The organism is Paracoccus isoporae (assembly GCF_900101865.1).
Classification (GTDB): domain Bacteria; phylum Pseudomonadota; class Alphaproteobacteria; order Rhodobacterales; family Rhodobacteraceae; genus Paracoccus; species Paracoccus isoporae.
The window spans coordinates 1-92,792 of record NZ_FNAH01000012.1; the positions used below are offsets into that span (position 1 = coordinate 1).

The window sequence follows — 92,792 nt, forward strand, 5'->3', positions numbered from 1 at the left end:
CCGCAACAGAGGCCGGATACATGTCAGCACCCGGTGACGCGCCAGCAGCAGCTCCGAAATTACCTCTTGCGCAAGGGGCGGTTATACATGTTGCACAATTCGGCTGATGGCCAAGGCTCCCCTTTCCCCGGACGGACTTATCCCGCGGCTTCCGTGACGGGTGTGCCGAGCGCGGTGTAGCCGTTCAGGAGGGCGATGCGGACCTGGAGTTCGGCAACCTGACTGGACGTGCATCGGTTCTGTTCCGGTCTTCTGAGAGCGATGCTCTCACCAAAGGAGACAGGATATGGCAGCGACACACAGCGCGGAATTCAAACGGGATGCGGTTCGCATTGCACTCATCAGCGGCCTGACACGGCGTCAGGTTGCGTCTGATCTAGGGGTTGGGCTTTCGATGCTCGGCAAGTGGATCCGGGCGATTTCCGATGAGGCGAAGACGCCAGAACCTGACGGCGATCTTCTCCGCGAGAATGAACGGCTTCGGAAAGAAAACCGTATACTGCGCGAGGAGAGGGAGGTGCTAAAAAAGGCGGCTCAGTTCTTCGCGGCTCAAAAGCCGTGAAGTTTCAGTTCATTGCCAACTATCTGGGCAGCCTTTCGCGCAGCCATTTCTGTCGCATGACCAGCGCCGCATCCGTCGCGTCTGTTCCCGTCATCGCTGCCACAAGATTTTCTGGCATGTTGTCATGGCCATAGCACCCGCCCGCATGTTCGGAATGACCGAAGCCCCGGCGACACGGGGCGATCACGCGAAAACCGCGCCTCAGTCGGCGCGGTTGTCTGCTGTTTCTACATTTCATGTCCGAGTGGCCGACCCTGCATCACCACACCGTCCGTGCCGCCGCCTTCGACGTGAATGCGCAGCTCCGTTCCGTCTGCTACGGTGACGTGCGACATCGGACATTTTCCGGCCTGCAGGGTCGCTCAGGCGTTAGTTAGGTCATCTCACCATGGAAAACCGCGGTAGTACGCCCGTGGTCGTGCGAACGGACTGTAATGCCGGATATCAGGCGGAACTGCGCTCGTGGCGGCCCTCTTTCACTTCCTCGATGATCTTGGCGCAAAAGGCATCGAGATCGCCGGGATTGCGCGACGTGATGAGCGCCTGATCGGTGACGACCTCACTGTCTTCCCAGATGCCGCCGGCGTTTTTCACATCGGTCTGGATCGACGCGTAGGAGGTTACATTGCGACCCTCGATCACACCCGCCTCGACCAGCAGCCAAGGCGCATGGCAAATCGCGGCCAGCGTCTTACCGCTGTTGAAAAAGTCGCGCACGAAGCCAACGGCCTTCTCATTGGTGCGCAGGATGTCGGGGTTAATCTGTCCGCCGGGCAGCACAAGCGCGTCGAAATCCTCAACCCGCGCATCATCGAGGGCAAGATCGACGTCGATGCTTTCGCCCCAGTCGTCTTCGTCCCATCCCCTGATGGAGCCGCTTTCGGGGGAAATTACGGTGATCGTCGCGCCCGCCTCTTCCAGCTGCCGTTTCGGTTCGAACAGTTCTGACTGCTCGAACCCATTGGTGGACAGAATTGCAATTTTTGCGTCTTTGATGTCGACCATGTCGAATTTCTCCGTTCGGTTTCGATACGTGATTCCGACATCCACACCGCACGGGGCGTCGGTGTCGCAGTATCGGAATGATCGTTCCAAATATAGAACCGTGTCGATATTGCTCTGGTTCCGAACGGGCGGAAAAATCAGTCGAGCAGGGCTTCGCCGGTCTTCAGCACCGTACCGGCTTCTGCCTTGTCCCTGCCTGATTTGCGCATAAGCGTTGCGCCATAGGCCAGCGACACCAGCGTGAAGTGGTCCTATCATTTCGGACAGGTTTGCAGCGTTTCTAAGGTGTATCGGGTTTAGGTTTCATGCTGCTTTTTGCTCTTCCAAGCCGGTCCAATATGCGTCGTCTGGCGTCCGCCGATCAAGCCCGGAATGGGGCCGCTTGGTGTTGTAGAAGGCCATCCAGTCCTTAACGACGCGCCGCGCCTGGAAGCCGTCGGTGATTTCCTCAAGGTAGATGGCCTCTTGTTTCAGGCTTCGCCAGAGGCGCTCGATGAAGATGTTGTCGAGGTAACGGCCGCGCCCATCCATCGAGATGCGCACGCCTGCCTCGGTCAACGTCGCGATCCAGGCTGATCCCGTGAACTGCGACCCTTGATCCGTGTTCATGATCTCCGGTGGGCCGTGTTTCGCGATGGCCTCGTTCAGAGCCTCGACACAGAAGTCGGCATGCATCGTGTTCGACAGCCGCCAGCTGAGCACCTTGCGCGTGGCCCAATCCATGATGGCAAGCAGATACAGGAAGCCGTTCGTGACAGGCACGAAGGTAATATCCGCACACCAGACCTGGTTGGGTCGGTCGATCTGCATTTTCCTCAGCAGATACGGATAAACCGGGTGCTGCGGATGCCGCTGGCTGGTTCTGGGGCGCTTGTAGATTGCCTCCAGCCCCATCTTCGCCATCAGTCGGCGCACGCGATGGCGGCCCACGACGGTGCCTTCCCGGCGCAGATAGGCCGCGATCTGGCGTGACCCGAAGAACGGATACTTCGTGAACACGCGGTCAATCTCTTTCATCATCGCCAGCGTCTCGGCATCAACACCGACCGGCGTGTAGTAGAACGCCGACCGGCTCAGGTTCACCAGCTTGCATTGCCGGCTGATGCTCAGTTCGGGATGGTCGCGCTGGACCATCGACCGTTTCTTTGCCGGGCTCACCTCTTGAGCCCTTCCGACAAAAAATCGTTCTCCACCGCCAGCCTCCCGATCTTGGCGTGAAGCTCCTTGACTTCGGCTTCGGTCGGGCCGCTTTGCTTGCCGCCCGAGAATACGTCCGCCATGCCCTCGATGGCCTGCCGCTTCCACGTGCTGACCTGGTTAGGGGGCAGCTGATGCTTCGCCGCGATCTCCTGCACGGTCTTGTCCCCACGCAGCGCTTCCAACGCCACCTTGGCTTTAAACTGGTCTGTAAAGTTCCGGCGCTTCGCCATTCTCGTATCCCTTCAAAGGTTTGGGATACACCTTAGCCGGCTGTCCGGATTCCTGGGACCACTTCAGCGCACGCGCCTTGGCGCGGATCGCGGGATTCGCATGTTCGCCACAATTTTATTTGTAAATCAACATTTTAGCCCGTCTAGACCTTCCAGCCTGTAGCGCGACAGCCAGCGTTGCGCCGTCGGGATCGGCAAATCGGCCGCGCGGGTGGCAGCGACCAGAGAAACTCCCTCTTCCAGATGAGACTGCAGAGCGGCGAACCGACGCATCGCTTCACCCATTCTGTTTCTCCAACCTGTCCGTAAGGGGATCGTTGAAGGGACGGCCAGCTTGCCCCTGAACCGGCCAGTTGAAGGCCAGCAAATGCTGGCAGGCCAAAATCTCAGATGAATGGTCCGATAATTTTTGCAATGAGGGGGCGGCTACTGTTACAGATCAGGACATGACACAGATTTTGATCGGCTACGCCCGCTGTTCCACCGACAAACAAGACCTTGCTGCGCAGAAGGGCATCCTTGTCAGCTTCGGAGTTGCCTCCGATCGCATCTACACCGACCACGGCTATACCGGCACGAACCGCGCCCGCCCTGGTCTGGATCAGGCGCTTGCAGCTTTGCGGGAAGGTGACACGCTTGGTGCCGAAGCTGGACCGGCTGGCGCGTTCCGTTCCCGACGCCCGCGACATTGCCGACAAGCTGGCCGCGCGCGGGATCAAGCTTCAGCTTTGCAGCGCCATCTATGACCCGACCGTCCCGATGGGCAAGCTGTTTTTCAACATCCTGGCAACCTTTGCCGAGTTCCAGGCCGACCTGATCCGAATGCGGACGCGCGAGGGCATGGCTGTGGCCCGAACCAAGGGCAAGCTGCGCGGTAAAAAGCCGAAGCTGTCAGAGCGCCAGCAGCAGCTGCGGCGCATGTATGACACCGGGGAGTATTCCATCAGTGATTTAGCAGAAGTGTTCTCGATTCCGCGGCCGACCGTGTATCGCACTTTAGGCCGTCAGGCGCCGACGGCGGCGTGATGTCAGATGATCCAAAGCCTCCACGTCCGCCCTCGCTGAAAAGCGAGACCCGCCAGACTAACTGGCGCCGCACGAACCTGCCGAAGTATCAGGCCCACCTTGCCGTTCAACGGGCGCTTATGTCCGGCGCCCTTGAAAAGCAGGGCTGCGAGGTCTGCGGCGCAGCCAAGGTCGATGCCCACCACGACCGATACGACGAACCCTTGAACGTGCGTTGGCTATGCCGCAGCCATCACGTCAAGCTGCACCATTACGGCGAGGATATGTTTCCCATTGGTCGACAGCAGGCGGGATTAGAGGGCGAGTGAGAACAGGATGACGGTACGGTCTGTTGATTGGGAGGCACTGCGCGATCAGTGTGCAGAGGTGCTGTGGCGTGAGGTTTCAGCGCCCCAACTTCCAAACTTCTGCCACCGTATCGGCCTTGCTCCTGAAAAAACGCAGGCAGAGCCAATGAACAGCAAGCGAGCCTATGTAAAATCGCTTCTAGGTGTTCAGTCCCGGCATCTGGTGGATCGGATCGACGATGAATCTGTCCGGCTCTGAAGTCCAGACTTTGCAGATGTATTCCTAGGGCGTGAGACCGCTGAGCGTCTTCAGCCTGCGATGTCCCCCGTCAGCGGCTATGGCACAGATTTGAGGTTGTGATTTGAGGAGGATTTGGGCTTCGTCGTAGTGACGAAGGAACGAAGATGAAGCCCAAATCCTCCAATTCAAAATCGCCGACCAAGCCCCCTGCAGAGCGGGTGGTCAAGGACATCCGGCGTCAGACCCGCCGCCACTTCTCGGCCGAAGACAAGATCCGCATCGTGCTTGAAGGTCTTCGCGGTGACGACAGTATCACCGAGTAGTGCCGCAAAGAGGGCATCGCGCAGAGTCTGTACTACAGCTGGTCCAAGGAGTTCATGGAGTGAGGCGTGAGCCGCCAGTGGTTCAAGGCCACGCTGAACGGCAAACGCCGCCTGGCCGGGGACACCGCCCGTGCGGCGACCTCCGGTGACGTGCAGGACTTGCGCCGCGAAGCCCGTGCGCTGAAGGAGTGCGTGGCGGACCTGACGCTGGAAAACCGCTTGCTTAAAAAAAGCATGATCGCGGATGGGGGCGACGACGAATGAGGTATCCCGCATCCGAGAAGCTTGGGCCCAGTCTTCAGATCCTCGACCGTCTCGCCCTTACGCCATTTCGCCACGGTCTTCGGATTGATCCCAAACTCCTGGCTCAGTTCCGCGATCGAAGCTTGCGATCGCTGTATTGCTGCTCGGATGGCGTGCGTGGTCGTGGCGCAGCCGTGAGGAACTTGTCCCATAGTGCTTCCTTCCATTCCGACGAATGGATCGCACCATCAAACCGTGGGATCAAACACCTAGGCGTTTGCTACGCGCGTGTCACGATAAAAGACTAGTGACGGCCAGGGTCGATCAGGGCTCATTCCAGACCGAAGATACGGTGTAGCATCATATGATATAATACCTTAGTCAACGTCGGGTTGATGTTGTGGGGGGCGTGGCGGAACGAAGAATCAGTCATGCAAACACCAAACCATCGAGTATCATCACGACCTTGGCCGTGTTTTCAGCGCTAGCGAGAACTGATCTCACTACGTGCAACATCAATTTCGACCACTTGCGTAAAGAATCGCAGCATCTCGCCCGTGGCGTCGGGCCCAAGCGGATCGGTATAGGAGCCTGCGGGATCGCCGCCGAACCACGCATGGCCGGCCTGCTCGACGCGCCAAAGTTCCGAGCCATCGCTAGCGATTAGGCGCGACCAGGTGCGGCCATTGCCTTCGTGCCGGGTCTCGATGCCTGCTCCGCTGACCAGCCGGTCGCCATTTATAGGGGCGACGGTCGTATCCGCCAAGCCGTGGAAGACAATCATCGGCCTCCGCTGCGACCGGGGTCCGTCTCGGCCCTCGCCCCGCATGGCCGCGAAGGCCGAGACGATATCGTTGGCCGCGCCAGCGGGAAGGCCGGAATGCACGCCCGCCGCGGCAAAGAGATCCGGATAGGCTTCGGCCAAGATCGCGGCCATCGCGCCGCCAGCGGATAGGCCGGCGACAAAGGCCCGATCGCTCGGCAGATCGAACTCGGCCAGCAAGGCGCGCGCAATTCCGGCCAGAATTTCCGGCTCGCCCTGGCCGCGGGCCTGATCTTCCGGGCGGAACCAGTACCAGCAAGATTGCATGTTATGGGCGCGCGACTGCTCAGCATAGGCGACGATATAGCCGTCTTTCTCGGCGGCCTCGTTCATTCGCGTGCCGTGCGCGAAATCGTCGGGCGTCTGCGTGCAGCCATGCAGCATCAGCACGAAACCACGAAACCCTTCGGGTCGACAAGACGCGCGAGGTGACGACGCATCGTTGAGCACGGCATCCCATTCAGGCGCTCACAGATCGTCTTGTTCGAGGGGAAGACTACCATCTCGGCGTTCCCGCCAAGTGCATCGTCTGGAGAGAAGCTGAGGAGTCCCTGCAAAACGGTCAAATCACGTTCTGACACGCCAAAGGCCGCTTGCGCCTTGGAGAGCTCGCGCAAGGGGTTCTGCGAAGAAGCGGTAAGCCGGACCCTCGAGAGGTTCGGCAGGTTTGACGTGTTGATCTGCAACGCCGCCGAACAGCATGCGCGGGAAGAGGGCATAGAGATATCCGAAGAGCAGCGTTTCCGCACGTGCCGGACGAACATCGGCGGTCATTTCTACATGGTGCAGGCGGCATTGCGCATCTTGAGAAGGGTGCATCCATCATCTGCACGACCTCCGTCACCGCCTATCGCGGGCAGGACCTGCTGATCGACTATGCGTCGGTGCCGTGCCGGGATCTCCGACACAGGATGCGCTTAGAGAGTGGCAACTCGACCCGCACGAGGACGAGGACGGCTTTCGCCACGCCTCGACCAATTACTTCCGCGATCACGAGGCGGTATTCGAGCTGAAGGTCCAGCTCTGGAGGAACGCAGAGACGCAGCCGATCGAGGACGCCTTGGTCGAGTGGCCGTCACAGGGCAAACAGCATCGCACCGTGGCCAAGATTCGCAGCCCCGCGCGGGAAGCCTACAGCTCGGCGCGCGCCAGCTATTTCCGATGAAGTGATGACCTTCCGCCCAGCCCACAGCCTGGCCGCCCATCGGCCGCTCGGGTCGGTGATGCGCGCACGGCTTCAGGTCTATCATGGCTGTCCCCTTTCGCCACCGCAAAAACCGTGTTACTGAAGAAAACACCGCTGACATCACAGCCATCCCGGTCTAAGCCGAAGCAAGAGGCACCGATCATGTCGATAGCCGTCAATTCCGCCACGTACGCCGCCATGCCGATCGGCAGGGTGCCAACCAAGCTGACGATCAACGGTGAGACACGCACCCGCGCGATCGAGCCTTGGACAACGTTGCTCGACCTGCTGCGGGAGGGCGAAGACCTGATCGGCACCAAGAAAGGCTGCGATCATGGCCAGTGCGGCGCGTGCACCGTGCTGGTCGACGGGCGCCGCATCAACTCGTGTCTCAAGCTGGCGGTGACGCTGGACGGGGCGGATATCACGACGATCGAAGGGCTCGGTCAGCCGGGCAAACTCCATCCGCTGCAATCCGCTTTTTGCGACCACGATGCGTTCCAGTGCGGCTATTGCACGCCCGGCCAGATTTGTTCGGCGCAGGGCCTCATCAATGAAGGCAAGGCTAGGACCCGCGAGGAGGTCCGCGAGCTGATGAGCGGAAACCTGTGCCGGTGCGGCGCCTATACGAACATCATCGATGCGGTTCTCGACGTGATCGGAGAGCAGGTGTGAACCGCTTCGACTATACCCGTCCGGCCAGCGTTGCCGAAGCAGTACAGGCAGGCACGGGAGAGCAGGTCCGCTACCTGGCGGGCGGCACGAACCTGATCGACCTGATGAAGGAAAACGTCGATCAGCCGACGACGGTAATCGACATCAATCGCCTGCCGCTGAACGCGATCGAGGAGCTGGACGGCGGAGGGCTGCGGTTAGGCGCGCTCGTGCCGAACTCTGACACGGCGTGGGACGCGCGGGTCGAGCAGCGCTATCCCTTGCTGTCTTCCGCGATCCTCGCCGGCGCCAGCCCTCAGTTGCGCAATGCCGCGACCAACGGCGGCAACCTCAACCAGCGCACGCGCTGCTATTACTTCTATGATGTCGCAACGCCGTGCAACAAGCGTAAGCCGGGCTCCGGCTGCGGTGCAATCGGCGGGGTCAATCGTATACACGCCATCCTGGGCGCGAGTGACCAATGCATCGCCACACATCCCTCGGATATGTGCGTCGCTCTGGCAGTGCTCGACGCGATTGTTCAGGTGACCGGGCCGGAAGGTGACCGCGCGATCCCGATCGCCGATTATCATCGGCTGCCCGGCGACGAGCCGTGGCGCGACAACACGCTGCGTCCGGGCGAGTTGGTGACGGGCATCGACCTACCCGCCGAGGACTTCACCAAGAACTACACCTATCTGAAGCTGCGTGATCGTCTGTCCTATGCCTTCGCGCTGGTGTCGATAGCCGTCGCGATGCGGATCGAAGGCAGCACGATCGCCGAAGCGCGGGTGGCGCTCGGCGGCGTCGCGCACAAGCCATGGCGCAGCACCGAAGCCGAGAAGCTGCTGAAAGGCCAGCAGCCGTCGCCGCAGACATTCAGCGCCTTCGCCGATGCCCTCCTCGCCGGAGCGGTCGGTCAGTGCAAGAACGACTTCAAAATCCCGCTCGCGCGCAAGGGGATCGTCCGTGCGCTGAAGCAGGCCGCCGAGGCCACCCCGCAATCGCAGACCGACAAGCGCATCGCTTAAGGAGCAGACATCATGGCTACCGCAGCGAAGATCGGAATCGGCAGCGCGATCAACCGCGTCGATGGCGTCGAGAAGGTCACCGGCTCGGCGCGCTACGCCGGCGAGCATCCGGTGGAGAACCTGCTGTACGGCTACATCGTCGAGGCCGCGATCGCCAAAGGCCGCGTGCTTAGCGTCGATGAGGACGCGGCTCGCGCTGTTCCTGGCGTTGTCGAGGTCATCACACATCTCAACCGGCCGCACGTCGCCTGGACAGACCACAGCTACCAGGACGAGATGAAGATTCCTGGCTCGCCGTTCCGGCCACTCTACGATGACCGCATCCAGTTCAGCCAGCAACCGATCGCGCTGGTGTTGGCCGAGACATTCGAGGCAGCGCGCTACGCCGCCAGCCTGATTGAGATCGCCTACGAGACGGAGGCGCATAACACCGACTTCGACGTCGCACTCGACGAGAAGTATGTGCCGAAGAAAAAGCGCAGCGGCTACGTGCCACCCAAGGACCGTGGGGACGCGGCGCAGGCGTTCGCGGACGCCCCGCTCAAGGTGGCCGGCGACTACCGGCTCGCGCCGGAACACCACAATCCCATGGAAATGTTCGGCTCCACCGTCGAATGGCACGGCGACGGCAGCATCACCGTGTGGGATAAGACCCAAGGTTCGCAGGGGGTGCATGCCTACCTTGCCAGCGTCTTCGGCTTTTCGAAAAAGAAGTTACGCGTGCTCAACCCCTATGTCGGCGGCGCCTTCGGCTCCGGACTCCGACCGCAGCATCAGGTGTTTCTCGCGGTGCTCGCCGCAAAGATGCTTGAACGCTCCGTACGGGTGACGATGACACGCCAGCAGATGTTCAGCCACGCCTACCGCCCGCAGGCGGTTCAAAGTATCGCCTTGGGCGCGGATAGGACCGGCAAGCTCACCGCGATCCGGAACGCGGCGACCACCTCCACCTCGCGTTACGAGGACAATATGGAGAATGTCGTCACATGGGGGTTGATGAATTACGACTGTCCGAACGCCGACGCTGAATACACCGTCGCTCAGATCGACACACCGACATCAGCAGACATGCGCGCGCCGGGGGCGGCAACCGGCATGACGCTGTTCGAGATAGCAATCGACGAGATGGCCTATGCCGCCAAGGTCGACCCGCTCGAGTTTCGGCTCATCAATTACTCACCCATCGATGCAATGAACGGCACGCCCTATACCAGCAAGGCGCTGCGGGAGGCGTTCCGCGAGGGGGCCGAGGCATTCAAATGGAGTGAGCGGTCGGCCGAACCGCGATCGATGCGCGAAGGCAGCGAGCTTATCGGCTGGGGCTGCGCGACCGGCATGTGGGACGCACAATTCTCCAAGACGTCCGCCAGCGCCAAACTCACCGCCAACGGCCACCTAGAAGTAGCATGCGCGACTTCAGACATCGGCACCGGCAGCTACACTGTGATGACCTTGGTCGCCGCCGACACGCTGGGCCTGCCCCCTGAGCAGATAACTGCCAAGCTGGGCGACTCCGACCTCCCGACTGCCCCGGTCGAGGGCGGGTCATGGGGGGCGGCATCGTCTGGGGCGGCGGTCCAACTCGCGTGCCAAGCGGTCGGCAAGAAGCTCTTGAAGGCGGCCGGGAAGATCGCCGGCGAACCGCTGGGCGGAGCGAAAATAGAAGATGTGCTGTTTGAGGACGGCTGCATCGTGTTGAAGGACACGCCGACGGTCCGCGTGCCATTCGGCGATGCGATGCGTGCCGCCGATCTGACGGAGATCGAAGAGGAAGCAACCGCTGCTCCCGGGTTCGGCGACATGTGGAAAGGCCTCCACAAGTCAAAGAACACCCATAGCGCAATCTTCGCGGAAGTGAGGGTGGATGAGGAGTTGGGCGTTGTACGCGTCACCCGCATCGTCGACGCCGTCGCTGCTGGCCGCATCATCAACCCGAAGACTGCGCGCAGCCAGATCCTCGGCGGCGTGGTCATGGGCATTGGTATGGCGCTTCACGAGGAGACGTTCTCCGATCACCGGCTGGGTCGTTGGATGAATCACAATTTCGGCGAATACCATGTACCCGTGCACGCCGACATCCATGATATTCAAGTCATCTTCGTCGATGAACCCGATCCTGAGGTGACTCCGCTCGGAGTGAAAGGCTTGGGCGAGATTGGCATTGTCGGCACCGCTGCGGCGATCGCCAACGCAATTTATCATGCGACTGGCAAGCGGGTCCGGTCCCTGCCGATCACGATCGACAAGATTCTGGAATGATGCACTGTTTCACGCGGGCAGCTAGCTGCCTTCGCTACACTATTGCGTCTTCCATCGCGGCGTTATCGAGCGCGTGACCGCTGGGAACGTTTCCACGGTCTCGTTCGTTATCGTGCAAACTAATACTTGGTTATTTATCTTGAGGAGTTGATGATGCCCAAACTTGCGCTGTACGTGCCACTGAAGGCCAAGGCCGGAAAAGAGAGCGATGTCGCGGATTTCTTGACCTCGGCGCTACCGCTCGTTCAAGCCGAGCCCGGTACCCTGACCTGGTATGCGATCCAGGAAGGCCCCGCTGCGTACGCGATCTTTGATACGTTCGACACAGAGGAAGATCGGCAGGCGCATCTTGACGGCAAGGTTGCCGCCGCACTGATGGACAAGGCGGATGAGCTGTTTTCCGAACCGCCAGAGATTCATAAGTTCACCCTACTGGCAGCTAAATAGCGGAGTGCTCGGCACCATTCCGTCGGGCTTGGCTGAACGGCAGACCGGGACTTCATACGTGTCACATCCCGCGTGATTATACGGCCGCTTCGTGAACAGTGTCCGACAAACGTGGTGAAGCAGTACAGGCGGGGACGCCGATGGCTGCGAAGGTGAGGGCGGGCGCTTAGGCGTCCGCTCGTCTGTTTTGAGGCCGGCGGCTATCATGCGGTCGTCATGTCCCGACGTCTTTCGGACAGACCAATGAGACTGCCAACGAGGTTCAGATTATCGGAACTTCGGGCCCGCACCATGGCGCGCATATAGCCCCCTGGGCTGGCGATGCGAATCGCCGGATCCGAGCATTTGGCGTCAATGATCAGAACACAGACCATCGCCTCGTCCTCGGACATGAGTTCCATCGCCTCGATCCAGGCGGAGTGATTTATGCCTCGATCCCTCATGACATGGTGAGCCGCAACAACAAAATCGTGGAATGTAAGCTGTTCTCGGTCACTACGGGCGTCGAGATACATCTGGAAACCATCACCAGCCAGTTCGTAAAGACGCTGCGGTCCAAGCCGGGCGAGAAAATCGCTCTTGCAAGCGACGGCGCCACCCACATCATTTTTTTCTCTGCATTGCGGCGCGTCGTCAGACGCGTCGCTATCAAGACTGTCTTGCGCGGGCAAGCCCGCGTCCATTCTCATGTGTGTAACACTACAGGACAAAGATTTTTCTTGCGTTGTATCTTGTATATAAGGCCGCTCATAATTGAGCGGTCGAACGCTTGAATTTTCAATATTTTCTACGATTCTGACCGCTTCTCTGCTGGAGTTATCCGCAGCCTCGACATGCGCCGCCAGCTCAGAAATATCCATCCGGTGCAGCTGCCCGGCGTCGGGCCATTCGTCAATTACTTGGGCGTAATGACTGGCTGAGGGGTGGCCAACGGCTGCCATGGCCGCAATCGCCCCGTTCAGATGCCGCTTGTGGATCGAGCGAAGCCCTCGCAGTGAGGCGTGCTGATGGCGCAATGCTTCAAGATCGTCCAGACGGCTTTGAAACTCGGCAGCGCGGCGGATCGTCGGCCCGAAAAAGATACCGCATCCGTGCCGACCGGAACGACTGCCATTGGCGGCGACGCGCTTTCCGACAAGCCCGGCGGCGACGAGCCCGGCTTCGTGGCGCCGTAGGGTCGCAGTTGAAATGCCCGCCACCCGCGCCAACTCGACCTGGGCAGCGTAACAGCACGGATCGCCGCCTGCGGTCGTCCAGTCTCGCGGCCTGGTCAAAGAAGCCATGATGCGAAAGATGTGGGTCGCACCGTGGGTCAGGCCAAGCATGGGGGCCACACGCTCGACCAGTGAAATCAGGTGGTCCCGGCAAAGGCGTGGACCTGCGCATTCGGGGGATTGATGCCGCTCTATGGCGACAGAGGTGGTGATCATTGTCTGCTCCGTTCTTTTTTGAAGACGGGGCGTCCGGGCAAGACCTTATTGTTCGCGCAAGCGCGTTTTTTCGTTGATCTCGATGTTCGGCGAGGCTAGAACAGACCTAAGATGTCAGGTGCTGAGGTTTGGTAGACCTTGGTTCTAAGCCCCCCGCCGGATTGCCCCGCGCGGGGGTTTTGCTTTTTATGCTGCTGGTTCTGCTGCGCCTCGCTTCTGTTTTTGTTGTTCTGTCGGGAATACACCGTGTTACGATTCCCCGCAAATTTTAGTGTTGCGGCCTAGGCGGCCATTAACACTTAGTAGCTGACGAACTCGGCACGTTCATTGCCCTGATAGTCCAGATATCGGATCGCAACCCCGCGAAGGCGGTTTGGCGTCCAGGAAGTGGGGGCACCAGTAAAGCCGCCAATACCAGTTGAGCCATAGACGTTGGTATAGCCGACCGTTTCGTAACGACGACAGGTGCCGTCGCTGCTGGTGCTGACGCATTTCTCAACCGGCTCGCGCCTGCCGCCGACCGCGCCCGCGAGCCAGGCCGGGCCATGCCCGAAGCTGGCGCGTGACCAATAGAAATCGCCTTCTGAATCATATGCGCCAGACTCGGCAATATCCTGTACGTTGTAGGATCCGTCCTGGTTGCGCGTGCGGCTGTAGTATTTGATGTGATAAAGTTCGATGCCGTAACGGTATTGGCGCACTTCCGGGGTCAGGCCATCGGGGCCGAAGGAAGCCAAGCCGGCGATGGCCGCGCCGCCCGAGCCGCCGCCCATGGGGCAGTTCCACAGCTGCAGGGGTGGTTCAATCGGAAACGGCGTGATCCTGCGGATCATCTCAACCTTGGCGGCAGCACACTCCGCTGACGCGGGAAAGCCGCCTGCAAGGCATAGCAGAATGGCGCAATCAATCGGATAGGCGTCGGCGGGTTCTGCTGTCACAACGAGAGTTGTCGCGGCAACAGATAGGCAGAGTGCTGATATTGAGCCTTGAATGTTCATGTGGTGACCTGCACACAATTGCAATTTCATACGTATATTGCAATTTTGTACCACATCAGGTTCAGGCTGAACAGTGGCGGCTTAGCTCTGCCGCTGGCAGCGGCTGGCAGAGAAGCGGCGTCGCCCGGCGGATCGCGTCATCCCAAAAAATGGAAGCATCGCCATTGTTCCAGACGTAGAGCCAACCAGAACGCTCGCCGTCGTTGACCCGCTGTGTCGGCACGGCCGACAGTCGAGGAGCTTCTATTGCACGTCGTGTCATCAGTTTCTCTCTGACCAATTGATATAGGTTATCGCCAATCCGCACTGCCTATTGATCGGCGAACCAGTAACCGGTCAAGTATGATACCCGATTAGCTTACCCATTCGGGTATGCTAATCGAAATAGTGTCGTGCCATGGCTATAGCGACGGCATTGGTCGCGCTTGCAGCGCCGAGCTTCGTTTTTGACCTTTCAAGACGAACCTTCACGGTTGCTGGCGAAATGCCGAGCGCTCGGGCCGCCTCCTTGTAGCTCATTCCGTCCCGCTGTGCCTTGAGAACGTCCAACTCACCGGGCGTCAGTGTGGCAAAGTTATAGAGTATATCCAGCCAGGACGAAAACTTGACGTTTAGCGTGGCGAGTTCCGCGTCTGTCAACTCGCGGTCGTTTCGGGCAACAGTAAGGAATGAGCGCCTGCCGTTGACCTTCTTGGCGAGGACCGCTCCATAGGTAAGGCCATAAGCTCTTGCGGCCTCAAACAGCCCGCCGATGTCATCGATTGGAACCTCTGACCAGCGAAGGGCGCCTTCACGCGACGAAGCCCAGGCTACAATTGGGTCACGGAAGATATAATTATGCTCGACGTAAATCTTGTTCCAACTTTCTGGAAATCGGTTCAGCAAATGCTCTGCATTGATGAAGTCGACGTTGAGTCCGAGGATCCAACCCGTTGACCCGACACTGTAGAGGTAGTCCTGTACTTCCCGGAAATTGGGTATCAGTTGTTCAAGCATGATACGACATTACCCATTTGGCTTACCCGAATGGCTATACCAAATGGGTAAGCTGGTCGAAGTGTCAATGACAATGAGATACGCGCCGTCTATCAAGAGGTGAGCTTTGGATGGTGCAGCATGATACGGAACACGAAAGTTGTTGGTGTAGCAGAGTTTACACGGGATATGGCGCAGACGCTGACCGACTATTTCGACACCTACGCGGTTGAAGGTATCGTGAGCATTGAACTTGGAGATGATGGGACGCTGTGGCTTCCCAACAGGCGGCTGGGCGGCCGACAGTTCTTGGGCATGGCAAAGTTACCTGCTGAGGCAAAGATTTTTTGAACGTGACCAGCATGCATAGAGACCTTCAGACAGCCGTCCTGCGGCTGCCACAAACAGTTCGTGATTGGGACCTGGTGGCGAAGTTCCTTGCTTTCCGGAAAGAAATTTTCGTTGACCACAAAGGCTGGCCGATCTTTCACACCGACGAGCTTGAGTTCGACAACTATGATGGTGGCTTTGATCCAGTCTATATCGTCGCCCACCGTGGCCGTGATGTTGTTGGTGGACTGCGGCTGAAACGGACCGACGGGCGCTTTGGCTCGGGGTCGGTGACGTATTCATACATGATCCGGGATGCGTGGCTTGGATTATTGCCGGGGCTGCCCCAAAACCTTTGCGCGGTCGAGCCGCCAGTAAGCACGAGCGTTTGGGAGATGACGCGCTTTGTTGCGGCCCGCGAACCCGAGGTTGTCGAAGCCCTGCTCTTGGCTGCTAACGACTTTCTGTTTACAGAATCTGCAGACGAATGCCTGTTTCTAGGCTCCCGAGCCTTTCCACGCTTAGCACGCATGCTTGGTTGGGACGTGCAGCTCATGGGGGAAGTCGTCGGTAATGACGACGGCAAGTTTGTAGCGTTTCGGTGCCCGGTTATGGATCCTGCAACGGCTCTGACGAAATGTCGGGGGCTGGATCGCCTGCTTGGGCGCGGAACGTCCGGTATGCTTCCCATCCTATCGTAGCCTCGGTGAAAGCTGTGCTCTGTGCGGCCGAAAGACAGGTTGAATAGTCGGTGACCTCTGAGAAGTAGCGCTGAAAATCGGCTTCGATCTCAGCTTTATACTTTAGTGTGAGCTCTTCGTTGTTGGGAACTAGGGGCTGGACAGGCTCGGTACATTGGTAGGCGTAGGTCCCGGCCGTGGCGACGGGAGAGAACAGCATTGTAAGGATGAAGGCACTCAGCCAGGCAGACGTTTGATCTATAAGAGACATTTTTTTCCTAGCACTTGCTGGTCAACTTGATGATAACTGCTGCACTGAATAAAACGTGCGTCAGTACAATATTGAAACTTGCGCACATTCTTACAATATCGTATCAATCTTGCAGCCTTGTGGCTGCGGGTTGATGCCGGCTAATGGGATCACTCGCTATGGCAATCATCCGAAACGAAGTTCCGAATGTGCTCAGCGAAGACGATATTCCAAACCGGCTTGCCGAAGGGTGGCGCATCGTCGTCATCAGTCTACAAGACGCGGAAAAGCGCCAATCCTACTGGTATGGTCAGTGGGGCATCAAAGCCGTCTCAGGAGACGGTAAATACGAACAAACCCTGGTCACCGCCCGCAAGGGCATGGAGGCCAGGGTTTTTAAGTCGATCAACGGATTGGTCTCATTCCTTGATCAGTTCGGGATCACGATCCACTCCATTCCTACCAAAGAGTCGCAGATCGCCTGGCAGACGCTGGAATCGCAGTAGTAAACGGTGGTTCCGCGCAGCAATTCACCGGTGGACTAGCCGGCTACTCTCAGCAGCACTTTCCTCCCTGCTGCTGGCGGCGGTGGCTCAGGCGGATGTGATCCGTTTCGGGTCCTCGTCCGGAAGCGAACAGGTGTCAGCGGATTCGCGACCGCGCGCCGTCTTTCGATACGATCAGCGTGGAAAGCTGGTCGTGCCTCCGAAGCCCGAAGAAGCATCTGCCGACGAGCTTGAGCCTGAGGGCGTTTCAACATCGGGCCAGATGAATTTCGTCGCGTCGCGCGGGGCGATCGGCGACTATTCGACACCGCAGGAAGGGGCGCGCGCGACGGCGGCGAGATATCAGAACCACCCAGCAATTGCAGCCGCCGGTTTGACCCGTGCGGAATGGATGGCGCTGTTTCAGGCGATGATCTGGCAGGAATCGCGGTTTAACCCGAAGGCGGTCAGTCCGAAGGGTGCGCGTGGCTTGGCGCAGCTGATGCCCGGAACGGCCGCGCAGCTCGGCGTCGATCCGGGCGATCCGATGCAGAACCTGGATGGCGGCGCCCGCTATCTGCTGATGCAGCTTGGCACGTTCAAATCTCCGACGCTGGCGCTCGCCGCCTATAACGCCGGTCCCGGCGCCGTCCAGAAGTACGGCGGCGTCCCGCCGTATCGCGAAACAAGAAATTACGTGGTGACGATCCTGTCGCACCACGCCCGATTGATGGCAGCAAAATGAAAGGATTTGCCATGACGAAGTTGAATTTCACGCAATTGACGCGGTGTATGTTGCTGGTGGCGCTTTTTGGTCTGGCTGGTGCGGATGCCATGGCTCAGCAGGTCCAGTTCAGCAAAATCGACACGCTCGGAACGAGCTTTCTGACTTGGCTCAAGGGCAATCCCATCACGATCTTCTTCACAGTGGCCCTGATCGTGACCGGGCTCCTGGCCGCCTTCAACCGCATCAGCTGGATGTGGGTTCTGATGATCTGCGTTGGCGCATTCTTCGCATTCGGAGCGACCAACATCGTCACGCAGCTGAAGGCGGTATTCACCTGATGAGCGAGAGAACCCCCGTCATTCTCGGGCTTTCGAGGCAGGCCAATCTTGCTGGCCTGCCCATGCCCTATACGCTGGCGGTCGGGGCGTTGATCATGTTGCCCTTCATCTGGTTCAAGTGGATGCCATGGCTGCTTACCGGCTTGTTCTGGTATCCGGCTGCCCGCGTCGCCGCGATCATCAACCCACACGGCCATCGTGTGCTGGCCGTCATTTTTCAGCGGACGCCGCCGAAGCTGGCGGCCACCAGGGAAAAGAGGGTGCGTCGCTATGTTTAACGCCCGCGACATGAACGAATTGAGCGAACGTGCGCGGGCGGTCCTGCCGGCCGACATGAAGCTCTTCCGGCACATGCCCTATGTCCTGGAAGTCGATGACGAAACGATCCGAACCCGCGAAAATGGTCTGATGATGGCCATGGAAGTGACCGGCATCGACGGCACGACCAGTTCGGACGGCGATATCCGCGAATTGCGGCGGGCGTTTGCACATGTCCTCGACGGGCTTGACGAACGCTTCACGATCTATGTCCACCGGATGATGCGCCCTGCCGAGTTCGGATTGAAGCTGATCCGTGGCGACGGATTTGCGGCAGATGTGGATCGTGCCTGGCAGGCGCATCTGGCCAGCAGGAACCTGCATGATTTCGTGCTGGTGCTGACGATCGTTCGCAACCAGGTGCAGCCCTTGCGGGTGCCGCTCTTCGGGAAGGCGGCCAACCGCCTTCTCGACAATAATACGGCCAAGCGGCTGCACGAATTGCGTGAGGTTGTGTCGATCATCGAGACAAGCCTTGCGGTTCGCACGCGCCGGTTGAAGATCGGTGACGGAAGCCTTCTTGGCTTCCTGTCGGCCATCAACACGGCGGTTCTGCGCAAGGAATATCGTGGATCGCGGACCATGATCGCCGAGGATGTGTCGAATATCGCCGTGGCTTTCGATCCGAACAGGGGATCGATGAAGATCGAGGAAGGTTTCGACCGGCCGCGATATGCGGCGACGCTGGCGATCTGGAAATACAGTGAAACTACCTGGCCGGGAATGCTCGACGCGCTCGACACCTCGATTGACACGGTGATCTGCCATTCCTTCACACCGGTCGCCAATCACAAGATTTCGGGACGGGTGAAGCGCCGCGTCAACCAGATCCGTGCCGCTGGCGATCTGGTGCCGACGATCGAGGCGCAACTGCTTCAGGCCGCCGATGACGTGGAGACCGGAAAACTCGGGATCGGCGCGCATCAGCTGTCGATCACGATCTTCGCGGACAGCGAAGCGGAACTGGATGCCCGCGTGTCGCATATCCGCGGCATCGCCGAGCGGATGAAGGTGACGCTGACGCGAACAATGCGTGCGCAGGAGGCTACCTTCTTCGCACAGCACCCCGGCAACCAGGACTATCAGTGCTTTGAAATGGCCGTCAGCACGGTCACATTCGCCGACATGGCGTCACTGCACATGGAAGATGCCGGCACACCGGCGGAGGGTTTGCCCTGGCAGACGCCGATCACGGTGATGGAGACAGCTGGTGGCTGCGCGCATCGCTTCAGCTGGCACAAGCCCGGCAAGCCCGCGCCCGCCGACCCGACGCTTGGACACACGCTGGTTCTCGGCCCGTCCGATGCGGGTAAATCGACGACGATGGCATTCCTGGCAACACAGGCGATGCGGGCCGGTATCCGACTCATCCTCTTCGACAAAGACAAGGCATTGCGCCCGGTGGTGACGGCACTTGGGGGCCACTATGCGGAGATCCTTGCCGGTCAGCCGACCGGGTTGAACCCGCTTTTGACGGAAAGCGGCCCGCGTGGCGAGGCCTGGCAGATGGACTGGCTGTCAACGCTGGTAGAACGGGGTGGTAAAAAGCTGGACGCTTGGCAGTCCGAGGCGCTGAAATCGGCGATTCGGCAGAATGGACAGGCCCCGGCCGAGCTTCGGGACTTCCGGCATTTCCAGGACCTGATCGGCGATGTGAACGATGGCCGCAACCTGGCCATGCGGATCGGTGAATGGGGACCATTGGGACGTTATGGCTGGGTTTTCGGCGAAGCGGATCGCCCGATTATCGATTTCGAGGGAGCGGGTAATGTGCTTGGGATCGATCTGACGGAGATCCTGGACCTGCCGATCGAGCGCACGGCGGTGCTGAGCTACATCTTCCGACGCCTGGAACTCATGTTCGAGGATCATATACCGACTGCCCTGCTGATCGATGAGGCCAGCCGGGTGATGGATGACGAATATTTCTCGCTGCGGGTTCCGAAATGGCTGCCGACCGTGCGGAAACAGAACGTCCTGATGTTTCTGATGACGCAGTTCCCAAGCCAGATCCGGGACAGCAAGGCAAAGTCGATCCTCGAAGGCCTACCGAACCGGATGCTGTTTCCGAACAGCCGCGCGACCGAGCGGGACTATGACGGCTATGGCCTGACCGAGAACCAGATCGGCTTTCTGCTGAATGGATCGCGCGGACAGCGCGAAGTGCTGTTCAATGGTCATACCGGCTCGACAGTGCTGAATGCCGATCTGTCCGCATTGGGGCCGCTCCTGGCCGCGCTTGGCAGCGATACTGCCGCGAAACAGGCTTTTGGCGATGATTACGCAACAAGACCGAATTTCTGGAGGACCGAATAAGATGACGAAGGCAATTATCCTGCTTCTGACCGCCCTGCCGCTGCTGGCGGCCTGTGGCGAGACGCCGATCAAGAAATCGAACTGCTGGTCCAGCATGGCCCTGCTTCCGTCCGACGATTGCGATTTCCGCTATGTTCCTGCGGCGAAGTGATCAGACCGGCAGGCGGGCAACCTGTCTGCTGATGGCGGCCAGCGTGGCTGCGGCACCGCTTGCGGTGCTGGCCCAGGGTGTGCCCGATATCGACGCCAAGGGCATTCTCGCCATCATCCTGCAACTCGACACCGGCCATGAGACCAGGACTGCGGAGATCGAGGAAACTGCGCGGCAGACGGAGCTTCTGGCGCGGGAAGAGGAACAGCTGGCGGCACTCGATGGCACGCTGGAACTGCTGACCGGCACCAGTGCCTTCATTCCGGGTCTGGAAGAGGGCGGCGGCGCTGGCGGCGCCTATGCGGCCTCGACGGTCTATGCGATCGACGACAATAACCCCTATGTTGATCGGATCATGGGCGATGCGCCCGTGACGATCGAGCAGATGATCGCGGAGACGGCCATCAAGTTCGGCGGCCATCCTGCCCTTGGCCGGGCAGGCATCAACGCGGTCGAGTTCCGTTGCTGGTTCCAGGCATTGGTGAAGCAGGAATCGAATTTCTCCATCGGCGCGAAAAGCCCGAAGGCAGCCTTCGGGCTCACGCAGATCATCCCCGGCACGGCGCAATATCTCGGTATCTATCCGGCCTATTACGACGATCCGCGCCTGCAACTGGACGGCGGGGCGCGATACCTGTTGGAACAGCTGGGCAAGTTCGGCTCGATGGAACTGGCGCTTGCCGCCTATAATGCCGGTCCCGGCGCGGTCCAAAAATACAATGGCATCCCGCCTTACAAGGAAACGCAGGAATATGTGCGCAAGATCAGCGGTTATTACAGCCGCTATGCCGCGCGCATGGGCGGCGCGGCAGATGCGATCGGGACGCTCGATCCCAGGGATCTGGCGATTGCCGAAGGCTCGAACCTGTCGGATGCCGGGACGCATTACGCCGCCTGGTCAATGGACATGATGACCGCTTCCGCCACGCGGCTGCGGTCTATCCTCAGCCAGATCGAGGGCACGGGGTCGGTCAAGGAAGCGATGGATCTTAATACCTATGCGCGGGGCGAGGTCGCGCGGATGGGCAATATCCTGATCCGGCTGATGGCGACGCGCCAGAAGATCGAGGCGGCCAGGAATGCGCTGCTGATCCAGGCCTATATCGAGGACGAGAAATATTTGCAGGTGAGGTTGGAACAATGATTTTGACGAAGATGAAACTCGGCCTGACCGTGCTGGCGATCATGGCCGCGCCGACAGCCTTCGGCCAGGGCGTGCCGACGATCGATGTGACCAGCATTGCAAAGCTTCAGGAAATGATCGCCGAGCAGAAGCTTCAGCTGCGCGAACAGATCGCGCAGAATGTGAAGCTGGATGAGCAGACGCTGAAACTGGTCGAGCAGATCAGGACGCTGGAAGCGCAGCTCGACGCGCTGCGCAACGGATTGAGCCTGGCCGATCTCGGCCTCGATCCGGCCAGTTTCCTCCGCGATATCCTGCCTGACTTCTCGGACCTGTCGCAATCGCTCGATGCGGCCAAGGCGGGCAACTGGTCCGGCGTGCTAGCAAATGCCAGCCAGATCGGCGGCACCAGTGTCAGCGGATATGTGGACAAGACCTTCGAGCAATCCGGCATCGAGCGCAGCGATGTGGATGCGCTGGCAAGCAGCGACGATCCGTCTGCGGCGCGGATCGGCAACCAGGCCAATGTCGGCGCTTTCATGTCGGTGGCGGCGGAAAGTTCGTCGCAGGCGGCACGGGAAAGCCTGACGCGGATGGACGGCTTCATGCAGCAGATTGGCGACACGACGAACCTGAAGGAAGCCATCGATCTGAATACGCGCGTCACCGGCGAGCTCGGGATCGCGATGGCGAATATCTGGGCGATGGAGGCGGTGCAGACTGTCAGCCTTGGCGAAGCCGGGATCATGGATGCCGCGACCGCCGCCGATGAAGAGAAATACCTGACCATCAAGCTGCCGGAGGATTGAGATGAAAAAGCGCATGATCCTGGGCGGAACTGCCGTCCTTGCCGTTTTGGCCGCCGTGGCGGTGGCGCAGATGCGGCCGGGCGAGACGCCCGCACCCGAGGGCCTGGTGACCCAGGCTGACGACAATCCCTTTGCCGGGCTGGACGAGATTTTCAACGAGCCCGGTCCCGATCTCGGGATGACGGAAGAGGAAGTGCAGGCCGAGGACGATTACCTGCGCATGTCGCCGCCGGCGGGCGAGACCGGCGATGTGCCCGAGGCACTGACCGAGAACGTGCTTTACGAGACCTGCGACAAGGTGCCGGAGGTGAACTCGGCTGATTATCAGGCGAAAAGCGAGGATGGTTACGCTTCGCGCATGATCTATAGCTATGTATTGATGCGTCATACGCTGGACAGCCGGGACTGCACCTGCACGGGCAAGGTCGCGCCCTTCGCCGAGGTCCAAAAGATCAAGGATCAGATCGCCGCTGAACATGGCGAGGACTGGAACCGGTATCAATTTGGAGACGACTACTTCGACCAGTCGCGCAAGCTGCGCGATGAGGTCGAGGCGATGTGCGGGGGGAAATTCTGATGGGCATTGTCACCGATATTTTGACCACCATCGACACCAGTGTCATAACCGCCGGAGAACGCTTCTTCGAGGCGACCGCTGCCGGGATGCTGCCGGTGATGACCATCGTCTGCACGATCCTGCTGGTGCTGGTCGGCATGAACATGGCCATCGGCTATTACCAGATGAACGCGCGGGATTCGATCCAGCTCGCGGTGCGGATCATCCTTGTCTATTTCTTCGCCTTCAGCTGGTCGAATTTCGGGCCGATCTATGACGCTTTCGCCACGGCCAGCGGCGACATGGCCATGCGGTTCTTCGATGTTGCCGCGACCACCGGGGACAGCAGCACATATGCTGCTATGGATAAGTTTGCTACCCAAATGGCGGACACGGCCGACGGTGTGGCCAAGGCACAGGGCTCAATCGTTCGCGGCGTGCTCGGTGCCTTCTTCTTCGCGCTGCTGGCGCTGCTGATGGGCATCTATGTCCTCATCGTCGGTTTTGCCAAGATCATGCTGGCCTTCCTGATTGGCATAGCACCGATCGCCATGGTGGCGACAATCTTCGAGCGCACGAAGAACATGTTCGAAGCCTGGCTGAGCAGCTTCGTCGGCTATCTGATGTATCCGATTGCCGCCTCGTCGGTCATCGCAACCATTGTAGCCGTGGCTCGGCAACAGTTCGAACCTCAAGACAATGTGGACACGATCAGCCAGATCATTGGTTTCCTGGTTGTGGTTTTCGTCGGCATCTTCGCGCTGAAGGCAATCCCCTCGGCGGCGTCGAATATTACCGGCCATTTCCACCTGGCCAATATCACGCCGCAGGCGCTGCGCCTCGGACAGGGCGGGTTCGGCGTAGCGGCCCAGAATGTGCCGGGCGTGCAGAAAATCCGTGAGGCGGCGACCATCGCCAGCGCCGCGCGCGCCGGCACCTCGGACGATCCGCGAAAGCAGGCCCAGGACCGGGATCGCGAATTGCGCGAGCGCGGGGCGGCGATCCGCCTGAAATTCGACCAGATGCGGCTGCTGCGCGGCGGCAAGGACTGAGCAGACAAGGCCAAGAGCCAAATTCATGAGGTGAAATGATGACAGACCGCGTGTCTGAACAGAGGACGATTCTCGAAAGCGAGCTGATTTTCGGGGCAAGACGCAGCCTGCGGACGGCCTGGGGTGTGGCGATTTTCAGCAGCCTGATTGCGGTGGGCGAGCTGACCGCCCTTGTCATGTTGCTGCCGCTGAAGGAGACGCAGGCTTACCTGACAATCGTGGACCGCGACACCGGCATCGCCGAACGCGCGGTCGAGATCGAGAACGCGAGCATCGAACATGCGGATGCGGTCAAGCAGAGCCTCGTCTTCAATTACGTCATGGATCGCGAGACCTATGATGCCAATGATAACGAGCGGCGCATCCTGAAGGTCTATCGCCAGTCGGCCGGCATTGCGCAGCAAAGCGTGCGGGCGCTCTGGACCGAGGGCAATGCGGATTATCCGCCTGATCTCTATGGGGCGACGGGCAAGATTTCGATCGAGGTGCTGAGCGTCAACCCAATCGATGAAGACACGGCGCAGGTGCGCTTCACCAAGACGCTGAGCCGTCCGGGTGAAGATGACCGGATCGGCAATTTCTATGCGACCGTCACCTATCAGTTCGTGCCCACGCAGCAGTCGGCGGTCGAGCTGGTCTGGGAAAACCCCTTCGGCTTCACGGTGACGGATTATCGCGTGACGGCTGAATCGCTCGAAGCCCAGCAGGAAGGAGGCAACTGATGCTGAAATCGACCTATGGCGCGGCCGCTCTGGCTGCTTTCCTGGCCCTGCCGGGCCTTGTTCATGCCGAGGCGCGGCCCCAATCCGGCTCGCGCGACCATCGTGTGACCTATGCGACCTATCAGGAAGGCCAGGTCTATACCGTGCAGACGCGGGTGCGGAACGTGACGCTGATCGAGCTTGGTAATGGCGAACGCATCCAGTCGATCGCCATCGGCGACAGTGAAAGCTTCCAGATCGACAAACTGGAAGGCGCGAATGTCTTCACGGTGAAGCCGGTCATCCAGGGCGCTGCCACCAATATGACTGTCGAGACGAACCGGCGGTTCTATTTCATCAACCTGGTCGAAACCAGCCGCGGCACGCCCAGCTGGTCGGTGAAATTCACGGTGCCCGGCGAGGGCGGATCGACCCGCTCGGCGGGCGCTGCCCCCGCGACCGCTGCCGCGACCCTGCCGCCAATGCGCTATGCGGTCTCTCGCAAGGTCAATGGCGCGACCTTCGCGCCAACCGGCGTATCCGACGATGGCAACCGGACCTATTTTCAGATCCCGCCTGGTGCGCCGATGCCAAGTGTCTTCCGCGCTGATGGCAAGGGTCTCGAATATGCGGTCAACAGCACCACGAAAGGCACCGTCATCACGGTTGCCGGCCGCTCGGAACGGTGGGTGCTGCGCTATGGCGATCAATATGTCTGCGTGACCGGCTCGGCCGCACAGGCCGGGCTGTAAGGAGGTATCGATGGCGAATGAGAACGAGCAGAGCGGCATCGAGGAACGGTTGCAGCGCCTTCAGCGCAAGCCCGGACGGATGAACCGCTGGAAGCCCTGGGCAATCGGTGCCGGAACCTTCACCGCCGGCGCAGCTCTTGCCAGCTATGCGTTTATGACTGCGACAGATGCGCCGCCGCAAGGCACATCGCTGAACCTGCCCACATCGCAGGTGACTGACTTCCAGGACGGCAGCGGCCTCGATGGGTTCACCATCACCCGGCCTCGACCGGAGCCGCAGGTGCCGGAAGCCCCGGCCACGCGCACGGAAACGGTGGAAGTGGTCGATCAGACGCGGATCGACGAACTGGCAGCACAGCTTGAAGGGTTGCAGTTGAAGCTGACGGAGGGCGATACTGCCCGCGAAGAGCTTCTGGCCGAAATGGAGCAGCTGAAGGGCGATGCGGCACTGAAGGACGAGGCTCTTGCCGAGGCCGAGCGGGAAATGCTGCGGCTGCAATCGCAACTGGAAACCCAGGACCAGCTTTTTGGCGAACAGGATGCCGCCGCCGCACTTGAGGCGCAGCGCAGGGCTGAATACGAGGCTCGCCGTGCCGAAGAGGAAGCACGCCGGCAAGCGCAGATCGCCTCGCCCATGGTGGCCTTCCGGGCCAGCGGCGGTTCTGGAGCGGCATCGGGCGAAGGCGGCGAGACACGCGATTATGCGGCCGGAGACAAGTTCCTGCGAGCCGGGGCGAACAAGGCGCGGGTGACGCAGAGCGAGGTCATCGGCAGCCCTTCGAACACCATTATCCAGGGCACGCTGATCGAAGCGACGCTGGAAACGGCGATCAGCAGCCAGTTGCCCGGCAATGTCGCGGCCAATGTCAGCTATGATGTCTGGTCGATGGACATGAGCCAGGTGCTGATTCCGCGAGGCTCGAAGCTCTATGGCCGCTATAACTCACAGATCGAGCGCGGACAGCGCCGGGTGATGATTGCCTGGGACCGGCTGGTCACGTCCGATGGTCAATCCGTGCAGCTGGAAGGCTATGGCACAGACCGCATCGGTCGCGCGGGTATGACCGGCAAGGTCAACAATCACACGCTGGCCCGCTTCGGATCGGCTGCGGCCGTGTCGATCATCGGTGCGCTGCCGGACATTGCCGTCGCCAGTATCGAAGAAAATGGCGGCAGCGAAACCACGCGCGATACCGTTGAGAGCATCGGCCAGGATGCTTCTCACGCCCTGGATAATGTCATGGCCGAATATCTCGACATTCCGGCGACGATTTCGGTCGATCAGGGCGCAGTGGTCATGGTTCGTGTCAATACCGATCTGGAAATGTTCTGATGGCTGGCTATCTCGATCATTACCTGAAGCGCCTCGATATGATCCTGGGCGACCCTCTGACGATCGAACTGGCGATCAATGGCGATGCCGGTCTCTGGGTTGAAAAGGCCGGATCGGCTCATATGAGCCGCTTCGACGGGATCAGCCTGAATCGATCGGAAGTGACCGATCTGGCCGGACAGATCGCGCGATCCGCCGAGCAGCCGCTGACGGCTTTGTCGCCGATGATTTCCACAACGGTGCCTTATGGCGGGGCGACGCTGCGGGTGCAGGCGATCATCGCGCCGGCGGCTTTCGGCGGGACGATCCTGTCGTTCAGGGTCTTCCGGCAGCGTCTGCCAACCGAGGAACCGAAGAAATTCGGATTTCTCCGGCAGCAGGGAATTTCGCTGGAAACAGACCGTCTGGCGAAGATCGAGGAAATTCAGCGGATCGCATCCGATCTGGGCGTTGGCGGTGATGCAGATGCTGTGCTGAAGGCCTGCGTCGCTATGAAGCTGAACATGATCGTGTCCGGACCGACCTCGGCAGGCAAGACGGAATTGGCGCGTCGGCTGATGTGGATGATCCCCGACGAGGAACGGCTGGTGCTGATCGAGGATTCAGCGGAGGCGCTGCCGCACCAGCCGAACCATGTCAGCCTGATCGCCGAGCGCAATGACGCCTCGGCGCGTTCAGCGGATAAGCTTCTCCAGGCGACGCTCCGTCTGCGACCGGACAGGATCATCCTGGGCGAAGTGCGCGGCGGGGAAGCCGCAACCTTCCTTGGCGCGATCAATACCGGCCATGAGGGCAGTTTCACGACACTGCACGCGGCCAGCGGCCGCAAGGCGATGGACAAGATGGCGCTCCTGGTGATGAACACCGGCACCCAACTGAACTATGGCGAGATCCTGCGCTATCTGCGCGGCTCGATCGATGCGGTGATCCAGACCGGCCGGGAAGGCGAGGCGCGCGGCATCATGGAAGTCTATTTCCCTGCCCTGGATGACGATCTGCTCTGAATTGTTCCCGTTCGACCACCGGCCTGTTTCGTCCATGCGCCGCAACCAGATTTGAAGGAGTCATAGATGGATAAAGATATTGAAAGCCTGGCCGCGCGGCAGCGGGAGGCATTGGCCGAGGGCCGCGCGGCGGAAAAGGCGGGACAGCCCGTCATCTACATTCACGGCCGCCCTTACGCAGACCCGGCTGGCGAAGCCTTTGCGTCCAGTGAAGACAATCGTCCGCCGGTGAAGCTCGCAACACAGAATGACGGCAGTGAGCGCCTGCGGGACATCGAGTCTGACAATGCGTCGATGATGATGACGCTGGTTCAGAGCACCGCTGAGAACATGGCCTTCATCCGCAAGAATCTCTCACAACTCGCTGAACGGGATTGCGGGGCCGTCGAGGCCGCCTATGGTCGTATTCTTGCCGAGGCTGCCGCAGACCAGCGGCACAGCCTTTATCCGGGGAAGCGCGAACTGGACATGGATCTTTAGGAGGCCGGCATATGAACCGGACATTGATCGCCCTGCCTTTCGGCATCATCAGCGGTGCTATCATCGGCCTTATGCTTGGGGGCATGTGGGTCCAGCATCAACTCGGTGCCAATGCCGCCTCTGCCGACATGTTCATTCTTGTGAAGCAGTTTCCGGGCTTGTCGCGCAGCATGACGCAACCCTGGTTGACTGGTTATCAGATCGCCGGAGCGGCCCTGGTCGCGACGGTACTTTTCACGCTGGCGCTGTCCTTTACTCAGAAACTTACCCAATACGGCAAGGCGCATTTCCAGTCTTCGGCCGAGATCAGGAAGAATGGCCTCTTGCAGATGATCGGCGGCGGTCTGGTTTTTGCTCGCCTCGGCACGTATAGTATCCTTGGCCGCATCCTGGGCCGGTTTCGGTTTATCGCCTCGAACTGGGACAAGTTTCCGCATTGCCTCGTCGTAGCGCCGACGCGGGCGGGCAAGGGCGTCGGCTACGTCATTCCGAATACGCTGTTATTCCCCGGCAGCTGCGTCATCCTCGATGTGAAGGGCGAAATCTTCGAGGCCACCTCCCGCCACCGCCAGCGCCAAGGTGACGAGATCTTCTATTTCGCGCCCTTCGACTTCGAGCATCACTCGCATCGCTACAATCCGCTGGAACGCATCGCTGCCCTGAAGAACACTGATCAGCAGTTCACCGAATTGAGCAAACTGTCGACCTATTTCCTGACCACCAGCGAGAAGGGCGGGGCGGCGGATTTCATCGTCGGCGCAAGGGAATTGTTCGTCGCCGGTGGGATGCTCGCCATCGAGCGCGGAAAGCCGACCATCGGGGAAATTACCCGCGTCCTCTTCGGCGGTGCCGACAAGTCCGAGGAATACAAGCTGCGCGCAGCAGAGGCCCGCCACCAGCAGACCAGGGATATTTTCACGGATTTCAGCGGCTATGCTGACCGCACCCTGTCCTCCTATGTGTCGGTCCTGAAGGGCGCGGGCCTAGGTCTCTGGGTGAACCCGAAGGTCGATCGCGTCACCAGCGGCAATGACTTCAGCTGGTCGACACTCCGGATGAAGCCCCAATCCGTCTATATCGTCGTCAACAGCGACGATATCACCACCCTCGCACCGCTGATGCGCCTGCTGTTCGGTGAATTGATCGCCACCCTGAGGTCGTCGCTGCCGAACCCGAAAACCGAGCCCTGGCCGGTGCAGATCATCCTCGACGAGTTCGACCAGTTGGGCAAGATGCCCATCGTCGTCCAGTCGCTGAAGCAGCTGGCTGGGCACGGCGGGCGCGTGTCGATCATCACGCAGTCCATCCCCGGTCTCGACAATATCTATGGCGAAAATGATCGCCTGTCGGTCGAATCTGCGGCAGGGATGAAGCTCTTCATCAGTCCGAACGAGAAAAAGACCGCTGCCGAGGTTTCCGAGGCTCTGGGCAAGACAACCCGCCTTTCGGTCAGCGACAGCCTGTCCTCAGACGGCCGTGGCTTCCGCAGACGGTCCGTGTCGCGCCGGAACGAAGAGCGTCCGCTGATGAGCCCGGACGAGGTCAAGAAACTCGACGCCTCGAAGGTTATCCTGATCCCCGAACGGCAGAACCCGATCCTGGCTGATCGCATCGTCTATTACGAAGACCCCTATTTCTCGAAGATCATGGCGGCGCAGTCCGGACCGCTGCCCTATCCCGACGAGCGGCATCAGATCAGGTCGATGCGTCACGAGATCGAGAAGCTGCAAGGCCAGGTGGCGCAGTTCCGGCCGCTCGCCTATGCGCCGCCGGCAGGCATCACCGCAAAGGAGATCATCGCGGAGGTCGAGGCTGCCCAACCTGCCCTGACGGATGCCGAGGCACGGGAATCACTGCGGCCATCCGACAAGGAGGCCATCAGGAAAGCGTCGGATTTCAGGAAGAAGATGAAGGCGAAGGTTCCCATCGAATGACAGTCCCGGCCCTAAGCGGTCGCGCGAGCTTGTGAATGCATTCTGCGCTCGCAGCCCGCATTGCGGACATTGGCTTCCGTCTTCGGTGCTTCTATCTTCCAAGGAAGAACCAGGAGGTATTCACATGGAACGCGAACCCAACCTTGTCATCTCCAGCGCCTCCCAGCACGTTGTCGAGGATGGCGTGCCCTTCAAGGTGGATATCTACAAACTCGAAGGTGGGGACGGTTGGTCGCTGGAAGTCGTTACCGAAGACGTGATGTCCATTGTCTGAAGCCTTGGCCACTTCAACTGTATTCGCCCGAAAAGAGTGTCGAGAATTCGGCCTCGATCATCATGGATCGCGCGTTGTTCGGCACAGCCATCGCATTTCCTACGAGCCTCTATTGCTTCACCGACCTGATCTTGCACAATCGCTTCCTGCAACCGCCCCAACAAGGTTTTTGCGTCGTCGAGGAGAAGGCCCAAATTCTCGGAACAAAACTCGTCCGGCGCACGGTTAAGTCGAGCGATATTGCGCCTTTTGGTTTCTCCATCTTAAAGCGTCGTCTCGACAAAAATGCTTACGTCCATGGTGGGTCCCGCCTTGTTCCGAAACCTTACCCTACCACGTCGACCACCAGGTTTTGCCCACCCCCCAACCTTTCAGGTACGGCGTGGTTCCGGCCGTCAGATAGCGCGGGCAGGAAACCGCTTGGTGAAAGGAATGGACTTCAAGATCCGTCAGGCCATCGCATCCACGTTCCGCGAGCGTTCTGCCAGCTCGGTCATGAAATCGTCGGACCCGTAGATGTTGTCCAACGCTTCGTCGAGCTTGCGCGCCGCCTCATCATTGCCGAGTGCCTCGGCGAATGCCTTGGCCGTGCCGAACCCGGCGATGCCGTAATGGCACATGCGCTGGTATTGCGCGATGATCGCCACGTCGAGCGCGGCACCGCTCATGTCACTGTCGAGCGCGTGCTTCCTGGCCTCCTTCACGAGCCCTTCCATACCCTTGCAATGCTCTTTCTTCACATCGGCACCGGTGTCCTCGAGCACGGATTTCAGAAGGCGGGTATGCTGGTCGATCCCTTCCTTGGCGGAACTCAACCGGTCGGCCAGCTTGCTGTCGGATGCCTTGTCGGCCATCGCCGACACCACCTTCGACATCTGGTCGTTTGCGGACCAGAGATCCTGTAGTTCATCGATATAAAGGTCTTTCAACGTTGCCATCTTATGCTCCTTTCACGGTCGGCAGTGCCGACGCATCGGTTTGAGTGGGTGCGGGCAGACGATCCACAGGGACCGGACAGGCCCGCATGCCGGGGCCAGCGGGGACATTTGCTGACCCCTTGCCCGGCAGCAGCGTGTCAAGGTGGGAACATGGCCTCGTTGCTGCCGAAGCTATCGAGGCGGATATCAGCCGCTCCGAATTCCTGAACGTCTCCAGTATTTCAATATGCCGCGGGAGATCCCGCACATGCAGGCGGAAGCGGGCGGGCACCTGCGGCGGCCAGGGGCCCAGCGTCTTGCCGCTGGCCTGCGTGACCAGCCAGTCCGCCGGCGGCAGGCAATCGTCGATCAGATAATCCAGGCCCCCGATCCGCGCCTTCAGCGCGACGGACATGCCCCCCGCCGCGCGTCCGATCAGGCGGCACGAGGCCTGCACCGTCACATCGTCGGCGTGACGGACCCGGCAACCCGCCGCGCGGAGCGCGCGGACGATCCGGCGGTCTTCGCCGCAACGAACGGGCGCGAACCCGCCTCCTGCCAGATAGGCCGCGCGTGTGAACCCGAGGCTCGCCCCTGCCGCTTCGCCGTGGGTGTCGCCGATATCCGCACATCCGGGCGCGTGGCGGGCGTAGATGTCCTGCACCAGGGCCCTATAGGTGCCTTCCAGTTCGGCGAGGTGAGGGTCCATGCCATCGAGGATATCTGCCTCGCCCGCGATCAGATCGACCTTGCCGCAGACAGCGTCCGCCGTCTTCAGGTGGGCAAGGTTCTGCGCGATCCAATCCGGGGCGACGATGCAATCGGCGTCGGTGGTCAAAAGGTAGCGCAGCGCGGGCATGGTCTGCAGGGCGTGATCGCATCCGATCCGCCGGGCGGTGCCGACACCCTCCCGTGAAGGCAGTGTCCGTTCCAGCACCGTCAGGTCCAGGTCATGCCGCGCGGCGATGTCGTGGGCCCCGCTGCCGGTGCGGTCGGTGGTGTTGTTGAGCACCAGGATCACCACCGCGTTGCCTTGTCCGGCCAGGGCGGTGAGACAGGCACCGATCCGGGCTTCCTCGTTGCGGGCCGGGATGACGATGGCGGTGTCTTTTGCGGCGGGGCGGGTCATGTCGTGCCCTTCGCCAGTCCGCGGTCGATGCGATACCCGTCGGTCTGCGCCACGCAATCGAACTCATGGGTGTCCAGCGCCGCCGTGAAGATCGCCAGCGCCTCTTCGCCCTGCAAATCATGGTCGGTTTCGCCAAGCCAACTCACGCAGAGCACCTCCGCCTTCGGCCAGGCGCTAGCGATATCCAATGCCAGTGTGCGCAAGCTGCTATCATCGAGGAAATAGAGGATTTCGGACAGGATCAGCAGGTCGAAATCGCCCCTTGGCAGCGGACAAGGGTAAAAGTCGTGGATGAAGGTGGAATCCGGCACGGCACGGCGCGCTGCCTCGATCGCGATGGCCACCGCATCTATGCCGGTATAGCGGTCACAGATGTCCACCAGATGCTGTGCAAGCTGCCCGTTGCCGCAGCCCAGCTCGAAGGCCGAGGCGTAGCGGGGCCGCGTCAGCGCCGCCCGCGTCGCGGCGAACTTGGCCTGTTCGTAACCGCTGTGCTCGAAATCCCAAGGGTCCGAGGTGTCGGCATAAAGCGCGTGCAGGTGATCGCGGCCCACCCCCATCACGGCATCCTCCAGAAGATCTCGTCTTCGGTCACGAATTTCTCGATGAACCCTACCGGAAGAATGAAGCCCGATGGATCATCGGTGACGACCCTGCCCAGTTGGCTTCGATGCGATTGGATTGCCGCGCGTTTCCTGTCGCGCAGGTCCTCCGGGGGCACGCACACCGGGGCGTGACGGGTGGCGGTCTGGCGGAAATCGGGATCGTCCCAGCGGCACCAGACGGGATAGCTGTAGAACGCCCACTCCGGGCGGCGGCGGCGCAACGCGCCGGCGAACCGCGCCGTCGCCTGGTGGTCTTCGTGGTGATCCTCGGCGGCGGGCACGAAGACATGGCGCGCGCCATGACCTTCGATGATCTGTTCCAGCCTGGCGGCAACCTCTGTCGCATCGGCCTGATAGAGACGGCTGTCGGCCATGCCCAGCCAGGTCAGATCGCGCGCGGAACCGCCGAGACATTCGATGGCCGCTACCATCTCCGCACGTCGCTGGCGGGCCAGCCGCCGGGGCGTCCATTGGCAAGATCCGGGGTGGCTCGCACTGCCATCCGTCAGGCAGATGACATGCGCGCCGGCGCCTGCAAAACCCCGCGCCAGAAGTGCGCCGCAGCCGAGGGATTCATCGTCGGGATGCGGGGCCAAGACGACGAGGCTTTCGCGACCCTCGAACACGTCCGGCAATAAAGGGCGGTGCGCGACATTCATCCGAACACTCCCCAGATGCGCCCGTCTTCCCCGAGAGCCGTCTGCGCCGCGCGTTGCAGGAACGCATCCCGCGCGGCCTGCCGCAGATAGACCGCCAGATCGCGGGCCATGCGTCCGGTCTCGGAACCGGCCTCGAAATGCCGCAGGCCGATGCTCTGCTCGACGGCCCGGATGGCATCGAGCCCGACCTCCTCGGTAAAGAGCCGGGCCGCGATAGAGGTGGTAACGATGTCGTCCGGCGCGATGTGGCGATCGGCAGCGGCTTCGGCGGTGCGCTCGGTCAGGGCCATGCCGGCCCATGTCCGCATCAGCACATCCATCAGGCGGCCCTTCTGGGCCTCTGCCCCCATGCGGCCTGCGGCGCGAAGCTCTGTCGCGGCCACGTCCAGCAGGCCGACGGTGGCGCCGGCCTGCAAGGCCGCGATCCGCCAAACACCGCCGACGAAATGCGGCTCCTTCAGGTAATCGCCGGGGTCGCCGATCCATTCGATCCTGTCGACCGGCAGGCCGGTGAAATCAAAGCTGCCCGAGGCAGTCGCCCGCATCCCCTGCATGTCCCATGCGGACGGGTCCGCGGGGGCGGCGTCCGTCACATCGACCAGCGCCAGCCGCACCTCGGGACCGGAATCCACAGTGACCAGCGCATGGGTCACGGTGCCCAGCCCCGAGGCATAGCACTTGCCGCCCTGCAAATGCTGCCCCGTGGCATCCAGCGTCACCGGCGCCGCGCCATCGGCCCCCCAGACGCCCAGCAGGGCACCCTCGGCGATCTGGCGATCGACCTGCGCCTCTTGCACCTTCGTTCCATAAAGGCGGACCAGGTGCAGCGCGTTGACATGCCCTTCGAACAGCCTCCCGATGCCGAGGTTCGCAGCGCCCACCTGCATCAGCACCCGGGCGGTGCGGGCGGGATCGGTCGCGCCGTCATCGGTCAGAAGGTCCGCCTGTCGCAGCAGATCGATGGAGCGGCCGATCGGGCGCGCGCCGCGTTCCTCTTCTGCGGCGGCGGCCCGCAGGGCCTCCGCGACATCGGACGGCACCGGCCCGGCGGTGGTCGAAGGCGGCAACTCGGCAAGGGGTCTGGAAGCTGTCATGTGCTCTTTACCATCTCCATCTCAGGATGCCTTGCAGCGGCGTGTTCCAGCAGCTGCACCCAGTCCCCGGTGACCCGGCCCAGCCGGAAGGCGGGATTGGCGGTGACCTGCGGCGGCGCACGCCGCCACGCCTGAATGCGCCCAAGGATCTGCGCCGGGTCATGGCCATCCACGCGCTGCGTGGCATCCGCCACGATTTCCGCATTGGCGCCCAGCCCATCATGCACCAGCACCGGCGTGCCGACCGCATTGGCCTCGGCCAGCACCAGGCCGAAGGTCTCGGCAAATGTCGTCTGGGGATAGAACAGGCAGAGCGCACGGCGCATCTGCCGGATGAGCGCCCCATGGGACAGGGATCCCAGAAAAACCACGCCCTCGGGCACCGGCCCGGTATCCCAGCGCAGATAGCCCGGATCGGCCACGGCAAGGGTCAGGTTCGGAAGGTCACGGCGCAGGGCGGCGAATTGTTCGAACACCTCGGCCAACCCCTTGTGGGGCGAACTGGCAAAGAGCAGCAGGTCGGGATCGCGGGGCGTGGCGTCGGGGTGCAGATCGTCATCGAGCGGATCGTAGATCACCCGAATGGGCGGCACATCCTCCGCCCCGAGAAACCCCGCAAGCGCACGGGCGTGCGTTTCGGACACGCAGATCACCGTGATTCCGGCAGCCTTCAGCGCCGCGGCCATCTTGCGGTTATGACGGCCGGGATAGACGTGCAGCCAAAGAAAGATCGGCGTGGCTGGATGCCGCTTGCGCAGCTTGATCGCCACCTTCCACCGGTTGATGACGATCAGGGCGGCTTGGTTTTGCGCGTCATCGAGGTCTTGCAGGGGCCGCAACTTCCCTGCCTCGGACAGGTGCCTGTTGCTGCGACCCTGCTGATACTGCGTGATCTCGAACCGGGAGCCGAGTGCAGCGGCCACCCGCAGCACCGTCGCTTCGGTGCCGCCAAGACCGCCGGTCCCGAGGTCGGGCAGGTCGTAACCCGCGGCAGAGCACGGATCGACGATTCCCACGGGCGCGCGCGCTGTCTCTTGGCGAAAGGCCTTCATTGCGCGGCCATCCGTGTAGCAGGAAAGGTGGCGAGGATTTGCGCGACACTGGCCGACGTGGCGGGCGTGACCGGCATGTCCCGCCGCGCCAGCAAGTCGGGCCGGCTGACATGGCTGACGCCGAGGGTCGGGATATCCACCGGCACCGGGGCCACCCTGCCGTTCTCCCGCCACACCTCGACCTTGGCCCAGACCTTCTGCCGGTCCGCCCTGCGCCGGGCGCTGTCGTAATCCGAGACCGTCGATTGCGTCAGGCTGTCGGGCGTCTCGATCTTGGTCAGCAACAGTTCCGGCACGATCCAGACGATCTCGCCGTTCAGGATCAGCCGGTTGCGGAACTCGCGGTCCTCCTCGATGCAATCCTCGAACCCGCCGAGACGGCGGAACACATCCGCGCGGAACAGGCCGGAGTTGATGTGCGTCCACTCCCCCGGCACCTGCGCGCCCATCTGAAGGTTCGGGAACACGTCATCGAGCAGGGACAGGTCGCGCCGGATCTCGACGCGCCGCCCGTCCGGCAGGATCAGTTCGTGGTGGGTGAGCGCGGCGCTGACCTCCAGCCGCTGCCCCGCTTCCTTGCCCGCCAGTTGCCAGTTCAGGCAGTCGTCGGCACCGATATCCTGCGCGGTCAACACGCGCACCTGGTGCAGAACCTTGTCGCGGTGCGGGATGTCGTCGGAATCGTGGAAGGTGACCGCATCGCCCGCGGTCAGCAGCAGGCCAGCGTTCTTGGCATTGGCGGTGCCGAGGTTCTGCGACAGCCGGATGTAGTTGAAACGCGGATCGGCCAGGAAGCACCGCACCGCGTCTTCGGTCGCGTCGGTGCTGGCGTCGTCGATCACCGTGACGCGGATGTTCCACCAGCTTTGTTCGAGTGCCGCGCGGATGGCACCGACGATTAGATGAGCGCGGTTCCAGGTCGGGATGACGATATCGACCAGGGGGGATAGCGGATCGGATGTCATGCGGAAACCTCCTTCACAGGTGAGGCGATGGTGGCACGATAGGCGCGCAGGCTCCTGTCGGTCAGCAGCGCGGCGGGCAACGGCAGCAGGAGCGCCAGTAGCGCGGCGCGGATCAGCGGCTCCGCAGGGTGCCCGCCGAGCAGCAGCAGAAGCGCGGTGAGGAAAACCACGAGGTGACAGATGGACAGGGAACCGGAGCCCTTGCCGCCCGATTTGTCGGTGACCACGAATTTCAGGCGGCAGCCCGCGAGCGCATCGAAGGTCGCCTTAGCCGATTGCGGCGCCAGCGCGATGCGACAGGCCAGCGCGTGGAGGATGACCGGAAGGGCCTGCCCGTCGCGCAACCCGCGCGCCACGACGCGTGAAACGATGTCGCAAAGCGCGAGCAGGATGGCCACCGCAGCCAGCGCGGCGGCGACCGTATGCCCCTGCGCGGTCAGCAGCCAGACCGTCAGCAGCGCGAAAGGCACGAGGGCGAGGCTGAACCATGCAGTCAGTTGCGTGAGGATCACCAGCCGCTTGTGCAGCTCGAACTCGCCCGCGGGGGTGAGGATCGTCCGCCCATGCCGCAGCAGGGTCTGGACGTTGCCGCTGCACCAGCGATAGCGCTGCCTTTCGAGATCGCGCAGCGACAGCGGCAGCAGCCCCTTGCCCACGACCCGGTTGATGAACCGGCCCGCGAAGCCCGCGTGGCAAAGCCGCACGCCCAGGTCCGCATCCTCGGTCGTGGTGGCGCCCGACCACCCGCCGACGGAAACCAGCGCGGTCTTCGAAATCACGCAGAGCGTGCCGGTCAACAGTACCGCCTCTGCCTCATCGGCGGCGGCGGCATTGGTGCGGAAATATTCCTCAAGCTCGGCATCCACGCCCGGTGCGGTGGTCGTAGTAGCGACATAGGATTGCGGAAACTGCACGTAATCCGCCGCGGTCCGGTGCAGCGCCTCCGCCGCGCGGCGCAGGAAATCGCGGTCGACCACGTAATCCGCATCGACGGTGACCACATGGGTCGCATCGTCGCGCGTATGCGCCAGCGCGATGTTGAGCGCGCCGGCCTTGGCACCCTTGACACCCGTCCGGTGCAGGAAGGCGATCCGGCCCGGATGCGCGGCGCAAAACCTCTTCACCGGCTTCCACACCGCGGGATCGGCGGTGTTGTTGTCCATCACGACGATCTCGTAGGCATCCGACGGCCAATCCTGATCCAGCAGGGCCTGCAGGGTGCGGATCACCAGCCGGGGCGGTTCCGCATGGGTCGCGACATGGATTGAAAAACGCGGGCTGGCGAAGTCCTGCCGACCCGTCGCCAGCCGGGCGGGCAGACAGGAAACAAATGGCCGAAGGCCCATCAAACCGATCTGAACCACGATGATGACCGCACAGAGGAACAGACCGACCGCCGGGAGGACGGCAGACAGAATCAGTATTCCCCAGATGAAGACAGCCCGCAGTTCCACATTCGCCCCCAAGCGTTAGTTAAATAGCAATAAAATTTTTCGATCAGTAGCTTGTTAGATTTCGACGCTACCGACGGTCCAACAAAGTCGTTGCTCGTCGGTTCCCACTTCGGATGATTCATCGCCGGCGCGGGTGTGCCAAGGATGCGCGACACCGCCAAACCATGCTTTCAACTGGATTGAATTCCGCCGCGGCGGTCAGTCTTGCGGAAACCAGGAGGTATCCATGTCGGCATAGCGATCATGGAAATCCGTAAGTTCTATCATCGCATCTTCCCGAAGGATCTGGAGCCGATGCTGATCGCGGTGAATATAGCCATCCTCTTCCATCCGGATGAAGGTCTTGCTGATGTAGACATTGGTCAGGCCGAGGTAATCAGCGATCTGGCTCTGCGTCATCGGCAGGCGAATCGTGTCGGTCATGCCCGGATTGGTGATCCGGAGACGGGATATGAGATCCAGCAACATGTAGCTGACCCGTTCCTGCGCACTCATCCGGCCCATTGCGCGGAGAACATCAATCAAAACAACCTGGTCGCGAAGTGCTATCGAAAGCAAAAGTGCTGAAAGCTTCGGAGACTCGCGCAGGATCTCGTCCAGCGACGATTTCGGGAATGGACACAGGCACACCTCTTCGACAGTTCGCAGCGTGGTCGTGGAGTGCTTGAGGGTGACGTCGGCGAAACCAATGACGTCGCCGGGATGATGGATCTTGACAATCTGGCGCCGACCATCGGGCAGATCGGTAAAGCTGAAGGCCCAGCCATGTTTGACCACGTATAGGTCCTTGTTCTCGTCGCCCCCCTGATACACTTCCCGTCCTGCATCGAAAATGCGTTCGGCTCTCTCAAGCTTAGCCAACCTATCACAATCGGCCTCGGAAAGTGAGACGTAATGCGACAGCTTGGTAACGAGACAACTGGATGTGCTGGACATGAAAATTTTCCTATCTGTTGCCTCTGATATGAAGGCAGTCGAAAATATTGAGAACGACGCAGATGAGCACAGAGATAAATGCCGCCTCCTTGAGGAAACCTAGCCCGCAAGCGATGCCAATCGACCCTACAGCCCAGATTGCGGCTCCGCTGCGGACACCTTTTAGTCGCCCGTCGTCACTGGGCGACATGATCGCCCCCGCTCCGAGGAACCCGATGCCACCGACAATACCCTGAATAAGGCGGGTAGGGTCAATACTGAGGGCCTCATCCTCGGCCATGCTGCTCAGAGCAAAATTGAGGGTAACTGCCATTAAGGCGGTAGAGCCGATCGCAACCAAAACGTAGACACCCGCCCCTAGAGGCTTTCCTTTGATCTCGCGATCAAGCCCGACGATTAACCCACACCCCCCAGAAAAAAGGACGCGAAGTATAAATTCACTGAAATCGACCACTAACCGAGAACTCCCTGTTCTGATGCCTACCCTGCCATATACTTTCTTTAAACCCCGCTGCCTTGCGTGGATTTAATATGCATTGAAACGGGGTATTCCGCACGCGGCTATGGTCGCGTTTGAACGAATAAGGTCTTGGATGCAAAAAGCACCTTCAAACAATGGATACATTGATGTTTTTTGACGGACCTATACTCGATGCGTTGGCCAAGGGTTCCCTACTGAGCGCGGTCGGCATTACCTGGATCATCCTGCTGGTCCGCGTAGTCGGATTGCGATCATTCTCGAAAATGACGAATTTCGACTTCGTCATGACTGTTGCCATGGGCTCGCTTCTGGCCGGGGCGTCTCAGTCGCAGGAATGGGCGGGATTTCTTCAGACGCTGACGGCGATGGCCAGCCTCTTTGCCGTCCAGTATGGCGTCTCGCGGCTGCGACGCTGGTCGCCGCGACTCGACGCGCTGGTTCAGAATACGCCGGTCCTGCTGATGAAGGACGGCGTCATCCTGCACGATGCCTTGCGCGCGACGCGTGTTGCCGAGGAAGACCTGATCGCAAAGTTGCGGGAGGCCAATGCGCTTGATTTCTCATCCGTTCGAGCCGTGGTGCTGGAGACAACGGGCGATATCTCGGTGCTGCGTGGCGATCATGTGGACGAGGCCCTGTTTAAGGGGGTTGCCGACGCCTGAAATGGAAACCGATGCCTTCTTCGAATTCAGCACCTATCACCTGACCCTCGCGGTGGCGGGATGCATCGTGATCCTGGCGCGCTGGTTTCCGCGGCTGGTCTCCTCGCGGGAACCGGCGGCCGCCCCGCTGATGATCCTGCTCGGGGCCGCTGCGGTCCTCACGGTCCCCGGCCTGCCCGCACCTCCCGACCCGCGCAGCGCCCCCCTGCTGTGGGAGGTCGTGGCGGAAATCACCGTCATCGTCGCGCTCTTCGCCGCCGGAATGCGGGTCGACAGCCTCGGTCCGCCGCGGAAATGGGGACCGACGCTGCGGCTGCTCGTGATCGGGATGCCCCTGACCATCCCGGCGGTCGCGCTCCTGGGCGTGGTTCTGGGTGGGCTGACCGTCGGCTCCGCGCTTCTGCTGGCCGCCGTGCTGGCACCGACCGACCCGGTTCTCGCCGCCGATGTGCAGATCGGACCACCCCAAGAGGGACAGGAGCATCCGGTGCGCTTTGCCCTGACCACGGAGGCCGCACTGAACGACGGGCTGGCCTTTCCCTTCGTCTACCTCGGCCTGCTCGTCATCGCGCAGGGTCTGGCCCCCGGCGACTGGGGTCTGCGCTGGCTGCTGGAAGACGTGATCTACCGGATATCCATCGGGGCCGCGATGGGCTGGGCCGGGGCTTGGCTGCTGGGCCAGATCCCGTTCAACCTGCCCCGCGAAACCCGGCTGGCCGATACCGGCTCCGGGGTGATCGCGATTGCCGGGGTGTTCCTGTGTTATGGCTCAACCGAACTGGTCGAGGGCTACGGTTTCATCGCCGTGGCCGCGATGGGCCTGTCGCTGAGGCGTATCGAGAGCGAACACCATTATCATCGGCATCTGCACGATTTCTCGGAATCCATCGAAGACGCCCTGACGGCGCTTCTGCTGATTGCCCTGGGTGGCCTGCTCCCCGCTCTGGCAGCGGACCTGACCTGGAACCATGTCGCCATCGCGGTGCTGCTGATCGTGGTGCTGCGCCCGCTGGCGGGATGGGTATCCCTGACGGCAAGGGCGTTAGCCCGTTCCGACCGGGCGGTGGTTGCCGTCTATGGGGTGCGCGCGATCGGATCGATCTACTATCTGGCCTATGCGACCAGCCATGCCGATCTGCCGCATATCTCTGACCTGTGGATCATCACCGCGCTGACGATCTTCCTGTCCACCATCCTACCTGGTTTCTCGGTGGGCTGGAGTATGGATAGGATCGGGCGCTGATCGTCGGGTCTCTTGCCGCCGGTCACACACTAGCGGCAAAGAAGCTCTTCATTTGCGCTGCCAGAATCTCAGTTTCCCGCAAGCTTTGATGAAAGCCGCACAGTCGCCCTTTTTCGCAATCCGGAATACGCCGTCATCGAAATCGCCGACTCCCGCTGCGTGAAACAATTTCTCGGCTTCACCAGCGAGTGCGATGAACTTCGCATGTGCAAACGCGTCGGCAGCGAAGCCCTTGGCCGGGGGCATGGACTTCAACTTTTTGATCCCGTCTGCCGATGCCATCACGGCCACAGCATCATAGAGCACGGATGGCCCGCCATCGACTTTCTGATCGGCCGGCACGCGTTTACCGTCGGACGTCTTGATGCCGCCGATGGTCGGCGCGACGATCTCGACCATGCCGCCCGCATCCTTTACAGCGTCTCGAAGTGAAGCCAGCAGATCACCGTCGATCCCGTCTGTCACGAGGATCCCCAGCTTGCGGCCCTTAAAGTTGTCCGGCCCGTTCTTGAGGATCGAAAGCGCGTCCGATGGCTTGAGACCCTCGACCATGTCGCGCCGAGGCGTGTGGGCCTTGGGGAGTTTGTCAAAACCCAGCCCATCTGCGACCATCTGCGCCAGATCAGGGTCGATGTTCGGCAGATGCGCCACGACACGCTCGCGGATGTCCAGCACCTCGCATTTCGACAGCTCGAAGATCAGCGCGTCGGCGATGTGGCCCTGCTCCACCTCGGTCTGGCTTTGGTAAAACTGCCGCGCCTGACTGTAGTGATCGGCGAACAGCTCTGCACGCACCTTGCGCTTCTCACCCTCGACGGCTTCTGGGAACGACGTGAAACCGCTCTCCGGATCGGCGCGGGGGCCGCCATCCTTCCAACTGTTCGGCTCGTAATTGGCGCGGCCCGCCGGGTTGTGCATCGCCATGTGGCCGTCCTGCTGGAAATGCGCAAAGGGACATTTCGGCGCATTGACGGGGATATGAGTAAAGTTTGGACCACCCAGACGTTTGATTTGTGTGTCGAGATAGGAGAAATTCCGCCCCTGCAGCAGCGGGTCGTTGGTAAAGTCGACGCCCGGCACGATGTTCTGGGTGCAGAACGCGACCTGTTCCGTCTCGGCAAAGAAGTTGTCGACCACGCTGTCCAGCACAAGCCGCCCGATTATACGCACGGGCACGTCCTCTTCGGGGATCAACTTGGTCGCATCCAGCACATCGAAGTCGAACGTGTCGGCAAAGGCGTCGTCAAACACCTGCACGCCCAGTTCCCATTCCGGGAAATCGCCCGCTTGAATGGCTCCCCACAGGTCGCGTCGGTGAAAGTCGGGATCGGCGCCATTGATCTTGACCGCCTCGTCCCACAGGACCGATTGCAGACCCTGCTTGGGTTTCCAGTGGAACTTGACGAAATGGCTCTCCCCCTCCGCGTTGACGAAGCGGAATGTGTGAACTCCGAACCCCTCCATGAACCGGAACGACCGCGGAATGCCCCGGTCCGACATGGTCCACATGACCATGTGCATGGCTTCGGGCATGAGCGAGATGAAATCCCAGAAGTTGTCATGCGCCGATTGCGCCTGGGGAAAGGCGCGATCAGGCGCTTCCTTGACCGAATGCACCAGATCGGGAAACTTCATCGCGTCTTGGATGAAGAACACCGGGATATTGTTGCCGACGATGTCCCAGTTGCCTTCCTCGGTATAGAGTTTCACGGCAAATCCGCGTGCATCGCGGGCCAGATCCATCGACCCCTTGTTGCCCGCCACGGTCGAGAACCGGACGAATGCCGGCACCTTGCGGCCCTTCTCCTGCAAAAGATGCGCGGACGTAAGCTCCGGGATCGGGTCGGTTGTCTCGAAATATCCGCGCGCGCCATAGCCCCGGGCATGCACCACCCGCTCGGGGATACGCTCGTGGTCGAAATGAAACATCTTCTCGCGGAAATGGAAGTCCTCGAGCAAGGCTGGACCCCGCGGCCCCGCTTTCAACGTGTTCTGATTGTCCGAAACCGGCACACCCTGCGATGTGGTCAAACGCGCGCCATCGGATGACTGCTGATGCGTTTCGCCGCCTTGCCCCGTTTTTTCGCGACGCTCAGTCGTCTCATTTGATTTCTGCGTCTCGATTGAGGGACGAAATTGCGGTGATTTTTCAGACATTTGTGTTTCTCCAAGGGATTGGTGCGCGCGCAGACAGGCTAATATCGACCAAAGCAGATCCTACGCCGGTTAATATTCCATAGCTTCCATCTAGATTGATGCGACGAGACGTAAAGTCATGCCTACCAATCTGATTGAAAGCCGTCTGCGACCTCAAACGAACGTCCGAGCTTGTCTCGAGCGTCGGAAGATCTGCCAGACCGCTCACCCTCCTTCCAAACTGGAAAAATCCATGGAATTTGTCTTGATCGACTTCTGGGCCGCCAATCTTGAACCGGTGGTGCCGGATTTGCAGGTTTGGCTTGCTGCACTGGAAATGCGGGTCGCACAGACGGTGGCTCGGGGAGGTCACATACTTGTCCTGCCGGAGTTCGCCTGCGCCCAGTGGTTGAGCTTTGCGCCCGCAGATATGGCGGAGGCAGACACCCTTGAATGGCTGTTCGAATGCGGGGAGGTAGCGCTCAATGCGATTGCGGCGATGTCTGCGAAACATGGTGTTTCGATACTTGCAGGCACGATACCCTTCCTGACCGAACCGGAATGTGGAACAATTGTCGGTTTCGATCTATATCTTTAGGCATCCCGTCTTCGATCATGGCGGCGCATCCTGCAGGGAGAAGGACCGACATGGCACCGCGCGCACTCTGGAAGGGACAGCTTCGCCTGTCGCTGGTTTCCATCCCGGTCGAGATATTCTCGGCCACCAAATCCGGTGCGCGGGTGTCGTTCCGCCAGATCCACAAGCCTTCTGGCAAGCGCATCCGCTACGAGAAATCCGTGCCCGGCATCGGCCCGGTCAAGACCGAGGACATCGTAAAAGGCTACGAGGTCGATGACGACGAATACATCCTGCTCGACCCGGACGAGATCGACGCGATCAAGCTGGAGACGAAAAAGACCTTCGAACTGGTGCAATTCGTCGATGCCTGCGAAATCTCGCCGCTTTATTTCGACAAGCCCTATTACATCACCGCCTCGGACGATCTGGCGCAGGATGCCTACCGCGTGGTGCGCGATGCGTTGCGGGCCGCGGGCAAGGTGGGTCTGGGGCAGGTGACGATGCGCGGCAAGGAATATCTGGCCGCCGTCAAACCCTGCGGCGACGGGCTGCTGATGGAGACGCTGCATTACGAGGACGAGCTGCGCGAGGCCGATCAGATCTTCACCGATATCGAGGACGAGAAGGTCGACAAGGAGTTGCTGGAGGTCGCCACCTCCCTGATCGACCGCAAGAGCGCGCCCTTTGATGCGAGCGCCTATCACGACAAGTATGCCGAGGCGATGCAGGACCTGCTGGACGCGAAGATGAGGAACAAGAAGACCCCGCGCGTGCGCACGGACGATGACAGCGGGGGCGGCGACAATGTGGTCGATCTGATGAGCGCGCTGAAACAGAGCCTGAAGGACGCCGACGGCAAGAAGAAAAAGAAACCGGCCAAGAAGGCGTCCTAGATGGCGAAATCCCCCGATCCGCTGGCCGATTACAACGCGAAGCGGGATTTTTCCCGCACCGCAGAGCCGCGCGGTCAGGTGGGGGCGGGAGGCGCGAAACGCCGTTTCGTGGTGCAGAAACACGCGGCTTCGCGCCTGCACTACGACTTCAGGCTTGAATGGAACGGCGTGCTGCTTAGCTGGGCGGTCACGAAGGGGCCGTCGCCCGATCCGGGCGAAAAGCGCCTGGCGGTGCGGACGGAGGACCATCCGCTGGACTACGGCGATTTCGAGGGCACGATCCCGAACGGCGAATATGGCGGCGGCACGGTGATGCTGTGGGACACCGGCGGCTGGGTGCCGCAGGAGGATTTCGAAAAGGGGCTGAGCGACGGCAAGCTGAAATTCACCCTGCAAGGCCAGCGGATGAAGGGCGGCTGGGCGTTGGTGCGTATGCGCGGGAAACCGAATGAGACGCGCGAGAACTGGCTGCTGATCAAGGAGCGCGACGATTACGCCGAGGGCAACCCGGACGGCTTTACCAAGGGCAAGGCGGTCTCGGTCAAGACCGGCCGCAACATGACGCAGATCGCCGAGGACGCGCCCGCCAAGGCTCCGCCCGATCCCGCCCCCGACCGCTGCCGCAAGCGCCCCGCCTTCGTCAAGCCGCAGCTTGCCACGATGGTGGCCGAAGCCCCAGAGGGCGACGACTGGTTGCACGAGACCAAGTTCGACGGCTACCGCTGCCTTGCAGCACTCGGCAAGGGTGGCATGCGGCTCTATACGCGGTCGGGCAAGGACTGGACCGATCGGTTTCACGCACTGGACGGCGCGTTCGACCCCCTGCACTGCGACGCCGCCCTGATCGACGGCGAGGTGATGGCCGCACGCATCCACGGCTCGGCCTTTTCCTCGCTCCAGAAGGCGTTGAAACAGGGCAACGCGCTGGTCTTCTTTGCCTTCGACCTCTTGCGCATCGACGGCGAGGATCTGCGCAAGCTGCCTCAGATCGAACGCCGCGAACGTCTGGCAAAGTTGCTGTCGGGTGCGCCCTCCGGCGGCCCCCTGCGGCTGAGCGAACATATCGTCGGCAAGGGTCCAGAGGTGTTCGCCAATGCCTGCAAGGCGGGTGCGGAGGGGATCATCAGCAAACGCATTGACGCCCCCTATCGAAGCACCCGCAGCAAGGCGTGGCGCAAGGTCAAATGCACCCGCCGACAGGAATTCGTGATCGTGGGTTATTCGCCGTCCGACAAGGCCGGGCGGCCCTTTGCCTCGCTGCTTCTGGCCAGCCACGAGGGTGGCGCGCTGCGCTACAAGGGCAGGGTCGGCACCGGGTTTTCCGACGCTGTGATGGAGGCCGTGGCCCGGGCGATGACCGCGCGCAAGAATCCGCCCTGCCACGATGTCCCGGATGACATCGCGCGGGAGGCGCAGTGGGTGCGCGCCGATCTGGTGGCCGAGGTCGAGTTCACCGAATTCACCGGCGACGGCTATGTGCGTCATGCCAGCTTCCTCGGCCTGCGCGACGACAAGAAAGCCGACGACGTGCGACTAGAGGCACCGATGACCGACGATACCGAAACCACCGTTCAGGGCATCCGCATCAGCAATGCGGACCGCCCCGTGTTCCCCGACGCAGGCTGCACCAAGGGCAACGTGGCGCGGCATTACGCGCAGGTCGGCGAACGCATGATCGCGCTCGCCGGACACCGTCCCCTGTCGCTCTATCGCTGCCCGTCCGGCATTTCCGATCCGTGCTTCTTCCAGAAACACGATGTCGGCGGGATGCCCGGTGAACTGTCGCGCGTCAGCGTCGAGGAAAGCGACGGCGACAGCGCCGATTACCTCTATGCCACGCGGACCGAAAGCCTGATCGCCGCCGCGCAGATGGGCAGCATCGAGTTCCACATCTGGGGTGGGCGGACCGACCGGCTGGAACGTCCCGATCGGCTGGTGTTCGATCTCGATCCCGACGAGGGGCTGGGTTGGACCGATGTGCAGGAGGCGGCCTTCGATGTGCGCGATACGCTGGCAAGTCTGGGTTTGCAAAGCGGTGCCATCGTCACCGGCGGCAAGGGCGTGCATGTCTGGCTGGCACTGCGGCGCACCCGCGGCTGGGACAGTGTTAAACTGTTCGCCAAGACCTTCGCGCATGTGATGGCGGCGCGCGCGCCCGACCGTTACACCGCCACCATGTCGAAATCGAAACGCCGGGGGCGCGTCTTCATCGACTGGCTGCGCAACGAACGCGGCGCGACGGCAATCGCCCCCTATTCCCTGCGCGCCCGCCCCGGCGCCCCCGTGGCCGTGCCGGTGACATGGGACGAATTGAAGGACCTGGAGGGGGCTAACAGCTTCTCGATGGCTGATATGGCCGCGCGGCTGGAGGCGGATTGCCCGGCGGCGCAGGTCCAGGACAGCTTGCAGAGCCTGAGCGATGGCGTGATCGACGCGCTTCAGGCTTTTGCAGAGAATTGAAAGATACCATTTCCAAATCGACTCCGGCAAAATGCCGCCATCCTGGACACGCGGGGCGGAACCCGGCGGTATGGTTCTCGGTTCGTCCCGCAGTAAAATGAGGAAGATCAAATGGACAATTCCGCACATGCAAGTCTCGTCTCATCCGACGATGTGGACGGGACCGACGTCTATGGTAACGATGGTGCCCACATCGGCACAATCGACCACCTCATGATCGACAAGCAAGCCGGCAGGGTCGGCTACGCCGTGATGGGCTTTGGCGGTTTTCTGGGGCTCGGCGAAGACCATCATCCGGTCCCGTGGGGAAAGCTGTGTTACGATACGTCCAGAAACGGCTTCATGACGGACATCACCGAGCAAGAGGTAAAGGGTGCGCCTGCCCGTAACGACAACTGGTATGCGGACCGAGACTGGGAGCGCCGAACGCACGATCATTATGGCGTTCCACACTACTGGATTTGAAGAGCGCACCGCAGACACATCAGCTCAGCGGCGGTGTCCGTTCGGGGACCGCCATTTCTGCATGGCCCGTTGCGGCCTGTCCTGTTCCTTTCGAAAAATCCTTTCCGCTTGTGCGGCATCATGTGGAACTGGCTGGAAATCAATCTGGATTACATCCTCGAGCTAATCTTCGAGCACAACAAAAAAACGAAGAGCAAATCAGAGCTCGTTGGCGAAGTTCGCCGTGTCATCCGCGCCTGTATTGGCAACCGCGCGAAAGAAAGTCTCATCGTCGATTCCATCAATCAGATAAACCTTGACGAACTGGGGGACAAGGCCGGGGTGATTGAGGCGTTTTTTGCCTTCGCACAAGCCGAGCAACGCCGGGAAGCGGAAGAACTGATAGCGGATGAAAAATTGAACTCGGATGCCGCCAAGCGCTACACCGCGACGTCGGTCAAGCGCGAATATGCGAGCGAAAACGGCACGGAGTTGAACTCGATCCTACCGAAAATGAGCCCGCTCAATCCACAATACTTGACCAAAAAACGAGATGTGTTCCACACGCATCTCTGCGTTCGTTGAAAAGTTCAAGGGCGTTGGCGGGAAAATTTAGGCGTGTTGATGATCGATGGTCAAGAACCACTGTATACCAAATATGGTTATCTATTCAGGTGCGTCTCGAACGTCCGGTTTCGGGTGGAGCCTTAGTCCGTTTGCGTCCGCAGCGAACTTCCGCTTTCCGCCCAAACTTTCATAGGCCAGCGAGGGAAAACACGCCGACCCTGCACCTAAGCTGGACGGGTGATCACATGGCGATCCATTATAGATAGCTGCGCGGATCATATTTGCGCGGCGAATGGATTACGGATCGTGATCCTGTCAGCCACCCTGAACCCGTCCTGCATGTCCTCGGAAAGCACGGTGTCGCAGCCTGCCAGCAACCCGGCCGCGACGATCATCGCGTCATAGACAGACAGCGTGTGTTTCCGCGCCAGGGCTATGCCCAGATCATGGGTCTCATAGGTCAATGGCTCAACGGTCACAAATTCACGGATCATGAGCAGAAATTCATCGCTCTGCGACCAGCTCATCTTGAACTTCCGCTGCGTGACATTCGCGATCTCGTTCAGCACCTGCACGCTGACCGTTCCGCCGTCACGCAATAGCCCTTCGGCAATGTCTGCCTTGGCTCGGTCGTCGGAGAGAAGATAAAGCAGGATGTTCGTGTCGAAGAACCTACCTGGCATTCGCCTCGTCCCGGTCGAACCGATAGCCCTTGGGCATCAACCCGCGAAACTCGCGCAAGCGTGCCAGAATTTCTTCGGGGTCGCGGCGGCGTCGCACCTGAAAATGCCCGGCATCAGTGGCCGTGATTTCGATCTCGTCGCCCGCCTTAAGCCCGAGTTCCTGGACCATCCGCGCAGGCAGGCGGACGGCCAGAGAATTACCCCATTTCGCGATCTGCATGATTTGGGCTCCGCCTTGAATGATACACATCGTCGATAATGTATATCTTGCCGACCGGCCGTGCAATCGGTGATGCGATTACAACTCGTGACCGAGATCCTTATTGCGCGAGACGTGATGCTCGTCGGCCTCCTGCTCGGCCATCTTCTCTTTGACCTGCCGGGTCTGGGCGAGGGTCATGCCGACTGACTGATGGGATTCGCCCGCCGCGGCCACAGCCCGCGCGATCGCCCGACGCTGACCCGCATCAGGGAAGTCAACGGCCAGGGCGTTGGTGTCACCCGTCGCGAGCCGCGCCATGGCATTCTCGCCATAACGTTCGCGGAAGTCGAAACCGAAGCGGGCGGCATGCTCGTCATTCTGGAACTCGACCTTGCCGTGCTGGGCATGGGAATCGGCCATGGCGGACAGCGCGCGGGTCAGCTTGTCACTCGTGGCTTCCTGCTCGATCGGTACCGCGCGGGAAATCGTGCGGGCAGCCGCCGCATAGAAGGTATCGACCAGATCGGCCGCCCTGCCCCGCCCTTCCTCGGAAGACAGATCGATCTTCTTCGCGTCGGCTACAGCCAGGATATCGGCCTTGATCCATTCGCGCTCCTGCCAGGCATTTGCGGCTCCGGTCACCATCCGGGACTGGATCACGATCGGATCGAGACCTGCCTTCTCTGCGGCCGCGCCGATCTGCGCCGTCATTTCCTTTGAGCCATCCGGCCCGATGACCTTGTGCTTGTCCTCGATGGTGATGCGATCTCCGTCCATCTGCACTTGATAGACCGGGGTGCGCGGGGCATGGTGCATCAGCTGCGCGCCGCGATCATCGCCCAGATCGCGCACGATCTCCGAGGCAATACCGTAGAGTTCCTCACGCATTTCGCGCTGCTCCTGCACGGGCAGGCGCGAAATGTCCTTCTCGCTTTCATCCAGCCAGTTCCCGAAGGCATTGGCCAGATCGCCGCGATTGCGGATGGTATCGAGGTCCATGACGATCTCCTGATTTCGGTGATTGATGATGCCGCCCTGTTCCAGCAGGTCGGCTGCGGCCTCGATCTTCCGGGCCAGGTCCTCGTCGCTGATGAGCGTGGCCACGACCGCGAGACTGCGCAGCGTCTCGATATTGCGCTGAATGTGATCGAGGGCATCGCTGAGCGCCCTGCCCTGGCGGCGGGCCTCGACGGGCTCACGGCCTTCACGCGCAGCCCGCTCGATCTCGGCCCGTGACGGCCCATAGGTCAGGACGCCCCGGTCCAGGCGGCTGCTCTTGTCCAGAAACATGCCCTGCCCGGCGGCGATCTCGACCAGCCGTTCCTTCATGAAATCCAGATTAAAGGCGTGGTCCTTCGCCATATAGAACCAGTCGCCATTCTCCAGGCCCCGGTTGTTCACGACGACATGGACATGCCTGTTGACCCGATCGGTGTGCAGGGCCGCAACATAGGCCCATTCCTCGCCATCCGAATGCAGACCGGACTGGAACATCTCCATGCACCATTCTTCGACCACTGGCCGGCCGCGCTCCCCGCTCACATCGAAGGGGAAGGAAACCAGCAGATGCGTGGTATGGCCGTTCTTCGGATCGCCGGTCCATTCGTCAGACCACTGATCGACGATCACCTTGCGCTGATCGCCGTTCAGCGTCCGGGCGCGCGGGTCCAGATCGGCCATGTTGCCGAACACCGCCGCTGCCTTGGAAAAGAGGTAATCCAGCTGGTTGCCAAGCTGCTTTCCGGTGTGCGTGCCGCCATTGTGGATCTTCTTCAGCACCACCGCATTCGAGCCCTGGGCGACGCGCCACAGGCCCGCCGCCCGCCCGGAAAATTTCGGCTTCGGGGTCATGAACCTGTCGAACTCGCGCGCGACCTCGGCCTGCTGGAAGGCCAGCATACCCGCCCCGCCCTGCCAGATCGGAAACTCGATCTCGCCGATCAGCGCCTTTGCCAGTCCAACCCGGCTCATGCCTCACCCTCGATAAATGCCTTGAAGAGCCGAACGCCACGCCGGCGCTGCTCAGCAACGACCGCCTGAAGGAAGGTGCGCACCTTCGGCATGGTGAGCCGCAAATCGTCCAGGGCGTGCATCTGACCCTTCGCCAGCTTGATCTTCCGAGTGTTGGCAGCAAAGGCGATCTGGTTGATGTTGACGCCAATCTTGTGAAGCTCGTGTTTGATTGCCTCAAGCTCCGAGGCCTGCTCGGCCGGAAATTCGAGCATCCCGACGCTGGATCGCAGCAAGGTGCGCAGCACATCGGAACGACTTTCTGTGCCAAGAACCCCTTTCAGCCTGTCCAACTGGTGCACCTCCTCGGGGGATAGCCGCACGGTAACGACACTTCCATAGGTCGTGGTCGCCTCGGATTGACGCAGTTTCAGGGCCTTTTCCTTCTTGATCGCCTCAGGCGCGGCACCAACCGCGTCAGCAACCGTGGAAACAGCCCCGCCCGCCTTCAACTGGCGGATGGCCTCTGCCTTCTGGTCTTTCGTCAGCGATTTACGCGCCATCAATAGTCTCCTGACGATGGCGGTCAGACGGCTTGTATACATTCCGCATTTCCTGCCACTTTCCCATATGTGCCAGAGTAACCCAAGATCGCCCACCAAACAATCGGAAATCGCGGCCGTAGGCTGCGTCGATTGAGGCGATCGCAGCGGTTGCTCGGCGCGGCACATATGGTCCGTTTGCTTACCCCCAAGGGAGCGTCGCCATCGCGACACCGCTTCAGGCGCGCACAGAGGGCCGTCAGAGGGCCATTCAGGACCAAGCCGCAGGGGTGATAGCCAAACCCCGCCAGCAGGCCCCACGCGCCCTCTCCGTGCGACCTAGCTCCGGCACCAACAACGGATCGCGCAGTACAGCTTACGGATGTTGCTTGTTGCATTGCGCATGTCGTATGTTGCAGCCACTTGTGCTTAGTGCCTGCCATTTTATATCGCATCACGTAGCGCGCATAACGTTTGTTGCACCGCGCATGTCGTTTGTAGCAGTTCGCAAATTGGGGCACGTATCCCGCATGAGGCATATTGCTTGACGTATTGCGTATCTAGGAGACTGTATCGCGTTTGCGGTACAGCGCTTGTCGCTTTTCGGTTATCGTGTTACGCATCAAGGACACCGCATCACGCAGAACGGATAGCGCATCATGGGCACAGGCAGACGAATCATCGCAGTCATGAACAAGAAAGGTGGCTGCGGAAAATCGACGCTCGTGCGCGGTCTTGCTTCTGTGGCCATCGACCGAGGCGAGCGTGTGACGATCTTCGACACTGACAGCAACCAGGGCATCGCTGAATGGATGAACGAAGCGCGCAGCCAGGGCTATTGGCATGACCGGATCAATGTGATCGGCACATTGAGCGCCGAGAAGGTGCTTGAGGACATTCAGTCACTATACGAAGGGCCGGACGAGAATCACCTGATCCTGATCGATACTTTCGGCGGTGGATCAGAAGCGCATGACGAAATGGCGATGACCGCGCATCTGATCGTCTCGCCCTGCCGCCTGTCATCGCAGGATGTGCGCGACACCACTTCAACCGGCATCTGGCATGAAAAACTGAAGACCCGCGTCGATGATCCCGATCATGTGCCGCCATTTCGTGTGGTCGGAAGCCATGTCGGCAAATCGATCAGCGAATCCGCGAAGACGCAGATCGCGATCATGTTCGAGACGCTGCCGACACTTGAAGATTTCGTGCTGGACCGGGCCTGCTACGAGCGCATGAACGACACCGGGCTTCTGGGCGTCATCCGTGACAAGCACCCGAACCGAAGCCTCGTGCAATCAATCGCACCAGGCCTGACCGAAATGGGCGAATTGCTCGACCAGTTTGACACGATCATCAAGGAGAATGCGTAATGGCCAATCTCAAGGCACGCGGGTTGGTTCTCAAGCGCGATGACCGTTTCGCGGCGCGTCTCGATGTGGCAAAGCCGGTGGATGCGCCGCAACCGCCCGAGAAGCCCGCGCCGAAACCATCCGCGAAGAAATCAGCTGAAGCAATAACCCCGAGACCGAAACCAGCCGACACCCCGCAAGATAAGCCGGCGAAGCCGCCGATTTCCGCACCGATCACGGCGTCTGAACCAGAGGCCGCGTCTCAAATTTCCGCGCCCGCGGCGGCTCGCAAAACCACTGAGGACATGAAGGCGCCGGTCGAAGCGGGCAGGGGGCCGAAAGTCAAGCTGCGCGCAACATTCCGCTGCCCGTCCGACCTGGCCGAGCGGGCAACAGCTTGGGCGGAAAAGGCCCGCTGTCCGGTAAGCGCGGTGTTTCGCAAGGCCATGGGCGAGTTACGTCCGCAACTGATAGAGAGGATCGAGGCCGGTATCGAATACAGCGAGGTGCCGAGCGATCGCATGACAGATGCCAGCCACCCCTTCGACACATCGATGATGATCAGCCAGGCTGCCTATGACCGGCTGGTGAAAGAGATCGATCCGGAGGCGATGACCGGGGTCGAAGCCCCAATGTCACGTTGGGTGCGGGCACAATTTCTGCCGCATTTCGACGCCTGGCTTACCAGCAAGGGCCAATAACCACCCACACGTCCATTACCCCGATAATGTTCCACTACCTCCCTGACTGGCGCCATTTTAATACCGTCATGATAACTGCAGATTATCGTGAGTAATGGCACTTCCAAGCACATGCCCAAGTGCTCCGCAGTAGGCACTCATGACGCGGATAAGCGCTATGTCACCCTCGCTATACAGGGGTGCAATGACCGGCCCTGCAAGGAATGCCTGTCAAAAATTGAAGCCGTAAGCTCAAATCCTCAACCATAGATGCTTGTGAGGTCCGCGCGGATGCGCGGCCCACTATGATCAGGTGACGCGCCGGGGGATCGACACGGGCAAGCCCGTGCTCACCCCCGGCGCGACGATTATTCATGTTCATGAGTTGTCCGCCAGCACCCCTGGTTCTGCCCGTCAAGGGGCAAGCGTCGCCTTCGGTGCCGTCTTCCAGGCGGGCCGTGTCCTCGCCGCAGGCGGCTGCGGGCCGCACCACCCCGCCTTGCAGACCCCTTGACTGTCAGCCCCAGGGCCGCGGGCAGGGCTTCGCCCTCCCGCTTCGCCCGGAAAAACCTGTGGTTTTCCGGGCGAAGCGAAAGGCCGCGCCCATAGCTGACGGATGGACAGGATGAATAACGCAGAGCGTTTGATTAAGGTGCAGCAGCTGGTCAAGGCGATCTATGACACAGATTCAACCGATGCTGTTGTGGTAATGGGTGTGATCCTGGAGGAATGGCGTGTTGGCGCTCCGCTGGTCGCATTCGAAGATGACGAAGATGAGGCATCGTCTTGGGCGGCGCTTGCGACCTTCGAAGAGCTTCGCGCCTATTTCATCGCTGCTGGTCGGCGGTTGGCGAAATATCCGCTTGGTCAGAAGGGTACTGCACGGCTCGCCCAAAGGATGCTGGCGGAGCTGGCGCCCGAGGATCGCGTTGCGGTGCTTCTGGAGCTGAACGACATGGATACGGCGGGTCGGGCCTGAACAGGGCAGGGCGGTCGGCTTTCCGCCAGAGACCGGCGTTAACCTGGCCACCCTGGCGATGCCGAAGGCGAACCGCCGCCCGCTTTCACGGACGCCGATTTCCATGAAAATGCCGCCCTTCGGGGCGGCAGGCTAATCCTTACAACAGGGATTAAAGGTTGCGGGCGGTCGCGAGGGCCATCATGATCGCTGTTCGGTTGACCTGAAGATCGTTGCCTATTTCCTCGTAAGATCTGGACCAGTCAATCGACACCTGCAGAAGCGCGTCCATGACAGCAAAGGCACCCTTGCGGGTTCGGCGGTCTCCGCCGCGCCCGCCACCGATATTCATGCCCGACGCAATATGAACGATATGCCAGCGTTTATGCAGCCGATATGTTCCGAGCCCGCCTGTACAATATGCGGTGACGGTTCTGTCGCCATGGATCTTGTTTGGAATGCTGACGGATTGCTGTTCGTAGGCCATGCTTTGGCTCCGGTTTTGAATGATTGCGGGAAAGGGCCGCGCCAAAAGGCGCGGTTTCGATGGCGGCGATCCGTGTCAGCCGATTTCCTCCAACAGCTTTTCGCCAGTGAAGGGACTGACCTCATAGATCAGGACCGAAAATCCGAATCTCTCAACGCGGATGCGTGCGCGGCGCTTGGCCTCGGCCAGCGTTTCGCAGCGGATTGGCAGATCGTCGGGATGGTCGCGCAATTCATAGAACATGGCATTACCTCCGATGGGCCGCTCACGCGGCGGCCCTGTCTTCAGTGGCGTCGGCCTCATCAGTTGACGCGGCTTTCAACAACCAATCGGCGGCCTTCTGTGCTTCCGATGCAGCTTTGAAGATCAGGCGCTTGTCGTCAGCCAATGCCCGCAGCCAGCTTTTCAGATAGGCCGCCGACTGGTCGAAATCGGGTGTCAGCCCAAGGCTCGCGCAAACCATGCAATTTCCGACCTCGGCCACCAACTCCTCGAACGCAACGGCCTTCCGGTCAGTGAAACGGCCAAAGCGATCAAGCCGCGACTTGTGGCCCGTCCAATGCGTTGCCTCATGGGCGAGGGTGGCATAGTACCCGCCTGCGCTGTGAAAGGTCGCCACGGGCGGCATGTGGATGTAATCCTCGCCGGGGACGTAATAGGCGCGTGGCTCGTCACTGTGGCGAATATCGGCACCCGTCCCGGCAAAGAATGCGTCAAGCTCGGCATCGGCTTCGGTGCCAAGGTCGCGGGCAGGATCGGCAGGCTTCGCCTGAAAATCCGCCGGCAATCCGTCGATCTGCTCGGCGTTGAAAACACGATAGGCTTTCAGATATGGAACGCGCTTGTCTGCGCCGGTGTCCTCGTCCTTGCGATCAACCGTGCCATATTTCACAACGGTTGATGATTTCTCGCCCTTGCGGACCTGCCCGCCTGCCTCCTGCGCTTGGCGATAGGTGAACCAATAGGCGCTGCGATAGCCGTTTTCCTCGGCGGCCAGCCAGAGCATCAGCACATTGATGCCGCGATAATATTCGCCATTGGCGCGGCGCGGAAAAGGTGCGCCGCCCGCTTCTCCGGTCCATGGTTTGCGCCATGCGGGCGTACCTGCCTCAATGCTGCGGATGATCTGGTCGGTGATGGTCTGGTAAAGATCGAAAGTTGCCATTTGTGGCCTCCTTTTTTCGCGACGATCCCGCCTTGGTCTTTTGCCTCGGTCGGGGTGCCCATAATGGGCGAAGGTTTCAGGCGAGAAGCGCGCAGCGCGCCCTCTCCTGAAGCCTTGCCAGGTGGCGAACCGGGCCGGTGAATTTCCAAAGGCGGCGCAGCCGGGACCGGAGCCACGCGCAGCTGCACGGAACCGAAGCCGCAGGCGAAGGTGGAGGAAGCGAGCATGGCGAGGACCCACCCTTTGGAAAGAGGGCCGGAACAGGCCCTCAATCCAGGACGCGGCGCGCGCCAGCGTGACGTGGCCCAGGCAAAGCCGGGGCGTTCGGCCTCCGGACGAATCCTCCGGCCGACGGCAGCCCGCGCATAGGCGCGGGCTACCAGATCCTGATCGGCAGTAGTTGCAGGGCGATGCGATCGCCATTGGCGCCCGCGCCAGTGACCGTCACCCGAATGGGCCGAGACGGGCAGGGCAGGGCGACCAGGACCGGCGCGCGAGGATCTGGCTCGGGACGAGACAGACCGCAGAAGCCGCAGCCGGTCGCATCTCCCTGAATGGCTCGGATCGAGGGCGCGCAGCGGCCGAGATTAGGGCACGGTTCCCGGACGAAGGAGGGGGAGGCGCAGAAAGGAGTTTTCCGGCAGGCACATCAGAACCCGCAAAACGCTATCCACAATACGGTAACCGACAAGCAGAAAGAAAAGGGGCTGTCTGCCCCTCGCCGCATATGCGGCTCACCCCGAGGATATTTGAAGTAGGTGCTGGGCGAAGGGACGGCAAAGCCGCCCTAGAGGGCGGCGATGCGATCGGGGCGGAAGCCGGACCAGTGGTCGGCGCCTGAAATCACCACGGGGGCCTGCCGATAGCCCAGGCTTTCAACGAAGCGCAGCGCGTCGTCGTCTTCGGTCAGGTCAACAACCGTATAGGCGACGCCTTTTGCGTCGAGGCTGCGGGTGGTGGCGGTGCATTGCACGCAGGCGGGCTTGGAATAGACGGTGATGCTCATGGCTGTTCTCCTTTGCTTCTGTGAACCTGTTTTGGGTCGAAGCATCAGGGTGGTGGTCAACAGCTAATTTGCCTCGCGAGGAATGGCCATAGGCCAGGGGAAATTAGCTGTTGAAGGGGTGAATCATGCCAAGGGCATGATGCGCACCGCCCACCAGCCGCTTCGGCCCAGGGTCACAGTAAGGAAGCAAAGGAGAACAGCCATGTGACGCCGGATCCAGCTGCGACGGCAATGCACCGCCACCGCCCGGCAAAGCGCGCGGCCGTTCGCTGTTGACCTGACCGAAGACGACGACACGTCACAGAAAGCAGCGGTCGGCGGGTGGTGATTTCTGGTGCTGACCGGCTGGTTGACGAGCCGCTTGGGATGGCAGTTAGTTGGCCTATGGCACCCGTGACGCTAGTTTTCATCCGTCGGGATGATGCTGCATTCGCCCCGCGTCCAAACGCCGCCGGCCTCGCTGCAAGCCTGGCTATCCTGCGGCGGTGCCCACCAGGCAGCGATCCATTCTGCCAGGTATGGCCCGACGAAGTAGGCGCTCGACACGATACCGACCCCTACGAAGAACGCCGCGACGCCCCACCATGGTTGGCACGACGGAACAGCAGAATGCTCCCGGCACAAACTGCAAGACCGACGATGAGCAAGAGAATGGTTAAGAAAATGGCCAACGTGATGCCCCCAAAGAAAAAAGCCCCGCCGAAGCGGGGCTAAAGTGCCTTTTCGCGAAAAAAGGTTAGGGAACGGTATCACTTTGTCAGGGTGAGGACCACCGTATTGATGCGCACACCGACACTGGCGAAGCTCTCGGCCGGCAGGTCTCGCCAGAGACCGCGCCGCCAGCCGCGCGTGGCATGGCTCTCGGCCCATGCCCGAAAGCATTCGTGCTTTGCGGTGCTGCCGACCTCGGCAGAGGCGGGCAGGATCGCGCGCAGCTCGCCGCCCGGCTTCAGGAAGTCGAAGGCATGCCTCAGATGATTCATGAAATGTGTCCCGGCGAACGGCGGGTTCATGACGACATAATCATAGACCGGCCGGGCGGGCAGCTTCAGGAAGTTCGCGCATTTCACGCTCAGGGCGGGGTGGGCGATGCCGCGCAGAGCCTCGGTCCGGTCGGGATGGACCTCGATCGCGTCGACGTTCGCGCCCTGCGCCAGCAGGGGGCGGACGAGCGCGCCGACGCCGGCGCTTGGTTCCAGGATCCGCGCGCCCGGTTCGATCCGCAGCCCGTCAAGCAGGTAGTCGACGACTTCGGCCGGGGTCGGATAGAAGGCCAGATCCTTTGCAAGCGCGGTGCCCGGCCAGAAATCGGCGGGCTGCGCCTCGGCGCCGGCGGCGTCGGGCAGCACCTCGCCGTAATAATCGGCCAGCACGCGGTTCACCTTCCGCAACAGGGTTTCATCCTTGATCCAGAGATGCAGGTTTCCATTCTTGAAGGTGCGGGCGAGGAAATATTCGCTTTCGACCTCGCTCTGCCGTGCGCCGTAGCGGCCGCGTCGGCTAACCTCGATGGCGTGCTCAAGCGCGCCATAGGTCCGGTTGCCGGCAAGCTGCGAAAACACCCGCTCAACGTCGGCCAAGGTGCGGCGCATCTGTTCGCCATGTCCAGAATAGGACCAGTACCCCCCTTCGCTGAACACCCATTCGAAGATCATGCGCTTGTTGATCTTGAAGGCGTCGTGGCTCTTGAAGGCGGGCGACAGTGACGCGAAGGCGCGCGCCACGCCGCGCTGAAAGATCAGGTTGGCCTCGCCGGTCAGGCGGGCGAGGGTGGCCCGGATCGTCTCGAATGTCGGTTCCGGCATGTCGTTTGCGGCCATCTGCTTGTCGAGCTGGTCGCGTTCGGTGCGGTCCATGATTTCCTTGAGGCGGGTTTCCTCGACGATGCGGCGCCAGATTGCGGCATCCAGGGTGCGCTTGTAGGTGGCGAAGGTCTTTTCGGTGTCGAAATCGGGATAGAGGGATTTTTCGACGGTCTGGTTGTCGTCGTAGTGCAGGTAAGAGGCGTGACCGGCGGTCGCGCCCTTGGCGGTCTCGGCCGCGCCGCGCGCGAGGGCGTAGCCCTTCGCAATAGCGGCAATAGCCTCTTCCATCTCGGACAGCGCGCGTTCGCGCATCATGCAAATGGCCTCGATGTTGAGGGGCGCGACAAGCGCCCCTGCATTGAAGGACAGCGGGGCGTTCATTTCTGATCCTTCCCGTTGGTGGCATCCAGCAGCAGTTCGCGCAGCTCGGCCAGCGGATGATTTTCGAAATCGTCATCGCGGAAATCCTCGGGGCCATCATATCCGGGGATCTCGTCATGGATGCGCTCGGCCAGTCGGTCGGCCAGCCCCGCGACAGTCCCGCCGGTACTGCGCCAGTCGCAATCGACATAGTGGACGGGTGCGCCGGTCGCGACCTCAAGCGCCAGCAGGGCGCGGCCAGCCTCGCCGACCTCAGCATCATGGACAAGCTGCCAGCCTTGGCCGGTATCGCCATAGATCGACCAGAAGGCGCGTTCCGCAGGGGGGCAAACCTCGATGGCCTCATCATAGTGGTTGCCGCGCTCGATCCGCACGGGCGAAACACAGAAGCGCCGGAAGCTGGCGGGGCTATCCCCCGCCGAAAGTCCGTTGAAGGAAATGGGGCTCATGCGGTGGCCTCCTTGCTGGCTTTGAAGTCCTCCAGCATGACGCCAATGTCATGCGGGGTTGGCAGATCGCCATAGAAAATTGCGGTTCCGATATAATCGGGGCTTGAAAACGTGCGGCTCCGCATCGGCGTGTCATGGTCGGCATATGCGCGACAGCGGGTTGTCGCTGCGGTATCGGGGCGGCGAAGGAAATAGACGTGCCACTTCGCCAGCCCTTCGGGGTTGGTTTCTGCGTCCCGCTTGAGCATGGTCGCCGCGAGACGTTCCACCTCGAACGAACGGGCGCTATCGCGGATGGAAGGGTGGCAATCGGGCGCGCCCCATGCACCGCCTTCCTGAATGGCGAATTTGTTGCCGGGAAAGCGTTCGGCCAGCAGGCGGGCATAGATCTGGGCCGCGCGTGCGCTGACCACAGTGATTACGAAAGCGCCGGGCTGATGATCGGATTGAAGGACGGAATAGGGGATCATCACATATCCCCGCCGTTGATGCGCTCGCAAAGCGCGTCGATCTCATCCAGCGATAGCGGGTCAATGTCGCCGCCATTGGTCATGATCTCGTTGATCGGCGCCGGCACCCGGTTGGAACCTTGAAGCAACCGCAGGCCAGCGAGGATGGCCGAGATCTCGGCCAGGTCAAAGCCGGCGGTGATGGGCTTGTCGAAAGCGGCCATGTTCATGCCCCCACGAGGCCGAGTTCGCGGATGGCCCAGGCGTCGGCATATTGAATAACCGGGGTCAGGCCGAAGGCTTTGGCGCCGACAATCGGGCCGATCCAGCCGCTGAGCTTCGGCAGTCCCTGCAATTCCTTGCTGGCGAGGGGATCATCGACATAGCCGGTTATTTCGGCGTCATTGGCCGCGATCCAGCTTTCCAGATCATCGCAGGCATCGCGGCAGATGCCGGCATCGTCGGTCATGACGTAAAATTCAAAGAGAACCATTCTACTCTCCTTTTTTCGCGACATTCCCGCCTTGGTCTTTTGCCTCGGTCGGGGTGCCCATAATGGGCGAAGGTTTCAGGCGAGAAGCGCGCAGCGCGCCCTCTCCTGAAGCCTTGCCAGGTGGCGAACCGGGCCGGTGAATTTCCAAGGGCGGCGCAGCCGGGACCGGAGCCACGCTCAGCTGCACGGAACCGAAGCCGCAGGCGCAGGTGAAGGAAGCGAGCATGGCGAGGACCCACCCCTTGGAAAGAGGGCAGGAACAGGCCCTCAATCCAGGACGCGGCGCGCGTCAGCGTGAGGTGGCCCACGCATAGCCGGGGCGTTCGGCCTCTGGCCGAATCCCCCGGCCGACAGCAGCCCGCGCATCAGCGCGGGCTTCCGACCTGGGCTCGTGAAACGGTCCAGGGGCGGCTTGCGCCGCCCCTTTGCCTGCCCTTATTCCTGCTCGTCTTTTTCCCGACGCGGGAAGGCCACCATGTCGACATTCGGGAACATGTTGTGACGAACGCTGATGGAGGTGATTTCCCCGGCCTCGTTGGTGTTCACGAAGACCACGCCGCAGCGATCCCAGAAGGTCGTGCCGTCTTTTTCGCCGGCTTTGACTTTGAGGGTGAAGTTTTGAGAAGCCATCTTGAAGTTCCTTTCCATGGGTTTTTCGATGAAAACGACAGAGTGGGTAGGGAAAGGGGCTGTCAGCGGCTAATTTCTTTCGCGAGGAATGGCCGCAGGCCAGGGGAAATTAGTCGTTGAAGGCAAATGCCGCATGGCAGCATGTGCCGGTCTGCCCCGACTGCCTGCTAGGTTTCATCAGATAGAAAAACCACATGAACGGAACGCATGGCTTCGGGACCGTCATCCCTGTCAATCGTACGAAAAAGACGGCAGGAACTGGCGGTTGTGCAGGCGCATCGCTCGATCCAACGAGGCCGGGGAAATCACCAGGCGCAGGCAACAGTCGCATCTTCCCGAATGACGGCATGGCCCGGCGGCGGGATGACGATCTGGAGGGCAGGCAGGGCAGCGACTGCAGACTCTGGCGCCACTTCGCGCCCCCGCCCGCGCCAGTGACCGTCACCCGAATGGGCCGAGACGGGCAGGGCAGGGCGACCAGGACCGGCGCGCGAGGATCTGGCTCGGGACGAGGCAGACCGCAGAAGCCGCAGCCGGTCGCATCGCCCTGAACGGCTCGGGGCGCAGGCCGGCTTGCCGGACAAGCCTAGGGCACGGTCCCCGGACAGAGGACGGGGAGGCGCATCGGAATTTCACCGGATTGTTGTATGAATTTTACAGCATCAGCATTCTTTGCTTGACCTGCGCCTTCATGGCGGGCGGATGTTCTAATGTGACGACTTGTGATGGATCTGGCTGACGATGGCAGAAATAAATGTTGCCCACGAGCGATTGAAAACAGATCTGCGCCTTCGTGGCACGAACATGACGGAGCTGGCCCGCGATCTTGGCGTGACTCCTGCATCAGTGACAACCGTCAGCCAAGGTGTCCGCCGTTCTGCAAGAATTGAAGCTGCCCTCGCGGCGGCAGTTGGACGGACAGTTGCTGAGGTGTTTCCTGACCGTTACCCACCAGACGACACAGAATAGGTTCCCGAAAGCACCCCACACCACCCGTATATTGCCTTGCGCGCTGCACGTTAATCCACGATTGCAGACGCACGTTCCTATAACGAGACGAAAATTATGGATCGGGAAATTGCATACGGGGCTATTGGCGCCCGTCTTGAGACGAAATTGAATGAAACCGGACTTAGCCGGAATGAGCAAGCGGAAAGCCTTGGCATCAGCCGGTCGGCGCTTGCGACCTATATCAGCCTTGAGCGGATCCCGAGCGCGTCGACCGTGGCCAGGGCCGTGGACAGGTTTGACATTGATCCGCGCTGGCTGCTGACCGGCGATGAACGGGATCGTATCACACGGGATCAATGGGTCGCGGTCCTTTCGGCCTTCGTGGAGCTGAAGGCGATCATGGATCGGTTATTCAAGGATCGGATCGGCTGGCACCAGGCTTCGCATGATGATCGGATGAAGGTGTATAGGGCAGGCGAGACCCTGTACGAGATCGGTGGCATATCGGCGTTGAACGCCTGCGCAAATGCGCTTTACGAAGGCAATCCCGGCGCGCAGCTTGGCGCCGGCGACATGCTCAACCACCTGTTCAACGGGATCGGCCCCTGGCGCGCGTAGGCGCGACTAGCCGATCCCGTTGAACAGGTAGAGGCAGCGGTACCGGATATGGTGACGAAGGAAAGCGGCGGCCTGCTGGCCGCCGCTGAGTTCATGAGCCGATGAAGAAAAGGCGGGCGAGGGCGGCGCCGCCGCCCATGACGGCCGCGGCGGCCAGGAAGGGGGCAAGGAAGGTGCTGACCTTGATCTGCTTGCCTTCGGCCAGCAGTTTCGACATTTCGGCCTGAAGCTTTGCGGTGTTCGCATTCAGGTTTGCGATTTCGGCTTCGTGCTTGATTGCGTCGGCGTCGGTCATGAATGGTCTCCTTGATGGTAATATAGGATGAAACCGTGTCCCGCGAAAGGCAAATGCCCGCCGCGCACGGTCGCCGGCAGACGGACATGCGAGGTCAGGGACGCCCGGCACGGGCGCTTGCAAGCCGGGCTTGCCCGGCGCCGTCCTTGAACCGCATGGTAGAATGACAAGACCGTATGTGGTGTGCTGCCCGGCCCTGGCCGGCGCGGCAGCGACGGCCAGGTTAACAGCCGGGCGCGATCTTTGATGATGGGCTGGCGATCGCCGCGCGAAGCGCGGCTCGGCCCGAAGGGCCGGCCCGGATTTTGGGGTGGTTGGCTTCGACGACCAGCCCGAAATCCGGGCAAACGGTGACAGCCAGAACTTGAGAGGATGCAGTAATGAGCGGCGGATGGGTCAAGACAGTGGTGATGATGACAGGGCTGGCCCTGGCTGTCACCGGCTGTCGGGCACCAGTGGGCGTTGACCCTGCCGAAATTCAGGTAGTCGACGGGGACACGATCCGATGGCAGGGTCAGCGTATCCGGCTGCAAGGACTGGATAGCCCCGAACTGTTCAGCCCGCAATGTCAGGCCGAACTGGCGGCAGCGCGGGCGGCAAGGGATGCGCTGCGCGAGCGCCTCGCTGCCGCGCAGCGGGCAGAATTGAGGATCGCGCCGGAACTGGACCGATATGGGCGCGGTCTGGCAAGGCTCGCCCTTGATGGCGAGGACGTGGCAAGGGCAATGATCCGTGCGGGACATGCGCGGCGATATGAGGGCGGCGCCCGGCCCGGATGGTGTGGCTAATCGCGAATGCGGCCGCGAGGGTCGATTTGCCAGCCGGTAGCGGTGCGCAATATGCTGGCGGTGTCGCCATGCTGAGCGATGAACACGCGGTCGGCCTCGGCCTTTCGACCCTGATGAAGATCGCTCGCGCGGTGGCCACTTGGGCCGCTGCACCAGGCACCGGGCGGCTTACCGCAGGTCGGGCACGCCACGGCCAGAACCGGTTGACGATGAGTGGTAGAGTCGGGCATCGTAAAAATCTCCCTGTTCGGACAGACTGGCAGGGGCGGCGCAAGAGTAACGCGCGAAAGTTGGTGATGCCCTGAGGGGCGGCATATCATGGCGGTGTTCAGACGCCGTCAATTCTCAGCCGAGAAAGGGATATGCCACATGTCGGAGACTACCATCAGCACGCTGCCCGATCCATCGGGGTTTTCGCCGGATCCGCTGACGGACCTCATCCGGGAGGGTGCGCGCAAGCTTATCGAACAAGCGGTTGAGGCCGAGTTGGCAACGCTCCTCGCCGCGTTCGCTGAGGAAAGGCTCGATGACGGCCGGGCCAGGCTGGTGCGGCACGGACATTTGCCGGAGCGCGAAATCCTGACCGGGATCGGTCCGGTCGCCTTGAAGGTGCCGCGGGTGCGGGATCGCAAGCCGGGAGCGGAGAGGATCTCCTTCACGCCCAGCATCCTGCCGCGCTACCTGCGCAAGGCCAAATCGGTCGAGGAACTGCTGCCCTGGCTCTACCTCAAGGGGGTCTCCACCGGCGATTTCGGCGAGGCGCTGGCCGCCCTGCTGGGGCCGGACGCCAAGGACCTGTCGGCCAAGACCGTCACCCGCCTGAAAGCCAACTGGTGGTCCGAATACGAGGCTTGGGAGAAGCGCGACCTCGGAACCCGGCGGTTCCTCTACATCTGGGCCGACGGTGTCTACTTCAAGCCGCGCATGGCCGAGGAAAAGCAATGCGTTCTGGTCATCGTCGGGGCGGATGAATACGGCCGGAAGGAACTGCTGGCCATGACCGACGGCTTCCGCGAGAGCACCCAGAGTTGGCGCGAGGTGCTGCTCGATCTCAAGCGGCGCGGCCTCACGCAGGATCCCAAGCTCGCGATCGGCGACGGTGCCCTCGGCTTCTGGACGGCCCTGCGCGAAGTCTTCCCCACGACGCAGGAGCAGCGGTGCTGGCTGCACAAGACCATGAACGTGCTGAACGCGCTGCCGAAATCGGCGCAGGCCAGGGCCAAAGGACACCTGCACGACATCTGGCAGGCCGGAACAAAGGCCGAAGCCAACGTCGCCTTCAACTTCTTCGTCGAAACCTACGGCGTGAAATGGGACAAGGCGGTGGCCAACCTGGTCAAGGACCGGGACGCGCTGCTGACCCTCTACGACTATCCGGCCGAGCACTGGAAACATATCCGGACGTCAAATCCGATCGAGAGCACCTTCGCCACCGTCCGGCACCGCACCCGGCGAACCAAGGGCTGCCTGAGCCGAAAGACCGGGCTCGCCATGGCCTTCCGGCTGATGATGTCGGCGCAGAAGAAATGGCGGAGGCTCGACGGCCGGAACCGCCTGCCGGAGGTCATCAGCGGGGTTGAGTTCCGCGACGGCGTCCGCCACATTCAAGCTGCCGCCTGATCAAGCGTCACCAACTTTCGAGCATATCTCGGGGCATAAAGGACCATTTCTGTCAGCGACGATAATGACTGTTAAGGTGGACTAAAAGTCGGTGATGCGCTAACCCGTTTAAGTGAGGCGGATGGAGCGTACGATGCCCCCATCACATAAGCGAAGCTATAGATAAAAAGATCTGGATTATGCCTTTCCTATATATCTACGCTGCGTCTGATTTCAGCACGGGAGTACCAGATGAGTTTCGGGGTGCTGCTTCGGGTCGTCCACCCTTCACACTTACACTTAGCCCTGGTGCTTCACCGACGACTGTGGAAGTCGATGATACCGACGGTCAAATAGATGAAATTACAGGCACGGGCCCACAAACATTTACTAACGATGTAACAATTGGCGGAGTCCTCTATCCTGCGGGAACGACCTACCACGCCGCATATGACCTTCTAAACAGCTCTAACGGGCATAAAATAACCACCATAACGCTCGGGGGCGATGGTACCGAGCAGGGCGCAATTCAGGCGCTTATTTCATCGGTCCCGCTGCAGGATGGAACCTCGTATACTTTCGATCAGGAACGCACGTCATACCAGCGCACTGACAATACCTATGATACTTATGAGGCCGCACCCTGCTTCACGCGTGGCACGCTAATTGAGACTGACCGCGGCGCTATAGCTGTTGAGGATCTGTCGGAAGATGATCTGGTTGTCACGCGTGATAACGGGCTTCAGCCGATCCGTTGGATTGGCTCACAACGCTTAGGTGCAGATCGTTTGAAGGTAAACGAGAAGCTTCGACCGATCCGAATCCAGCGTCATGCTCTTGGAACCAACACTCCCTCAGCGGACCTGATCGTGTCACCCCAGCACCGAATCTTGGTAAGCTCGAAAATTGCGCAAAAAATGTTTGGAACCAACGAAGTCCTGGTTGCTGCCAAACAGCTTTGCCAAGTGGATGGTATCGACACCGCATATGATCTGGACGAAGTGGAATACTTCCATATCCTCTTTGATCGGCATGAGGTTGTGATCTCAAATGGCGCCGAGACTGAGTCTCTCTATACTGGCCCTCAAGCACTCAAATCGGTGGGTGAAGCTGCACTGGAAGAGATCTTCACGATCTTCCCGGAACTGAAGGACCACGATTATACCCCCGTGCCAGCCCGCACCTTTGCAAGTGGCCGTATGGGTCGCAAACTGGCCATGAGGCACAAGAAGAACGCAAAACCACTGGTGAGCTAACAGATACCTAGTAAGTTTTAATGAGTGCGGCCGGCCCCCAAGGGCCGAGTAACGGGCGAAAGTTGGTGATGCCCTGAGGGGCGGCATATCATGGCGGTGTTCAGACGCCGTCAATTCTCAGCCGAGAAAGGGATATGCCACATGTCGGAGACTACCATCAGCACGCTGCCCGATCCATCGGGGTTTTCGCCGGATCCGCTGACGGACCTCATCCGGGAGGGTGCGCGCAAGCTTATCGAACAAGCGGTTGAGGCCGAGTTGGCAACGCTCCTCGCCGCGTTCGCTGAGGAAAGGCTCGATGACGGCCGGGCCAGGCTGGTGCGGCACGGACATTTGCCGGAGCGCGAAATCCTGACCGGGATCGGTCCGGTCGCCTTGAAGGTGCCGCGGGTGCGGGATCGCAAGCCGGGAGCGGAGAGGATCTCCTTCACGCCCAGCATCCTGCCGCGCTACCTGCGCAAGGCCAAATCGGTCGAGGAACTGCTGCCCTGGCTCTACCTCAAGGGGGTCTCCACCGGCGATTTCGGCGAGGCGCTGGCCGCCCTGCTGGGGCCGGACGCCAAGGACCTGTCGGCCAAGACCGTCACCCGCCTGAAAGCCAACTGGTGGTCCGAATACGAGGCTTGGGAGAAGCGCGACCTCGGAACCCGGCGGTTCCTCTACATCTGGGCCGACGGTGTCTACTTCAAGCCGCGCATGGCCGAGGAAAAGCAATGCGTTCTGGTCATCGTCGGGGCGGATGAATACGGCCGGAAGGAACTGCTGGCCATGACCGACGGCTTCCGCGAGAGCACCCAGAGTTGGCGCGAGGTGCTGCTCGATCTCAAGCGGCGCGGCCTCACGCAGGATCCCAAGCTCGCGATCGGCGACGGTGCCCTCGGCTTCTGGACGGCCCTGCGCGAAGTCTTCCCCACGACGCAGGAGCAGCGGTGCTGGCTGCACAAGACCATGAACGTGCTGAACGCGCTGCCGAAATCGGCGCAGGCCAGGGCCAAAGGACACCTGCACGACATCTGGCAGGCCGGAACAAAGGCCGAAGCCAACGTCGCCTTCAACTTCTTCGTCGAAACCTACGGCGTGAAATGGGACAAGGCGGTGGCCAACCTGGTCAAGGACCGGGACGCGCTGCTGACCCTCTACGACTATCCGGCCGAGCACTGGAAACATATCCGGACGTCAAATCCGATCGAGAGCACCTTCGCCACCGTCCGGCACCGCACCCGGCGAACCAAGGGCTGCCTGAGCCGAAAGACCGGGCTCGCCATGGCCTTCCGGCTGATGATGTCGGCGCAGAAGAAATGGCGGAGGCTCGACGGCCGGAACCGCCTGCCGGAGGTCATCAGCGGGGTTGAGTTCCGCGACGGCGTCCGCCACATTCAAGCTGCCGCCTGATCAAGCGTCACCAACTTTCGAGCATATCTCGCGGCGCAAGCCGCCCCGCCTTTTCGTCAGATGCAGCCGGGGCGCCATGCGTCGATCCGTGCCTTTTTCTCGACGTCGATGTGCCACGCCTTCTGATAGTCGGGATCGGTGAACAGCTTTTCGAGGGCGTCGGCCTTTGCGGACTTCTTCATCGCCTTCCACGATTTGAAGCCGTTCCCGGTCGGATTGCAGCCGGTCAGGTCCAGCATGAGGCTGTCGAGATAGTCGGCATTCACGCGCTTGAAAAAGCCCTCGGCGGTTGGGGTCCAGACTTGGCGCAGGTCGGCGCCGGTGCTGGCCTCGATGTGGTCGAACAGTGCGCTTTTCTGCATCGGATAGGGCAGGGTCCGGGCCAGCCCCTCGGTCAGTGCGGCATTGCGGGCCTTCTTGCCTTCGGCTTGGAAGTCGGTGAAGGCCGTGAGGCGTTCTTCGTCGTCAAGCCAGCGGTGATGTTCGCCGTCACCCGACAGGCGCGGCTCCGGGGTCAGGCCATTGGCCTTCTCGGGGGTGATGTTGGCGCGATCCGGGCGGATATTGAACACGCTGTCATGGCCACTTTGCGCCGACAGGCCGAAGGCCAGCAGGTCGAGAGCGAGTTCCGGCTTTGCCAGCAGCGCCGCCTGAACGGCGTGAAGGCGGGCGCGGCGCATATCCTCGACCAGTGCCGCATTATAGGGCGATTTCGGCGTGTCGTCGGCACTGCCAGCATGGCCGCTGGACGCGGCGAAGCCGGTCAGGATTTTGGCCTCGACGGCAGCGGCGTGGTCCTCGGGGCGGACATAGCCGCGCGAGGCGTCAACCATGCCGCTGCTATTCACATAGACGTAAGCGCCTGCGTGCTGACGCTGTTCGTCGGTATAGTCGCCCTCGGCCAGTTCCTGCAAAGCTTCAAGTTCGGCTCCGCCTTCTTCATCAAGCGCATCGGCCTGATAGAGTTCGGCCAGTTCATCATACCGCTCGGCCTGTTCCTCGGTCAGTTCGACCTCGACCTTGTAGAGCCGCGTCAGCTTTTCGATGATATTGTAGCTGACATAGCTTTCGGGAATGACCTCGACCCATTTCCAGCCCTCGGCCTCGATGGCGGCGGCGGCATCCTCCAGTTTCTCGGAAAACAGGCGGTCCAGCAAGTCGGGGTTTCGCAGATAGGTGCCGTTTTCCTCGAACAGATCACGGGTGACTTCGCCGCCTGCGGCGGTATAGGCATCCAGCCCGACAAAGGCAGCACGGCGGTCGGTCAGCTTGACAGCCTCCGGCTGTAACCTTGCCTTGACGCGGTGCTCGGAAGCATGAGGGTTGCCCTCAACCTCGGCCAGCACCTCAAGCGCAAGGTCAGGATCATTTGCGACGGTGAACGCTTTGGCGATATTCAGGGTGATCTTTCCCGCTTTCAAAGCGTCCAGAACCGGCGCAGGCAGGTCCGATAGGGCGAGACGGCGATAGATTGCGGCCTCGCTCGTGGCGAAGGTTTTGGCGATGGTGGGCACATCTGCGCCAGCATCCCGCATCTTGGCGAAGGCGCGGATTTCATCGGCGGGGTTCAGCGCCTCGCGGACGGCATTTTCGACATTCGCCCATGCACGGGCGGTCGCGTCGTCGGGCGCAATCCTGACGGGAATTTCGGCCAGTTCCGGGCGGCGGTCCAGCAGATCGGGCTGCTTTTCGAATGCGCGGATCAGGGCGCGAAGGCGGCGGCCCCCGGCGACGATAGCAATGCGTCCATCGGCATCGGCAAGCCCGGCAAGGTTCTGGATCAGGCCGCAGGCAATGATGCTGTCAGCCAGCAGGTCAATGCGCTCGGCATCCGCGTCCTGACGCGGGTTCATATCCGACAGATAGAGCCGATCAAGCGGGAAATACTGGACCGGGGCGGCGACGACGTTCTTTTCGGTTTTCATGGTGATTATCCTTTTTTCGCGACGTTGATTTGTGCTATTGGTGCTCTGCCCCCTTTTGGGGGACAGAGCGGGCAATCAGATTGCCCCGTGCTGGATCAGGAAGCGGCGTCCAATGCCAAAGGTGTCGCCCTTCCTGACAAGCGCCCATGCTTCCGCGATACGCGCTTGCAGCCATTCATCCATTCGTCTCACCTCCTTTCAGGTTCGGGATGGTGGGGGGGACGTTGACCGCCCCTCCCCGTTGGGCCCGCTCGACAGGCCAGCCTCGGCCCGCACTGAGCGGAGCGGGCCGATCCGGGGGTCAGTATTCTGACGGCAAGAGGATGGTGACGAGGCGGCGGGTCTGCGCGAGATCGCAGGGCGCTTCGGAACCGCCGTCAAAGTCGTTGTTGTACAGGTCGATCTTCCACCAGACCTTCGTGCCGTTGACGCTCACGGCCCCGAAATCACGCGCGCCCCAAGGGTCATTGGCCTCGCTGAAAACCGTGTCTTTGGCGACAGAGACATAGGCGGCGGTTTCAAAATCGCGTCCCATGGCACGAACGCCCGGCGTGCTGACGATCCGGCCAAGCATGTCGCGGGGCAGGCCAGCGATCATCCCCTTGCGGAAAGCGTCGTTCTGCTGCGCGATCAGGTGGGTTTCCACGGTCGGAAACTCGCGGGCAGCCCCGGTATGTCCGCAGGCCGGGCATTGCGACGGCTGGTGCTGGACATCGAAATTGTGGCTGCACTTGCGGCAGGTGTAGGTCTGTTTATCGGCATCGAGCATGCTGCTCTCCTTTTTTCGCGACATTCCCGCCTTGGTCTTTTGCCTCGGTCGGGGTGCCCATAATGGGCGAAGGTTTCAGGCGAGAAGCGCGCAGCGCGCCCTCTCCTGAAGCCTTGCCAGGTGGCGAACCGGGTCGGTGAATTTCCAAGGGCGGCGCAGCCGGGACCGGAGCCACGCGCAGCTGCACGAAACCGAAGCCGTCAGGCGCAGGTGGAGGAAGCGAGCATGGCGAGGACCCACCCCTTGGAAAGAGGGCCGGAACAGGCCCTCAATCCAGGACGCGACGCGCGCCAGCGTGACGTGGCCCAGGCAAAGCCGGGGCGTTCGGCCCTGGCCGAATCCCCCGGCCGACAGCAGCCCGCGCATCAGCGCGGCTTCAACATCCTGATCAGCGATAATCGTGGGGTGCGGCGGTGGATCAATCGACCCCGCGCCAGTGACCGTCACCCGGATGGGCCGAGGCGTGGCGACGCCCGCTACGAAGTTAGCGGCCGGATCGCGCATTTCCTTCGTCGAAGCCGGCCCGAAGCTGCCGTTCGCCAGGATGACCAACGCCGCAGCGCGGCTTCCCCGGACCGGTCATTCAAGGCGTCGTACAGCGTAGCCCAGAACCGCAGGGTCCGCAGTGCGGACAGAGATGGCTTTCGCTGCGGTTGCGCAGATGTCCGGTTTAGGTCAATCAAGCAGGGATAGCTTTTTGAACCACAGGAGCGACTGTGAAGACCGTCATCCTCGAACACGAATACGCCTCACCGGCGAAGGAGGTCTGGGCGGTGGCAACGGACCTCGATGCACTCAAGGAAATCATGGATGGGGTTGTCAGCTTCGAAGGGTTGCCGAGCGGTCGCGTATACCAAGGCCAGAAAATTACCGTGCAGGTGTCGCTTTTCGGGAAGTTACCGCCTCAGCCGTATTTCATGGAAGTCCTGGAATGCGACGACGAAGCAATGACTTTGCGGTCTTCTGAAAAGGGCGCAGGCGTCAAATCGTGGCGTCACACTCTGTCCGTGGAACCGCAGCAGTCAGGGTCCAGGCTGCGCGACGTCATTGAAATCGACGCGGGCTGGATGTCATGGGCCTTCGCGCTCTGGGCACGGTTTCTGTATCGCAAGCGGCATGAACCGCGCGTTCAAATTCTTGCGGACATGCGGGCGAAACGGTCTGAGACTGAGTTGTCCGATTCAGAATCGCCGTGAAGTGAACCAAGATGGACTGCGGCCCTTCGCGCTATGTGCAGTGAACTGCAAAAAGGGCTCCTTCCGGACCTTCGCCGCAGCGGCAGGATGTGCCAGAACCCAACCGTTTGTGTCACCGGCGGAAAGGACCGTTTTTGGGTCACACCTTCTGGCAGGAGGTTTATGTCCGGTGTGCGGGACACAACGGACTTTCACTGCACATACCGCGATGTCAGCTTTCCGATCGCCGAACCGAAACAAAGCAAGTTCAACTCAGTATTCGTGCTGCCCATCAAAATCAGCTTTACCAAGCCTGACGCCGCCGTGCCGCAGTCCAGCGTATGCCATGGTCAGATGGAACAGCATGTTTGGCAGTGCGAAGCGCGCGACGTAGTCGGCGGTGGACTGCTCAAGTTGCGCCTCCCCTGCCGTGTGCTTCACGTTCACCGTCCAGTCCGGCCTCGGTGCCTTAACGATGGCCTCGGCAACAGCCGAATGCAGATTGCGCAAAGACGTAAGGCTGCAAGGCTCTTCGATTTCAGGGATATCGGCGCCTACAGGCTGACACAGCGCTCGGGCAGCGAACTGGATCGCAACAGCAAGATGGAACCCTGTGTCGAAGCTGTCAGGAGCGAGTTGGATGGCCAAGAGCGCCTTGGCTTCGGGTTCGCATTCTAGTTTAGCCAACAAGTGCTCTGCTTGGCCAAGATAGTGAACGACTGAGCGAACAAGCGCGGCTTCTGCGGTGAGCGTCATGTCTGGCATCCTCCATCAGTCAGAGAACTACCCTTTGCGAGGGGAGTGCAAAAGTCACAGCCGAAAAGCGGTTTTGCCAGAGCCGGCATTCGGAGCGCAGCGTCGGTCATTGTGGGCTCCGACCTGACATGCGGCGGCGCGGTAGCTCCATCATGAGGGAGCCGCCACTGTATCGACGTCTTCGGCCCGGAGTGGCCGTTCACCCATCCTCGGTCACGCCGCGGTGCGGCGCGTCAGAGTGGCCATTCGCTGCAACTGCAAAATCTGCGAGGGGCGAACTCACAGACTGCGAAACTTTCCTGCCGTTCGCTGTACATGCATCGTTCGTCACGAGCAGCGGCAGCAATGCACAAATAGCGGATGTCGGCCTTAACTGCTGATTCACACTTTGTGGTGAGCTTCCAGCAACGGGAGAGCGCGGCAACGAAGCAGCCGTGCGCACTGTCGAACGGTTCGGTCAGGCAGCGCTTGTCGTGGTCGGGCTGCTTGTCGTGGCAGGCGTCGTCATCCTCGTGATCTTGGCAGGCGATCCGATCGCGGTCCTGACCCAACCCTGGGGGCAGTTCCTGACGTTGAAACTGGCTGTCGTGGCTCTGCTTCTCGGCCTCGCAGGGCTGAACAAGCTTCGGCTGACCCCCGCCCTGGCCCAGACCGGAAACGCCGGCCCGCTGAGGGCGTCGATCCGGTGGGAGGTCGCGGCCTTCCTTGTGATCCTGCTGGTCACCGCCACCTTCACATCCACGGTCGCGCCGGAGCACGTCGGCTAAGCCGGAAAGACACCAGGGGCGTTACGACGACGCCCCCGTTTCTCATCTCAGACCCCAAGCGCGCGCAGGCCCATCCAGAGGCCCATTAAGATCATCATCAGGTTCTCGGTCAGGGAAATGAAACCGAGCGGCACGTTGGAGTTCCCACCGACGCAAGCACATTTCAACTCGCGCTTGTCGATGTAGACGGCCTTGAACACGCTGACCGCCCCGACGGTCCCGATGAACAGGGCGACGGGTGCAGAGATCCATGTCAGCACGCCCGCAGTCATCAGGATGCCGGCCAGGGCCTCGCCGTAGGGATAGACCTTGCCGTAAGGCACCCAACGTTTCGCCAGCAGGTCGTAGTTCAGGAACATTGTCGAAAACTGCTCGACGTCCTGAAGCTTCTGGATCGCAAGCACGGTCATCGACAAAGAGATGAACCACTGGAAGCTCTGCCAGGTCAGGATCGTCCCGTATTGGTGCCACGCCAGCCCGAGCGCCAGCAGGGCACAGACCGAAAAGATCGCGATGACAGGTCGATATGTCGTGTCGCTCTGTTCTTCCTTGGGTGGGTCGATTCCGAGGAAAATGCGCAGATCGTCATGACCCCCGATCCGTTTCCCGTCAATGAAGGTCTGCGGCGTGGTCTTGACGTCATGCTCGCGCTTGAAGGCCTCAGTCTCGTCCTTGGTCTTCAGGTGATGATCTTCGACGGCGTAGCCTTTGCGCTCAAGCAAGTCCTTGGATTTCAGACCGAAGGGGCATGTGTGCTCAGGCATGACCATGCGGTAGAGAACGGCAGTTTTCGTGGTATCTTTTGGCATGATCATCTTCCTCAATTCGTGCAGGCGTACTGACCGCGGAAACCGGCCTCGTAGTCAGGGCCCGCGCTGATGACGAAGTCCTGAAGGCCATCATCTTCCGTGTCGCGCACCTCGATCGTGATCGGGTCAGCCTTGAAGCTTCCTCCCGCGCCATCGAGGCGGACAAGATCCCCGCTGATCTTGACCAGGGCAGTGCCGTTTCCGGACACGAACACAGGCGGGCTCGTTTCAGTGTAGGTGAAGCTGCACGCGGCCCCATCCGGGAAGACCTGGGCAATATCTGCCTGCGTCAGGAACTCCGGATCGACCTTGGAAACGACCTCGCTGGACAGGGCGTCCTGAGCGGATTTCAGTTCGGCTACCGGTGCATCCCCGGCGGGGGTCGCCTCTCCATTCGCCGAAATGTCCGCGATCAGATAGCGCATCTCCGCGATTTCCTTATCCTGGGCGTAGATGATGTCATCGGCCAAAGTGCGCACCCTGGGATCGCTGATTTCCGCGCGCGACGACGTCATGATGGCGATTGAATGGTGCGGGATCATCGCCCGCATGTAGGCGCGGTCCTGGACCGTCACCTGACTGCGCACCAGCCAGAGCGCCCCTGCGAAAACGATGATGGAGCCTGCGAATATCGCGATGTTGAGCGTGCGGTTCTTGTACATGCCGAGCATGAAGGCCAGCATGACGAAGGCCATGACCGCCCCCATGACGACGGCCATATAGGCGCGTGTTTCTGACCAGAAGATATGGCTGATCAGATACGTGTTCAGGTACATCAACCCGAACATCAGGACCGTAGACACGGCAATCATCAGGAAAAAGCGGGAATAGGCCATCGTCACCTCCGAGTGCGTTTAGGGGAATAACAATCTTCCCGTGGGTCGATGTTCCCTAAAAGTTGACTTTTCTCGGCCTATTCCTGCTGAGTTCTTTCACGTTGATAGGCGCGTTCGCGCTCGGGCCAGGTGGATTTGATGTAGTCGAGGATCGCTCGAATTTCCGCATCCCTCAGGCTGTCGCCAAAGCCGGGCATGTCACTTTCATATCCCCCGCCGACCACCGCGGCAGTCCCGTCCCGCGTGATGCGGAACAGGATGTCGTCGCCATGATGCCAGGTCTGGCCCGTTGCATCATGGGGTGGCGCAGGCAGGCGGCCGTCGGGACCGGGGCTGCGCCAGTCCGGCTGCCCCTGAAGCTCCGCCCCATGACAGGATGCGCAGTTCTGCTGATACAGAGCTGCGCCATATGCCTTCCTCTGCCGCAGCGGCCTGCGCCCAGCTTGCAAGAGTTGCTGCAAGTGCGATCAGGCCCTTCATGCGACCATGATCCAATTCGTCATTCCCGAAGCTGCGTGGCCCAGCATATGGCAATGCAGCAGCCACTTTCCGGGATTGTCCGCAACGAAGGCGATCTCCGTCGTCTCGTTGGGCATGACCAGAACCGTATCACGCAGCGGACCAAGGCTTCCGTCTGCCTTGCGCTCTCTGAAATGCATCCCGTGCAGGTGCATCGCGTGAGGGAAAATCGTGTCATTGGTCATGCGGATGCGGGCCGTCTCGCCGCGCGAAAGCGTGGCAAACGGCGTTTCTCCCAGCCCGGCCTGTCCGGCCAGCGCCCAGAACTGTCCTTGTTGCACCAACTCCTGCCAGGTCAGTTTCTGCCCGTTGAAGGCTGCGCTTTCCAGGCCGCGCATCGCACCGCCCTGCAGCGGCATCTCAAGGACAGGCGCGGCGTCGACGCCCACAACCTCCATGCGCGGATTGCGTGGCAAGGGCTGAGGCGCACCGCGCGGAACTGAGGCGGCACGCCCTTCGACAGAGACTTCAGCCAGCACCCGCCAGTTATCATCCGCTGCGGCAAAGAGAAGTCCTGCGGTTTCCCCTTCCTGGGCGGTGACATCGACGATCAGATCCATGCGCTGTGCCGGTGCCAGCACAAGCGTATCCGTCACCGGTTCTGGCGTGTCGAGAGGCATGCCGTCGAGAGCCACCGTCCAGCCGGATAGCCCCTCCAGCTTCAGACCGAAGATCTGGGCATTGGCCGAGTTGATCAGCCGCAGCCGCAGCCGCTCGTTTTGCCGGGCTGAAAGCCTGTAATCGTAGCGCCCGTTCACGCCAACGAGGTTGCCGATCCGGCCTCCGTGGCTACGCGCCGTTGGCGCTGCGAAATCATCGACGAACAGGCCGGTATCGGGGTCCAGCAACCAATCGTCGATCATCAGGACCTCGTCCCGGTCCACATCCGGCGGTGTGGCCTCTTCGATGATCAGGGCTCCGGAAAGACCCCGCGCGACCTGTTCCATCGAATTGGTATGGGCGTGATACCAGTAGGTTCCCGCATCGGGCAGATCGAAGGCGTAGTCGAAGCTAGCACCGGGCTGTACCGCGTCCTGCGTCAGCCCCCCGACACCATCCATGGCGTTGTCGATACGGATGCCATGCCAGTGAACCGAGGTCGGAACCTCCAGCGTATTCACCAGACGTTGCTGCAACCGGTTGCCCTGAGCGGCGCGGATGACCGGGCCAGGGCTCGTCCCCTCGTAGCTCCAGACCGGCGTCGCCGGATAGCCATCCGGGGCAAGCTGCACCGTGGCTTCCCTGGCTGTGAGGAGGGATATATCCTGAGCCTGTGCAGGGCGCGCCACTGGCACAGCGGCGAGACCTGCGCAGAAGGCGCGTCGTGTCATCTTCATGTTAGTTGATCCCATTGGCGCGCTGTACTTCGCGGATGTAGGCGATGATCGACGTCACATCCGCGCGGGTCACCCCGGGCTGCGGCGGCATGTCACCGAATTTCCAATGGTGTGCACGTACGCCGTTCGCAGCCGCCATCTGGAAGGCCATGTCGCCATGATGCGACGGCTCGTAAATCTTGTGGATCAGCGGCGGGGCGATCCCCATTTTCCCGGCGGCATTGTCGCCATGGCAATCAGCGCAGACCGCATCGAAAGCCCGCTTTCCCATCGTCCCCTCGGGCGACAACGTATCGGGAAGAGTGACGGCCACCATGGCCGCGCCCTCCGCTGGCGCCGTGGTTTCCTGAACGGGGGCGGTTTGCTCGGAGGAGCGAGTGACTGCATAAGCACCAAGCGCCACGACAATAATCGCGGCCCCGGCGAGGGTGAGTTTGTTCATGATAGTATCCTGGCCTGCACGGCTTTGCGGGCCGCGCGCTCTGATGATGGGTCGAGCGAAATCAACCCAGACTCAACTGGAGCTGGCTCAGGCGCGAGGAGGTGGGAGGTCCAGAGACAGACTGATCGTCGTGCCACTTTGTGGCTCCGGCCACGCATGACGGAGGCGTGGCAGATCAGTGCCACGGAGAGGCTGACTGGTATCGAGAAGGGCATAGGATGCGCAGATCGCCATGTCTGCGCAAGGCGCGTCAACTTGGTGGTGGTTCGCCGGGGCCTGCTGATCTGCAGAGATCATCGTTTCTGGACAGGCCGCACAGTCTTGCATTGCAGACCCTGCCGCAGACATTTGCGGCAAGGCAGCCAGCATCATTAGGCTGGTCAAGACGATGATGGCTAATAGGCGCATATATACCCTCGATTGCAGCGCAAAGAATGGGTTCTGACGACGGCTCGGTCAATCCCAAAATCGCGCCACTTCCCGTGCTCCCAGTATCAATGGTTTACGCAGCCGATAACCGCGGTCCCACCTTAGTGTCGGCGTTTCGTGCCATGCGGCGCAGGCAAGTAATGTCGCGGAGCGGACGAATGCAGCCGCCGCGAAGCTTCGACATGGTCACGGGTAGTTTCGGCTCCAAGCCGCCTTGCGGAGGTGCAGAAAGAAACTGAGTTCCTCGGCAATGTGAATGTCAGCTCTCGCTGTTGACGCACTCCCACCACGCACTTGCAGCGAAAGGCTGGAAACCGCCCGACATGTTGATCTCAGCACAACCGCGAAGGCAAGAATCGCTGCGATATTTGAGGTCTTCGCGCTTCCCGCCTTCGCTACCACTGCAGTCGCGATCTCTTTTGTCGGTGCCGAAGGGCGTGCACGTGGGTGCCGAAGCTTAATGCAAGCGGGTGCCGATCTGAGTGAGAACCAGCACCAGGGGATATGCAGCACAATTCAAGAACGGTGGTGGCCCGTTGAACTGACACAGAAAGCCTGGTCAGCAGCGCCATGGGCGGGGTGTCGTTCCGAAATCGCCGTTGCGACTCTGCGGGTGTTCGCAATATGTTCCGCGAATGCCCGCCCGATCACCTTCAGGTAATCCGTTCCGAAACCCGCGCCTGAGCGATCAGGCGAGGAGCGGGATGCTGCTGACGGTGAAGTGTACGCGCTGCGGGCGCGTTGCTCGGTTTTGGGCGAAGGATCTGATTGAGGTGATCGGGCCCGACCACCAGGCCCATATCCCGCCGTTTCCCTGCGCGCGCTGCCGGACGAAGGAATGGATCAATTGGTCCTGGTCCGTCCCGACAGCGACAGAGCTGGCCGCAGGCTTGACCATAAGGCGTCCGGTCAGGAAGGTGACACGGTGGATCTGGCGGAACGAGGACGCATGAATGTGCAATCTGTACGCGAATACAACGGCGCAGGAAGCGATGCGGGGGCTGTTCAAGGTCGCGCCTGAGCGCGACCGGCTCGGCAACGAACAGCCGCGTACAGCCATCTGGCCTAAATATGATGCGCCGGTCGTGCGTCTGGACGAAAACGGTGATCGCGAGCTGGTTCTGATGAAATGGGGCTTTCTGACGCCCAAGACCTCGGCGAAGACGGGAAGGCCCTTGAAGCCGGACGCCTGGAACAATGCCCGAGACGACAAGGTGGCCAGCTCGGGCCTGTGGAAGTCATCCTTCGCCGCCCGGCGATGCCTGGTCCCGGTGTCAGCCTTCCGCGAGGCCAAGGGCAGAAATCCGGCAACGGATTTCTGGTTCGGCCTCGCGGCCGAGGCCGATGACGACCGCCCGCCCTTCGCCTTCGCTGGTCTCTGGCGCGACGGCCAGCCAGGCGTCGACGGCGAAGAGGGTGACTGGCTGACCCATACGGTTGTGACGACGGTGGCAAACGAGCTTGTCAAGCCAGTCCACCCGACGCGGATGCCGGTGATCCTCGATCCCGGCGATTACGATGCCTGGCTCGACGGATCCGAATCCGAGGCCGGAAAACTGCTTCGACCCTATCCAGCCGAAAAAATGCGGATCGTGCGACAGGGCGTCGGCATTACATCTGACAAGGATCAGTGACCGCCGCCAGCCGGGGCCGGCAAGGCGGGCATCTCGATTTCATCGGCCGGCCAGAACCACGGCTGATAAACGCCGTCCTCGGCAATATCATGCAGGGTTTCCTCGTCGTCGGCCGACAGCCCGTCTGGCGGGACATAGAGCGCGATTGGCGCGCCGGTGTCGAGCAAGAGGGCATTCGCGACCGGCGCCGACGATTGAAGATTGTATTTCAGCGACTTGGCATAGGCGCGGTCCTTCAGTGCCTCAACAAGCTGATGCTCGCGGTCGCCGTCGAACGGGATCCAGTGCTCGTTGACCGTCATGCTGGCAATCTCCCGGATCTCGGCATAGTTATTGCGGATGCTGAACGTCGCAATCAGGATCAGATGCCCGTCGCCTGCAGCTTCTATGGCATGGATCTTGTCCGCAAAAAGCCTGTCAAAGCGCGCCGCCAGGTCATCGTCCATAAAAAAGGCAAAATCCGGCAGATGCTTCATCTTCAGCTTTCGGCCATATTGTGACGGCTCGATCGACTTGAACTCTGCGACGACAATACCAAGGGGGACAGGCTTGCCGCGCTGCGGGGCCAGCCCGCGCAACCAGCTGCGCCGCTCCAGGGCCAGTTCATCTCGGCGTTCGTGATTGTAGACTGGCGGCACCATAAGGACCGACGCGAAGGGCTGCGCCTTGGTCCCGGTATTCTGTGCCACCCCGGTCAGTTCGCGATGGATAATCCACCAGTTCCGGCGCTGCCATTGCGGACGCCACTTTGTGAGGCCGGCGGCATCCCAGAGATAGTGAAGCGTGCCGAGCAAAGAGAGTTTCCTGGGGTTGGCGACGGCAGAGGATGCCTCAGTGTCACCGCCGGGCGCCCGCACCCTGCGGCCGCCACGCATGGATAGCGAGAAATCCAGCCGCAGCGTTGTGTCGCCGGCGTCGTCGGTGACGATTGCGGCCCCGGCGACGTGTCCGAGCCCGGACAGCTCGGGCGGCGGATCGAACGACGCGCAGCCAGGGTCATGGGCATGGCCGGTTCCTGGCATGCGCTTCAGGTAATATTCGCCGCCAATCAGGGCGACATACATTTTCGGGTGTGCGGGGCAGCACAGGCACGAGGGCCGAAGCTTCTGGCTGTGGGCCCGTTCGAGAATGGTCTGAAAGTTCGGAGCGTCTGCAGAAAATTCAAAGTCGCTAATGCGATACGATGACACTTTGTGGGTTCCTCCGGCGGCCTGTTGCCGCCGTTCTAATCAATCATCAAGCAAGTCCAGGTTGACATTCTAATGTCTGGATATACATTAAAGAATATCGGGATATACCACAAGAGATATACACCAATGCCGGGACTTTTCATCAGGGATGAAGCGGTTAACGCGCTTGCTGTGGAGGCTATGAAGCTGACCGGCGCAGATAATAAAACAGAGGCTGTTCGATCTGCTTTGAAGGCTGCCATCAACGCAGCAAAGGATCAAGTTCCTTTGCTGGAACGTCTTGAATCTGCGAGGGCTATTGCCGACAAGATCGGACCAGTAAACCCTGACTACGATGCGAAGGCAGATGCTGACGCCATGTGGGGCGAATACTGATGTTCATAGATGCGTCAGCGGTGGTGGCGATACTGAACCGCGAGCCTGGATCCGACGAATTGGCAAAACGGCTTGCTGCCAGTGACAAGCCTCCGCTGTTTTCTCCGCTCGCGCGATACGAGGCGGTTGTAAGCCTGGCCAGGTCGCGTTCAGGAAAGCACAAGGCACCCGACAGCGACCAGTTCGAGGCAGCAAAGGCTGCTGTCGATCTGTTTTTTCAGGAAGCCCGCGCTAAAAGCGTGATGATCTCAGATACCCTCGGTGCAGGCGCGCTCGCGGCTGCGCAATCCTACGGCAAGGCCGTTGGGCACGAGGCCGATCTGAATTTCGGAGACTGCTTCTCCTACGCCTGTGCAAAAGGTTATCGGGTCGCGCTTCTCTACAAAGGCAATGATTTTGCAAAGACTGATCTAGCCTGAAAGGACCGTGCGGCGATTAAATCTCAACCGACTGATAGCGCTCCTTCAGAATGATCGCAGATAAACCAACGGACCGGGATCAGGCCGCCGCAGATCAAGCGGACCTTTGGGCCAACTGGTATGGCTTCGACAGGGCGTCCGAGATGAAGAAATGGGGCGAGCAGGCTGAGCGCGAAAGGTTGGCAGATCTCGCCGAAAAGAAGGATGAATAATGAGTGAACTGACGCAACATATCAAATGCGATATCAAACTGAGCGTGTCTGGGCCGGCCGAGAGCACAGTAGCCTCATGGACGGCAGCGGCCTTGCGCCGGATCGCCGACAAACTGGAGCAGAGCGGGCCATCACGAAGTAACTGATGGATCTCGCCGCCCGATTGGCAGCTGTCGTTTTTCATAAATAGGTTCAGCACTGTCTGTTGTTTTCATTGACACGCGCTTGTCATAAAAGACTTCAATACTGCTCACCAGGCAGTTCAGTGTGTTGCAAGGCTGTCAGAGAACAGTTCAGCGCGTTGCAGGAGACAGGATCGGTCATGGACCTGGAATCCGTTCCGAAAGACGTATGGCAGAAGGCCGAGGAACGGGCGGCCTTGCTTCGGCCACTTGACGCGCTCGATGAAGCACCAGCGCATCTCGTCCGCGCTGCAGCGATTGATCTGAAAATTTCCGAACGTTGGGCTTACAGGCTGATCCGCCGGCTTCGTGAGGAAAACGGCGCGGTCACGGCGCTCTTGCCGCGCGATGGCCGCGGTGCTCCGCGCAAGACGCGGATTGCGGGGGATCGGGAAGCGATCATCGGTCATGTCATCGAAGGCCGCTATCTCAAACGGCAGAAAGCGCGCCCCTCGGAAATCGTGAGGGTGGTTCAGGTCGAGTGCCGCAAGGCGGGCATTTCGCCTCCGAGCGAAGCCACGATCAGGCGACGGGTTAACCGGATCGACAAGGGTGTCGCGTCACGGCTCCGCGAAAGTGATCCGGGAACAAAGCCGATCCTCGGCGCGACCCCGATCCCGAAATACCCGCTCGACGTCGTGCAGATCGATCACACGCCGGTCGATGTCATTCTGGTCGATCCGTTTGAGCGTCTGCCAATCGGGCGGCCATATCTGACGGTTGCGATCGACGTGATGAGCCGGATGATCGCGGGCTTCCATCTTAGCCTTGATCCCCCTTCCGCCGCGAGCGTCGGCCTGTGCCTCGCCCACGTCGCCGACGATAAGAAAGCCTGGATGACAGCGCGCGGCGTTACGGATGTGGAGTGGCCGATTGCGGGAAAGCCAAAGAAGATCGGCGTGGACAATGCGGGCGAGTTCCACTCGCAGGCTTTCGAGCGCGGGTGCGCGCAACATGGCATCGAGATCGACTGGCGACCGCCGGGGCAACCTCAGTTCGGTGGCATTGTAGAGCGTGTGATCGGCACCCTCATGCGGCGTATTCACCAGTTGCCGGGCACGACATTTTCCAACACGGCGCAGCGCGGCGCATACGACAGCGAAAGACGGGCCTGCCTGACCCTTGAAGAACTGGAACGCTGGCTGACGGTTGCGATTTGCAAGGACTATCACCTGTGCGGGCAACGCGCTCTGGACGGGGCCACACCTCTTGCGCGGCTGGAGGAAGGTCTCGTGACCCTGAGCCGATCTGGCGGCAGCATCGCCATCCCGCGTGACATGCGCAGCTATCTGATCGACTTCCTCCCGGTTCTGCGTAGGACGTTGCAACGCGACGGATTCACTGTAGATCATATCCGCTATTTCTCGAACGCCCTTGGCGAAACAGCTCTCGCAGGGGGCCGGGTCGATGAAGATGTTCGCCATCGCGGAACGGATCGAAGCGGTGATGATGGACGCGAAGAAGATGTTCCCCAACCTCGATTGGTATTCCGCCGTCTCCTACCACCTGCTGGGCGTGCCGACGGCCATGTTCACCCCGATCTTCGTGATCGCGCGCACCGCCGGCTGGGGGGCGCATGTGATCGAACAGCGGCAGGACAACAAGATCATCCGCCCTTCGGCCAACTACACCGGCCCCGAGAACCGGGCCTTCGTGCCGCTCGCCAAGCGCGGGTTCACCCCTTTGGCGGCGGCGGAGTAAGCGCATGACCTATCTGATCGCAGACGACTTGCCGACCGCCACGGCGGGCCAACGCTTCCGCGCCTTGCTGGACCGTCCCGGCATCCTGCGCCTGCCCGGCGCCCACAACGGGCAGGCCGCCTTGCAGGCAAAGGCGGCCGGGTTCGACGGGCTCTACCTATCGGGCGCAGCGATGACCGCCTCCATGGGTCTGCCGGACCTTGGTATCATCACGGTGGACGAGGTCTGTTTCTTCATCCGCCAGATCGCACGTGCCTCTGGGCTACCGCTGCTGGTGGATGGCGATACCGGCTATGGCGAGGCGCTGAACGTCATGCACATGGTGCGCTGCTTCGAGGAGGCAGGCGCCGGGGCGGTCCATCTGGAGGACCAGTTCCTGCCAAAGAAATGCGGCCATCTGAACGACAAGCGGCTGGTCGCGCCGCAGGATATGGCGGTCAAGGTCGCGGCGGCGGCAAAGGCGTCGCGTGACCTCGTGGTGATCGCCCGCACCGATGCGGCCGCGTCAGAGGGGATCGAGGGCGCCGTGGCGCGTGCGAAGCTCTACGTCGAGGCTGGGGCCGATGCGATCTTCCCCGAAGCGCTGACCAGCGTCGAGATGTTCCGCGAGATGCGCGCCGCCCTGCCGGGCGTCAAGCTGCTGGCCAACATGACCGAATTCGGCCGCACCCCCGCGCTGACGGCGGAGGAGTTTGAAGAACTTGGCTATGACATGGTGATCTGGCCCGTCTCCTCCCTGCGGGTGGCGAACAAGGCGCAGGAACGGCTTTATGCCGCGCTGGCCCGTGACGGGGCGACCACCGCGATGCTGGACCAGATGCAGACCCGGAAGGAGCTATACGACACCATCCGTCTCAATGACTTCGAGGCGCTGGACCAGAGCATAATCGCCTCGGTCGCGCCGGAACCTGTCTGAGCGTCTCTATCAAAGCTATCGGGGCCTGCACCATGGCAGGCCCCGATCTTGATCTACACCCAGTTCAGGCAACAGCGGCACTGACGCCGCTGAATTGCCCTGCGTGATGCAGCAGCGGCCTCGCGACGGGTTCATGTTCGATATGCCGGACTTTGCCGATCAGCAGCACATGGTCTCCGGCCTCGATGGTCTGGACCACATCCGTCACCAGAACCGCCGCAGCCCCGCGCAGGACAGGCAGGCCGTGCCGGTCTTCGAACAGATCGCGCAGGCCCGGATCGGGCCGTCCGGCGAAATGCAGGGCGTGGGGGCGCATGTCCTCGGCCAGGATGTTGACCGCATAGTGGCCCGAGGCGCGTAGTCTGGGCAGCATCCGCGCCCCGCATCCCACGGAGATGCACACCAGCGCCGGGTCGAGCGAGACCGACATGAAGGCGCTGATGGTCATGCCGTGATCGCCCTCGGGCGTGCGGGTCGTCACGACCGCCATGCCGGTGGCGAAACGGCTGCAACAGGCGCGCAGCGCATCAGGGTCGAACTCCGGGAGCGTCGAGGTCATGCCGCCACAGAGGCCCCCAGCTCGCGCCGGATGACCTCGGCGCCCGCACTCAGGGCCTCCAGCTTGCCGCGTGCGACCTGCCGCGACAGGGGCGTCATCCCGCAGTTGGTGCAGGGATAGAGCTTGTCCGCATCGACGAATTGCAGCGCCTTGCGCAGGGTGGCGGCGACCTCCTCGGGCGTCTCGACCTTGTTCGTCGCGACGTCGATGGCGCCCACCATCACCTTCTTGCCCCGGATCAGCTCGATCAGGTCCATTGGGACATGACTGTTCTGACATTCCAGCGACACCAGATCGACGCCGGATTTCTGGATCGCCGGGAAGATCATCTCATACTGCCGCCATTCCGAACCGAGCGTCGCCTTCCAGTCTGTATTCGCCTTGATGCCGTAGCCATAGCAGATGTGGACGGCCTTCTGACATTTCAGCCCCTCCATGGCGCGCTCCAGCGTTGCCATGCCCCAGTCGTTCACCTCGTCGAAGAAGACGTTGAAGGCGGGCTCATCGAACTGGACGATGTCGACGCCGACGGCCTCAAGTTCCTTCGCCTCTTCGTTCAGAAGCGTGGCGAATTCCCAGGCCAGCTTTTCGCGGCTGCGGTAATGCGCGTCATACAGCGTGTCGATCATGGTCATCGGCCCGGGCAGTGCCCATTTGATCGGTGCATCGGTCTGGGCGCGCAGGAACTTCGCATCCTCGACAAAGACCGAACGGGGCCGGGACACGGCGCTGACCACCGTCGGCACGCTGGCGTCATAGCGATCACGGATGCGCACCGTTTCGCGCTTTTCGAAGTCGACGCCCTCCAGCCCCTCGATGAAGGTGGTGACGAAATGCTGGCGCGTCTGTTCGCCGTCGCTCACGATGTCGATGCCGGCGCCGCGCTGTTCGGCAAGCGTCACGCGCAGGGCGTCCTGCTTGGCCTGCGCCAGTGCCTCGCCTTCCACCTTCCAGGGCGACCAGAGTTTTTCGGGCTCGGCCAGCCAGGAGGGTTTCGGCAGGCTGCCGGCGGTGGAGGTGGGGAGCAGTTTGGTCATGGTCATGTCTTTCTTGGTCGTGGGGTCAGGCGGCGGACCGGGCGGCCCATTCGGCTAACCGCGCGCGATACGGCTTGATGAAGGTTTCCTCGGCAAATCGGCCCTGTTCGGTCGCCAGACGGCTGCGCTCCTCACGGTCATAGACCACGCGGGTCGGCGAGTAGTCCTGGTGACTAAGGCTGGGCCGATAGGTCTGCCCGGCCACGGAATTGGCGTTGTAGATCTCGGGGCGATAGATTTTCTGGAAGGCTTCCATCGTGCTGATGGTGCCGATCAGCTCGAGATTGGTGTAATCGTTCAGCAGGTCGCCCACGTGGTAAAAGGCCAACGGAGCCACGCTTTTGGGTGGCATGAAGTAGCGCACCCCGAGGCCCATCTTGCCGAAATACTGTTCGGTCAGCGAGGCACCGCTTGGCACATATTCTACCCCCAGCACGGGATGGATGTTGGCGGTGCGCTCATAGCTTTTGGTCTCCGACACGCTCAGGCAGATCACCGGCGGCTTGGGGAATTGCGCCCGGTAGGTCTCCGACGCAACGAATGCCTTGAAGATGCGGCCGTGCAGCGCGCCGAACCCTTCAGGCAACGAGAAGCCATCGCGGCCCTTGTTATGTTCGGGCAGCACCACGCTAAAATCGTAATCACGCACATAGGAGGAGAAGTTGTTGCCTACGAGCCCAGGGAGGCGCGCGCCGGTCCTGCGGTCGAGGATCGTGGTCTGCAGCACCTCGATTGCTGGGAAAGCCGTGCCGCTGCCGTCAAGGTCCAGATCGACCGAGACGATGTCCAACTCGACCGCGTAGCGATCGGCGTGGCGGTTGTCCCAGCTGGCCAGATCGTTGAACCGGTTGTCGATCATCCGCAGCGCGTTTGCCAGGTTCTGCTTCCGGTGCGCGCCGCGCGCGAGGTTGGCGAAATTGGTGGTCAACCTCGTGCCGGCCTCTGGCGTGTAGCCCTCGTCAAACCGAAGGCGCTTGATCTGGAATGCGAAGGGCTCGGTCATGGCGATCCGGTCTCCTGTCAGAGGTCATGAGGCCTTCTGCCGGATATGATACATGAAGAAAAATGACTTCTTATCGAAACTGAATGACATGAAGTCATGCGATTCTGTTGACCCCGTGCCTGGACCAGGCCGTCAGATCTCGACGGTTTCCGCAAGTTGGATGAAGCTTTCGAGATAGTTTGGCAAAGTCCCGGCCCGATAGCCCAGATGGATGGACTTGGGGATCCCGGCGCCGATGCGCACGCCTGTAACGCCCTTTACCCCCTGCAGCAGCCAGTCGGGCGTGGCGCTGACCGAGCGGCCCGAGGCGACCAGCCGCAGCATCAGATCGGTGGTTTCGACCGTTCGATGGCGGCGCGGCAGGGCGTGGGCAGGCACGAGGAACTGCGTGTAGATATCCAGCCTTTCGCGCGCGACCGGGTAGGTGATCAGCGTCTCGCGGGCCATGTCGGCGGGCGCGATCTGTCGCTTCCGGGCCAGCGGGTGATCGTCGGCGACAGCCAGGACCAATTCGTAGTTGAACACCGGCCGGTATTCGAGCCCCGGACGCTCGACCGGATCGGGGGTGACCAGCAGATCGATCTCATGCCCAAGCAGGGCGGCGAGCCCCCCGAACTGGAAGGCCGAGGTGACGTCCAGATCGACATCCGGCCATGCGGCAAGAAACGGATCCACGATCCGCATCAGCCAGTTCTGGCAGGGGTGGCATTCCATGCCCACCCGGATCGCCCCGCGCCGCCCGCGGGCATAGTCCTCCAGCACTGAAGCGCCGTGTTCGAGCTGCGGCAAGACCCGTGCGGCCAGCCCCAGCAGATATTCCCCCGTCGGCGTGAGCCGCAGCTTGCGCCCCTCACGCTCCCACAGTTTGACGCCGTGCCGCTCCTCAAACCGGCGGATGGCATGGCTGACGGCCGACTGGGTCAGGTGCAGGCGATCCGCAGCGTCGGTCAGACTACCGGTCCGGTCGATTTCGCGCAGGATGGCGAGAGGCTGGATATCGATCATGAAACTTGACTCGCTTTCATTCGATCAACCTGTAGCCGAGGTCAAATGTCATGAGCAAGATCGCCACTCTCACAAGCCAAACGGGATTTCTCCCTCAGGCGAGTTTGGCTGGCGGCGAGAGTGAAGAGCGGTGATATGGAGACGGCATCCATCTTGGGGTTCTACACCAGATAGACAGCCCGAAGCCCTACTGGGGCCTTCGCGCGGCAAACGAATAGCCGATTGGCCTTCAGACGGCATGGCGGCATGTCCGCTTCTGTTGGCGAGCGGGGTGCTATGGCGCTAACGCCTGTGGCAACTGTTGGATCTCCTCCTCCTGGCCTTCGCAGTTGCAGCATTAAACAAGCACGTGCGGCAACCGTCAGGAAGGTCCGCTTGGGCGGCCATGGTAGCTCTAAATGAAGGGCAAGCTCGTGATCATCGCAAATGCTTTGTGCTAAACGCGGCGGGAATGGGAGCCCCGCCAGCCTTGGAAGATACGGTTGCTATGAGGTTGCGTAGCATTGGACACGAAGGGCTCCTTCAGGCCGTTCGCGAAGGACCGCGCAAACGGCTGTTTCGACGCTGCTGCTGTTCACTGAACCGCCTATGACAGGCTGCTGCACTTGATCTTGAAAAACTACACCCGCAGACCGGACATAAACTCCCTGCCAGAACCCATGCGCCAAAAACGGTGGTAAGCGCCGGTGACAAAAACGTACGGGTTTGGGCCCATACTGCGCTGCGGAGAACGTCCGGAAGGAGCCCAGACTCACCGATGCTGCGGGGCGCGCGAATGTCGGCTTTCGTCCGGCGCGTCGCACCATGATGGAGTTAGTCAGCTTCCACCAAGTCACTCCGGGCATCGCGGATGATCATCCACGACGAATGCAGGAAAAGCCCCGCGATCGCGAACGCGACGATCAGGTCGGGCCATGCACTGCCAAGCCACCGGACCAGCCCGGCGGCGATGACCACGGCGAGGTTGCCGATGGCGTCGTTGCGAGAGAACAGCCAGACGGCTCGCATATTGGCATCACCCTTGCGGTGCTTTAGCAGCGGCAGCACCGCGAGGATGTTTACGATCAGCGCACCTACCGCGAAGGCTCCCATCAACCCGGCTTCTGGCGTGGTCTGGTTGAGGACACGCCAGAGCGTGCTGCCGACAACGCCAAGGCCCAGAAGGCCCAGAAACACGCCTTGGATCATCGCCGACCGCGCCCGCCATGTCAGGCTCCAGCCGATGGCGAGCAGGCCCAGAAACGTGATCGCACCATCGCCCAGAAAATCGAGCGCATCTGCCTTCAGCGCCTGCGAACCGGACAGGAACCCGCCGAACATTTCGACCACGCCGTATCCGAGACTGAGCGCGACCACGATCCAGAGCGCGCGGCGATAGCTCGGGTCCTTGTAGGCCGGATCGGACGATGTATCGCCGTCCTCGATCTTCTCGAAACCGTAGCCGGTCGCGTCGAGCGCGGGCCGCACTTTCGGCAGATCGCCGTCCGCGATCCGCAATGTCATGATGTGGGTGGCGGCGGACACTTTCACGTCGCCTTCGGCCACGCCCGCAGACCGGGCCGCGCGCTCGATCTCGGCGGCATCTTTCGCGCAGTCCATGCCTTGCACCCGCATTCGGATCGGGGAGGAGGCTGTCGCCAACTTGCTGTTATCGGGCTGGCTCATGTGCGATCCTTTTTGTGGTGGCGGGCGAAAAGGTACGCTGCTAACGTATCAGTGGATAATGATATGACAGCGCAAAACATTCAAGACGATCTTTCGGCACCCGATACACTGGAACTGCGGGCAAAGCTCTTCCGGGGCCTAAGCGATCCCAGCCGTCTGACGATCCTCGATGCGCTGGTGTCGGACGAACGCAACGTGCAGGAAATCGTCGGGCATACGGGTTTGGGTCAGCCCAACGTCTCGAACCATCTGCGCTGTCTGCTGGAATGCGGGCTGGTCAGTCGCCGCAGCAAAGGCCGCTTCGTTCGGTATCGTCTGGCGGACAGGCGGGTCGCCGATCTCATCCGTGATGCAGATCAGCTACTTGCCTCGACAGCCAACGGAGTTGATGCCTGCCAAAGCTATACGGACTAACCGGCGCGACCTGCTGCAATGTCCTATCGGTGCGCCAAACCTGAAGCAGCCATCTGCGCATCCGCAGCGAATGCACCCTTTGTCCCGCACATCGGACACAACCCCCCTGACAGAACCCATACGGCAAAAACGGTCGTTTCTGTCCCTTCCTAGACACACATGGCGGACCAACGAGTTACGCGGGACTAAAACTCCGGACAAAACCGTTGCCGTTTTGGGAGGTTTTTGTCATGATTCAGGCATGATTTTAGGTTACGCCCGTGTCTCAACCGAAGACCAGAAGCTCGACGCCCAGACCGACGCCCTGACGGCGGCCGGCGCGGAGCGCATCTTCACCGAGCGCAGCAGCGGGTCTGTCCGCAACCGCCCCGAGCTGGACCGCCTGCTCGACCAGCTGCGCGCCGGTGATGTCATCGTGGTGACGAAATATGACCGCTTGGCGCGGTCGCTTCGTAACCTGCTGGAAATCGTGGAAGCCATTGCCGAACGCGGGGCCGGTTTCCGGTCGCTGGCCGAGGACATCGACACGACGACACCGGCCGGCTGGCTCATCTTCCACGTCTTCGCCTCCATCGCTCAGTTTGAGCGTGAGCGTATCTCAGAACGCACCCGCGAGGGGCTAGCAGCGGCGAAGAAGCGCGGCCGCACTGGTGGCAGGCCCCCTGCCCTCACCGAAGATCAGAAGATTGAGGTGCGTCGTATGCGCGACGTGGAACGCCGGCCCTTGCCCGACATTGCTGCCCTGTTCCGCGTGAGCACCAAGACCGTGCGGCGGGCTTAGACCCGCTGTGTCAGGGGGCTTCAGGCATTGGATAGATGGATTGAAGGATAAAATAGTTAAAAGTAACTTTAGAGTTAGAGATATAATTAAGGTTGACTTTATCTTTAAATTCCTCTTACATGGTCCGCAGGTATGTCATTACCTTCGCAAACCCGATGGGCGGTTCGGGGAAAACGACGTCCGGCATGCTTCTGGCTGAGCAAATCGCTCTTTCGGGCGGACGGGTTTCTATTCTCGACCTAGACCCGAACGCCAACATCCTTGCGTGGTCAGAAAGCAGGAAAGCGGACGGGCGCGACGTGCCCTTTTCGGTTTATGCGCGCCCTCAGGCCGAGGACACCGTTGAGCTGATCGATCAGCTTTCTGGTGAGACGGATTACCTGATCATCGACTTGGAAGGGTCGAAGGATCAGATCGTCACCTTCGCGCTTTCTAGGACAGACCTTTGCATCATTCCGCTCGATGGCTCGCCCATGGAGGCGAGGCAGGCGGCGGCGGCGGCCGTCCGGCTCGTACAAACCACATCGAGCATGATCCGTGCGCCCATTGCATACTCGCTACTGTTCACGAGGACCAACGCGGCCTTCCAGACCACGGATGAGCGCGACGTGCGGCAGGAGATGGAGATCAACAACATCCCGACGCTGCCGACCCGCATTGCAAAACGCGCACCCTATACCCGCATTTTCCGTGATGGCGTGCTTCTTTCGGAGTTGCCGGGCATCGTCACGGACGAACACGAAGGCAAGACAGCCTCTGTTACGGACAAGGCCATGAAACAGGTGGTCGCGGCTATCGAGAACGCCCGTGATTACGCTCAGGCTGTCATTCATGCACTCACGAAAGAGAGGGCTGCATGAGCAAGTATGGATTTGGTGGCGGGATTGAGCTCCCAAAGGCCGCCCGAAACGCGCGATGAGCCTTGCCAGAAAGCGCTTTGCCGCCTTGGCATTCCTGCGGGTTTGCACGAGGATGTCGAGCGTGTCGCCAT

At 61.1% G+C, this 92,792-nt stretch carries 104 protein-coding genes and 8 pseudogenes; 58 read left to right on the forward strand and 54 right to left on the reverse strand.

Features of this window, described 5'->3' with window-relative positions; genetic code table 11:
• Nucleotides 1-286 precede the first annotated feature (286 nt).
• Nucleotides 287-621 (forward strand): annotated as a pseudogene (locus tag BLT73_RS14910) (transposase); the annotation flags it as partial.
• A 385-nt stretch (nt 622-1,006) separates the two neighbouring features.
• Here the strand turns inward: BLT73_RS14910 and BLT73_RS14915 are convergent.
• The 3 genes from BLT73_RS14915 to BLT73_RS17845 all read right to left on the reverse strand — a co-directional run bounded on the left by BLT73_RS14915 (nt 1,007) and on the right by BLT73_RS17845 (nt 3,282).
• Nucleotides 1,007-1,567 (reverse strand): type 1 glutamine amidotransferase domain-containing protein, encoded by a 561-nt coding sequence (locus BLT73_RS14915; protein ID WP_090525110.1) that lies wholly within the window; start codon nt 1,565-1,567, stop codon nt 1,007-1,009.
• A gap of 303 nt (nt 1,568-1,870) precedes the next feature.
• Nucleotides 1,871-2,997 (reverse strand): IS3 family transposase gene (locus BLT73_RS14920; RefSeq protein ID WP_425438828.1). Its coding sequence is split into 2 segments (ribosomal slippage): nt 1,871-2,727 and nt 2,727-2,997, totalling 1,128 coding nucleotides; the frame shifts between segments, so codons are not numbered across the junction.
• A 126-nt stretch (nt 2,998-3,123) separates the two neighbouring features.
• Nucleotides 3,124-3,282, reverse strand: coding sequence for a helix-turn-helix domain-containing protein (locus BLT73_RS17845; protein ID WP_090525114.1), 159 nt, complete (start codon nt 3,280-3,282; stop codon nt 3,124-3,126).
• Between the two features lie 161 nt (nt 3,283-3,443).
• On the opposite strand from BLT73_RS17845, the pseudogene BLT73_RS17665 reads away from it, so the two are divergent.
• From BLT73_RS17665 to BLT73_RS14935, 3 genes and pseudogenes are all read left to right on the forward strand, one after another.
• Nucleotides 3,444-3,804: pseudogene (locus BLT73_RS17665) on the forward strand (recombinase family protein); the annotation flags it as partial.
• A 111-nt stretch (nt 3,805-3,915) separates the two neighbouring features.
• Nucleotides 3,916-4,023, forward strand: a complete 108-nt coding sequence (locus tag BLT73_RS17670) for a helix-turn-helix domain-containing protein (RefSeq protein ID WP_245727364.1) — start codon at nt 3,916-3,918, stop codon at nt 4,021-4,023.
• Complete coding sequence (locus BLT73_RS14935) at nt 4,023-4,331, forward strand: hypothetical protein (RefSeq protein WP_090525115.1); 309 nt, start codon at nt 4,023-4,025, stop codon at nt 4,329-4,331. The genes BLT73_RS17670 and BLT73_RS14935 overlap by 1 nt, the downstream gene beginning before the upstream one ends.
• 178 nt (nt 4,332-4,509) lie before the next feature.
• Here the strand turns inward: BLT73_RS14935 and BLT73_RS17380 are convergent.
• A pseudogene (locus BLT73_RS17380) lies at nt 4,510-4,629 on the reverse strand (IS481 family transposase); the annotation flags it as partial.
• An 86-nt stretch (nt 4,630-4,715) separates the two neighbouring features.
• On the opposite strand from BLT73_RS17380, the pseudogene BLT73_RS14945 reads away from it, so the two are divergent.
• A pseudogene (locus BLT73_RS14945) lies at nt 4,716-5,161 on the forward strand (transposase); the annotation flags it as partial.
• On the opposite strand, the pseudogene BLT73_RS17675 reads toward BLT73_RS14945, so the two are convergent.
• From BLT73_RS17675 to BLT73_RS17680, 3 genes and pseudogenes are all read right to left on the reverse strand, one after another.
• Nucleotides 5,162-5,329: pseudogene (locus BLT73_RS17675) on the reverse strand (helix-turn-helix domain-containing protein); the annotation flags it as partial.
• Nucleotides 5,330-5,601: 272 nt separating this feature from the next.
• Entirely contained in the window at nt 5,602-6,324 is a 723-nt protein-coding gene (locus tag BLT73_RS14955; protein WP_090525117.1) for an extracellular catalytic domain type 1 short-chain-length polyhydroxyalkanoate depolymerase, read from the reverse strand.
• A 26-nt stretch (nt 6,325-6,350) separates the two neighbouring features.
• Nucleotides 6,351-6,557: pseudogene (locus BLT73_RS17680) on the reverse strand (helix-turn-helix domain-containing protein); the annotation flags it as partial.
• On the opposite strand from BLT73_RS17680, the gene BLT73_RS17850 reads away from it, so the two are divergent.
• The 6 genes from BLT73_RS17850 to BLT73_RS14980 all read left to right on the forward strand — a co-directional run bounded on the left by BLT73_RS17850 (nt 6,481) and on the right by BLT73_RS14980 (nt 11,517).
• Nucleotides 6,481-6,810, forward strand: a complete 330-nt coding sequence (locus tag BLT73_RS17850; protein WP_271118242.1) for an SDR family oxidoreductase — start codon at nt 6,481-6,483, stop codon at nt 6,808-6,810. The pseudogene BLT73_RS17680 and the gene BLT73_RS17850 overlap by 77 nt on opposite strands.
• Nucleotides 6,811-6,829: 19 nt before the next feature.
• Complete coding sequence (locus tag BLT73_RS17505) at nt 6,830-7,105, forward strand: catalase family protein (RefSeq protein ID WP_218132556.1); 276 nt, start codon at nt 6,830-6,832, stop codon at nt 7,103-7,105.
• Nucleotides 7,106-7,339: 234 nt separating this feature from the next.
• A complete protein-coding gene (locus BLT73_RS14965) occupies nt 7,340-7,801 on the forward strand; it encodes a (2Fe-2S)-binding protein (protein WP_425438831.1) in 462 nt (153 codons plus the stop codon).
• The gene (locus BLT73_RS14970) at nt 7,798-8,811 is read left to right on the forward strand and encodes an FAD binding domain-containing protein (RefSeq protein WP_090525121.1); all 1,014 of its coding nucleotides are present in this window, start codon (nt 7,798-7,800) and stop codon (nt 8,809-8,811) included. Before BLT73_RS14965 ends, BLT73_RS14970 begins: the two co-directional genes overlap by 4 nt.
• A gap of 12 nt (nt 8,812-8,823) precedes the next feature.
• The gene (locus tag BLT73_RS14975; RefSeq protein ID WP_090525123.1) at nt 8,824-11,070 is read left to right on the forward strand and encodes a xanthine dehydrogenase family protein molybdopterin-binding subunit; all 2,247 of its coding nucleotides are present in this window, start codon (nt 8,824-8,826) and stop codon (nt 11,068-11,070) included.
• 150 nt (nt 11,071-11,220) lie between these two features.
• Nucleotides 11,221-11,517, forward strand: a complete 297-nt coding sequence (locus tag BLT73_RS14980; protein ID WP_245727356.1) for a putative quinol monooxygenase — start codon at nt 11,221-11,223, stop codon at nt 11,515-11,517.
• 203 nt (nt 11,518-11,720) lie between these two features.
• On the opposite strand, the gene repC is transcribed toward BLT73_RS14980, so the two are convergent.
• The 3 genes from repC to BLT73_RS14995 all read right to left on the reverse strand — a co-directional run bounded on the left by repC (nt 11,721) and on the right by BLT73_RS14995 (nt 14,941).
• The gene (gene repC / locus BLT73_RS14985) at nt 11,721-12,947 is read right to left on the reverse strand and encodes a replication initiation protein RepC (protein ID WP_090525125.1); all 1,227 of its coding nucleotides are present in this window, start codon (nt 12,945-12,947) and stop codon (nt 11,721-11,723) included.
• A gap of 299 nt (nt 12,948-13,246) precedes the next feature.
• Complete coding sequence (locus BLT73_RS14990; RefSeq protein WP_245727357.1) at nt 13,247-13,945, reverse strand: hypothetical protein; 699 nt, start codon at nt 13,943-13,945, stop codon at nt 13,247-13,249.
• A gap of 375 nt (nt 13,946-14,320) precedes the next feature.
• Nucleotides 14,321-14,941 (reverse strand): helix-turn-helix transcriptional regulator, encoded by a 621-nt coding sequence (locus BLT73_RS14995; protein WP_090525128.1) that lies wholly within the window; start codon nt 14,939-14,941, stop codon nt 14,321-14,323.
• Between the two features lie 168 nt (nt 14,942-15,109).
• Here BLT73_RS14995 and BLT73_RS17385 point away from each other — a divergent pair, with 168 nt between their 5' ends.
• The 19 genes from BLT73_RS17385 to BLT73_RS17400 all read left to right on the forward strand — a co-directional run bounded on the left by BLT73_RS17385 (nt 15,110) and on the right by BLT73_RS17400 (nt 30,533).
• Nucleotides 15,110-15,271 carry a hypothetical protein gene (locus BLT73_RS17385; protein ID WP_176805127.1) on the forward strand — a complete coding sequence of 54 codons (162 nt, stop codon included), beginning with the start codon at nt 15,110-15,112 and terminating at the stop codon, nt 15,269-15,271.
• Nucleotides 15,272-15,282: 11 nt separating this feature from the next.
• Complete coding sequence (locus BLT73_RS15000; RefSeq protein WP_090525130.1) at nt 15,283-15,951, forward strand: acyl-homoserine-lactone synthase; 669 nt, start codon at nt 15,283-15,285, stop codon at nt 15,949-15,951.
• 408 nt (nt 15,952-16,359) lie between these two features.
• Nucleotides 16,360-16,686, forward strand: coding sequence for a hypothetical protein (locus BLT73_RS17685; RefSeq protein WP_143025691.1), 327 nt, complete (start codon nt 16,360-16,362; stop codon nt 16,684-16,686).
• Nucleotides 16,687-16,768: 82 nt separating this feature from the next.
• The gene (locus BLT73_RS17390) at nt 16,769-17,410 is read left to right on the forward strand and encodes a lytic transglycosylase domain-containing protein (RefSeq protein ID WP_245727358.1); all 642 of its coding nucleotides are present in this window, start codon (nt 16,769-16,771) and stop codon (nt 17,408-17,410) included.
• Between the two features lie 11 nt (nt 17,411-17,421).
• Nucleotides 17,422-17,730: a TrbC/VirB2 family protein gene (locus BLT73_RS15015; RefSeq protein WP_176805129.1), complete on the forward strand. Its 309-nt coding sequence runs from the start codon at nt 17,422-17,424 to the stop codon at nt 17,728-17,730.
• A complete protein-coding gene (locus BLT73_RS15020) occupies nt 17,730-18,008 on the forward strand; it encodes a VirB3 family type IV secretion system protein (RefSeq protein WP_090525137.1) in 279 nt (92 codons plus the stop codon). Before BLT73_RS15015 ends, BLT73_RS15020 begins: the two co-directional genes overlap by 1 nt.
• Nucleotides 18,001-20,364: a VirB4 family type IV secretion/conjugal transfer ATPase gene (locus tag BLT73_RS15025; protein WP_090525139.1), complete on the forward strand. Its 2,364-nt coding sequence runs from the start codon at nt 18,001-18,003 to the stop codon at nt 20,362-20,364. Before BLT73_RS15020 ends, BLT73_RS15025 begins: the two co-directional genes overlap by 8 nt.
• 1 nt (nt 20,365) lies before the next feature.
• Entirely contained in the window at nt 20,366-20,515 is a 150-nt protein-coding gene (locus BLT73_RS17395; RefSeq protein ID WP_156116963.1) for a hypothetical protein, read from the forward strand.
• Between the two features lie 31 nt (nt 20,516-20,546).
• A complete protein-coding gene (locus BLT73_RS15030; protein ID WP_176805131.1) occupies nt 20,547-21,659 on the forward strand; it encodes a lytic transglycosylase domain-containing protein in 1,113 nt (370 codons plus the stop codon).
• A complete protein-coding gene (locus BLT73_RS15035; RefSeq protein ID WP_090525144.1) occupies nt 21,656-22,447 on the forward strand; it encodes a type IV secretion system protein in 792 nt (263 codons plus the stop codon). Before BLT73_RS15030 ends, BLT73_RS15035 begins: the two co-directional genes overlap by 4 nt.
• Nucleotide 22,448: 1 nt before the next feature.
• The gene (locus BLT73_RS15040) at nt 22,449-23,024 is read left to right on the forward strand and encodes a hypothetical protein (protein WP_090525147.1); all 576 of its coding nucleotides are present in this window, start codon (nt 22,449-22,451) and stop codon (nt 23,022-23,024) included.
• Nucleotides 23,024-24,055, forward strand: coding sequence for a TrbL/VirB6 family protein (locus tag BLT73_RS15045; protein WP_090525148.1), 1,032 nt, complete (start codon nt 23,024-23,026; stop codon nt 24,053-24,055). The genes BLT73_RS15040 and BLT73_RS15045 overlap by 1 nt, the downstream gene beginning before the upstream one ends.
• A gap of 50 nt (nt 24,056-24,105) precedes the next feature.
• The gene (locus tag BLT73_RS15050) at nt 24,106-24,777 is read left to right on the forward strand and encodes a VirB8 family type IV secretion system protein (RefSeq protein WP_176805133.1); all 672 of its coding nucleotides are present in this window, start codon (nt 24,106-24,108) and stop codon (nt 24,775-24,777) included.
• A complete protein-coding gene (locus tag BLT73_RS15055; RefSeq protein ID WP_090525152.1) occupies nt 24,777-25,508 on the forward strand; it encodes a TrbG/VirB9 family P-type conjugative transfer protein in 732 nt (243 codons plus the stop codon). The genes BLT73_RS15050 and BLT73_RS15055 overlap by 1 nt, the downstream gene beginning before the upstream one ends.
• Nucleotides 25,509-25,587: 79 nt before the next feature.
• Nucleotides 25,588-26,841, forward strand: coding sequence for a TraB/TrbI/VirB10 family type IV secretion system protein (locus tag BLT73_RS15060; RefSeq protein WP_176805135.1), 1,254 nt, complete (start codon nt 25,588-25,590; stop codon nt 26,839-26,841).
• The gene (locus BLT73_RS15065) at nt 26,841-27,845 is read left to right on the forward strand and encodes an ATPase, T2SS/T4P/T4SS family (protein ID WP_090525156.1); all 1,005 of its coding nucleotides are present in this window, start codon (nt 26,841-26,843) and stop codon (nt 27,843-27,845) included. The genes BLT73_RS15060 and BLT73_RS15065 overlap by 1 nt, the downstream gene beginning before the upstream one ends.
• 66 nt (nt 27,846-27,911) lie before the next feature.
• A complete protein-coding gene (locus BLT73_RS15070; RefSeq protein ID WP_090525158.1) occupies nt 27,912-28,325 on the forward strand; it encodes a hypothetical protein in 414 nt (137 codons plus the stop codon).
• 11 nt (nt 28,326-28,336) lie between these two features.
• Complete coding sequence (locus BLT73_RS15075; RefSeq protein WP_090525161.1) at nt 28,337-30,259, forward strand: type IV secretory system conjugative DNA transfer family protein; 1,923 nt, start codon at nt 28,337-28,339, stop codon at nt 30,257-30,259.
• 124 nt (nt 30,260-30,383) lie between these two features.
• On the forward strand, nt 30,384-30,533 hold the full coding sequence (locus tag BLT73_RS17400; RefSeq protein WP_176805125.1) for a hypothetical protein: 150 nt from the start codon (nt 30,384-30,386) through the stop codon (nt 30,531-30,533).
• Here BLT73_RS17400 and BLT73_RS15080 read toward each other — a convergent pair.
• From BLT73_RS15080 to BLT73_RS15130, 11 genes and pseudogenes are all read right to left on the reverse strand, one after another.
• Nucleotides 30,467-30,772: pseudogene (locus BLT73_RS15080) on the reverse strand (ISKra4 family transposase); the annotation flags it as partial. The gene BLT73_RS17400 and the pseudogene BLT73_RS15080 sit on opposite strands and share 67 nt — an antisense overlap.
• A gap of 210 nt (nt 30,773-30,982) precedes the next feature.
• Entirely contained in the window at nt 30,983-31,471 is a 489-nt protein-coding gene (locus tag BLT73_RS15085; RefSeq protein WP_090525163.1) for a YciE/YciF ferroxidase family protein, read from the reverse strand.
• Between the two features lies 1 nt (nt 31,472).
• Nucleotides 31,473-32,579 (reverse strand): glycosyltransferase family 2 protein, encoded by a 1,107-nt coding sequence (locus BLT73_RS15090; RefSeq protein WP_090525164.1) that lies wholly within the window; start codon nt 32,577-32,579, stop codon nt 31,473-31,475.
• Nucleotides 32,576-33,139 carry an SAM-dependent methyltransferase gene (locus tag BLT73_RS15095; protein WP_090525166.1) on the reverse strand — a complete coding sequence of 188 codons (564 nt, stop codon included), beginning with the start codon at nt 33,137-33,139 and terminating at the stop codon, nt 32,576-32,578. Before BLT73_RS15095 ends, BLT73_RS15090 begins: the two co-directional genes overlap by 4 nt.
• On the reverse strand, nt 33,139-33,843 hold the full coding sequence (locus tag BLT73_RS15100; RefSeq protein WP_090525168.1) for a PIG-L deacetylase family protein: 705 nt from the start codon (nt 33,841-33,843) through the stop codon (nt 33,139-33,141). The genes BLT73_RS15095 and BLT73_RS15100 overlap by 1 nt, the downstream gene beginning before the upstream one ends.
• Entirely contained in the window at nt 33,840-34,937 is a 1,098-nt protein-coding gene (locus BLT73_RS15105) for an acyl-CoA dehydrogenase family protein (protein ID WP_143025692.1), read from the reverse strand. The genes BLT73_RS15100 and BLT73_RS15105 overlap by 4 nt, the downstream gene beginning before the upstream one ends.
• A complete protein-coding gene (locus BLT73_RS15110) occupies nt 34,934-35,989 on the reverse strand; it encodes a glycosyltransferase (RefSeq protein WP_090525172.1) in 1,056 nt (351 codons plus the stop codon). The genes BLT73_RS15105 and BLT73_RS15110 overlap by 4 nt, the downstream gene beginning before the upstream one ends.
• Nucleotides 35,986-36,954, reverse strand: a complete 969-nt coding sequence (locus BLT73_RS15115) for a glycosyltransferase family 2 protein (protein WP_090525173.1) — start codon at nt 36,952-36,954, stop codon at nt 35,986-35,988. The genes BLT73_RS15110 and BLT73_RS15115 overlap by 4 nt, the downstream gene beginning before the upstream one ends.
• Complete coding sequence (locus BLT73_RS15120) at nt 36,951-38,300, reverse strand: glycosyltransferase family 2 protein (protein WP_143025693.1); 1,350 nt, start codon at nt 38,298-38,300, stop codon at nt 36,951-36,953. The genes BLT73_RS15115 and BLT73_RS15120 overlap by 4 nt, the downstream gene beginning before the upstream one ends.
• Nucleotides 38,301-38,606: 306 nt before the next feature.
• Nucleotides 38,607-39,344, reverse strand: a complete 738-nt coding sequence (locus tag BLT73_RS15125) for a Crp/Fnr family transcriptional regulator (RefSeq protein WP_090525177.1) — start codon at nt 39,342-39,344, stop codon at nt 38,607-38,609.
• A gap of 10 nt (nt 39,345-39,354) precedes the next feature.
• Nucleotides 39,355-39,798 carry an MgtC/SapB family protein gene (locus BLT73_RS15130; RefSeq protein WP_176805137.1) on the reverse strand — a complete coding sequence of 148 codons (444 nt, stop codon included), beginning with the start codon at nt 39,796-39,798 and terminating at the stop codon, nt 39,355-39,357.
• Between the two features lie 173 nt (nt 39,799-39,971).
• Here BLT73_RS15130 and BLT73_RS15135 point away from each other — a divergent pair, with 173 nt between their 5' ends.
• Both BLT73_RS15135 and BLT73_RS15140 read left to right on the forward strand, forming a co-directional pair.
• Nucleotides 39,972-40,487 carry a DUF421 domain-containing protein gene (locus BLT73_RS15135; protein ID WP_090525274.1) on the forward strand — a complete coding sequence of 172 codons (516 nt, stop codon included), beginning with the start codon at nt 39,972-39,974 and terminating at the stop codon, nt 40,485-40,487.
• 1 nt (nt 40,488) lies between these two features.
• Nucleotides 40,489-41,730, forward strand: a complete 1,242-nt coding sequence (locus BLT73_RS15140; RefSeq protein WP_090525180.1) for a cation:proton antiporter — start codon at nt 40,489-40,491, stop codon at nt 41,728-41,730.
• 48 nt (nt 41,731-41,778) lie between these two features.
• On the opposite strand, the gene BLT73_RS15145 is transcribed toward BLT73_RS15140, so the two are convergent.
• Complete coding sequence (locus BLT73_RS15145; RefSeq protein ID WP_090525183.1) at nt 41,779-43,887, reverse strand: catalase; 2,109 nt, start codon at nt 43,885-43,887, stop codon at nt 41,779-41,781.
• A gap of 232 nt (nt 43,888-44,119) precedes the next feature.
• Here BLT73_RS15145 and BLT73_RS15150 point away from each other — a divergent pair, with 232 nt between their 5' ends.
• The 5 genes from BLT73_RS15150 (at nt 44,120) to BLT73_RS15170 (ending at nt 48,828) form a co-directional block, all read left to right on the forward strand.
• Nucleotides 44,120-44,464 carry a carbon-nitrogen hydrolase family protein gene (locus BLT73_RS15150; RefSeq protein ID WP_090525185.1) on the forward strand — a complete coding sequence of 115 codons (345 nt, stop codon included), beginning with the start codon at nt 44,120-44,122 and terminating at the stop codon, nt 44,462-44,464.
• A 50-nt stretch (nt 44,465-44,514) separates the two neighbouring features.
• Entirely contained in the window at nt 44,515-45,339 is an 825-nt protein-coding gene (gene ku / locus BLT73_RS15155) for a non-homologous end joining protein Ku (protein WP_090525187.1), read from the forward strand.
• On the forward strand, nt 45,340-47,799 hold the full coding sequence (ligD, locus tag BLT73_RS15160; protein ID WP_090525189.1) for a DNA ligase D: 2,460 nt from the start codon (nt 45,340-45,342) through the stop codon (nt 47,797-47,799). It begins immediately after the preceding gene.
• A 111-nt stretch (nt 47,800-47,910) separates the two neighbouring features.
• Entirely contained in the window at nt 47,911-48,264 is a 354-nt protein-coding gene (locus BLT73_RS15165) for a PRC-barrel domain-containing protein (protein ID WP_176805139.1), read from the forward strand.
• A 120-nt stretch (nt 48,265-48,384) separates the two neighbouring features.
• Nucleotides 48,385-48,828, forward strand: a complete 444-nt coding sequence (locus tag BLT73_RS15170; protein WP_245727359.1) for a type I restriction endonuclease subunit R, EcoR124 family — start codon at nt 48,385-48,387, stop codon at nt 48,826-48,828.
• 257 nt (nt 48,829-49,085) lie between these two features.
• Here the strand turns inward: BLT73_RS15170 and BLT73_RS15175 are convergent, their stop codons facing one another.
• The 4 genes from BLT73_RS15175 to BLT73_RS15190 form a co-directional block, all read right to left on the reverse strand.
• The gene (locus BLT73_RS15175) at nt 49,086-49,493 is read right to left on the reverse strand and encodes a PIN domain-containing protein (protein WP_090525191.1); all 408 of its coding nucleotides are present in this window, start codon (nt 49,491-49,493) and stop codon (nt 49,086-49,088) included.
• Nucleotides 49,483-49,713 (reverse strand): AbrB/MazE/SpoVT family DNA-binding domain-containing protein, encoded by a 231-nt coding sequence (locus tag BLT73_RS15180; RefSeq protein ID WP_090525193.1) that lies wholly within the window; start codon nt 49,711-49,713, stop codon nt 49,483-49,485. The genes BLT73_RS15175 and BLT73_RS15180 overlap by 11 nt, the downstream gene beginning before the upstream one ends.
• A gap of 78 nt (nt 49,714-49,791) precedes the next feature.
• Nucleotides 49,792-51,666 carry a relaxase/mobilization nuclease domain-containing protein gene (locus BLT73_RS15185; protein WP_090525194.1) on the reverse strand — a complete coding sequence of 625 codons (1,875 nt, stop codon included), beginning with the start codon at nt 51,664-51,666 and terminating at the stop codon, nt 49,792-49,794.
• Complete coding sequence (locus tag BLT73_RS15190; RefSeq protein ID WP_176805141.1) at nt 51,663-52,208, reverse strand: ribbon-helix-helix protein, CopG family; 546 nt, start codon at nt 52,206-52,208, stop codon at nt 51,663-51,665. The genes BLT73_RS15185 and BLT73_RS15190 overlap by 4 nt, the downstream gene beginning before the upstream one ends.
• 638 nt (nt 52,209-52,846) lie before the next feature.
• On the opposite strand from BLT73_RS15190, the gene BLT73_RS15195 reads away from it, so the two are divergent.
• The 3 genes from BLT73_RS15195 (at nt 52,847) to BLT73_RS15205 (ending at nt 55,201) form a co-directional block, all read left to right on the forward strand.
• Entirely contained in the window at nt 52,847-53,563 is a 717-nt protein-coding gene (locus BLT73_RS15195; protein ID WP_090525196.1) for a nucleotide-binding protein, read from the forward strand.
• Nucleotides 53,563-54,243, forward strand: a complete 681-nt coding sequence (locus BLT73_RS17095; RefSeq protein ID WP_143025694.1) for a hypothetical protein — start codon at nt 53,563-53,565, stop codon at nt 54,241-54,243. The genes BLT73_RS15195 and BLT73_RS17095 overlap by 1 nt, the downstream gene beginning before the upstream one ends.
• Before the next feature lie 604 nt (nt 54,244-54,847).
• Complete coding sequence (locus tag BLT73_RS15205) at nt 54,848-55,201, forward strand: hypothetical protein (RefSeq protein ID WP_143025695.1); 354 nt, start codon at nt 54,848-54,850, stop codon at nt 55,199-55,201.
• 151 nt (nt 55,202-55,352) lie between these two features.
• Here the strand turns inward: BLT73_RS15205 and BLT73_RS15210 are convergent, their stop codons facing one another.
• The 10 genes from BLT73_RS15210 to BLT73_RS15250 form a co-directional block, all read right to left on the reverse strand.
• Nucleotides 55,353-55,667 carry a hypothetical protein gene (locus BLT73_RS15210; protein WP_090525202.1) on the reverse strand — a complete coding sequence of 105 codons (315 nt, stop codon included), beginning with the start codon at nt 55,665-55,667 and terminating at the stop codon, nt 55,353-55,355.
• A 75-nt stretch (nt 55,668-55,742) separates the two neighbouring features.
• A complete protein-coding gene (locus BLT73_RS17405) occupies nt 55,743-55,910 on the reverse strand; it encodes a hypothetical protein (RefSeq protein ID WP_176805146.1) in 168 nt (55 codons plus the stop codon).
• Between the two features lie 22 nt (nt 55,911-55,932).
• A complete protein-coding gene (locus tag BLT73_RS15215) occupies nt 55,933-57,255 on the reverse strand; it encodes an ArdC family protein (protein ID WP_342705178.1) in 1,323 nt (440 codons plus the stop codon).
• A 364-nt stretch (nt 57,256-57,619) separates the two neighbouring features.
• Nucleotides 57,620-57,838, reverse strand: coding sequence for a glutaredoxin-like protein NrdH (nrdH, locus tag BLT73_RS15220; protein ID WP_090525206.1), 219 nt, complete (start codon nt 57,836-57,838; stop codon nt 57,620-57,622).
• A 749-nt stretch (nt 57,839-58,587) separates the two neighbouring features.
• Entirely contained in the window at nt 58,588-60,024 is a 1,437-nt protein-coding gene (locus tag BLT73_RS15225) for a DUF4942 domain-containing protein (protein WP_090525208.1), read from the reverse strand.
• Nucleotides 60,021-60,473: a hypothetical protein gene (locus tag BLT73_RS15230; RefSeq protein ID WP_090525210.1), complete on the reverse strand. Its 453-nt coding sequence runs from the start codon at nt 60,471-60,473 to the stop codon at nt 60,021-60,023. The genes BLT73_RS15225 and BLT73_RS15230 overlap by 4 nt, the downstream gene beginning before the upstream one ends.
• Entirely contained in the window at nt 60,470-60,943 is a 474-nt protein-coding gene (locus BLT73_RS15235; RefSeq protein WP_090525212.1) for a hypothetical protein, read from the reverse strand. Before BLT73_RS15235 ends, BLT73_RS15230 begins: the two co-directional genes overlap by 4 nt.
• Nucleotides 60,943-61,146 carry a hypothetical protein gene (locus BLT73_RS15240; RefSeq protein WP_143025696.1) on the reverse strand — a complete coding sequence of 68 codons (204 nt, stop codon included), beginning with the start codon at nt 61,144-61,146 and terminating at the stop codon, nt 60,943-60,945. The genes BLT73_RS15235 and BLT73_RS15240 overlap by 1 nt, the downstream gene beginning before the upstream one ends.
• 2 nt (nt 61,147-61,148) lie before the next feature.
• A complete protein-coding gene (locus BLT73_RS15245) occupies nt 61,149-61,415 on the reverse strand; it encodes a hypothetical protein (RefSeq protein ID WP_090525216.1) in 267 nt (88 codons plus the stop codon).
• Nucleotides 61,416-61,850: 435 nt separating this feature from the next.
• Nucleotides 61,851-62,045: a hypothetical protein gene (locus tag BLT73_RS15250; RefSeq protein WP_143025697.1), complete on the reverse strand. Its 195-nt coding sequence runs from the start codon at nt 62,043-62,045 to the stop codon at nt 61,851-61,853.
• 741 nt (nt 62,046-62,786) lie between these two features.
• Between BLT73_RS15250 and BLT73_RS15255 the strand changes: the two genes are divergently transcribed.
• On the forward strand, nt 62,787-63,014 hold the full coding sequence (locus BLT73_RS15255; protein ID WP_090525220.1) for a helix-turn-helix domain-containing protein: 228 nt from the start codon (nt 62,787-62,789) through the stop codon (nt 63,012-63,014).
• A 96-nt stretch (nt 63,015-63,110) separates the two neighbouring features.
• A complete protein-coding gene (locus tag BLT73_RS15260) occupies nt 63,111-63,614 on the forward strand; it encodes a helix-turn-helix domain-containing protein (protein ID WP_090525222.1) in 504 nt (167 codons plus the stop codon).
• Between the two features lie 91 nt (nt 63,615-63,705).
• Here the strand turns inward: BLT73_RS15260 and BLT73_RS15265 are convergent, their stop codons facing one another.
• On the reverse strand, nt 63,706-63,909 hold the full coding sequence (locus BLT73_RS15265) for a hypothetical protein (RefSeq protein WP_090525223.1): 204 nt from the start codon (nt 63,907-63,909) through the stop codon (nt 63,706-63,708).
• Nucleotides 63,910-64,289: 380 nt separating this feature from the next.
• On the opposite strand from BLT73_RS15265, the gene BLT73_RS15270 reads away from it, so the two are divergent.
• A complete protein-coding gene (locus tag BLT73_RS15270; RefSeq protein ID WP_090525225.1) occupies nt 64,290-64,697 on the forward strand; it encodes a thermonuclease family protein in 408 nt (135 codons plus the stop codon).
• On the opposite strand, the gene BLT73_RS17855 is transcribed toward BLT73_RS15270, so the two are convergent.
• Complete coding sequence (locus tag BLT73_RS17855; RefSeq protein WP_425438829.1) at nt 64,694-65,017, reverse strand: zinc finger domain-containing protein; 324 nt, start codon at nt 65,015-65,017, stop codon at nt 64,694-64,696. The genes BLT73_RS15270 and BLT73_RS17855 overlap by 4 nt on opposite strands.
• A 49-nt stretch (nt 65,018-65,066) precedes the next feature.
• Between BLT73_RS17855 and BLT73_RS15280 the strand changes: the two genes are divergently transcribed.
• The 3 genes from BLT73_RS15280 (at nt 65,067) to BLT73_RS15290 (ending at nt 68,944) form a co-directional block, all read left to right on the forward strand.
• Nucleotides 65,067-66,317 (forward strand): IS256 family transposase, encoded by a 1,251-nt coding sequence (locus tag BLT73_RS15280; RefSeq protein ID WP_090525229.1) that lies wholly within the window; start codon nt 65,067-65,069, stop codon nt 66,315-66,317.
• 179 nt (nt 66,318-66,496) lie between these two features.
• On the forward strand, nt 66,497-67,552 hold the full coding sequence (locus BLT73_RS15285) for a Hint domain-containing protein (RefSeq protein WP_090525231.1): 1,056 nt from the start codon (nt 66,497-66,499) through the stop codon (nt 67,550-67,552).
• Between the two features lie 141 nt (nt 67,553-67,693).
• On the forward strand, nt 67,694-68,944 hold the full coding sequence (locus tag BLT73_RS15290) for an IS256 family transposase (protein ID WP_090525229.1): 1,251 nt from the start codon (nt 67,694-67,696) through the stop codon (nt 68,942-68,944).
• A 56-nt stretch (nt 68,945-69,000) separates the two neighbouring features.
• Here BLT73_RS15290 and BLT73_RS15295 read toward each other — a convergent pair whose 3' ends face one another.
• The 3 genes from BLT73_RS15295 to BLT73_RS15305 form a co-directional block, all read right to left on the reverse strand.
• Complete coding sequence (locus BLT73_RS15295; protein ID WP_090525232.1) at nt 69,001-70,869, reverse strand: ParB/RepB/Spo0J family partition protein; 1,869 nt, start codon at nt 70,867-70,869, stop codon at nt 69,001-69,003.
• Between the two features lie 301 nt (nt 70,870-71,170).
• Entirely contained in the window at nt 71,171-71,638 is a 468-nt protein-coding gene (locus tag BLT73_RS15300; protein WP_090525234.1) for a DUF3768 domain-containing protein, read from the reverse strand.
• A gap of 75 nt (nt 71,639-71,713) precedes the next feature.
• Nucleotides 71,714-72,142: a hypothetical protein gene (locus BLT73_RS15305; protein WP_176805148.1), complete on the reverse strand. Its 429-nt coding sequence runs from the start codon at nt 72,140-72,142 to the stop codon at nt 71,714-71,716.
• Between the two features lie 212 nt (nt 72,143-72,354).
• Here BLT73_RS15305 and BLT73_RS15310 point away from each other — a divergent pair, with 212 nt between their 5' ends.
• A complete protein-coding gene (locus BLT73_RS15310; RefSeq protein WP_090525237.1) occupies nt 72,355-72,834 on the forward strand; it encodes an SRPBCC family protein in 480 nt (159 codons plus the stop codon).
• A gap of 252 nt (nt 72,835-73,086) precedes the next feature.
• Here the strand turns inward: BLT73_RS15310 and BLT73_RS15315 are convergent, their stop codons facing one another.
• Nucleotides 73,087-73,569 carry a DUF1993 family protein gene (locus BLT73_RS15315; RefSeq protein WP_176805150.1) on the reverse strand — a complete coding sequence of 161 codons (483 nt, stop codon included), beginning with the start codon at nt 73,567-73,569 and terminating at the stop codon, nt 73,087-73,089.
• Nucleotides 73,570-74,003: 434 nt separating this feature from the next.
• On the opposite strand from BLT73_RS15315, the gene BLT73_RS15320 reads away from it, so the two are divergent.
• Nucleotides 74,004-74,336 carry a CopD family protein gene (locus BLT73_RS15320; RefSeq protein ID WP_245727360.1) on the forward strand — a complete coding sequence of 111 codons (333 nt, stop codon included), beginning with the start codon at nt 74,004-74,006 and terminating at the stop codon, nt 74,334-74,336.
• 47 nt (nt 74,337-74,383) lie between these two features.
• On the opposite strand, the gene BLT73_RS15325 is transcribed toward BLT73_RS15320, so the two are convergent.
• The 5 genes from BLT73_RS15325 to BLT73_RS15345 form a co-directional block, all read right to left on the reverse strand.
• Complete coding sequence (locus BLT73_RS15325) at nt 74,384-75,145, reverse strand: glutaredoxin family protein (protein ID WP_176805152.1); 762 nt, start codon at nt 75,143-75,145, stop codon at nt 74,384-74,386.
• An 11-nt stretch (nt 75,146-75,156) separates the two neighbouring features.
• Nucleotides 75,157-75,981: a DUF6692 family protein gene (locus BLT73_RS15330; protein WP_176805154.1), complete on the reverse strand. Its 825-nt coding sequence runs from the start codon at nt 75,979-75,981 to the stop codon at nt 75,157-75,159.
• 77 nt (nt 75,982-76,058) lie between these two features.
• Complete coding sequence (locus BLT73_RS15335; protein ID WP_143025698.1) at nt 76,059-76,442, reverse strand: c-type cytochrome; 384 nt, start codon at nt 76,440-76,442, stop codon at nt 76,059-76,061.
• Between the two features lie 15 nt (nt 76,443-76,457).
• Nucleotides 76,458-77,837, reverse strand: a complete 1,380-nt coding sequence (locus BLT73_RS15340) for a multicopper oxidase family protein (RefSeq protein ID WP_090525241.1) — start codon at nt 77,835-77,837, stop codon at nt 76,458-76,460.
• A 1-nt stretch (nt 77,838) separates the two neighbouring features.
• Nucleotides 77,839-78,279: a c-type cytochrome gene (locus BLT73_RS15345; RefSeq protein WP_090525243.1), complete on the reverse strand. Its 441-nt coding sequence runs from the start codon at nt 78,277-78,279 to the stop codon at nt 77,839-77,841.
• A gap of 1,382 nt (nt 78,280-79,661) precedes the next feature.
• Between BLT73_RS15345 and BLT73_RS15355 the strand changes: the two genes are divergently transcribed.
• The gene (locus BLT73_RS15355) at nt 79,662-80,342 is read left to right on the forward strand and encodes an SOS response-associated peptidase (protein ID WP_090525247.1); all 681 of its coding nucleotides are present in this window, start codon (nt 79,662-79,664) and stop codon (nt 80,340-80,342) included.
• Here BLT73_RS15355 and BLT73_RS15360 read toward each other — a convergent pair.
• Nucleotides 80,336-81,532: a DUF1173 family protein gene (locus tag BLT73_RS15360; RefSeq protein ID WP_090525249.1), complete on the reverse strand. Its 1,197-nt coding sequence runs from the start codon at nt 81,530-81,532 to the stop codon at nt 80,336-80,338. The two genes, BLT73_RS15355 and BLT73_RS15360, sit on opposite strands and share 7 nt — an antisense overlap.
• A 72-nt stretch (nt 81,533-81,604) precedes the next feature.
• Here BLT73_RS15360 and BLT73_RS15365 point away from each other — a divergent pair, with 72 nt between their 5' ends.
• From BLT73_RS15365 to prpB, 6 genes are all read left to right on the forward strand, one after another.
• Nucleotides 81,605-81,907, forward strand: coding sequence for a type II toxin-antitoxin system VapB family antitoxin (locus tag BLT73_RS15365; protein ID WP_245727362.1), 303 nt, complete (start codon nt 81,605-81,607; stop codon nt 81,905-81,907).
• Nucleotides 81,907-82,326, forward strand: a complete 420-nt coding sequence (locus BLT73_RS15370) for a type II toxin-antitoxin system VapC family toxin (protein ID WP_090525253.1) — start codon at nt 81,907-81,909, stop codon at nt 82,324-82,326. The genes BLT73_RS15365 and BLT73_RS15370 overlap by 1 nt, the downstream gene beginning before the upstream one ends.
• A 50-nt stretch (nt 82,327-82,376) precedes the next feature.
• Nucleotides 82,377-82,538, forward strand: a complete 162-nt coding sequence (locus tag BLT73_RS17410) for a hypothetical protein (protein ID WP_176805156.1) — start codon at nt 82,377-82,379, stop codon at nt 82,536-82,538.
• On the forward strand, nt 82,538-82,684 hold the full coding sequence (locus BLT73_RS17415; protein ID WP_176805158.1) for a hypothetical protein: 147 nt from the start codon (nt 82,538-82,540) through the stop codon (nt 82,682-82,684). The genes BLT73_RS17410 and BLT73_RS17415 overlap by 1 nt, the downstream gene beginning before the upstream one ends.
• Before the next feature lie 176 nt (nt 82,685-82,860).
• Complete coding sequence (locus tag BLT73_RS17860; protein WP_425438830.1) at nt 82,861-84,429, forward strand: Mu transposase C-terminal domain-containing protein; 1,569 nt, start codon at nt 82,861-82,863, stop codon at nt 84,427-84,429.
• Entirely contained in the window at nt 84,426-85,337 is a 912-nt protein-coding gene (gene prpB, locus BLT73_RS15385) for a methylisocitrate lyase (protein ID WP_090525255.1), read from the forward strand. The genes BLT73_RS17860 and prpB overlap by 4 nt, the downstream gene beginning before the upstream one ends.
• A 64-nt stretch (nt 85,338-85,401) precedes the next feature.
• Here the strand turns inward: prpB and BLT73_RS15390 are convergent, their stop codons facing one another.
• The 5 genes from BLT73_RS15390 to BLT73_RS15410 form a co-directional block, all read right to left on the reverse strand.
• Nucleotides 85,402-85,896, reverse strand: coding sequence for a flavin reductase family protein (locus BLT73_RS15390; protein WP_090525257.1), 495 nt, complete (start codon nt 85,894-85,896; stop codon nt 85,402-85,404).
• Nucleotides 85,893-86,933, reverse strand: coding sequence for a methionine synthase (locus BLT73_RS15395; protein ID WP_090525259.1), 1,041 nt, complete (start codon nt 86,931-86,933; stop codon nt 85,893-85,895). The genes BLT73_RS15390 and BLT73_RS15395 overlap by 4 nt, the downstream gene beginning before the upstream one ends.
• A gap of 25 nt (nt 86,934-86,958) precedes the next feature.
• Nucleotides 86,959-87,936 carry a DUF1852 domain-containing protein gene (locus BLT73_RS15400; RefSeq protein WP_090525261.1) on the reverse strand — a complete coding sequence of 326 codons (978 nt, stop codon included), beginning with the start codon at nt 87,934-87,936 and terminating at the stop codon, nt 86,959-86,961.
• A gap of 132 nt (nt 87,937-88,068) precedes the next feature.
• Nucleotides 88,069-88,941: a LysR family transcriptional regulator gene (locus BLT73_RS15405; RefSeq protein WP_090525264.1), complete on the reverse strand. Its 873-nt coding sequence runs from the start codon at nt 88,939-88,941 to the stop codon at nt 88,069-88,071.
• Nucleotides 88,942-89,754: 813 nt separating this feature from the next.
• The gene (locus tag BLT73_RS15410) at nt 89,755-90,606 is read right to left on the reverse strand and encodes a cation diffusion facilitator family transporter (RefSeq protein ID WP_090525266.1); all 852 of its coding nucleotides are present in this window, start codon (nt 90,604-90,606) and stop codon (nt 89,755-89,757) included.
• A gap of 63 nt (nt 90,607-90,669) precedes the next feature.
• Between BLT73_RS15410 and BLT73_RS15415 the strand changes: the two genes are divergently transcribed.
• From BLT73_RS15415 to BLT73_RS15425, 3 genes are all read left to right on the forward strand, one after another.
• Nucleotides 90,670-91,020: an ArsR/SmtB family transcription factor gene (locus BLT73_RS15415; RefSeq protein ID WP_007803330.1), complete on the forward strand. Its 351-nt coding sequence runs from the start codon at nt 90,670-90,672 to the stop codon at nt 91,018-91,020.
• 241 nt (nt 91,021-91,261) lie between these two features.
• The gene (locus BLT73_RS15420) at nt 91,262-91,801 is read left to right on the forward strand and encodes a recombinase family protein (protein WP_090525268.1); all 540 of its coding nucleotides are present in this window, start codon (nt 91,262-91,264) and stop codon (nt 91,799-91,801) included.
• A gap of 119 nt (nt 91,802-91,920) precedes the next feature.
• Entirely contained in the window at nt 91,921-92,661 is a 741-nt protein-coding gene (locus BLT73_RS15425; protein ID WP_090525270.1) for an AAA family ATPase, read from the forward strand.
• Nucleotides 92,662-92,697: 36 nt separating this feature from the next.
• Here BLT73_RS15425 and BLT73_RS17100 read toward each other — a convergent pair.
• Nucleotides 92,698-92,792: pseudogene (locus BLT73_RS17100) on the reverse strand (IS6 family transposase); the annotation flags it as partial.

What these genes read in the sequence shown, in the direction of transcription:
- BLT73_RS14915 (WP_090525110.1), bottom strand. Translation starts at nt 1,567, where the DNA reads ATGGTCGACATCAAAGACGCAAAAATTGCAATTCTGTCCACCAATGGG.
- BLT73_RS17845 (WP_090525114.1), bottom strand. Translation starts at nt 3,282, where the DNA reads ATGGGTGAAGCGATGCGTCGGTTCGCCGCTCTGCAGTCTCATCTGGAA.
- BLT73_RS17670 (WP_245727364.1), top strand. Translation starts at nt 3,916, where the DNA reads ATGTATGACACCGGGGAGTATTCCATCAGTGATTTAGCAGAAGTGTTC.
- BLT73_RS14935 (WP_090525115.1), top strand. Translation starts at nt 4,023, where the DNA reads ATGTCAGATGATCCAAAGCCTCCACGTCCGCCCTCGCTGAAAAGCGAG.
- BLT73_RS14955 (WP_090525117.1), bottom strand. Translation starts at nt 6,324, where the DNA reads ATGCTGCATGGCTGCACGCAGACGCCCGACGATTTCGCGCACGGCACG.
- BLT73_RS14975 (WP_090525123.1), top strand. Translation starts at nt 8,824, where the DNA reads ATGGCTACCGCAGCGAAGATCGGAATCGGCAGCGCGATCAACCGCGTC.
- BLT73_RS14980 (WP_245727356.1), top strand. Translation starts at nt 11,221, where the DNA reads ATGATGCCCAAACTTGCGCTGTACGTGCCACTGAAGGCCAAGGCCGGA.
- repC (WP_090525125.1), bottom strand. Translation starts at nt 12,947, where the DNA reads ATGATCACCACCTCTGTCGCCATAGAGCGGCATCAATCCCCCGAATGC.
- BLT73_RS14990 (WP_245727357.1), bottom strand. Translation starts at nt 13,945, where the DNA reads ATGAACATTCAAGGCTCAATATCAGCACTCTGCCTATCTGTTGCCGCG.
- BLT73_RS14995 (WP_090525128.1), bottom strand. Translation starts at nt 14,941, where the DNA reads ATGCTTGAACAACTGATACCCAATTTCCGGGAAGTACAGGACTACCTC.
- BLT73_RS17385 (WP_176805127.1), top strand. Translation starts at nt 15,110, where the DNA reads ATGGCGCAGACGCTGACCGACTATTTCGACACCTACGCGGTTGAAGGT.
- BLT73_RS15000 (WP_090525130.1), top strand. Translation starts at nt 15,283, where the DNA reads ATGCATAGAGACCTTCAGACAGCCGTCCTGCGGCTGCCACAAACAGTT.
- BLT73_RS17685 (WP_143025691.1), top strand. Translation starts at nt 16,360, where the DNA reads ATGGCAATCATCCGAAACGAAGTTCCGAATGTGCTCAGCGAAGACGAT.
- BLT73_RS15015 (WP_176805129.1), top strand. Translation starts at nt 17,422, where the DNA reads ATGACGAAGTTGAATTTCACGCAATTGACGCGGTGTATGTTGCTGGTG.
- BLT73_RS15020 (WP_090525137.1), top strand. Translation starts at nt 17,730, where the DNA reads ATGAGCGAGAGAACCCCCGTCATTCTCGGGCTTTCGAGGCAGGCCAAT.
- BLT73_RS15025 (WP_090525139.1), top strand. Translation starts at nt 18,001, where the DNA reads ATGTTTAACGCCCGCGACATGAACGAATTGAGCGAACGTGCGCGGGCG.
- BLT73_RS17395 (WP_156116963.1), top strand. Translation starts at nt 20,366, where the DNA reads ATGACGAAGGCAATTATCCTGCTTCTGACCGCCCTGCCGCTGCTGGCG.
- BLT73_RS15030 (WP_176805131.1), top strand. Translation starts at nt 20,547, where the DNA reads ATGGCGGCCAGCGTGGCTGCGGCACCGCTTGCGGTGCTGGCCCAGGGT.
- BLT73_RS15035 (WP_090525144.1), top strand. Translation starts at nt 21,656, where the DNA reads ATGATTTTGACGAAGATGAAACTCGGCCTGACCGTGCTGGCGATCATG.
- BLT73_RS15040 (WP_090525147.1), top strand. Translation starts at nt 22,449, where the DNA reads ATGAAAAAGCGCATGATCCTGGGCGGAACTGCCGTCCTTGCCGTTTTG.
- BLT73_RS15045 (WP_090525148.1), top strand. Translation starts at nt 23,024, where the DNA reads ATGGGCATTGTCACCGATATTTTGACCACCATCGACACCAGTGTCATA.
- BLT73_RS15055 (WP_090525152.1), top strand. Translation starts at nt 24,777, where the DNA reads ATGCTGAAATCGACCTATGGCGCGGCCGCTCTGGCTGCTTTCCTGGCC.
- BLT73_RS15060 (WP_176805135.1), top strand. Translation starts at nt 25,588, where the DNA reads ATGAACCGCTGGAAGCCCTGGGCAATCGGTGCCGGAACCTTCACCGCC.
- BLT73_RS15065 (WP_090525156.1), top strand. Translation starts at nt 26,841, where the DNA reads ATGGCTGGCTATCTCGATCATTACCTGAAGCGCCTCGATATGATCCTG.
- BLT73_RS15070 (WP_090525158.1), top strand. Translation starts at nt 27,912, where the DNA reads ATGGATAAAGATATTGAAAGCCTGGCCGCGCGGCAGCGGGAGGCATTG.
- BLT73_RS15075 (WP_090525161.1), top strand. Translation starts at nt 28,337, where the DNA reads ATGAACCGGACATTGATCGCCCTGCCTTTCGGCATCATCAGCGGTGCT.
- BLT73_RS17400 (WP_176805125.1), top strand. Translation starts at nt 30,384, where the DNA reads ATGGAACGCGAACCCAACCTTGTCATCTCCAGCGCCTCCCAGCACGTT.
- BLT73_RS15085 (WP_090525163.1), bottom strand. Translation starts at nt 31,471, where the DNA reads ATGGCAACGTTGAAAGACCTTTATATCGATGAACTACAGGATCTCTGG.
- BLT73_RS15090 (WP_090525164.1), bottom strand. Translation starts at nt 32,579, where the DNA reads ATGACCCGCCCCGCCGCAAAAGACACCGCCATCGTCATCCCGGCCCGC.
- BLT73_RS15095 (WP_090525166.1), bottom strand. Translation starts at nt 33,139, where the DNA reads ATGGGGGTGGGCCGCGATCACCTGCACGCGCTTTATGCCGACACCTCG.
- BLT73_RS15100 (WP_090525168.1), bottom strand. Translation starts at nt 33,843, where the DNA reads ATGAATGTCGCGCACCGCCCTTTATTGCCGGACGTGTTCGAGGGTCGC.
- BLT73_RS15105 (WP_143025692.1), bottom strand. Translation starts at nt 34,937, where the DNA reads ATGACAGCTTCCAGACCCCTTGCCGAGTTGCCGCCTTCGACCACCGCC.
- BLT73_RS15110 (WP_090525172.1), bottom strand. Translation starts at nt 35,989, where the DNA reads ATGAAGGCCTTTCGCCAAGAGACAGCGCGCGCGCCCGTGGGAATCGTC.
- BLT73_RS15115 (WP_090525173.1), bottom strand. Translation starts at nt 36,954, where the DNA reads ATGACATCCGATCCGCTATCCCCCCTGGTCGATATCGTCATCCCGACC.
- BLT73_RS15120 (WP_143025693.1), bottom strand. Translation starts at nt 38,300, where the DNA reads ATGGGCCTTCGGCCATTTGTTTCCTGTCTGCCCGCCCGGCTGGCGACG.
- BLT73_RS15125 (WP_090525177.1), bottom strand. Translation starts at nt 39,344, where the DNA reads ATGTCCAGCACATCCAGTTGTCTCGTTACCAAGCTGTCGCATTACGTC.
- BLT73_RS15135 (WP_090525274.1), top strand. Translation starts at nt 39,972, where the DNA reads ATGTTTTTTGACGGACCTATACTCGATGCGTTGGCCAAGGGTTCCCTA.
- BLT73_RS15140 (WP_090525180.1), top strand. Translation starts at nt 40,489, where the DNA reads ATGGAAACCGATGCCTTCTTCGAATTCAGCACCTATCACCTGACCCTC.
- BLT73_RS15145 (WP_090525183.1), bottom strand. Translation starts at nt 43,887, where the DNA reads ATGTCTGAAAAATCACCGCAATTTCGTCCCTCAATCGAGACGCAGAAA.
- BLT73_RS15150 (WP_090525185.1), top strand. Translation starts at nt 44,120, where the DNA reads ATGGAATTTGTCTTGATCGACTTCTGGGCCGCCAATCTTGAACCGGTG.
- ku (WP_090525187.1), top strand. Translation starts at nt 44,515, where the DNA reads ATGGCACCGCGCGCACTCTGGAAGGGACAGCTTCGCCTGTCGCTGGTT.
- ligD (WP_090525189.1), top strand. Translation starts at nt 45,340, where the DNA reads ATGGCGAAATCCCCCGATCCGCTGGCCGATTACAACGCGAAGCGGGAT.
- BLT73_RS15165 (WP_176805139.1), top strand. Translation starts at nt 47,911, where the DNA reads ATGGACAATTCCGCACATGCAAGTCTCGTCTCATCCGACGATGTGGAC.
- BLT73_RS15170 (WP_245727359.1), top strand. Translation starts at nt 48,385, where the DNA reads ATGTGGAACTGGCTGGAAATCAATCTGGATTACATCCTCGAGCTAATC.
- BLT73_RS15175 (WP_090525191.1), bottom strand. Translation starts at nt 49,493, where the DNA reads ATGCCAGGTAGGTTCTTCGACACGAACATCCTGCTTTATCTTCTCTCC.
- BLT73_RS15180 (WP_090525193.1), bottom strand. Translation starts at nt 49,713, where the DNA reads ATGCAGATCGCGAAATGGGGTAATTCTCTGGCCGTCCGCCTGCCTGCG.
- BLT73_RS15185 (WP_090525194.1), bottom strand. Translation starts at nt 51,666, where the DNA reads ATGAGCCGGGTTGGACTGGCAAAGGCGCTGATCGGCGAGATCGAGTTT.
- BLT73_RS15190 (WP_176805141.1), bottom strand. Translation starts at nt 52,208, where the DNA reads ATGGCGCGTAAATCGCTGACGAAAGACCAGAAGGCAGAGGCCATCCGC.
- BLT73_RS15195 (WP_090525196.1), top strand. Translation starts at nt 52,847, where the DNA reads ATGGGCACAGGCAGACGAATCATCGCAGTCATGAACAAGAAAGGTGGC.
- BLT73_RS17095 (WP_143025694.1), top strand. Translation starts at nt 53,563, where the DNA reads ATGGCCAATCTCAAGGCACGCGGGTTGGTTCTCAAGCGCGATGACCGT.
- BLT73_RS15205 (WP_143025695.1), top strand. Translation starts at nt 54,848, where the DNA reads ATGAATAACGCAGAGCGTTTGATTAAGGTGCAGCAGCTGGTCAAGGCG.
- BLT73_RS15210 (WP_090525202.1), bottom strand. Translation starts at nt 55,667, where the DNA reads ATGGCCTACGAACAGCAATCCGTCAGCATTCCAAACAAGATCCATGGC.
- BLT73_RS17405 (WP_176805146.1), bottom strand. Translation starts at nt 55,910, where the DNA reads ATGTTCTATGAATTGCGCGACCATCCCGACGATCTGCCAATCCGCTGC.
- BLT73_RS15215 (WP_342705178.1), bottom strand. Translation starts at nt 57,255, where the DNA reads ATGGCGATCGCATCGCCCTGCAACTACTGCCGATCAGGATCTGGTAGC.
- nrdH (WP_090525206.1), bottom strand. Translation starts at nt 57,838, where the DNA reads ATGAGCATCACCGTCTATTCCAAGCCCGCCTGCGTGCAATGCACCGCC.
- BLT73_RS15225 (WP_090525208.1), bottom strand. Translation starts at nt 60,024, where the DNA reads ATGAACGCCCCGCTGTCCTTCAATGCAGGGGCGCTTGTCGCGCCCCTC.
- BLT73_RS15230 (WP_090525210.1), bottom strand. Translation starts at nt 60,473, where the DNA reads ATGAGCCCCATTTCCTTCAACGGACTTTCGGCGGGGGATAGCCCCGCC.
- BLT73_RS15235 (WP_090525212.1), bottom strand. Translation starts at nt 60,943, where the DNA reads ATGATCCCCTATTCCGTCCTTCAATCCGATCATCAGCCCGGCGCTTTC.
- BLT73_RS15240 (WP_143025696.1), bottom strand. Translation starts at nt 61,146, where the DNA reads ATGGCCGCTTTCGACAAGCCCATCACCGCCGGCTTTGACCTGGCCGAG.
- BLT73_RS15245 (WP_090525216.1), bottom strand. Translation starts at nt 61,415, where the DNA reads ATGGTTCTCTTTGAATTTTACGTCATGACCGACGATGCCGGCATCTGC.
- BLT73_RS15250 (WP_143025697.1), bottom strand. Translation starts at nt 62,045, where the DNA reads ATGGCTTCTCAAAACTTCACCCTCAAAGTCAAAGCCGGCGAAAAAGAC.
- BLT73_RS15255 (WP_090525220.1), top strand. Translation starts at nt 62,787, where the DNA reads ATGGCAGAAATAAATGTTGCCCACGAGCGATTGAAAACAGATCTGCGC.
- BLT73_RS15260 (WP_090525222.1), top strand. Translation starts at nt 63,111, where the DNA reads ATGGATCGGGAAATTGCATACGGGGCTATTGGCGCCCGTCTTGAGACG.
- BLT73_RS15265 (WP_090525223.1), bottom strand. Translation starts at nt 63,909, where the DNA reads ATGACCGACGCCGACGCAATCAAGCACGAAGCCGAAATCGCAAACCTG.
- BLT73_RS15270 (WP_090525225.1), top strand. Translation starts at nt 64,290, where the DNA reads ATGAGCGGCGGATGGGTCAAGACAGTGGTGATGATGACAGGGCTGGCC.
- BLT73_RS17855 (WP_425438829.1), bottom strand. Translation starts at nt 65,017, where the DNA reads ATGATATGCCGCCCCTCAGGGCATCACCAACTTTCGCGCGTTACTCTT.
- BLT73_RS15280 (WP_090525229.1), top strand. Translation starts at nt 65,067, where the DNA reads ATGTCGGAGACTACCATCAGCACGCTGCCCGATCCATCGGGGTTTTCG.
- BLT73_RS15285 (WP_090525231.1), top strand. Translation starts at nt 66,497, where the DNA reads ATGCCTTTCCTATATATCTACGCTGCGTCTGATTTCAGCACGGGAGTA.
- BLT73_RS15290 (WP_090525229.1), top strand. Translation starts at nt 67,694, where the DNA reads ATGTCGGAGACTACCATCAGCACGCTGCCCGATCCATCGGGGTTTTCG.
- BLT73_RS15295 (WP_090525232.1), bottom strand. Translation starts at nt 70,869, where the DNA reads ATGAAAACCGAAAAGAACGTCGTCGCCGCCCCGGTCCAGTATTTCCCG.
- BLT73_RS15300 (WP_090525234.1), bottom strand. Translation starts at nt 71,638, where the DNA reads ATGCTCGATGCCGATAAACAGACCTACACCTGCCGCAAGTGCAGCCAC.
- BLT73_RS15305 (WP_176805148.1), bottom strand. Translation starts at nt 72,142, where the DNA reads ATGCGCGATCCGGCCGCTAACTTCGTAGCGGGCGTCGCCACGCCTCGG.
- BLT73_RS15315 (WP_176805150.1), bottom strand. Translation starts at nt 73,569, where the DNA reads ATGACGCTCACCGCAGAAGCCGCGCTTGTTCGCTCAGTCGTTCACTAT.
- BLT73_RS15325 (WP_176805152.1), bottom strand. Translation starts at nt 75,145, where the DNA reads ATGCCAAAAGATACCACGAAAACTGCCGTTCTCTACCGCATGGTCATG.
- BLT73_RS15330 (WP_176805154.1), bottom strand. Translation starts at nt 75,981, where the DNA reads ATGGCCTATTCCCGCTTTTTCCTGATGATTGCCGTGTCTACGGTCCTG.
- BLT73_RS15340 (WP_090525241.1), bottom strand. Translation starts at nt 77,837, where the DNA reads ATGAAGATGACACGACGCGCCTTCTGCGCAGGTCTCGCCGCTGTGCCA.
- BLT73_RS15345 (WP_090525243.1), bottom strand. Translation starts at nt 78,279, where the DNA reads ATGAACAAACTCACCCTCGCCGGGGCCGCGATTATTGTCGTGGCGCTT.
- BLT73_RS15355 (WP_090525247.1), top strand. Translation starts at nt 79,662, where the DNA reads ATGTGCAATCTGTACGCGAATACAACGGCGCAGGAAGCGATGCGGGGG.
- BLT73_RS15365 (WP_245727362.1), top strand. Translation starts at nt 81,605, where the DNA reads ATGTCTGGATATACATTAAAGAATATCGGGATATACCACAAGAGATAT.
- BLT73_RS15370 (WP_090525253.1), top strand. Translation starts at nt 81,907, where the DNA reads ATGTTCATAGATGCGTCAGCGGTGGTGGCGATACTGAACCGCGAGCCT.
- BLT73_RS17410 (WP_176805156.1), top strand. Translation starts at nt 82,377, where the DNA reads ATGATCGCAGATAAACCAACGGACCGGGATCAGGCCGCCGCAGATCAA.
- BLT73_RS17415 (WP_176805158.1), top strand. Translation starts at nt 82,538, where the DNA reads ATGAGTGAACTGACGCAACATATCAAATGCGATATCAAACTGAGCGTG.
- BLT73_RS17860 (WP_425438830.1), top strand. Translation starts at nt 82,861, where the DNA reads ATGGACCTGGAATCCGTTCCGAAAGACGTATGGCAGAAGGCCGAGGAA.
- prpB (WP_090525255.1), top strand. Translation starts at nt 84,426, where the DNA reads ATGACCTATCTGATCGCAGACGACTTGCCGACCGCCACGGCGGGCCAA.
- BLT73_RS15390 (WP_090525257.1), bottom strand. Translation starts at nt 85,896, where the DNA reads ATGACCTCGACGCTCCCGGAGTTCGACCCTGATGCGCTGCGCGCCTGT.
- BLT73_RS15395 (WP_090525259.1), bottom strand. Translation starts at nt 86,933, where the DNA reads ATGACCAAACTGCTCCCCACCTCCACCGCCGGCAGCCTGCCGAAACCC.
- BLT73_RS15400 (WP_090525261.1), bottom strand. Translation starts at nt 87,936, where the DNA reads ATGACCGAGCCCTTCGCATTCCAGATCAAGCGCCTTCGGTTTGACGAG.
- BLT73_RS15405 (WP_090525264.1), bottom strand. Translation starts at nt 88,941, where the DNA reads ATGATCGATATCCAGCCTCTCGCCATCCTGCGCGAAATCGACCGGACC.
- BLT73_RS15410 (WP_090525266.1), bottom strand. Translation starts at nt 90,606, where the DNA reads ATGAGCCAGCCCGATAACAGCAAGTTGGCGACAGCCTCCTCCCCGATC.
- BLT73_RS15415 (WP_007803330.1), top strand. Translation starts at nt 90,670, where the DNA reads ATGACAGCGCAAAACATTCAAGACGATCTTTCGGCACCCGATACACTG.
- BLT73_RS15420 (WP_090525268.1), top strand. Translation starts at nt 91,262, where the DNA reads ATGATTTTAGGTTACGCCCGTGTCTCAACCGAAGACCAGAAGCTCGAC.
- BLT73_RS15425 (WP_090525270.1), top strand. Translation starts at nt 91,921, where the DNA reads ATGGTCCGCAGGTATGTCATTACCTTCGCAAACCCGATGGGCGGTTCG.